Source organism: Collinsella sp. SGI.095, assembly GCF_050314535.1.
In the GTDB taxonomy this organism is placed as follows: Bacteria; Actinomycetota; Coriobacteriia; order Coriobacteriales; family Coriobacteriaceae; genus Collinsella.
The window spans coordinates 1-115,343 of record NZ_JBNPNG010000003.1; the positions used below are offsets into that span (position 1 = coordinate 1).

95 protein-coding genes and 8 tRNA genes (1 of these 103 running past the window's edge) are annotated in these 115,343 nt (G+C 59.0%); 65 read left to right on the top strand and 38 right to left on the bottom strand.

Going from position 1 to position 115,343, the window contains the following annotated elements:
- Positions 1–659: 659 nt before the first annotated feature.
- From ACQRCA_RS01590 to ACQRCA_RS01640, 11 genes are all read right to left on the bottom strand, one after another.
- The gene (locus tag ACQRCA_RS01590; protein ID WP_427717865.1) at positions 660–1,457 is read right to left on the bottom strand and encodes a TraX family protein; all 798 of its coding nucleotides are present in this window, start codon (positions 1,455–1,457) and stop codon (positions 660–662) included.
- Positions 1,458–1,652: 195 nt separating this feature from the next.
- Positions 1,653–1,728, bottom strand: a tRNA-Lys gene (locus ACQRCA_RS01595).
- A gap of 28 nt (positions 1,729–1,756) precedes the next feature.
- Positions 1,757–3,037: an aminopeptidase gene (locus tag ACQRCA_RS01600; RefSeq protein ID WP_427717868.1), complete on the bottom strand. Its 1,281-nt coding sequence runs from the start codon at positions 3,035–3,037 to the stop codon at positions 1,757–1,759.
- A gap of 93 nt (positions 3,038–3,130) precedes the next feature.
- Positions 3,131–3,706: a hypothetical protein gene (locus tag ACQRCA_RS01605; RefSeq protein ID WP_427717870.1), complete on the bottom strand. Its 576-nt coding sequence runs from the start codon at positions 3,704–3,706 to the stop codon at positions 3,131–3,133.
- Positions 3,707–4,585 carry a phosphoribosylaminoimidazolesuccinocarboxamide synthase gene (locus ACQRCA_RS01610; protein ID WP_427718146.1) on the bottom strand — a complete coding sequence of 293 codons (879 nt, stop codon included), beginning with the start codon at positions 4,583–4,585 and terminating at the stop codon, positions 3,707–3,709.
- A gap of 118 nt (positions 4,586–4,703) precedes the next feature.
- On the bottom strand, positions 4,704–6,269 hold the full coding sequence (locus tag ACQRCA_RS01615) for a sensor histidine kinase (RefSeq protein ID WP_154516828.1): 1,566 nt from the start codon (positions 6,267–6,269) through the stop codon (positions 4,704–4,706).
- 11 nt (positions 6,270–6,280) lie between these two features.
- Positions 6,281–7,003 (bottom strand): response regulator transcription factor, encoded by a 723-nt coding sequence (locus ACQRCA_RS01620; protein ID WP_006236208.1) that lies wholly within the window; start codon positions 7,001–7,003, stop codon positions 6,281–6,283.
- 153 nt (positions 7,004–7,156) lie between these two features.
- Positions 7,157–8,320, bottom strand: coding sequence for a hypothetical protein (locus ACQRCA_RS01625; RefSeq protein ID WP_427718149.1), 1,164 nt, complete (start codon positions 8,318–8,320; stop codon positions 7,157–7,159).
- Between the two features lie 47 nt (positions 8,321–8,367).
- The gene (locus ACQRCA_RS01630) at positions 8,368–8,631 is read right to left on the bottom strand and encodes a TIGR03905 family TSCPD domain-containing protein (protein WP_427717875.1); all 264 of its coding nucleotides are present in this window, start codon (positions 8,629–8,631) and stop codon (positions 8,368–8,370) included.
- 129 nt (positions 8,632–8,760) lie between these two features.
- A complete protein-coding gene (purB, locus tag ACQRCA_RS01635; protein ID WP_154516820.1) occupies positions 8,761–10,107 on the bottom strand; it encodes an adenylosuccinate lyase in 1,347 nt (448 codons plus the stop codon).
- A gap of 386 nt (positions 10,108–10,493) precedes the next feature.
- Positions 10,494–10,568, bottom strand: a tRNA-Gly gene (locus ACQRCA_RS01640).
- 298 nt (positions 10,569–10,866) lie between these two features.
- On the opposite strand from ACQRCA_RS01640, the gene ACQRCA_RS01645 reads away from it, so the two are divergent.
- A complete protein-coding gene (locus ACQRCA_RS01645; RefSeq protein ID WP_427717878.1) occupies positions 10,867–14,298 on the top strand; it encodes a SpaA isopeptide-forming pilin-related protein in 3,432 nt (1,143 codons plus the stop codon).
- 62 nt (positions 14,299–14,360) lie between these two features.
- Here the strand turns inward: ACQRCA_RS01645 and ACQRCA_RS01650 are convergent, their stop codons facing one another.
- Entirely contained in the window at positions 14,361–14,579 is a 219-nt protein-coding gene (locus ACQRCA_RS01650; RefSeq protein WP_427717880.1) for a hypothetical protein, read from the bottom strand.
- Between the two features lie 20 nt (positions 14,580–14,599).
- Positions 14,600–17,710 carry a hypothetical protein gene (locus ACQRCA_RS01655; RefSeq protein WP_427717882.1) on the bottom strand — a complete coding sequence of 1,037 codons (3,111 nt, stop codon included), beginning with the start codon at positions 17,708–17,710 and terminating at the stop codon, positions 14,600–14,602.
- Between the two features lie 198 nt (positions 17,711–17,908).
- On the opposite strand from ACQRCA_RS01655, the gene ACQRCA_RS01660 reads away from it, so the two are divergent.
- Positions 17,909–18,931 (top strand): helix-turn-helix transcriptional regulator, encoded by a 1,023-nt coding sequence (locus ACQRCA_RS01660; RefSeq protein ID WP_427717884.1) that lies wholly within the window; start codon positions 17,909–17,911, stop codon positions 18,929–18,931.
- Positions 18,918–19,835, top strand: a complete 918-nt coding sequence (locus ACQRCA_RS01665) for a helix-turn-helix transcriptional regulator (protein WP_427717887.1) — start codon at positions 18,918–18,920, stop codon at positions 19,833–19,835. Before ACQRCA_RS01660 ends, ACQRCA_RS01665 begins: the two co-directional genes overlap by 14 nt.
- On the opposite strand, the gene ACQRCA_RS01670 is transcribed toward ACQRCA_RS01665, so the two are convergent.
- Entirely contained in the window at positions 19,832–22,726 is a 2,895-nt protein-coding gene (locus ACQRCA_RS01670; protein ID WP_427717889.1) for a helicase C-terminal domain-containing protein, read from the bottom strand. The genes ACQRCA_RS01665 and ACQRCA_RS01670 overlap by 4 nt on opposite strands.
- The gene (locus ACQRCA_RS01675; protein ID WP_427717891.1) at positions 22,720–23,685 is read right to left on the bottom strand and encodes a D-alanine--D-alanine ligase family protein; all 966 of its coding nucleotides are present in this window, start codon (positions 23,683–23,685) and stop codon (positions 22,720–22,722) included. Before ACQRCA_RS01675 ends, ACQRCA_RS01670 begins: the two co-directional genes overlap by 7 nt.
- Positions 23,686–23,770: 85 nt before the next feature.
- On the opposite strand from ACQRCA_RS01675, the gene rlmN reads away from it, so the two are divergent.
- The gene (rlmN, locus tag ACQRCA_RS01680) at positions 23,771–24,823 is read left to right on the top strand and encodes a 23S rRNA (adenine(2503)-C(2))-methyltransferase RlmN (protein ID WP_427717894.1); all 1,053 of its coding nucleotides are present in this window, start codon (positions 23,771–23,773) and stop codon (positions 24,821–24,823) included.
- A gap of 192 nt (positions 24,824–25,015) precedes the next feature.
- Here rlmN and ACQRCA_RS01685 read toward each other — a convergent pair whose 3' ends face one another.
- The 9 genes from ACQRCA_RS01685 to rpmH form a co-directional block, all read right to left on the bottom strand.
- Positions 25,016–25,270 carry a hypothetical protein gene (locus tag ACQRCA_RS01685; RefSeq protein ID WP_427717896.1) on the bottom strand — a complete coding sequence of 85 codons (255 nt, stop codon included), beginning with the start codon at positions 25,268–25,270 and terminating at the stop codon, positions 25,016–25,018.
- The gene (locus ACQRCA_RS01690; RefSeq protein WP_427717898.1) at positions 25,260–26,138 is read right to left on the bottom strand and encodes a ParB/RepB/Spo0J family partition protein; all 879 of its coding nucleotides are present in this window, start codon (positions 26,136–26,138) and stop codon (positions 25,260–25,262) included. The genes ACQRCA_RS01685 and ACQRCA_RS01690 overlap by 11 nt, the downstream gene beginning before the upstream one ends.
- A gap of 19 nt (positions 26,139–26,157) precedes the next feature.
- Positions 26,158–26,958: a ParA family protein gene (locus ACQRCA_RS01695; protein WP_427717901.1), complete on the bottom strand. Its 801-nt coding sequence runs from the start codon at positions 26,956–26,958 to the stop codon at positions 26,158–26,160.
- A gap of 130 nt (positions 26,959–27,088) precedes the next feature.
- Positions 27,089–27,826: a 16S rRNA (guanine(527)-N(7))-methyltransferase RsmG gene (gene rsmG / locus ACQRCA_RS01700; RefSeq protein WP_427717903.1), complete on the bottom strand. Its 738-nt coding sequence runs from the start codon at positions 27,824–27,826 to the stop codon at positions 27,089–27,091.
- A 95-nt stretch (positions 27,827–27,921) separates the two neighbouring features.
- Positions 27,922–28,491, bottom strand: a complete 570-nt coding sequence (locus tag ACQRCA_RS01705) for a protein jag (protein ID WP_154516793.1) — start codon at positions 28,489–28,491, stop codon at positions 27,922–27,924.
- Positions 28,492–28,535: 44 nt separating this feature from the next.
- Positions 28,536–29,306 carry a YidC/Oxa1 family membrane protein insertase gene (locus ACQRCA_RS01710; RefSeq protein ID WP_427717906.1) on the bottom strand — a complete coding sequence of 257 codons (771 nt, stop codon included), beginning with the start codon at positions 29,304–29,306 and terminating at the stop codon, positions 28,536–28,538.
- Positions 29,307–29,335: 29 nt separating this feature from the next.
- Positions 29,336–29,560 (bottom strand): membrane protein insertion efficiency factor YidD, encoded by a 225-nt coding sequence (yidD, locus tag ACQRCA_RS01715; protein ID WP_154516787.1) that lies wholly within the window; start codon positions 29,558–29,560, stop codon positions 29,336–29,338.
- Positions 29,557–29,895: a ribonuclease P protein component gene (gene rnpA / locus ACQRCA_RS01720; protein ID WP_154516785.1), complete on the bottom strand. Its 339-nt coding sequence runs from the start codon at positions 29,893–29,895 to the stop codon at positions 29,557–29,559. The genes yidD and rnpA overlap by 4 nt, the downstream gene beginning before the upstream one ends.
- Before the next feature lie 20 nt (positions 29,896–29,915).
- A complete protein-coding gene (gene rpmH / locus ACQRCA_RS01725; RefSeq protein ID WP_019127408.1) occupies positions 29,916–30,050 on the bottom strand; it encodes a 50S ribosomal protein L34 in 135 nt (44 codons plus the stop codon).
- A 366-nt stretch (positions 30,051–30,416) separates the two neighbouring features.
- Between rpmH and ACQRCA_RS01730 the strand changes: the two genes are divergently transcribed.
- The 14 genes from ACQRCA_RS01730 to typA all read left to right on the top strand — a co-directional run bounded on the left by ACQRCA_RS01730 (position 30,417) and on the right by typA (position 45,646).
- Positions 30,417–31,772, top strand: coding sequence for an ATP-binding protein (locus ACQRCA_RS01730; RefSeq protein WP_427717911.1), 1,356 nt, complete (start codon positions 30,417–30,419; stop codon positions 31,770–31,772).
- 15 nt (positions 31,773–31,787) lie between these two features.
- Positions 31,788–33,491, top strand: a complete 1,704-nt coding sequence (locus ACQRCA_RS01735) for a DnaA ATPase domain-containing protein (protein ID WP_427717914.1) — start codon at positions 31,788–31,790, stop codon at positions 33,489–33,491.
- Between the two features lie 238 nt (positions 33,492–33,729).
- Complete coding sequence (gene dnaN / locus ACQRCA_RS01740) at positions 33,730–34,833, top strand: DNA polymerase III subunit beta (protein ID WP_427717916.1); 1,104 nt, start codon at positions 33,730–33,732, stop codon at positions 34,831–34,833.
- A 9-nt stretch (positions 34,834–34,842) separates the two neighbouring features.
- Positions 34,843–35,949 (top strand): DNA replication/repair protein RecF, encoded by a 1,107-nt coding sequence (recF, locus tag ACQRCA_RS01745; protein ID WP_427717918.1) that lies wholly within the window; start codon positions 34,843–34,845, stop codon positions 35,947–35,949.
- Positions 35,936–36,499, top strand: coding sequence for a DciA family protein (locus ACQRCA_RS01750; RefSeq protein ID WP_427717921.1), 564 nt, complete (start codon positions 35,936–35,938; stop codon positions 36,497–36,499). Before recF ends, ACQRCA_RS01750 begins: the two co-directional genes overlap by 14 nt.
- A gap of 104 nt (positions 36,500–36,603) precedes the next feature.
- Positions 36,604–38,634 (top strand): DNA topoisomerase (ATP-hydrolyzing) subunit B, encoded by a 2,031-nt coding sequence (gene gyrB, locus ACQRCA_RS01755; RefSeq protein ID WP_427717924.1) that lies wholly within the window; start codon positions 36,604–36,606, stop codon positions 38,632–38,634.
- 185 nt (positions 38,635–38,819) lie between these two features.
- A complete protein-coding gene (gene gyrA / locus ACQRCA_RS01760) occupies positions 38,820–41,531 on the top strand; it encodes a DNA gyrase subunit A (RefSeq protein WP_427718152.1) in 2,712 nt (903 codons plus the stop codon).
- A gap of 300 nt (positions 41,532–41,831) precedes the next feature.
- Positions 41,832–41,908: transfer RNA gene (locus ACQRCA_RS01765), tRNA-Ile, on the top strand.
- A gap of 67 nt (positions 41,909–41,975) precedes the next feature.
- A tRNA-Ala gene (locus tag ACQRCA_RS01770) sits at positions 41,976–42,051 on the top strand.
- A 4-nt stretch (positions 42,052–42,055) separates the two neighbouring features.
- Positions 42,056–42,132, top strand: a tRNA-Ile gene (locus ACQRCA_RS01775).
- A 187-nt stretch (positions 42,133–42,319) separates the two neighbouring features.
- Positions 42,320–42,820 (top strand): bifunctional nuclease family protein, encoded by a 501-nt coding sequence (locus ACQRCA_RS01780; RefSeq protein WP_427717926.1) that lies wholly within the window; start codon positions 42,320–42,322, stop codon positions 42,818–42,820.
- Entirely contained in the window at positions 42,821–43,210 is a 390-nt protein-coding gene (locus ACQRCA_RS01785) for a hypothetical protein (protein WP_427717929.1), read from the top strand.
- A 30-nt stretch (positions 43,211–43,240) separates the two neighbouring features.
- A complete protein-coding gene (locus ACQRCA_RS01790; RefSeq protein ID WP_154516767.1) occupies positions 43,241–43,690 on the top strand; it encodes a hypothetical protein in 450 nt (149 codons plus the stop codon).
- Between the two features lie 117 nt (positions 43,691–43,807).
- Positions 43,808–45,646, top strand: a complete 1,839-nt coding sequence (typA, locus tag ACQRCA_RS01795) for a translational GTPase TypA (RefSeq protein ID WP_154516764.1) — start codon at positions 43,808–43,810, stop codon at positions 45,644–45,646.
- A gap of 104 nt (positions 45,647–45,750) precedes the next feature.
- Here the strand turns inward: typA and ACQRCA_RS01800 are convergent, their stop codons facing one another.
- The 4 genes from ACQRCA_RS01800 to ACQRCA_RS01815 all read right to left on the bottom strand — a co-directional run bounded on the left by ACQRCA_RS01800 (position 45,751) and on the right by ACQRCA_RS01815 (position 48,300).
- Positions 45,751–46,896 carry a polymer-forming cytoskeletal protein gene (locus ACQRCA_RS01800; protein WP_427717933.1) on the bottom strand — a complete coding sequence of 382 codons (1,146 nt, stop codon included), beginning with the start codon at positions 46,894–46,896 and terminating at the stop codon, positions 45,751–45,753.
- A 184-nt stretch (positions 46,897–47,080) separates the two neighbouring features.
- On the bottom strand, positions 47,081–47,770 hold the full coding sequence (locus ACQRCA_RS01805) for a trimeric intracellular cation channel family protein (RefSeq protein ID WP_229770653.1): 690 nt from the start codon (positions 47,768–47,770) through the stop codon (positions 47,081–47,083).
- 300 nt (positions 47,771–48,070) lie between these two features.
- Positions 48,071–48,161 (bottom strand) — tRNA-Ser (locus tag ACQRCA_RS01810).
- Positions 48,162–48,209: 48 nt separating this feature from the next.
- Positions 48,210–48,300, bottom strand: a tRNA-Ser gene (locus ACQRCA_RS01815).
- A gap of 493 nt (positions 48,301–48,793) precedes the next feature.
- Here ACQRCA_RS01815 and rpsF point away from each other — a divergent pair.
- From rpsF to ACQRCA_RS01890, 15 genes are all read left to right on the top strand, one after another.
- Positions 48,794–49,087, top strand: coding sequence for a 30S ribosomal protein S6 (gene rpsF / locus ACQRCA_RS01820; RefSeq protein ID WP_006235831.1), 294 nt, complete (start codon positions 48,794–48,796; stop codon positions 49,085–49,087).
- A gap of 48 nt (positions 49,088–49,135) precedes the next feature.
- Positions 49,136–49,588 carry a single-stranded DNA-binding protein gene (locus ACQRCA_RS01825; protein WP_006235830.1) on the top strand — a complete coding sequence of 151 codons (453 nt, stop codon included), beginning with the start codon at positions 49,136–49,138 and terminating at the stop codon, positions 49,586–49,588.
- A gap of 72 nt (positions 49,589–49,660) precedes the next feature.
- A complete protein-coding gene (rpsR, locus tag ACQRCA_RS01830; protein ID WP_006235829.1) occupies positions 49,661–49,927 on the top strand; it encodes a 30S ribosomal protein S18 in 267 nt (88 codons plus the stop codon).
- 15 nt (positions 49,928–49,942) lie between these two features.
- Complete coding sequence (rplI, locus tag ACQRCA_RS01835) at positions 49,943–50,482, top strand: 50S ribosomal protein L9 (protein WP_154516756.1); 540 nt, start codon at positions 49,943–49,945, stop codon at positions 50,480–50,482.
- A gap of 218 nt (positions 50,483–50,700) precedes the next feature.
- Positions 50,701–52,098, top strand: a complete 1,398-nt coding sequence (dnaB, locus tag ACQRCA_RS01840; protein ID WP_427718155.1) for a replicative DNA helicase — start codon at positions 50,701–50,703, stop codon at positions 52,096–52,098.
- 92 nt (positions 52,099–52,190) lie between these two features.
- Positions 52,191–53,477 (top strand): adenylosuccinate synthase, encoded by a 1,287-nt coding sequence (locus tag ACQRCA_RS01845; RefSeq protein ID WP_427717940.1) that lies wholly within the window; start codon positions 52,191–52,193, stop codon positions 53,475–53,477.
- A gap of 120 nt (positions 53,478–53,597) precedes the next feature.
- Complete coding sequence (gene purD / locus ACQRCA_RS01850) at positions 53,598–54,902, top strand: phosphoribosylamine--glycine ligase (protein ID WP_154516747.1); 1,305 nt, start codon at positions 53,598–53,600, stop codon at positions 54,900–54,902.
- 21 nt (positions 54,903–54,923) lie between these two features.
- The gene (locus ACQRCA_RS01855) at positions 54,924–55,619 is read left to right on the top strand and encodes an NUDIX domain-containing protein (RefSeq protein ID WP_195838565.1); all 696 of its coding nucleotides are present in this window, start codon (positions 54,924–54,926) and stop codon (positions 55,617–55,619) included.
- An 82-nt stretch (positions 55,620–55,701) separates the two neighbouring features.
- Entirely contained in the window at positions 55,702–57,471 is a 1,770-nt protein-coding gene (locus tag ACQRCA_RS01860; protein ID WP_427717944.1) for an ABC transporter ATP-binding protein, read from the top strand.
- A 19-nt stretch (positions 57,472–57,490) separates the two neighbouring features.
- A complete protein-coding gene (locus ACQRCA_RS01865) occupies positions 57,491–58,456 on the top strand; it encodes a hypothetical protein (RefSeq protein ID WP_154516741.1) in 966 nt (321 codons plus the stop codon).
- A gap of 410 nt (positions 58,457–58,866) precedes the next feature.
- Positions 58,867–60,312: a glutamine-hydrolyzing carbamoyl-phosphate synthase small subunit gene (carA, locus tag ACQRCA_RS01870; RefSeq protein WP_427717947.1), complete on the top strand. Its 1,446-nt coding sequence runs from the start codon at positions 58,867–58,869 to the stop codon at positions 60,310–60,312.
- Position 60,313: 1 nt separating this feature from the next.
- On the top strand, positions 60,314–63,628 hold the full coding sequence (gene carB / locus ACQRCA_RS01875; protein WP_427717950.1) for a carbamoyl-phosphate synthase large subunit: 3,315 nt from the start codon (positions 60,314–60,316) through the stop codon (positions 63,626–63,628).
- A gap of 440 nt (positions 63,629–64,068) precedes the next feature.
- Positions 64,069–64,533 (top strand): 5-(carboxyamino)imidazole ribonucleotide mutase, encoded by a 465-nt coding sequence (gene purE, locus ACQRCA_RS01880; protein WP_154516732.1) that lies wholly within the window; start codon positions 64,069–64,071, stop codon positions 64,531–64,533.
- A 36-nt stretch (positions 64,534–64,569) separates the two neighbouring features.
- A complete protein-coding gene (locus tag ACQRCA_RS01885; protein ID WP_427717953.1) occupies positions 64,570–65,574 on the top strand; it encodes a sortase domain-containing protein in 1,005 nt (334 codons plus the stop codon).
- Positions 65,575–65,716: 142 nt separating this feature from the next.
- A complete protein-coding gene (locus tag ACQRCA_RS01890; RefSeq protein ID WP_427717956.1) occupies positions 65,717–66,133 on the top strand; it encodes a molybdenum cofactor biosynthesis protein MoaE in 417 nt (138 codons plus the stop codon).
- Between the two features lie 106 nt (positions 66,134–66,239).
- Here ACQRCA_RS01890 and ACQRCA_RS01895 read toward each other — a convergent pair whose 3' ends face one another.
- Positions 66,240–67,469 (bottom strand): putative ABC transporter permease, encoded by a 1,230-nt coding sequence (locus ACQRCA_RS01895; RefSeq protein WP_427717959.1) that lies wholly within the window; start codon positions 67,467–67,469, stop codon positions 66,240–66,242.
- A 297-nt stretch (positions 67,470–67,766) separates the two neighbouring features.
- Here ACQRCA_RS01895 and purF point away from each other — a divergent pair, with 297 nt between their 5' ends.
- The 13 genes from purF to ACQRCA_RS01960 all read left to right on the top strand — a co-directional run bounded on the left by purF (position 67,767) and on the right by ACQRCA_RS01960 (position 78,931).
- Positions 67,767–69,437: an amidophosphoribosyltransferase gene (gene purF / locus ACQRCA_RS01900; RefSeq protein WP_427717962.1), complete on the top strand. Its 1,671-nt coding sequence runs from the start codon at positions 67,767–67,769 to the stop codon at positions 69,435–69,437.
- Between the two features lie 156 nt (positions 69,438–69,593).
- Positions 69,594–70,697 (top strand): phosphoribosylformylglycinamidine cyclo-ligase, encoded by a 1,104-nt coding sequence (purM, locus tag ACQRCA_RS01905; protein ID WP_427717964.1) that lies wholly within the window; start codon positions 69,594–69,596, stop codon positions 70,695–70,697.
- The gene (gene purN / locus ACQRCA_RS01910) at positions 70,687–71,394 is read left to right on the top strand and encodes a phosphoribosylglycinamide formyltransferase (protein WP_427717966.1); all 708 of its coding nucleotides are present in this window, start codon (positions 70,687–70,689) and stop codon (positions 71,392–71,394) included. Before purM ends, purN begins: the two co-directional genes overlap by 11 nt.
- Positions 71,395–71,628: 234 nt before the next feature.
- Positions 71,629–71,973 carry a type II toxin-antitoxin system RelB/DinJ family antitoxin gene (locus ACQRCA_RS01915; protein WP_427717969.1) on the top strand — a complete coding sequence of 115 codons (345 nt, stop codon included), beginning with the start codon at positions 71,629–71,631 and terminating at the stop codon, positions 71,971–71,973.
- The gene (locus ACQRCA_RS01920) at positions 71,970–72,437 is read left to right on the top strand and encodes a PIN domain-containing protein (RefSeq protein ID WP_427717971.1); all 468 of its coding nucleotides are present in this window, start codon (positions 71,970–71,972) and stop codon (positions 72,435–72,437) included. The genes ACQRCA_RS01915 and ACQRCA_RS01920 overlap by 4 nt, the downstream gene beginning before the upstream one ends.
- 65 nt (positions 72,438–72,502) lie before the next feature.
- Positions 72,503–72,970: a PTS sugar transporter subunit IIA gene (locus ACQRCA_RS01925; RefSeq protein WP_427717974.1), complete on the top strand. Its 468-nt coding sequence runs from the start codon at positions 72,503–72,505 to the stop codon at positions 72,968–72,970.
- 179 nt (positions 72,971–73,149) lie between these two features.
- Complete coding sequence (locus tag ACQRCA_RS01930) at positions 73,150–74,373, top strand: peptidylprolyl isomerase (RefSeq protein ID WP_427717977.1); 1,224 nt, start codon at positions 73,150–73,152, stop codon at positions 74,371–74,373.
- A gap of 54 nt (positions 74,374–74,427) precedes the next feature.
- Positions 74,428–74,871, top strand: coding sequence for a GatB/YqeY domain-containing protein (locus ACQRCA_RS01935; protein ID WP_427717979.1), 444 nt, complete (start codon positions 74,428–74,430; stop codon positions 74,869–74,871).
- A gap of 233 nt (positions 74,872–75,104) precedes the next feature.
- Positions 75,105–75,836, top strand: a complete 732-nt coding sequence (locus ACQRCA_RS01940; RefSeq protein WP_055251548.1) for an amino acid ABC transporter ATP-binding protein — start codon at positions 75,105–75,107, stop codon at positions 75,834–75,836.
- 14 nt (positions 75,837–75,850) lie between these two features.
- Positions 75,851–76,720 carry a transporter substrate-binding domain-containing protein gene (locus ACQRCA_RS01945; protein WP_427717981.1) on the top strand — a complete coding sequence of 290 codons (870 nt, stop codon included), beginning with the start codon at positions 75,851–75,853 and terminating at the stop codon, positions 76,718–76,720.
- A 25-nt stretch (positions 76,721–76,745) separates the two neighbouring features.
- Positions 76,746–77,492, top strand: coding sequence for an amino acid ABC transporter permease (locus ACQRCA_RS01950; protein ID WP_427717983.1), 747 nt, complete (start codon positions 76,746–76,748; stop codon positions 77,490–77,492).
- 3 nt (positions 77,493–77,495) lie between these two features.
- Complete coding sequence (locus ACQRCA_RS01955; RefSeq protein WP_427717986.1) at positions 77,496–78,134, top strand: amino acid ABC transporter permease; 639 nt, start codon at positions 77,496–77,498, stop codon at positions 78,132–78,134.
- 173 nt (positions 78,135–78,307) lie between these two features.
- A complete protein-coding gene (locus ACQRCA_RS01960) occupies positions 78,308–78,931 on the top strand; it encodes an AAA family ATPase (protein ID WP_427717988.1) in 624 nt (207 codons plus the stop codon).
- A 128-nt stretch (positions 78,932–79,059) separates the two neighbouring features.
- Here ACQRCA_RS01960 and gltA read toward each other — a convergent pair whose 3' ends face one another.
- From gltA to glmU, 6 genes are all read right to left on the bottom strand, one after another.
- On the bottom strand, positions 79,060–80,469 hold the full coding sequence (gene gltA / locus ACQRCA_RS01965) for an NADPH-dependent glutamate synthase (RefSeq protein ID WP_154516684.1): 1,410 nt from the start codon (positions 80,467–80,469) through the stop codon (positions 79,060–79,062).
- Positions 80,460–81,299: a sulfide/dihydroorotate dehydrogenase-like FAD/NAD-binding protein gene (locus ACQRCA_RS01970; RefSeq protein WP_006235793.1), complete on the bottom strand. Its 840-nt coding sequence runs from the start codon at positions 81,297–81,299 to the stop codon at positions 80,460–80,462. Before ACQRCA_RS01970 ends, gltA begins: the two co-directional genes overlap by 10 nt.
- Before the next feature lie 359 nt (positions 81,300–81,658).
- Positions 81,659–82,288, bottom strand: coding sequence for an aminoacyl-tRNA hydrolase (pth, locus tag ACQRCA_RS01975; protein ID WP_427717993.1), 630 nt, complete (start codon positions 82,286–82,288; stop codon positions 81,659–81,661).
- Between the two features lie 348 nt (positions 82,289–82,636).
- On the bottom strand, positions 82,637–83,473 hold the full coding sequence (locus tag ACQRCA_RS01980) for a hypothetical protein (protein ID WP_427717995.1): 837 nt from the start codon (positions 83,471–83,473) through the stop codon (positions 82,637–82,639).
- A 746-nt stretch (positions 83,474–84,219) separates the two neighbouring features.
- Positions 84,220–85,206 (bottom strand): ribose-phosphate diphosphokinase, encoded by a 987-nt coding sequence (locus ACQRCA_RS01985; RefSeq protein WP_154516678.1) that lies wholly within the window; start codon positions 85,204–85,206, stop codon positions 84,220–84,222.
- 193 nt (positions 85,207–85,399) lie between these two features.
- A complete protein-coding gene (gene glmU / locus ACQRCA_RS01990) occupies positions 85,400–86,812 on the bottom strand; it encodes a bifunctional UDP-N-acetylglucosamine diphosphorylase/glucosamine-1-phosphate N-acetyltransferase GlmU (protein WP_427717998.1) in 1,413 nt (470 codons plus the stop codon).
- A 205-nt stretch (positions 86,813–87,017) separates the two neighbouring features.
- Between glmU and ACQRCA_RS01995 the strand changes: the two genes are divergently transcribed.
- The 3 genes from ACQRCA_RS01995 to ACQRCA_RS02005 are packed head-to-tail and all read left to right on the top strand — an operon-like array spanning position 87,018 to position 90,257.
- Positions 87,018–87,896, top strand: coding sequence for an energy-coupling factor transporter transmembrane component T family protein (locus tag ACQRCA_RS01995; RefSeq protein WP_427718158.1), 879 nt, complete (start codon positions 87,018–87,020; stop codon positions 87,894–87,896).
- 23 nt (positions 87,897–87,919) lie between these two features.
- A complete protein-coding gene (locus ACQRCA_RS02000) occupies positions 87,920–89,539 on the top strand; it encodes an ABC transporter ATP-binding protein (RefSeq protein WP_427718000.1) in 1,620 nt (539 codons plus the stop codon).
- 4 nt (positions 89,540–89,543) lie between these two features.
- A complete protein-coding gene (locus ACQRCA_RS02005) occupies positions 89,544–90,257 on the top strand; it encodes a DUF6580 family putative transport protein (protein WP_427718002.1) in 714 nt (237 codons plus the stop codon).
- 534 nt (positions 90,258–90,791) lie between these two features.
- Here the strand turns inward: ACQRCA_RS02005 and ACQRCA_RS02010 are convergent.
- The gene (locus tag ACQRCA_RS02010) at positions 90,792–91,610 is read right to left on the bottom strand and encodes an exodeoxyribonuclease III (protein ID WP_427718005.1); all 819 of its coding nucleotides are present in this window, start codon (positions 91,608–91,610) and stop codon (positions 90,792–90,794) included.
- A gap of 136 nt (positions 91,611–91,746) precedes the next feature.
- Between ACQRCA_RS02010 and ACQRCA_RS02015 the strand changes: the two genes are divergently transcribed.
- The 6 genes from ACQRCA_RS02015 (at position 91,747) to ACQRCA_RS02040 (ending at position 98,228) form a co-directional block, all read left to right on the top strand.
- A complete protein-coding gene (locus ACQRCA_RS02015; protein WP_427718007.1) occupies positions 91,747–92,499 on the top strand; it encodes an NAD-dependent protein deacylase in 753 nt (250 codons plus the stop codon).
- 94 nt (positions 92,500–92,593) lie between these two features.
- On the top strand, positions 92,594–94,321 hold the full coding sequence (folP, locus tag ACQRCA_RS02020; protein WP_427718010.1) for a dihydropteroate synthase: 1,728 nt from the start codon (positions 92,594–92,596) through the stop codon (positions 94,319–94,321).
- On the top strand, positions 94,322–95,023 hold the full coding sequence (locus ACQRCA_RS02025; protein WP_427718012.1) for a hypothetical protein: 702 nt from the start codon (positions 94,322–94,324) through the stop codon (positions 95,021–95,023).
- A gap of 263 nt (positions 95,024–95,286) precedes the next feature.
- Positions 95,287–96,483, top strand: a complete 1,197-nt coding sequence (locus ACQRCA_RS02030; protein WP_427718014.1) for an ATP-binding protein — start codon at positions 95,287–95,289, stop codon at positions 96,481–96,483.
- A 159-nt stretch (positions 96,484–96,642) separates the two neighbouring features.
- A complete protein-coding gene (locus ACQRCA_RS02035) occupies positions 96,643–97,749 on the top strand; it encodes a serpin family protein (protein ID WP_427718017.1) in 1,107 nt (368 codons plus the stop codon).
- Between the two features lie 248 nt (positions 97,750–97,997).
- Positions 97,998–98,228, top strand: a complete 231-nt coding sequence (locus tag ACQRCA_RS02040) for a hypothetical protein (RefSeq protein ID WP_427718019.1) — start codon at positions 97,998–98,000, stop codon at positions 98,226–98,228.
- Between the two features lie 71 nt (positions 98,229–98,299).
- Here ACQRCA_RS02040 and ACQRCA_RS02045 read toward each other — a convergent pair whose 3' ends face one another.
- On the bottom strand, positions 98,300–99,073 hold the full coding sequence (locus tag ACQRCA_RS02045) for a type III pantothenate kinase (protein WP_427718022.1): 774 nt from the start codon (positions 99,071–99,073) through the stop codon (positions 98,300–98,302).
- Positions 99,074–99,270: 197 nt separating this feature from the next.
- Here ACQRCA_RS02045 and ACQRCA_RS02050 point away from each other — a divergent pair.
- The 4 genes from ACQRCA_RS02050 to ACQRCA_RS02065 all read left to right on the top strand — a co-directional run bounded on the left by ACQRCA_RS02050 (position 99,271) and on the right by ACQRCA_RS02065 (position 104,232).
- Positions 99,271–99,347: transfer RNA gene (locus ACQRCA_RS02050), tRNA-Met, on the top strand.
- Positions 99,348–99,552: 205 nt separating this feature from the next.
- Complete coding sequence (locus ACQRCA_RS02055; RefSeq protein ID WP_427718025.1) at positions 99,553–102,339, top strand: class I SAM-dependent DNA methyltransferase; 2,787 nt, start codon at positions 99,553–99,555, stop codon at positions 102,337–102,339.
- Entirely contained in the window at positions 102,332–103,207 is an 876-nt protein-coding gene (locus ACQRCA_RS02060) for a hypothetical protein (RefSeq protein WP_427718027.1), read from the top strand. Before ACQRCA_RS02055 ends, ACQRCA_RS02060 begins: the two co-directional genes overlap by 8 nt.
- Positions 103,208–103,299: 92 nt before the next feature.
- Positions 103,300–104,232: a DUF4268 domain-containing protein gene (locus ACQRCA_RS02065; RefSeq protein WP_427718029.1), complete on the top strand. Its 933-nt coding sequence runs from the start codon at positions 103,300–103,302 to the stop codon at positions 104,230–104,232.
- 240 nt (positions 104,233–104,472) lie between these two features.
- Here the strand turns inward: ACQRCA_RS02065 and ACQRCA_RS02070 are convergent, their stop codons facing one another.
- Positions 104,473–106,140 carry an RNA-binding domain-containing protein gene (locus ACQRCA_RS02070; RefSeq protein WP_427718032.1) on the bottom strand — a complete coding sequence of 556 codons (1,668 nt, stop codon included), beginning with the start codon at positions 106,138–106,140 and terminating at the stop codon, positions 104,473–104,475.
- Positions 106,141–106,969: 829 nt separating this feature from the next.
- On the opposite strand from ACQRCA_RS02070, the gene bilR reads away from it, so the two are divergent.
- From bilR to ACQRCA_RS02100, 6 genes are all read left to right on the top strand, one after another.
- Positions 106,970–109,000, top strand: coding sequence for a bilirubin reductase, long form (gene bilR, locus ACQRCA_RS02075; RefSeq protein ID WP_427718035.1), 2,031 nt, complete (start codon positions 106,970–106,972; stop codon positions 108,998–109,000).
- A 454-nt stretch (positions 109,001–109,454) separates the two neighbouring features.
- Positions 109,455–109,850, top strand: coding sequence for a helix-turn-helix domain-containing protein (locus ACQRCA_RS02080; protein WP_229770663.1), 396 nt, complete (start codon positions 109,455–109,457; stop codon positions 109,848–109,850).
- A gap of 286 nt (positions 109,851–110,136) precedes the next feature.
- Positions 110,137–113,019 (top strand): proton-conducting transporter membrane subunit, encoded by a 2,883-nt coding sequence (locus tag ACQRCA_RS02085; RefSeq protein WP_427718037.1) that lies wholly within the window; start codon positions 110,137–110,139, stop codon positions 113,017–113,019.
- A 12-nt stretch (positions 113,020–113,031) separates the two neighbouring features.
- Positions 113,032–113,625, top strand: coding sequence for an NADH-quinone oxidoreductase subunit B family protein (locus ACQRCA_RS02090; protein WP_427718039.1), 594 nt, complete (start codon positions 113,032–113,034; stop codon positions 113,623–113,625).
- A complete protein-coding gene (locus tag ACQRCA_RS02095) occupies positions 113,625–114,332 on the top strand; it encodes an NADH-quinone oxidoreductase subunit C (RefSeq protein WP_427718042.1) in 708 nt (235 codons plus the stop codon). Before ACQRCA_RS02090 ends, ACQRCA_RS02095 begins: the two co-directional genes overlap by 1 nt.
- A 5-nt stretch (positions 114,333–114,337) precedes the next feature.
- A protein-coding gene (locus ACQRCA_RS02100; RefSeq protein WP_427718044.1) for a nickel-dependent hydrogenase large subunit crosses the window boundary here: on the top strand, positions 114,338–115,343 show its 5' portion. It continues 83 nt past the right edge of the window; only the first 1,006 of its 1,089 coding nucleotides appear in the window; it begins with the start codon at positions 114,338–114,340; its stop codon lies beyond the right edge, outside the window.

The following is a 115,343-nucleotide window of genomic DNA, read 5'->3' on the forward strand; positions in this document are numbered from 1 at the left end:
GGTCAATCCGGTCCGACCGGGCCGCGCGGCAAGGAGATATATTGCCAGACCGGAGGGCCCCCGCGGGCGGGAATCCCGTACTCCATATTTTGTTCACAAATGAATAGGTACCTCAGTCGCATCACTGGGGTTAAAACTGAAGCATTGGCTTCTGATATTGGCGATGATCAGCTGTTTTATGAGTATTGAGACATCGGTCATCTCTGGAGCGCTACTTTACTCCAAAGGCATCAGCTATTTGTTTCCCATCGGTAAAAGGCGGGTTTTGTTCGCCAAGCGTTCTTATATATAGATAGATACGGGTTCGAACCCATGAAAGGGCGACAAAAAAAGACGGCCAACCGAAGTTGACCGCTTTCTATTCTATGCTGGAGCATCCAGAGGGTGCTTCCGAACTCGTTTTCTCGCTGCCATTCATGCTTTCGAAGCATCTTTCGACCTTCGCAGTCTCATGTTTTGAGGATCTGCCGTGTTTATCACTGTTATCAATGAGTGTGTAGAAGTGATCCTCATACAGATTCATGCGATCCGCCAGAGAACTGAGAAGCATCTTTCTGCAGCCCTCGTTGTCTATCCTCGCATCTCTCAGGTCTTCCGGAAATTCACAAGCAGTCTTAGGGTCAATTTGTTTCTGCTTTCAGAGACTTGTTTGAGAGTTTTTAAAGACAGTTCAAAACAATAAGCGAGACACCATAAAGCAGAGCAAGATGTGCCGGATAGAAAATGTAGAAGAAATATTTCAGCTTCAGCCCTCGCTTGCCATTATAAAGATTGATAAGCAACAACGAAATTATCGCGGCAGCAACATCAGGATTAAAAATATTAGCTGTAGTGAACTCAAATCCGCCGCCAATTATATGGCATGACGAAAGGAGCACTGCACATACTGCAGCAAAGAACATCTTAGCTTTGCTGTCATGGAATAAATAGAATGCAGCCACAAGCAGAATGCCATACGCACCGCCATCCAGCTTAGTGCATTCAGCTGCCAGTGCTGTCAAAACAATCAGAGCAATTTCTGCAATGTGCCTCTTCCATTTTGAAAGACTTTGTATCTTTTCCAGAATAATCAAAAAGACCAAGGAAAGCAGGAGCTCATACATAACATTCTGTTGCCGAAGGTCAAATAGCTGCCCGGTTTGAACGAAATCGTATATGGGCTCCGCAATGATTGCGAAGACAAGTATATTTCGCAGGTACTTCTTTATGTCATGAGTATGCAAAAATCCCTCAACTATCAAAAAGCAAAATAAGGGAAATGCAATTCTGCCAAAAACATGAAGCACATCCGAAGCCTCGCTTAGAATCGCCCACTGTTCGTCTGATATCTGATTGTACGATGCGTGAGTCATGATTCCATTGGTCAGGACGATCCTGCTTACATGATCGAGAACCATCGAGATGGCCGCTATTATCTTTAATGTGCTGCCGCTAATTCCGTATCTATCTGTTTTCATTTCTTTTTCCTTTCTTTGGGTGGGCCGTCAGGGGTTCGGGCCCGCTGCGCGGGCGGCCGCTTCGGCGCCTCCGCGCCTCGCGCGCTGCGCTGGCAAACGCTGACGCGTTTCCTCAGCTCCGCGCCCTTTCGGGTTCGAACCCGTGCACCGGCAACAAAAAAGCGGCCGGCATCCGCCAGTCGCTTTTCTATTCTATGGTGGGCCGTCAGGGGTTCGAACCCTGGACCTTGGGATTAAAAGTCCCCTGCTCTGCCAGCTGAGCTAACGGCCCGCGGATGGCATTGTACCACGGTCTGAGACTATTCCCAACTCCATTGGCCGTTCTGGAAAATCACAATTTCACGTCCATCAGGTGTAATGCCCGTAATATCGATGTCGTCCGTGCCAATCATAAAGTCAACGTGCGTGCTCGAAACGTTGACGCCATGCTCCAGAAGTTCCTCTTTGGACATGTCATACCCGCTTTCGATGCACTCGGGAAAACCGACACCCAACGCAAGGTGACAGCTGGCGTTCTCGTCATAAAGTGTGTCGTAGAATAGGATGCCGCTTTCACGAATCGGTGTGTTCTTGGAAATAAGCGCGACCTCGCCCAGATGAGCAGCACCTTCATCGGTTTCAATAATGCTCGCAAGCGTTGCCTTACCCACGCGAGCGTCATAGTCCACTACGCGGCCGTTCTCGAACTTAATCCAAAAATCGTCAACCTTATTGCCGTGGTGAATGAGCGGCATAGCCGAGTACACGATGCCGTCGGCGCGCATACGATCGGGCGAGGTGAAGACCTCCTCGGTGGGAATGTTGGGGAAGAAAGGGTGACCGTCGGGAGTTTTTCCCTTGCCGCCGGCCCACTCATGGCCTTTCGTCATTCCAATCGTCAGATCAGTTCCATTCGAAGCGGTGTAGTGCAGGCAATCAAATTGATTATCGTTTAGGAAGCGCAGGTTTTTTTCGAATGTGGCGTCATGGAGCTCCCAGTCGCTCTCCGGGTCCTGGCCATCAGCACGAGCGGTGTGCAGAATCGCATTCCACAGCTTATAGACTGCAACCTCATCGGCGTCTCCCGGGAATACCTCGCGCGCCCAAGCAGCGACCGGAGCGCCGGCGATGCACCACGGGTTAATGTTGTAGTCCAGTCCACGGCGGAAGACCTTACACTGCATGTTCCTCGCCTTAGAAGCTGCGGCAGGCTTAGCGGGATCGATGCCCTTGAGGGCAGCAGGGTCCGTGCCCTCAATAAAGATAAAGCAGGCTCCGTCCTGAGCCAACGAATCCAGCTGCATGCGCTTCCACTCGGGAGTCTGCTCAAAATAGCTTTTCTCGACATGCTCGTAGGTAAGCCTCGTCACGGCATCGTCAGCCCAGATGACCGTCACGTGACCGGCACCGGCGTCATAAGCCTCCGCAACCACCACGCGCGCAAATGACGCGCACTCGACGGGAGACTGAACGACGACCTCCTGACCGGGCTTAACGTTGACGCCCTTGCGGACAACGAGACGCGCATAATTTTTAATCTTGGGCTCCAGGGACTTCATACCCTCCAGAGCCTCTTCGACCGTCAGGGCAGCTCGAATCATGTGCCACTCCATCTATCTACAGGACAGTAAAAAGGCGCGCCGCAAAAAACGACGCGCCTTATATCTTAGCGATATCTATAGGTTGTAACGCTACTACTTCTTCTTGGAGGCCTTCTTGTCCTCTTTGGCAGCCGAGCGCTCGATGATAGCGTTGAGCTTGTTATCGGACATGCCCTCGGCCTGCGCGCGATACATATTACGCAAGGGACGGATGCGCACGAAGTCGTAGATGAAGTCACCCAGAATGACGATGTAGGACAAAACAATGCCGGCCATCTGGACGGGGCTGGACACCATGCCAGCGGGAGCGAAGTACAGCGAAGACCAAATGGCCACGACGAGCACCATGCCGATAGTAAGCACGGCCCACCAGATGCGGCGGCGCTTGGTGTAGTCCTCATCCTGCTTGAGAAGGATGCTCGACACCGTGTAGATGCGGTCCTCCTTGGCGCGCCGCTTAGCCTTGCGGGCGCGCTTCTCCTCTTTAGAGAGGCCCTCAAGGCTCTCGCCCTTCTCGAGCTCCTTGCGGCGTGCCTTGGATGATGCCGGCACGACGCGAACAGAACTCGCTGCCTGACGAGCTGGCTTGGCGGATGCGGCGGACTTGCGCGCAACCCCGGTAACCTCGTGGGATTGCGTGCGCTTGTTCGTGGCGCTGCGGGTACTCACTTACGCGTTCTCCTTCATGCTTGTAAACTGGGAGCCCGTGATGATCTGGAAGGCCTCGCGATAGCGCTCGGACGTGCCATCGATGACCTCGGCGGGCAGATGCGGGGTCTCCCCCGTCATATCCCAGTTGGCCTTGAGCCAATTGCGGACGAATTGCTTGTCGTAGCTAGGCTGAATCTTACCCTCCTCGTAGCTGGCGGCAGGCCAGAAACGGCTGGAGTCGGGCGTGAGGCACTCGTCGATCAGCGTGACCTTGCCATCGATGACACCAAACTCAAACTTGGTGTCGGCAATGATGATGCCACGGGTCGCTGCATAATCGGCGGCAGCCTTGTAGATCTTAAGAGATAGATCGCGGATCTGCGCGGCGATGTCCTCGCCAACGATCTCGCAGCAACGCTCAAACGAGATATTCTCGTCGTGATCACCGATCTCGGCCTTCGTGGACGGGGTGAACAGCGGCTCGGGAAGCTTGGAGGCCTCGGTCAGGCCCTCAGGCAGCTGGATGCCGCAGACGGTGCCGTTCTCGTCGTAGGTCTTCTTGCCCGAACCGGTCAGATAGCCGCGGACGATGCACTCGATAGGAATCGTCTGGGCCTTCTTAACCAGCATGGCGCGGCCTGCGAGATAGTCACGATACTCGGCAAACTCCTTGGGGAAATCCGCCGGATCGATGGAGACGAGGTGATTGGGGACGATATCGGCAAACTTGTCGAACCAGAACGCCGAGATACGGTTGAGCACCTCTCCCTTAAACGGAATTTCGTCGGGAAGAATAAAGTCGAACGCAGAAATGCGATCGGTGGCGACCATCAACAGGTTTTCGCCGGCATCGTAGATATCACGAACCTTGCCACGGGAATCCGGACGACGCTCCATCGTTGTCACGTGAGTCACTCCTTACCTAAATACGATAGAAATGCGGGTTCTTTCCCGCACGTTTTCGCAAACTCGGAGCGGCAGGGACGCAGCCCCTCCTTCACCGAATAGCGAAAAGCTAGTGCTCCATTGTAGTAGATGCCGCGTCCGCCGTGTGCTCGCGGGGCAGATGAATCGTAAAAGTCGTACCCTTTCCAAGCTCCGACTCCACGGATATGTAGCCATGGTGACGCTCGACGATCTGTTTAGTTACGGCGAGGCCGACGCCCAGGCCGCCAGCTTCGCGGGCGCGGCTGGCATCGGCGCGCCAAAATCGTCCGAAGATACGCGACAGATCGTCCTTGGCGATACCGATACCGGTATCCGAAACGGCAATACTGACATGCTTGCGGTCACTGAGCACCGACACTACGACCCAACCGCCCTCGGGGGTGTAGCGCATGGCGTTGCTCATGAGGTTGATGACGCATTGCGTGATCATGTCGGGATCGGCCTCGACGACATCGTCGTGCCCCTGGGTTTCATCTGCAAAGCGAAGGCGAAGGTCACGGTCGGCAAACAGACGCTCCTGGCCGTTCACAATCGATCGCACGAACGGAACCATGTCCACCGGTTCGAGATTGAGCGGAGCCGTGCTGTTTTCCATACGCGATAGGTCGAGCATCTGCTGCACCAAACGAGCGAGGCGACGCGTCTCGGAAGCGACCGTCTCCAGATGCTCGTCGTCGGTGGGGTACACGCCGTCTTGCATGGCCTCGACCGTTGCAAGCATGGCCATGAGCGGTGTACGAAGCTCGTGTGCGACATCCGAGGTCAGGCGCTTTTCGTGCTTCATATCTTTCTCGAGTGAGGTGGCCATCTCGTCAAAGGTCTCACCCAGCTGATCGATTTCGTCATCGCCGCGCAAGCCCGTACGAGCAGACAGATCGCCGTCGCGAATTTGCTTGGCTGTGCTCGTAATACGATGAATCGGCTTGGTAAGCATGCGCGACACGAGCGATCCGATAACGACCGAGATACAGATTGCAACAACCGCGGCAAGAGCCATGGCGTTAAAGGTCTTCTCCCTAAACGCAGAATCTGCCTTAGTGAGCAGAGCGTCGGAGCCGATAGCCCATAGCTTTACCTGTCCGACATGCTCGCCAGAGGACGTAACGATTTCGACGTTGGCAACGCTATCGGAGTCGGTGGGCGCTGACGAGACCGGGCTATGCGAGGCCTTTTTACCGCTCGAGCTGCTCGACGGCAATTCGCTCTCGCGCACATCGGCGGTCGCACTTGCCGAAGGCCATGAGTCGTCATAAACGACAACGCCCTTTTTGTTGACGACCTGCATACCCAGGTCGTCGGACACCAAGCTCGATGTCGCGACCGTGCGCAGCTCGCCCGCAGTCCAATTGCCGTTTTCCTCATACGACGTCGCAAGCTTTTCGGCAGCAGAATTGGCGATCTCGACGATATTGGAGCGCGTGTAATCCGAAAAGACGGTGCCCCACACAACGGAGACAACGCCCACCAGCACCAATACCGTCATGAGCGATGTCAGGGCAAAAGCCAAAGCCATACGCGAGGGATAGCTCATCGCCGGCCGTGAATCGGAACGAGGCGTGTTCCAACTTGCCTTGGAACCCGCCTCGTTCTCCTGCTTGTGCTTTTGTCCGATTTCAAAGCGCGCAGGTGTCATATGTGATTTACCTATTTCTCGTCCGACTTATCGGTCTTGGCCGGAGCCTCGAAGCGATAACCGACGCCGTGAACGGTATAGAGCCACTTAGGCTTCTTGGGGTCGTCGCCCAGCTTGGCGCGAAGGTTCTTCACATGGCTGTCGATGGTGCGCTCGTAGCCCTCAAAGTCGTAGCCGAGCACCTTCTCGACCAGTTCCATACGGTTATAGACGCGACCGGGATGGCGAGCAAGCGTGGTGAGCAGCTTAAACTCGGAAGCGGTCAAATCGACTTCCTTGCCCTCGACCAAGATCTTGTGGCCCGAGATATCGATGACCAGATCGCCAAAGTCGAGTACCTCAACGGCGGGCTCGTCTGCCTGGTGAGCACGACGGAATAGGGCTCGAACGCGGGCGACGAGCTCGCGCGGCGAGAACGGCTTGATCAGGTAGTCGTCGGCACCAAGCTCGAGGCCGATGATGCGATCCTCGATCTCGCCCTTGGCGGTAAGCATGATGATGGGCACATCCGAGGTATCGCGGATAGTGCGGCAAACGCGCTCGCCGGGAATCTTGGGGAGCATAAGGTCGAGCACAACCAGGTCGAACTGGTGCTTCTCGAACTCCTCGATCGCAGACTGGCCATCGCCAACGCCAACAACCCAGTAGCCCTCGCGCTCGAGATAGGCAGCGACAGCGTCACGGATCGCCTTCTCGTCCTCGACCAGCAGAATCTTTTTTGCATCTGAAGCCATAACACGGCCCCCCCTGTCTCAATTAGCTAAGAACAAGCCCATTTTAACGCACCTGAGCCCACCGGGCATCGCATGGGCGCGACAGCTCGGCGGGCGGTACTCACGGTTACAATGGGCTTATTCCCCCGTCGGCGCCTTTTTAACCCCTCGGCGCTAAAGAGAGAACAGGCGAGCGGTAACCGTCTCGGGAATTCCTTGGCTATTGCGCACCGTGGCATAGGTTAAAAACGTATTCGATTTTCCCGCCGTAGCTGGATAATCGCCATATTCGAGAGCGCGGTCGGGCGACAGCAGCGAACCATAGGTTTTAGCGGAGGTATCGATCAGAAAATGCGATGCCTGAACCTTAACCAGATATTTGCCCTTCCTGCCGGCGGCGCACGCAAGCGGTTCGCGCGATAGAAATTGATACGGGCCGCCCTCGTTACCAATGTAGGTACCCATATTGCCCAGGCCGCCCACGCCGGCATAGGTCGCCTCAATGGAGAACACAAACGTATCGCCCATATATACGGCCTCGAAAGGTGATACCGACGAAGGAAGGACCAGCTGAGCCCTCTTGGTATTGTTGCCGTCCGTCAGGTCGATCGCCGTCATGCCGTAGTAGACGCCCTCGTCATTGCGCACGCGGGGTGAGATAGTCAGGATGCCATCGCTCACGCGCGGTGCAGACGCAAAGCGGCCTGTCGACTTCCAGATTGCCTCCGCTTTAGATTCATCGAGCGAACGGCGGTAGCAATATGAATCGCTGCCGGTCTTATTGCCACCGGTCGAAGGCATCTTGTACCAGATGACCGACGAGTCAAAGGCGGTAAACAGCGGAGGGTCGTAATCCTCACCGCCGCGATCAAGCTCAACGGCATTACCAGTAAGCGCCGCGCCCGACAGGGTTTGCGCATAGAGCTTCCACGACGAATTCGCGTAGTTCATCTCAACCCACGCAAACACGCTATCGGTGGCGCGAACGTCGTAAAACGCATAACCGGAACCCTCGACAGGATCGTCAATCAACGTGGTGAGTGAGCCGTCCCCCATGTTGAACACGCCAAGCGTGTTGGCATGCAGCGCAGATGCGGGCGCCATCATCGCCGCAGCGTAACCTCCATCGCAGTAGTACAGCAGCGTCCCCAATGGCAACGTCCACGACGCCGTCGGCTTAAGATCAATGTCGACGGCCTCATACTCTTCGGTAATCGAGATGATCTTGGAATCATCTTTGATAACCTGCGGCTCACCGGCAGCATCGTCGCTGGTGCCCGTTTTTTTCGAGCACCCCGCAAGCAGCGTGGCAGCACTCGCGGCAGCACCACCCAACACAAATCCTCGGCGCGTTATCCCATTCTTAACGCGATCAAAAATACTCATTAGGCAATCTCGGCACGCGCGGCCTCGATGGCACGCGTAAGTTGGTCGGCACAGGAGGTCTTTTTCGTGCCGCACGTATTGCCGGCCAACACCTCAATCACACGATCGGAAGAAACACCTTCGACCAATTTAGAGATGGCCTTGAGGTTGCCGTTGCAGCCGCCGGTAAACTCAACGCCCAGCACTTTGCTGCCGTCATCGGAAAGATTGAGGTGAATATTGCGAGTACACACGCCCTGGGGCTTGTAATCAAACGAAATCATGCGATCTCCTTCTCAGAATGTCATTCGAGACGACTATTATCCCCGTCTTTCCATGAATGCAACGAGGCGCTTTACCGGCAACACACATTACCAGCAAAGCGCCCTAAAAAGCTAGCGTTATGCCCGAACCTACTCGAAGCTCAGCTGCTCCAGACGATCGAAGACCGTATCGATGCGGGTGAGGAAGTCCCACGGATCAAAGATCTCGTCGAGCTTCTCCTGGCTGACGGTGCAGCGCGGATCGGCCTCGAGGCGCTCCTTGAAGGTGGGGCCGGAAACGCAGTCCTGCACCTCATGCCAGGTCGCCATGGCGTTTTCCTGCACGATTGCGTAGGCGTCCTCACGGGTAATGCCCGTATCGACGAGGGCCAGCAGAACCTTGGAGGAGAAGATGAGACCGCGGGTCTTGTTGAGGTTGGCCATCATGCGAGCCGGATACAGCTGGAGGCCGTCGATAACGCGGATAAGGCACTGGAACATGTGGTCAAGTGCGATAAAGCTATCGGCCTGGGCGACGCGCTCGGCAGAAGAGTGCGAAATGTCACGCTCATGCCACAGGGCGACGTTGTCGAAGGCGACCTGGGCGTTGGACTTCACGACGCGCGACAGGCCGCAGACCTTCTCCATGGTGATGGGGTTACGCTTGTGCGGCATGGCGGAGCTGCCCTTTTGACCCTTGCGGAACGGCTCCTCGGCCTCGAGTGTATCGGTCTTCTGCAGATTGCGAACCTCGGTAGCGATACGCTCGCAGGTGGCCGCCGTGGTGGCGAGGACGCCAGCGAGGTAGGCATGATGGTCGCGGCTGATAACCTGCGTGGACAGCGGGTCGTGAACCAAACCCAGGTGCTCGCAGACATACTCCTCGACAAACGGCTCGATGGAGCTGTAGGTGCCAACGGCACCCGAGATGGCACCGAAGGCGACGTTCTTGCGAGCGTCCTCAAGGCGATCCAGATCGCGCTTGAGCTCCCAGGCCCAAGAGCCAAACTTCATACCAAAGGTCATAGGCTCGGCGTGGATGCCGTGAGTGCGACCGGCGCAGAGCGTGTTACGCTCCTCGAAAGCGCGACGTTTGCAGATCTCGCCGAGTTTCTTGACGTCCTCGATAATTAGGTCGCAGGCCTGGGTAAGCTGATAGCACAGGGCCGTATCGCCCAAGTCAGAGCTGGTCATGCCATAGTGAACCCAACGGCTGGGTTTAGGCTCGCCCTCGGGAACATCGGCGTCGATATACTCCTTCATATTGGTCAGGAAGGCAATGACGTCATGGCGCGTGACTTCTTCGATCTCGTCGACCTTCGCCTTCTCAAAGTTGGCGTGGTCGCGGATCCACTGAGCTTCTTCTTTAGAAATACCGATCTTGCCGAGCTCCGCCTGGGCCTCGCAGGCCAGAACCTCAATCTCCTGCCAAATGGCGTACTTGTTCTCGAGGGAGAAGATGTGTCCCATCTCCGGGCGGGTATAGCGATCGATCATAGCGGCTCCTTTTTGGTTATTGGCACGTTGGTCGTAACCCAACCATTGTACCGTGCGCAGGTGCAAGTATAGGCAGCAGGTATTAACCTAACATTTTGCCATTTGCCCAACGTTCACACCTTGTCGGGTTCGAGTCCCGGCGCTTTATTGAAAAAAGCACGACACCGTGATGGTGCCGTGCTTGTACTTTTAACTGGAGCGGGCAACGGGACATCCGCGCATTTGCTTCGCAAATCCGCACCGGCTTCAGGCGCCTGTCGGCGCCTTCACCTGCTCGCTACAAACGCTTCGCGTTTGCTTAACGCTCACACCCTGTCGGGTTCGAGTCCCGGCGCTTTATTGAAAAAAGCACGACACCGTGATGGTGCCGTGCTTGTACTTTTAACTGGAGCGGGCAACGGGACTCGAACCCGCGAGTGTCAGCTTGGGAAGCTGATGCCTTACCACTTGGCGATGCCCGCATATGTGGGGGATAGTATAACGCGGTTGTCTTGTTTGATACAAGGGCACTAACCCTTGTTTTACGCATGGAAAATCATCTTCTTGTTGCTCGAATTGCGAAAACAGGGACTCGAGTAACCTGTTTTACACCGTCTTCTACCTGCTCTTTTGTTTGATTATCTAAAACCGGTCTCCATCTGTTGGGAACTTGGCAAGTTCTTGGTCAGCTCGCGGTACTTACCCGTATGACCCCCGGCGCTAATCTCATCCCACGCGCCGCAATCTCCCAGCGCGGCGCACAAAGGATAAGGAGCAGCCATGTCCAATGCACCCACGCACTCTGTCCACAGCGCAATCGCAACAGCACCGCTGCTCCTATTCCTCTTGTTGTTTCTAGCCTGCGCCACGCCTGGTACCGCCTGCGCCGTCGATGGAAACGATACGCTTAGTTTTCGCACCATCAGCGATATGTGCGGACCGTTTGGCATTGGCAAGTACGAGGCACAAGACGCCTCGATTTCTTACTGCATGAACCAAGACTGCCCCGGCCCCAGCAGCCCAGGAGGACCCTGGCGGACCTACAATCAGGGTTGGACATGGCTCGACAACGAGTTTGCCGCCGTCATCTGCCATGGATACCCCTCCGCCACATCATTTGGCGGCCATAACCTAACGGCCGAACGCGCCCGCGCCGCAACCCAGATTGCCGTGTGGATGCTCAAAGGAACCACGCGCCCCGATGGCTCTTTTGCGTATACAAACAACGCCGGCGTTGCCAAAAGCGGCAAGTTCGATCAAGACGCCGAGGTTGTCGCGGCGGCGCGCTGGCTCTACGACAACGCAAAAGCCGGAAATATTAAGGCCGACCCGCATCGCGCCAGACGCTATCACGGACCCGTCTCTAACGAAGGCCGGCACCAGGATATGCTCTACGTTTTGCCCACCATCAACGTATCCTTTGAGAAAAGATCTGCAGACACTGTCATTACCAGCGGGAACGATACGTATCAGTTAGGTGGGGCGACGTTTAACATCTTTGAGGAAAACGCAGACAAACACGTCGGCAGCATCAAAATGGACGGCAACGGTCGTGCACGGGCAACACTTTTGCCCAACACGGCATACTACCTAATCGAAACCAAAGCGCCGACAGGCTATCTGTCCCGACGCGATCGCATTGCCTTTACCACCGGAAAGAGCGGCGGACATGTCACAATCAACGAGCAGCCAGGTTCTATCACGCTGCGTGTCGTCAAAACCGATGCCGCCACGAATGCCGGAGCGCAGGCGGGAACCTCGCTCGCCAAAGCCGAATTTACCTGTGTCTCGCAATCTACCCCTGGGTGGACGCGCACCTTCACGACCGAAGGCGATGGCCAGGCGACCTTAAGCGGCATTCCCCTGGGAACCTTTACCCTCTACGAATCGAAAGCACCAGAGGGCTACCTGCTCCCCCATGACAGCTGGACCTATACGGTCGGCCCCAATCAACTAAACGACATGGGCGTCGTTGAGCTCGAACGCCGCATCCCCAATACTCATGTTGCGTTTGACCTCGAGATTTCCAAGTTCAAGGATTACGGGAACGGCGAGCAATCGGGATTAGAACAGCCAGCGGAAGGCGTCGTCTTTGAAATCGTCAGCAACAGCTCTAAGCAGGTCGTAGGCACATTGACGACAAATATCTATGGCTTCGCATCCACCAAAGACCAGCCCAAGGCCTGGTTTGGCGCGGGCACACGACCGGACGGCGTCCATGGAGCCATCCCCTACGATCGTGAGGGGTATACCGTTCGCGAGGTCCCGGAAACTGTTCCCGCAGGCTTCAAGCGGGCAGAAGATTGGACCATCGCGCCCGAGCAAATCGCCGACGGAGCCAAGCTTCAGTACATAGTGGACAATCACACCCTTTCGACACATCTCCAAATCATCAAACGCGATGCCCAGACGGGAGCTTCCGTCCCCCTTGCCGGCTTTAGTTTTCAGCTGCTCAACAGCAACCGTGAACCCATCTCTCAAACATGCTGGTATCCGACGCACAACGTTATGAACACCTTTACCACCAATGCGACCGGCACCGTCACGTTGCCAGAATCGCTCAAGCCGGGCACATATTACGTACGAGAAGTCGCAGCCAAAGCGCCCTACCTTGTGGGCGACGAACTGAAGGTGACGATTCCTGCCGATGCGGATCTCACACCTATCGCCGCCGTCTCGTATTTCAACAGCGCGGCAACCGGAAGCATCGAGATCGTGAAGGCTGACGCAGTAGACGGCAGTGCCCTATCTGGTGCCAAGTTTGAAATTCGCGCTGCCGACGATATCGTTTGCCCCGATGGCCACATTGCCGCCCTTGCCGGTGAAGCCGTTGCCGCCGTCACAACCGATGAACAGGGTAAAGCTCGCGTAGACAACCTTTCGCTGGGTTGCGGAACGGCACGATACGAAGTCGTTGAAACCCAGTCTCCCGACGGCTATCTACTTGATCGGACAGCACATATCGTTGAGCTTACTTATATCGACCAGAAGGTCCCCGTGGTCGAGTCGCAGATCGAATTGCCCAATGATTACACCAAGGTCGATTTCTCCAAGGTCGATATGACAGGCAAGCATGAAGTTAAAGGCGCCCGACTGGTCTTATGCGACGCCGATGGAACAGAAATTGATTCTTGGATATCATCCGAGCAGCCCCATCGCGTGGAGCACCTTGAACCCGGTTCTTATACCCTACGCGAAACAATGTCCCCGCGCTCCTATGACCTCGCTGAAGACGTATCCTTTGAAGTCGAGGATACGGGGAAGATCCAGGCCGTAACCATGAAGGATGCACCGATTGAGATTAAGGGGAGCGTCGACAAGCGACAAGAAATCGCGCGGCCAACCGCAAAGGGAACAGTGGCGAACGGCGACGGTAAAAACCGGGCGGCGACGCAACCCGACAGAAAGGGCTCCTATTCCTACACCATCGACGCTCAAAACGAATCGAGCACCTGGGTCGACGAGTTCACCGTCACCGACGATCTCGAATGTGCCAAAGACGGCACGGCCAAACTTGTCGCCATTAAAACCCCGATCGCCGTCGGCGACTTAAACGGGCTCTGCAATGTTTGGTATCGAACGTCACCGGCAGACAAGTTGGGCATAAAGGAAAAGGCCAACGCCACACTTGACGATGAACACACCAACCCGTGGCTCGAGACAGCCGAGGTCAAAGAGCGGCTGGGCGAGGATGTGCGGATTGTCGATTACGATGGCTGGAGTCTTTGGAAAGCCGATGTCTCGACCACGGAGTCTTCCACCCTCGAAGTAAAGGACCTTACGCTTTCGGACGACACTGTTATCACGGGGATTCGCTTTGAGTATGGCTCGGTTTCCGCAGACTTTACGACCCGGCGCGACAACGATTCTTGGAATCGCAATGGGCTTAAAGACGAGCATGACGACCTTGACGACGCGGCGGCATCCCTCAAATCGGATTTACACGGAGCAATCATCCGGATGTGTGCAACCTCATCCTATACGCCCCAAACCGCACTCGCCAACAGTGCCCGTGTTGACCTTTGCCGCAACGGAGGAGGCGAAAAACTCGAGTCGCACGATAAAGATCGTGTTGTTCAAAAATGCGCCATTCCGCAGGATCTTCCAAATACGGGCAATGCACCCATCATCTCTTTTCTCACCGCATTATTGACCGCCGGTGGCACAGCAATTTGGCTCACTTGGCTAAGCTCGGCATCAAAAGAGGAGTAGGTAGAAATAACGGGCGAGCCGATATGCCGGCTCGCCCGTTATCTGGCGTATATAACCAAAGGCTATTCCGTAGACGCAGACCCGCCGTCAACAAGTTCCAGATCGCCATCCAAAATACCGTCGGCACCCAAACTCTGCTCTTGCTCCACCTCTTCGCTCATCGTGGACCTGGGCGTCGACCCCTTAGCGCCCACGATATATGCGGCCCCCAGACCCATAGCGATGGCGATCAAAAACAGAACCACATAGACGGGCCAATGGCGTTTGATGTATGAAAACACGCTAACTCCTTAGAGGTCCGCTACGAACGGCGGATGACCTCGGTGACAACCTCGGACACCGTAGCGATGTTCGTCGGGTTGACGTTGTACGGCAAATCGTCTTCGGTGCGCGCGCAGGCAAGACGCGGGCCATCGACACCGGCAATTGTGAGGGCGCGACGGCTCGCCTCGAGCGCGGCATAGGCATCGGTCTTGGCATAGGGCATCTCAAACGCGCCACAATCAACGTGGAACGACTTGCACACCTTGCTGACCAGATTCATGATGCGGCGATCACCCTTGAGCAACTGCTGCTCGCCTTCGACCGTCACGACCGAAAGCCTACCGGCTCCAATGGACTCAAGATTGATAAAGAACACACCACGCAGCTTATCGCGATGGGCTTCGAGGAACGCCTTCATACCGGCGCCGTCACAATCCGAGGCACCCGTTGCCACAAACCAGATATCGTGACCAAGCAGCTCGTCATCACCCATGGAGGCAACAGCCGAAAGCATGTCCTCAGCAGAAGCGCCGTCAGAAGAGGTGGCACCGCCCTTCCAGCCGTTATCATCGTCCTCAAAGTTATCCCAAGAGCCGATACCGCGGCCAGACTTCTTGGCATCGTAGTCATCCTCGACGCCCAGCCAGTCGCTCATGCTGTTCTGCTCATTCTTCTTTTTGCGTCCGAACAAGCCGCCCAGACCACGCTTCTGAGGCTTTGCCTCCTTGGCGACGGGAGCCGAGATGGTTTCGATGGGCTGAGCGCCCGAAGAAACGGGCATGGAGGGGGCAACCGGTGCCGACGTGGGCTCGGGCCCCTGAGCTGTCGCGAAAGGATCGTCGGCCTGAGCCGAGGGGTCGGGGAGATCGAAGAGGGATGTGCGGGATGCGACGTTGGCCTGCTGCATCGAGGGCAGCGACGGATCGGGGACCGAGGCAAGCGGCGAAGAAGAAGGTGTGAGCACCGGAGCAGAAGCGGGATCGGGGATATTCATCTGCGGACGCGGTGCAGCCTTGGACGAAATCTGTGCCATGAGCGAATCAACCGTCTCGACCTGCGCCGATGCGGGGTTGGCAACCGTGGAGCCGGGATCGCTCGGGGCAGGCATGGTAAAGATCTGCGTAGAGTACGGCCTGGACTCATCGGCGTTAGAAATCACCGGGGTCTCTTCTTGCTCAACGACGACCGTCGCGTCGGCTTCAATCTCGTCGGCGGTGTTCGTCTCGGCGTCAACGTTCTCAACCTGCTCGGCATCGACACTCTCAGCCGGCTCGGCTTCGGGCGCCTCGATCCCATCTGCAGCATCCTGGGACTCATCGGAAACAGAAAGGGGCTCGGCGATGACAGTACCCTGCTTCTCGAACGTTATCGTGGCATCGAACTTCGCGGCATCGAGCGTCTCGGTGGCGTCGATTGGCTGCTGGGCCTCGAAGGACGTCGTAGCCTCGGCGACCTCCGTCGCGGCAGGCTGCTCAGCCTCATGCTGTTCAAACTCCCGCGCCGCACGCTCACGCTCGGCCTCGGCAGCCTGCTGGTGGGCAATAGCCTCCTGCTCTGCCACCTCGCGCGCAGCGGCACGCTTTTCCTCAAGGTCGTCGACAAGTTTTTTACCCTTAGCGAGTGCGCCCTTAAAGAAGCTTGAAGCGCTGGCTCCAATCGAAGAGAACGCAGATGCTATATCGGCATGGGGCGTCGCGACCGGTAGATCGGCCGAAAAATCGGTATCGCTCTCATAGGAAGCGCGCTGCGGATACTCATCGTAATCGCTGGCGGAATCGTCGTAAACATCCTGAACCACCGGAGCGGGTGCAGCGGTGTCCGGCTCTGGTGCAGGGCTGGGCTCGGGTTCCGTCTCGGGCTCGGTATCGACGACGGGCTCGTCGGCAGGCGCGACGACAGGTTCAACCGAAGCAGGCTCAGGATCGATCGTCGGCTCCTCGCCCTCTTCGTAATCAAGCGTGCACGACTCGGGAAGCATCCCCAGGGCACGAATGGCATCAGAACCAAAGCGGATATTACCGGCGGCATTGCGATACAGCTTAGGCTCGGGCTCGCTCGGCTCGGCGGCAGCGGGCGCCCCAATCGACTCGACGACATCCTCATCCGCAACCGGCTCGGCAGCAACCTCGGCTTCAGCCTGAGCCTCGGGAGCAATGACACCAATCAGGGTTTCGTCAGCTGAGGCACCCTCAAAGCCATCGATCTGTTCGTCAAAAACTTCGCCCTGCTCGGATTCGGGAGCGATCGGCTGGCCAAACTCGTCCTCGTTGTAGGAGGGTTCTTCGTACTCGATCGTGTTGCCGTAGTCGTTTTGCTGCTGGGCAGCGGCATACTCAGCCGCCGCGCGCGCCATCTCCTCGGCACGACGCTTTTGCTCACCAAAATAGTCATCAAACGGAATGTCGTTAGGGAACTCGTTTTCGCCCTGGTAAGGGGCAACGTTATCCATGACACCGAGCATCGCGGCTACAGAAGACTTATTGCAGACCGCACCGGACGTATAGGGAAGAACAAAACGGTTGGCAATGATATTGGCCGCGTTGGCGAGCGCCACAAGAGAGGCGAGGATCGCAACGATCCAAAGCAGAACCTTCAGAGCGCCGGGGAGCGGCAGTATACGCAGAATGGCGACGGCAGCGGGGACAATCGTGGCGACCGGCAGCATCTTGGCGATGAGCGCGCGATACGGCGCGTACGGTTCGCGAGCGAGGAGCTCGGCACGCGGAGAATCGTAATGGGCGACAACAACCACCGGACGGTTGCGCGGAGATGCAAGCGGACCTGTGGCCTTGTGATAGGCAATGACATTTTGACTCACGCCCGTCTTGCCCAGGCGAGAGATAACAGGGCGACCGGTACGCTCGAGCACATACAACACGGCACCGACGATGGCCAGCAGAACACCGATTAAGCCGATGCTGCCGCCAATACCCATAAGCAGGGCGCCGGCAAAAGACAGAATGCCTGTGACGGCAAATGCCAGCCTGCTGGGTGCAGGAGCGTTAAATTCCTGGACTTCGGGATCAAAGCCATGATTGCGGAAGATCTGGGCGATATCCTCGGCAGCCAAACGCTCTTCTTCGCTGCACGCCGGCGTGATGCCCGTGCCCTGTAGCAGATGATTGATATAGTTCTGGGTGTTCGCCATGTGCGCTCCACATCCATAATCCGACAAATAGGCCCAATGCTTGCACATTAGAACCGTATATAGTCGAAAGTATACCCCGAGCGAACGCAATCGGCCGAAATCTGGGCATCTTAACGCACTGAGCGGACAAGGATATAGCCTAATCTCCATATCGGATTAAAATCATGGCATCAAATAACCTTCCCATGCGAGGATTCTATGACGGTAAGCGATATGACCGCGACAAACAAAACAAATGCGCCAGAACCCGGTTTCGACAAAACCGCCCAGCGTATCCTCAACCTTTTCTTTGTCCTCAACAGTTCCCCCGAGCCTCTAACAACCGAGCAGATCGTGCTGGATTCCGACCTAGGCTACGGATCGGGCAACGTCGACTCGGATAAGCGAAAGTTTCGCCGCGACCGCGACAAGCTGCTCGAGCGGGGCATTGTGATCAAGGAAGTTCGCGCCGCGGGTGCCCAGGAGACCGAGGAGAGCGCCTGGACAATCGACCGTGAGCATACGTTTGCCGCGGGCGGCTTGATCACCGCAGACGATGCCGACATTCTGCTAAACGCTATCGATCAGACCCTCACCACGGGCTCTTCGGCCTTTGCGACCCCACTCGCCGACATACGCTCCAAAATTGCCTATCTTACCGGTGAGACGAATACGGCCGAGCCCCCCGTTGTTCACTCGCCGACGGTCGATGCGGTATGGAGCGCGTTTGCCGACCGATGCGCGCTGCGTTTTTTGTATCAAAACGGACGGGGTGAGCAACGACAACGCACTGTTTGCGTCTACGGCATGTTCGAGCGCGAAGGAACAGCCTACTTTTGCGGCCTAGATGACGCCACCGGAGAAATCAGAACCTTTCGCTGCGATCGCATCGTTCGTGCGTGGCGTCCATCGCGGGCCTACGCCATTCCCGCAGACTTCAATCTCAACGATTACCTCTTCTTTGAATTCGATTTCTCCGATTGCCAACCCGTCACGGCAACTTTCTCGTTTGCTCCGCAGGCTCAATCCGACATGGTCCACGGCCTCACACGCGGGCGAGGCAGGCTCGAGCACGCCAAAGACGGCTGGACCTGGACCGTTAACGTTCGCGACCTGAATGCGGCGGCGTCATTTTGCATGGAACACAGCGTTGACGGTATGAGGCCCGTAGAGCCCAACGAACTCAAGCAGGCGTGGAACCGCCTCATCGAAAGGACAGTGAGCGCTCATGGCCGTGCGTAAGCTCACCAGCGAACAAAGGCTCTCGCGCTCCATCGACATTATGGAGGCACTCTATGCCGCCGGCGAGGCGGGCATGACGCGAGACGAAATCTGCAGTCGCTTCGATATCTCCGGAGCTTCGCTCGACGAGATCATCGGCATCATCTCGACGCTCGCAGACCGCGAATCGGGCGCGCGCATCATTTGCGAATGCCACGATGAACGTGTGGTTCTCATCGGCGATGCGGGCCGTGTGCTGCCGCTTCGCCTGAGTGCCGCCGAGGGCGCCGTACTCAATCATGAATTGGAGTCACTCGGAATCGAGGAGTGCGCGGCGGCGCGCATCCGGCGCGCACTCCTTCCGGCGGAACTCGGATACAACCAACGCGTTGACGATACCGTCGCCCGCGGATCTTATTGGCAGCAACTCTGCTGTGCAATTCAGGATGGCGTGCGATGCCTCGTCACCTACCGCTCCCTGGACGACCAGCATCCACGCAGGCGATTGATCGACCCCCTAAAGATTACGACCAACGGCGACCAAACGTACCTGATTGCCTGGGATGTCGAGGCAGACGGGCAGCGCTCCTACCGTATGGACAAGATCGAGGAGCTTCTGCTGACGGAAGACTCCGTCGTGCGTCACACGACCGAAACCACGTCCCTGCACGATTCCCTTGCACAGGCAAGCCAGAGCGTTAAGCTCCTGATGCCGCTCGATATGGCAGAACGCGTGAGGTGGGCAGGTATCAGGTCAATTAAAGCCGATGGGGAGGGTACGGCAAGCGTGACCGTTTCCTATAGCTCCGAAAACTGGCTGTTTAGCCAGATTATCGCAGCGGGCGGAGCCATCCGCATCGCAGACGACCCCGCCCTTTCAAAGCGTCTATGTGATGCCGCCGAGGCAATGGCCTTCCGTTCTTAGCGATGGCGTTCGTGCGCTTGGCGCCATAACTGAAGATAGTGGCCGATCTGCGCCGTTTCGATGCGCTGATACGAGCTGGTAGGCAGCGATGTCAGAAATTTCTTGCCGTAACCCTTCGTCACCAGACGCGGGTCGGCCAAAATCAACACGCCGCAATCGGTCGATGAACGAATCAGGCGACCGGCCGCCTGCTTGACCTCGAGAACCGCCTCGGGCAGCGAGTAGCGTACCCAGGCGCGGTCCTCGCGCAGATTGCGCTCGCACGAGAGAGGATCGGTGGGGCTCGAGAATGGCAGCTTGGGGATAATGACGCATCTCAGCGTCTCGCCGCCGGCATCGAAGCCCTCCCAAAATGCCTTGAGAGCAAAGAGCGACGAGGTCGACTCGTTGATAAAGCGATCGCGCAAGCGACGGGGAGACGAATTGCGCTGCTGGCAATTGAGTTCCAGGCCGGCACGCGCCAGCTTGGGCTCAACCCGAGCATACAGGTCTTCCATATCGCGGCGATTGGTGAACAGCGTGAGTACCGACCCGCCCATGGCAAGATGGGCATCGACCAGCATGCGCTCGAGCGCGGATAGATAGCCCTCGCGGTCGCGAGGGTCGGGAATGTCCCCCGCCACGACTACGGCCATGTTCGAATCGAAGTCATAGCTCGAATCCAGATGTAGTGACGAGGATGCCGAAGCGCCAATGCGATCGAGGCCTACGGCATGGTTAAAGTGCTCAAAGCTCTTGGACACCGTCATGGTTGCCGAGGCAAAGATGGCCGTATGCACCTCGGGCAGCCACTCGTTCGCCAGGGCCTCGCCGATGTCGATGCGCTCGGCGGTCATGGATTCTCCGCCCGCACGTAGGCGGCGGTTGACCTGCAGCGAGTACACATAATGCTCGTCGGTGCCGTCAATGATGAGCTTGAGGTTCTCGGCCAGCTCGTGCAGACGGCGCGAAATATCGCCCAGGTCGACGACGACCTCGGGTTTATCGGCAGCGACAGCCTGCACCAGCGCGGCGACATTTTTATCCGCCTGCTCCAGGGCATCGATAGTAGCGCTGGCAGACTGCAAGAAGTCATGCCAGTCATCCGACTCGCGCAACTCGGGGCCAATCCACAGATTTGCGCTGTCATAGCCACCGCGGGCGCGACGGCCGAGCTCACGCACGCCGTCAAACACCTCGGTGAGTGCCATGCTCGCGTGTGCGACCGTAGACGTCGCCTTCGCGGTGAGCCCCAGATAAAGCGTGGAGCCTTCGGATGTCGCCAAATCACGAGATACCTGGCTCAATGCACCGGAGCTCGACCCGCCAAGGCGCTCAAATAGCACGCGAGATTCGTCTGCCGAGACCACGCGCGCCCACTGGCGGCGCGCCTCGCGCTCGATGGAATGGGCCTCGTCGATTACCCAGTGGCGGATGGGAGGCAAAATTCTCCCTTCGGCCGCAACGTTGCGAAACAGCAGGGAATGATTTGTGACCACGACATCGGCATGCGCCGCGCGACGACGGGCACCGTGGACGAGGCATTTATCGGGAAAGAACGGACACAGGCGGCGAGCGCATTCGCGCGAGGCCGTCGTAAAGTCGGGACGGTTGACGCTGCGCCAGCGAATGCCGAGCGAATCGAGGTCACCATCGGCAGATTGGCACACATACGCCATGATCACCGCAACCGCTGTGAGCGTGTCGGCAGGATCGCGCTTGGTGGTAATCTCGGCCTGACTTCGGCTCATGCGCTCGAGTTTGCGCAGGCACGGATAGTGGTCATATCCCTTGAGCGCACAGAATGACAAGCCTCCGTCCAGCTGTTCGGCGAGTTTTGGCAGCTCGTGGTACATAAGCTGATCGGCAAGATTATTCGATTTGGTCGCAATGCCAACGGTAATGTTGTTTCGGCGGGCGGCCTCGGCAAAGGGCACAAGATACGCCATCGATTTACCGACGCCCGTACCGGCCTCTATCACGCGATGCGTATCCGTAACCAACGCGTCGCGCACCTCGAGCGCCATGGCAATCTGCTCGTCGCGCGGCTCATAAGTGGGATACATGCGATTGACTAGACCACCGGGGGCATAATCCGCCTCAATCTCTTCGCGGCTCGGCATGTTAAGAACCGGCAGCTCGTCGGCATCCACGCGATCATCGGCGCGATCGGCCTTGAGCACGTCGGCGCGGGCGGCGGCAAGCGAGAAAATCGAGCCGGGGTTTTGACCTGCCAAAAACGAGAAAATGGGACGATAGGACCAAGGAACATCCGCGTGCATATCCGCCAGACGCGCCATAAGGCCCTGCGGCAAGTCCGTAAGGGCAACCAGCAGCACGCGCCACACCCCACACAGGGCATCGACATCGGCATTTGCACGGTGCGACACGGAGTCGCAGCCAAACAGATCGGCCATAAAGGACAACTTGTGCGATGCCAGGCGCGGCAGCGCGATACGGGACAACGCCAGCGAATCGATCCAGATGTCGCTGACGTTGACACCGCCCTTGACCGATTCGATGAATGATCGGTCAAACGTGGCATTGTGCGCGATAACCGGGCACCCGCCCACAAAATCGGCGAGCGCAGCCACGGCCTCTACAGCCGAGGGGGCATCGGCCACATCGGCGTTTGTGATGCTTGTGAGCTCAGTGATTTCGGCAGGGATCAGCTGCTTGGGATGCACAAACGTGTCAAAGCGGTCAACGACCTCGCGGCCCGAAAGACGGGCCGCGGAAATCTCGATAAGCTCGTTGTCCTGGACCGAAAGACCCGTGGTCTCGGTATCGAGGACGATAACATCCTCCTCGATAAGGCCAAACGATTGTGTGCGGGCACGCTCGGCAAGCGTTGCATAGGAATCAATGACAAACTGCGGCGTTTCAGGAGATACAGCGTCCTCGATTAGCATGCAATGCCCGCTCGACGGAGACCCATGCGAATCAGACTGTCACAGACCTGCGGGAAGGTCATGTCTTTGGTATGACGAATCTCGTCCGGATACAGCGACGTATCGGTCATACCGGGAATCGTATTGGTCTCGAGGATGACGGGGCCGTCCTCGCTCACGATAAAATCGCTGCGCGAAATGCCCAGACAGCCGAGGGCTTTGTGGGCCGCACAGGCTAGTTCCTGGGCACGAGCATAGTTTTCGGGCGAAATCTGCGCCGGAATACGGTGGATATCCGTGGGATCGACGTACTTCACATCCAGGTCGTAGAACTCACAGTCCTCAGGCTTGCGAATCTCGACGATCGGCAGGGCGCGTACGTCATCCTCGCCGTAGACGCCTACGGTAATCTCGGTTCCCTCGATGCACTTTTCGACCAGCACCTTATCGCCGTACTCAAAGGCCTTGGCGATGGCGGCAGGCAGCTCAGAGGGCTCGTGTACCAGGGAGATGCCGTAGCTGGAGCCGTTGACGGCGGGCTTTACAAAGCAACGCTCGCCGCAAATCTCAACGATGCGATCGATATCAACCTCGTCGCCCGCCACAAGCGCCAAACCGGGGGCAATGGGGATGCCTGCCTTGGCATACAGAAGCTTTGAAACCTCTTTATCGGCGCCACACGCGCTGGCGAGCACACCCGACGCCGTATAGGGGATACCCAGCGTCTCCATGGCTCCCTGCATGGCGCCATCCTCGCCGCCGGCGCCGTGCATGGCGATAAACGCCACGTCAAAATCGCCAGTTGCCATAGTCACCATAAAATCATCGGCAGCCGTATCGAGCAGCTCCACCGAAGTGTAGCCAGCCTCCTTTAGGGCCACCACGACGTTCTTTCCCGAATTGAGCGAAATCTCGCGCTCGGCGGAATGGCCGCCCGCCAAGACCGCTACGTGCATGTTCTCTAGGCTTTTACCCGGCATGGGCAGACTCCTCCTCTATGATTTCTGCAGCTGATACCATATTGTAGCGATACCCCCTACGTTTCCCCAAAATCGAAAGGCTTCCATGAATCCCAGGACTAAATCTCAGGACATTCGCGACTTGAGCCAAAACGATATTCGCGAGCTCGTGGCCGAACTCGGCCAGCCCGCTTTCCGCGCGAAGCAGCTCATTGAATGGGTTTTTGAGAAGAACGTTTGTTCGTTTGACGATATGACCAACCTTCCCAAGACTTTCCGCGAGCAGTTAAAGGAGGCATTTGCCTTCGACACGCCGACCGAGCTCACCAAGCAGGTGTCCAAGGACGGCTCTCGTAAATACCTACTCGAGTACCACGATGGCATTTCTGTCGAGACCGTCGGCATGCCCCGTCGCAACAAGCTCTCTGTCTGCGTATCCACCCAAGCCGGCTGCGGAATGGGCTGTGCTTTTTGCGCTACCGGTCTCAACGGCCTCAGGCGCTCGCTGACCGCCCAGGAAATCGTCGACCAGGTACTTCACGTTTCCAATGATTTTGGCGAGCGCGCGACAAGCGTAGTGTTCATGGGCCAGGGCGAGCCTTTTGCCAACTACGATGAGGTTCTTAAGGCGCTGCGCATCCTTAATGATCCCGACGGTATCGGCATTGGAGCGCGCCATCTCACCGTGTCTACCAGCGGTGTTATTCCTGGCATCCGTAAGTTTGCCGACGTTCCCGAGCAGTTCACCCTAGCTGTCTCGCTGCACTCCGCTATCCAGTCCACACGCAATAAGCTCATGCCCGGTGTCAAGAAATACACACTCCTGCGCCTTCACGAGGCACTGCAGCTCTACACCGAGAAGACCGGCCGCCGTCCGACGTACGAATATGCCATGATCGAGGGCGTCAACGACACCAACCCCGAAATGCAGGCGCTCTGCGACTTCTGCGAGGGCACGCTGTGCCACGTCAACCTGATTCAGCTCAACGATATTGAGGGCAGTCCGCTCAAGCCGTCACCGATCCATAAGGTAGAAGACCTTCAACGCCGTCTTGAGTCCCGTGGTATCGAGACCACGATCCGCAATTCTCGTGGCAACGATATCGATGCGGCTTGTGGCCAACTCAAGCAGCGTTTCAAAGTACAGAAGAACGCGTAGGGGAGACCAGCCTAAACGTTTCATGTGAAACATCAGAAAGCCCCGGTTGCTTAATTGCAACCGGGGCTGTTTCATATTCATCGATTATCTGCATCATACGATTGTCCAGCATTATTAAGGACGATATTAGGGATCCCTGTACTGGTGATCAGACAAGGAACCCTTCAGAATGGATGAGTCATTGTTAGGTACCTAAAAGCCTACATTTTCCCATTGATGATTAACCCAATCTTGGTTGATCTTGGGATTCTTAGTCATCTGAGCCGTACGCATGGCAACGTCCTCGGTCATAACATCCATTTTCTTTTTTGAGGTATCAACGATATCCTGCGCTCCGCGAAGTAAACGACCACGCAATTCATCATCTGTCGCAATCTTATAACCGGCAAAAGCGCCAACTGCAACAGTAGCAGCCAAAGCGACAACAGTCAGAACTTTATTCCTCATCCTGACCTCCTTGATCACACTGAATGATTTCGCCCAGAATGCGAGAGAGTTCCTCTTCATCCTTAAATTCAATCTCGATCTTGTTCTTGCCGCGCGAGCTCTTTACGCGAACGTTCGTGTTAAACACCTGACGCAGAACGCGTGCCGCCTTCTTAAAAGACTGAGGCGTTGCGGTTCGAGGCGTTTTTGGTGTCTCTCCGGCAGAAAACAACGGAGCAAGATTTTCTGTCGCGCGGACGGACAATCCCTCCGCAACAACCTTCTCAGCTAACTTAATGCGTGCATCTTCGTATGGAACTGCAAGAATTGCACGAGCATGGCCAGCAGTTAGCTTACCTTCAAAGATCATCTGCTGAACAACCTCTGGAAGATCAAGTAGGCGCAGCGAATTGGTGATTGCAGAGCGAGACTTGCTAACAGCCTTCGACAAGGCCTCTTGAGTCATACCACTCGCATCGATGAGCTGTCGATATCCCTTAGCCTCTTCGACGGGATTGAGATCAGAGCGTTGCAGATTTTCAATCAATGCAAGCGCAAGCATCTGTTTATCATCAACATCTTTTATGATGACAGGAACTTCCTCAAGTCCAGCGAGCTTAGAAGCCTGATAACGGCGCTCACCCGCGATAATCTCATAGCCATTACCGTACTTGCGTACAAGAAGCGGCTGAAGAACGCCATGCTCCTGAATCGACTCACTCAACTCTCGAAGCTCGGTCTCATTAAAATGAATTCGGGGTTGGTTGGGGTTCGGAAGGATATCTTCGATTGGAAGTTTAGTTTCCGAAGCAGTATTGGATGCGGACGTCGCAGATCCACCGGTCTCATATTCTGCTTCGGAGACCAATGCATTGAGTCCGCGACCCAAACCGCCACGTTTCCTAGGACTAGGCACGCTTGATCACCTCTTTTGCAAGGTTCATATACGCCTTTGCACCCTTATTTTGCGGCGCATATGTAATTACCGGCTCACCGAACGACGGTGCTTCTGATATTTTAACCGTACGCGGAATCAAGGTCTTAAATGCCTTATCCCCAAAGTACGACTGCACTTCTTCGACAACCTGATTTGAGAGCGATGTTCGCGAATCATACATCGTCATAAGCACGCCATAGGTATCAAGGTTCTTATTTAGGCGTGTTTTGACCATCTTCATCGACTCAAGCAGCTTGGTGACACCTTCGAGTGCGTAATACTCACACTGAATCGGAATCAGAACACTGTCCGCCGCCGTCAACGCATTAATGGTCAACAAGCCAAGTGAAGGCGGACAGTCGATAAATATAAAGTCAAACTCATCCTTAACAGGCTCAAGCAGATCCTTCAAGCGTGTTTCTCGTGCAATTGCGCTTACAAGCTCAATTTCGGCACCTGCAAGCTGGATAGTAGCCGGAATTACAAATACCTTACTGCAATTTGTATCAAGAACAAGCGATTCTGCCGGAACATCGTTCAACAACGCATCATAGATGCAGTTATCGAGTTCTTCTTTTTCGATTCCAAAGCCGCTCGTGCTATTACCCTGTGGATCAAAATCGACAATCAGCGTCTTTCGACCCTGTTCACCCAGTGCTGCTGCAAGGTTTACAGCTGTGGTGGACTTACCCACACCACCCTTTTGATTGATGATTGCAATGATACGCGTGTCTTTTGCGCTCTTTGAACGCTTAACGTCGCGAAATCCCACGGTCCCTCCTGGTGTATTTTAAGCTGTTAAACGGAGGATGTTTCACGTGAAACATTCCGATTCATCATCTGTTATGTTTCACGTGAAACATAACAAGTAATTACTATCCATTATGTTTCACGTGAAACATCTAGGCAAGCGGATTCTTCTTCGCCATGCCATTAGCACGTGGAAGCGAAATATCTGCCGGACGAGATTTTTTTAGAATGATAAACTCGCGATGACCCAAGCAATTTGGCAAATCTAAATCATCTGTCAAAAGTGTGGTGAACCCGCATATGCTAGCGGCAGTTAGACCAGACTGAAGTTCGATGTCTGACGGGTTTCCCTTAGTAATAACAAAGAGACCACTATCTATTAGAAATGGTGAAGCGTACTCGACGAGAACTGGTAACGGTGCAAGTGCACGAGCAGTAACAACAGCAAACTGTTTCTTATGGCCTCGGGCATATTCTTCAAGACGATCATGAACCGCGTGAGCATGCTTGAGACTGAGAGCCTCAACAAATGAGTTAACGGCATCAACCTTCTTGCCAACCGAATCGATATAGGTAGCCTTACGTCCGCTAGCAATTGTCAAAGGGATACCAGGAAACCCAGCACCAGTACCCATGTCTAACAAAGCGCCTTCTGGAGCAATGTCTATATAGGGAAGCAACACTAGCGAATCTAGAATATGAAGAACAGCCGCATCTTCGATATTTAGGATGCGCGTAAGATTGGTGGTCTTATTAGCCTCCAAAACAAGATCAAGATGCTCAATACAGGAGCGTAGGGCATCATGGGAGACCTTCAAAGAATACTCTTCGCAATACGAAATTAGACGACTAAGCATCTGGCTTGTCTGCTCATCGGTTAGTACAAACAAGACAAACTCCTATCTGACAAAAATCAGTGTATCAAGAACTTTTGACAAAAAAAGGGACGTGGAAACCACGCCCCCTTAAGATAAGCTCGTTTAGGTTATCGAGCAACAATCACAACATGACGATCGGGGTCAGAACCCTCAGAATGCGTGTCGACGGCATCGTTGCCGCGAAGAGCAATATGAACCAGACGGCGCTCGTAGGCATTCATGGGAGGAAGCGAAACGCTTTTGTGAGTGCGCACTGCCCGCTCGGCAGCAGACTGAGCCATAGAGGCAACCTTGTCCTGGCGGCGGCTCTTATATCCCTCGACGTCGACGACGACCGGATACCTAAAGCCTAGCTTGCGGCTCACCAACAGCGAGAACATAACCTGAAGGGCATCAAGGGTGCGTCCATGACGACCAATAAGGACGGCAAGGTCGGGAGCCGTTACATCAAGAATCAGTTCGCCCTCGTCGCCCTCATACTCATCGATAGGAGAGTTGGCGGCGTCGAAATGCGAAAGGATGGAACGAAGAATAGAAATCGCAACATCGGCAATGGTGTCGAGCTCTTCATCCGTAAGCTCTTCACCAGCCTTGTAGCGCTGTGCAATCTCGAGATAATCGCCCGCGGCCTGCGGGGCAACCTCCTCAAGCATATCCTCGACGATCTCTTCAGACATAACGTACTCCAAAAGTTAGGTACCTAAATAAGATTACTATACCGCTACTTTTTCTTGTGCGGGCGCGGCTTCTTCTCGCGACGCGTGACCTCAACCTGCAGCGGGGCGTTCTTAAGACGCTCCTCCTCTTCGGCCTTAGCCTTCTCGATAACCTTCTGCGTCACAAAGATCTGCTGGATGACCTGCCAGGCAGAAGACACGTCGTAGTACAAAAGAACACCAACGGGCAGGCTCCAACCCATCCAGAGCATCATGACGGTCATGACGACGGCCATCATGCGCATGCTCTGGGCCTGCTGACCAGTCTGATTGCGCGACATGTACAGCTGCGGAATCAGGGTCAGGACAGCAAACAGAATCAGGCAAACCAGCGCAGGCAGTGCGACCATAAAGCCATCGGCAAAAGAGGCACTCGGCGTGGTAGTCAGATCGGGCAGAATGTTGAAGAACGAGAAGGTGCCCTCGTTAAAGTAATGCGGCAGGTTGCGCAGAAGCGTAAACAGGGCGATGAGGATAGGCATCTGAATCAGAAGCGGCAGGCAGCCGGACAGCGGATTGAACTTGTTCTCGCTGTAGAACTTCTGCATCTCCTCGGCCTGACGCTGCGGATCGTCGGCGTAGCGCTCCTGGATCTCGAGCATCTTGGGCTGCAGCACCTGCATACGGGCCGTCGACTTGGTCGACTTGAGCATGAGCGGCGTCAGCAGCAGACGGACGATGACCACCAGGATAATGATGGACAGGCCCCAGTCGACCGCAAAGGTCTGGATGAGCTTGAGCAGCTCGAAAAGGATGTTAACGATCCAATCCCACATGTAATTTTTCCTCCGATAGCGAGTGCCCGCTAGGGCACAGGGTCATAACCGCCGACGTGCAGGGGATTGCAGCGAGCGATGCGCCTCACGGCAAGCCAGCAGCCTCTACAAACACCGTATTTCTCGATAGCCTGGACGGCGTAATGAGAACACGTTGGATAATAAATGCAGGCGTCAGGCAATAAGGGCGAAATAACCTGTTGATATATGCGAATAGGAGCGATGGCAACACGTCGCAAAACGTGATTGCTCATCGCTCCTCCCCGGCAACGCCGGCGCGTATCACAAGCGAACGCAATGCCTCGTTCATTTCCTCCGGCGACGAGATCCTCGTCTTGGGGGTCGCGAACAAGATGATGTCATAACCCGCAACGGGAAATCCGCAGCTGCGGGCGGCCTCGCGCATCACGCGCTTAGAACGGTTGCGCACAACTGCGCAACCGAGTCGTTTAGCACCAACGAAGGCGACCCTTCCAGAGTCGCCTTCGCCAACCGATTCACATATGGTCATTCGAATCAGAGGATGATTGAAACGACGCCCCTGACTGAACACATGCTCGAAATCTTGCCGAGACTTAATAGTCTTCATGCGAGATGTGTGTATCGCTGCTAGACAGTGAGACGCTTGCGGCCCTTGGCGCGGCGACGGGCGAGCACGGCACGACCACCCTTGGTGGCCATACGGGCACGGAAGCCATGGGTCTTGGCACGCTTACGCTTATTAGGCTGATACGTACGCTTCATCTTAAGTTCCTCCTGCTGCATTTCGAGTGTCCGCGAGGGCGCGGACGCAGATATAGACACGTGAGCTTGAAGATTGTAGGGAAATCAATGTTCAAATGTCAAGAAATCAAAGGTAAAAGGTTGCGCAGTTCACACGGTTCCGCCATAAGCCGGATGAGTTTTTGAGTATGACTTCAACTTTTCACGATATTTCACCGAGTTTTCGACAGGTCATGTTGGCAATGTTGAGAACTTTTCGCCCATTTTCCAAAGTTTTCAACATGTTTTGAAAACTTGTCGAAAGATGAGAAACATTGCGCGGTGAGCTACTATTTATCCGAAACCTTTTGAAAGATTGCGAGCGGCATGTCTGACGACTTTTACACCATGGTCGATTCCGGTGACCCGGCACCCGACAACGAGCACATCAACGGCGTACGCGAAGAGCGCAAAGAGGGCGAGCAGACATCGAAACAGACACCGAAAACCATGTATGCGGCGCGCATCGCCGTCTATGACGACATGCTTTCGACCCCGCGCGTGGTCGTCATCGAACCGCAAGACATCCGCACGTATCTGGAAGAGACGACTAACGCCGTCTACCAGTGCATGAAAGAGCAAGGCGGACACATCTCGCTCATGGTTATCCGCGAGATTGTCGAAAACTTTATCCACGCCCACTTTGCCGAGCCCATTATCTCGATCCTGGACGGCGGGGAAACTATCCGCTTTGCCGACCAAGGTCCGGGCATCGACGACAAAGAGCGCGCCTTCGACTTTGGCGTCACCAGCGCAAACAGCAAGATGAAGCGGTATATACGCGGCACCGGGGCAGGTTTTCCCATGGTGCAGGAATACCTGGAAAACGCCGGCGGGGCAGTCTCCATCGAAGATAACATGGGCAACGGCACCGTCGTCACGGTGAGCCTCGACCCCAAGCGCGTGCAGGAAATTGAGCGCGCGGGAGGGCGCGGGGCAGCCGTGCGCCCCGAGGCCCAGGGGTCGGAATACCCACTGCCGGGAGCATTTCCACAGCAAGCAATGATGACTCCGCAGCAAACCATGGCCGCGTCCCCACTACAACAGCCCATGGTTTCGCGGCAGATGCATCAACCCGGCATGCCGCCCATGCAGGACCCCCAGCCCGCGGGACAGGCGACAACTCAAGGCTCGGCAGAGTCCATGGTCCCGACCGATTCGGATGCAGCCGCGATGCAGCAGGTGACGGGCATGCAAGGAGCTCGGCAGATGGGCTTCCAACCGTACCCGCAGGCATATCCGGGACAATATATGCCGCAGCAGGGATACTCCCAGCAATATATGCAGCAGTATCCCCAGGGCTATCAGCAGCCGTATCAGCAGATGCCGCAGCCGTACCATCCCTGGGCCCAGCAGATGCCGCCGCAGCCATACCAACAGTGGCCGCAAAGTTTTCAACAGCCGATGCCAACCATGCAGAGTTCTCAACAACCAGCAGCTCAAATGATGTATCCTAATGCGGCGAATCAATACGCACAGCCGCAACCGGACGTATTTGTGAGCGAGCGCGGCAACGCGGCGCTGGGATATCTGGCTCAAAACCAAGAGTGCGGCGCCACCGACCTGGCGCGAGCATTTGGAAACTCCGCACCCACGTGGTCACGCACACTCAATGACTTGGCGCAGGCCGGCTTGGTAATCAAACACGGTCAGAAATACCATCTGACCGAACTCGGCAGCGCTCGCGTGCGTACCCAAAGTTAAGGAACGGGAGAGACAGTGGACGAGGAAGCAAGCATCATCCTGGAGGATGCCATCGCCTTTTGCCAGCGCGACGGCCAAGATGCACGCCTCATCAACATGTTGGGGCAATCGCGTGCCGTGAGCCTGACCGAGGACACCTTGACCATCGAGGCACCGTCGCGCTTTGCCATTGCGCAGCTCAAAAAGCACCAGCCGACTATCGAGCACTACCTAGAAGAGATTGCCTTTGCGCCGATCGCGCTCAGCATCGTGGCCCCGCAGGGTCCCACGACAGGCGCCACAGGGGCGGCACCCGTCACTCCTCCTTTGACGACCGTCGCCCCCGTGGCGGCTCCGGAGACCAATGCGGGCGATGTTTCCCGTGAAACCATGCCCCACGCAACAGCCGTGCCGGTAGCAACCGCGCCCAGCGTTTCACACATGCCCGTCGCGCACGACGCGGCGCCGGGCGAAGAACCGGGCGTCGCGATTAAAAACACGCTGTCGGCCGACGATTTCCGCCGCATGATGAATCAGATGAAGGGCGTGGCACCCGCCAGGAGCGCAAAACCAGTCTCGACATCGCCTGTGAGCGTGCCTGCGGCTGCGGCGCCGGACGAGCAGAACGCCGATGGCGCGCCCCTCGTGGCCAACTCAAAATTCACCTTCGAAAACTTTGTCTACGGCCCCGAAAACAGCCACGCCTATCGTTCGGCGCTTAAGTTCGCCGCGCTCGCAGACGAACGCGGTACTTGCACGTCCCTGTTCATCTATGGCAAATCGGGCTTAGGCAAGACCCACCTGCTGCTCGCTATCAAAAACGAGCTCGCCGAGAAGTCGCCCGAGATCAAAGTGAAATACGCCAACTCACAGGCATACATCGATGATCTGATGACAGAATTCGACCGCCAAAAGAAGAGTAACGCCCCCATCATGCAGGCATACCACGGCGTGGACGTGCTCATCATCGATGACATCCAAAACATCATCGGCAAGCGCGCGAGCGTGGACTACTTTTTCCAGCTCATGGACGAGTTTATCCGCAACAACAAGAAGGTCGTGATTGCCGCAGACCGTGCGCCCAAGGACCTGAACATGGACGAGCGTCTGACCAGCCGCTTTAACGCTGGCATGCTCTGCTTGGTAGCAGAGCCCAGCTACGAGATGAAGTACAAGATTCTGCAGCGCTATTACGAGAACACGATCGCGGCGGCGCCCGAGGCGGGCGACGACTCGCTGCTGGCGGCCTACGGTGGCGACAGCGGACATCTGACCGACGAGCACTTTAAACATATGGCGGAGGTATCGGGCACCAACATCCGTGAGCTCGAGAGCTTCTGCGAGCGCTGCGCCGGGGAGGCGGGCGACCGCGAGCGCGAGGGTAGCGAGCTGAGCTTCGACGACATCGATGCCATCGCCAGCCAGTACTTCGACACGTCGGCCAAAAAGATCAGCGTGCAGACAGTTCAGTCTGTTATCGAGGAACAGTACGGCGTGACGCATGAGGAGCTCATTGGTCCGCGCCGCAATGCCAATATCGCCAAGGCGCGCCATATCGCCATTTACCTAGCGATCGAGATGTGCGAGATGACAACCACCGCCGTGGGTGCGGAGTTTGGCAACCGCAACCACTCGACCGTCAGCACGAGCTACAAAAAAGTCCAGAAGATGATCCAGGAAGACCGGACCGTGACCGAGGACCTCAAATCGCTACGAGACAAAATTACACTGCGCTCGTAGGGAAATAGGCACGCCTGTTGAAAACTTGTCGAAACCGCGGGCATAAGGTGTCTAAAACCCAGCCCGCTCCGATGAAAAGTTTTGCGCAGGTTTTGAACGTGGAAAACGACCCCTGTTGCACACAGGGAACTGTCGATTCTCTTTTTGGGTTTGACCTGCATGTTTGGGAGTAATCAACAGTTTCGTCAGTACTATTACTATTATTAAGATATTTATATCTATAGAAAGGTATTAAAAGATGAAGTTCACCGTCAGCCAGAGCTCGCTTACGCAAGCAATCGGCGTCGTCATGAAGGGTGTCGCTTCGGCATCCACCCTCCCTATTCTGTCGGGCGTGCTCATCAAGGCACAAGACGGCATCTTGGAATTCCAGACCTCTAACTACACTATCTCGATTCGTCACCGCATCGTGGCACATGTGGAAGAGGAAGGTGAGATGGTAATCCCCTGCAAGATGCTCTCCAACATCACCAAGACCCTTCCCGATGCCCCAGTTACCTTTGAGCTTTCGGAGCGCCAGGTGCTGATCGGTTGCGAGAAGAGTTCCTTCCGCCTGAATACGCTCGATGCCAACGATTTCCCCGAGTTCCCGGCCTATGCCATCGAGAGCGCCGTTGAGCTCCCGACCGACATTCTGTCCGAGATGGTCAGCCGCGTGTGGCGCGTCACCTCGACCGACAAGGCCCGCCCCATCCTGGGCGGTGTGCATATGAGAGTCGAAAACAACACCGTGCGCCTGGTGGCGACCGACTCCTTCCGTCTGGCCGTGTGCGATACGCAGGTGGAGACCTCGACGCTCGAGGGCTCCTTTGAGCTCAACGTGCCGGCCGATGCCTTCAACGACGCCCTGAGCATCATGGCGAGCCAGGCGACCATTATGATCGGTGCCACCGACACCCAGGTCGTCTTTGAAGCCGGCAACACCACCTACGTGTCGCGCCGCATAGAGGGTGTGTATCCCAACTACAAGCAGCTCATCCCCGATTCGTGCGTAACGAGCGTCAAGATCGACGTGGCGGCTTTTAATGCCGCCCTCAAGCGCGTGGCGGTCATCGCGAGCGCCAACCCCGCCGTCAAGTTTGAGATCGATGTCGAGAACGGCCAGATGGGCCTGTCCTCCATCTCCAATGACCAGGATCTGGCGCAGGAGACGATCGATGTCGAGGCCGAGGGCGAGTCGGGCACCATTGCCTTTAACTACCACTACATCTTTGGCTGTCTCAACGCCCTGTCCAAGGAGAAGGAGATCACGCTGGAGCTTAAGAGCTACTCGCAGGCCGGCATCTTTAAGTCCTACGACAAGATCAACTATCTGTACCTGGTCATGCCGGTGCGCATCTAGCGGCACCCTATGGCCATGTTCGCCCGCGACCTTTCCGTCGCGCGCTACCGCAGCTTCGATAGCTATCGCCTGGAACTGAGCGATGGCGTGACGGTGCTCGCGGGGCCCAACGCGGCGGGAAAGACCAACCTCATAGAGGCGCTGCAGCTGCTAACGAGCGGCGCCTCGTTTAGGCATTCCACTGCCGTCGAGCTTGTGCACGACGGCACGGGTTTGTGCAAGGCCGAGCTTAGGCTCGAGGGCGATGGCCGCGTGCTGGACATGGGCCTGTGCGTGGAGGACGGTAAGCGTTCGTTTAGCCGCAACGGCAAGCGATGCGCCGCCTCTGGCGTGCGCGGCGTGCTGCCGAGTGTTTTGTTCTGCCCCGATCATCTGGATATGGTTAAGCGTGGTGCCAGCGTGCGTCGCGCCGCGCTCGACGACTTTGGCGTGCAGCTGAGCGCTCGCTATGCCGATCTGGCAAGCGCCTACGGCCGCTGCGTGACGCAGCGCAACGCCCTGCTCAAAGAGACATGGTGCTGTCGCGAGATGCTCGGTGCGTGGAATGAGTCGATTGCCCGCGCCGGATCGGCCCTGCTGGTGCACCGCTTGGCCCTGCTCGATCGCTTGGACGCCCACGTGCGCAATGCCTACGGGCTGGTTGCGTCCGGGGAGGAGGCCGATGTGGCCTATGCGTCCACGTTGGGAGAGCTGCCCCAGACCGATGACCGCGAGGAGCTGAGGGGCTGGGCATACGAGCACATGCTCGCGGCGCTCGACGAGCGCGCCGACGAGGAAATCCGCCGCGGCGTGACACTCGTGGGTCCGCACCGCGACGAGATTGAGTTTTCGGTCGCCGGCCGCTCGGCCCGCTCGTTTGCCAGTCAGGGCCAGCAACGTACGTTGGTCCTGGCTTGGAAGGTGGCCGAGGTGGCCGTAGCCCGCGATATTCTGGGTACCGCCCCGCTGCTGCTTTTGGATGACGTGATGAGCGAGCTCGACGGCGATCGCCGCGCCGCTTTTTTGCAGCTGATCGGCGACGACATCCAGACAGTCATAACCACCACCAATTTGGGATACTTTACCGATGAGTTGCTTGATCGAGCCAAGGTGGTGAGCATGGGTGAGGCGTGCTAATTACGAGCGTGCGAACGGCACGGCTGCCTTCAGTGACTTTTTGGGTGCCGAGCGCCAGCGCATCTTGGCGTCGGCTACGCCCGAGCGTCGTGCGCAAATGGAGGCCGCCGAGGAATCGCGTGCGGTCTACCGTGCTTGGAACGCGGTGTGCTCGGGCACGCGCGAGGGCCGGCATGTGACGGGGCTGCGTTATCTTCCCGAGTCCAACGAGCTGCTGGTGTATCTCGATTCGCCCTCGTGGACACAGGAGATGACACTTTTGCGCGAGATAATCCGCGCGCGCATGGAGCGTGCCGGCGCGCATGTGGATGGCCTGGTATTTAAGACGACCCGCCCCGGCCACACACCGCCCGCGGCAAAGGAGCGCCTGCGTCCGGTCGCGCCCGCGCGCCCGCCCGCGCCGCATGCCGATCTGAATGAAGCCGAGCGCGCCGAGATCGAGCGCCAGGTGTCGCCCATCGAAGACCAAAAACTGCGTGAGGCCCTCCAGAACGCCATGCGGGCCAGTGCCGAGTGGGCCAAGGGCGTGCAAAGCAAAAAAGAGTCTTAAATCGCATCTGGTGGCCTTGTATAGGCAAATACCCTCGTCCCCGAGGGTATTTTTTACGATAAAATAGTAAGGCTATACAGATTTTCTTAATCGAAGGAGGACGTGTGGCAAACGAAAACGATTACGATGGCGGCGAAATTAAGATCCTCGAGGGTCTCGAAGCCGTCCGTAAGCGCCCGGGCATGTATATCGGCTCGACGAGCGCCAGCGGTCTGCACCACCTGGTGTGGGAGATCGTTGACAACTCCGTCGACGAGGCCATGGCCGGTTTCTGCACCGAGATTCAGGTGACGGTCCACGCCGACAACTCCATTACGGTCGTCGATAACGGGCGCGGCATCCCCGTCGACGAGCACCCTGTCAAAAAGATTCCGACGCTCGAGGTCGTCATGACGATCCTTCACGCCGGCGGTAAGTTCGATAACTCGGCCTATAAGGTTTCCGGCGGCCTGCACGGCGTGGGCATCTCCGTTGTCAACGCCCTGTCCAAGCGCGTGGTCGTGCAGGTGCGCCGCGACGGCAATATCTACGAGATGGAATTCTCGCGCGGCAAGACCGTCAAGAAGATGGAGGTCGTGGGCACCTCGGATTCGACGGGCACTACCGTCTCCTTCTGGCCCGACGACGAGATCTTCGAGACCTGCGTCTACGATTTCGATACACTGCACAATCGTCTGCAAGAGACGGCGTTTCTCAATAAGAACCTCAAGATCGTGCTGACTGACGAGCGTGAGGCGGCTCCCCGCGTGGAGGAGTTTTGCTACGAGGGCGGCATCATCGACTTCGTCAAGTTCCTCAACGACGGCAAGGACGTCCCCGAGGCCTTTAAGGAGCCCATCTACATTGAGGGTAAATCGGACCCGGATGCGCCCGTGGCCAAGATGGGCGAGGTCGAGGTGTCCCTGCAGTGGAACGCCGGTTATGGCGAGAACGTCATGTCGTTTGCCAACGACATCTACACCCCCGAGGGCGGCATGCACCTTGAGGGCTTCCGCACCGCCCTCACCCGCGTGATTAACGATTACGCCCGCAAGCAGAACCTGCTTAAGGAGAAAGAGGCCAACCTGAGCGGTGACGACGTGCGCGAGGGTCTCTCGGCCGTCATCTCGGTCAAGCTGCCCGATCCGCAGTTTGAGGGCCAGACCAAGGCCAAGCTCGGTAGTTCCTACATGCGCGCGCTTACGCTCAAGATTGTGACCGACGGTCTTGCCGACTACCTTGAGGAGCACCCCAAGCCCGCCCGCGAGATCGTCAAGAAGGCGCAGCAGGCCTGCAAGGCCCGCAACGCCGCCCGCAAGGCGCGCGAGGCGACCCGTCGCAAGAGCCTGCTCGAGACGGCGTCGCTGCCCGGCAAACTCGCCGACTGCTCGGTGCGCGATGCCGAGCTGACCGAGCTCTTCATCGTAGAGGGAGACTCGGCAGGCGGTTCGGCCAAGGACGGCCGTCGCCGAGACATCCAGGCGATTCTGCCCCTGCGCGGCAAGATTCTGAACGTCGAGCGCGTGGGTGACCATCGTGCGTTCTCGAGCGACACCATCCAGTCGCTGATCACCGCGATCGGTTGCGGCGTCACGACGAGCGCCGGCGACGGCGGCGACTTCGATATCACCAAGGCGCGCTACCACAAGATCATCATCATGACCGATGCAGATGTCGACGGTGCGCATATCCGCATCCTGCTGCTGACGTTCTTCTACAAGTACATGCGTCCGTTGATCGATGCCGGCTATGTCTATGTTGCCTGCCCGCCCATCTTTGGCATTAAGGTGCGCAACAAGATCCACTACGTGTATCCCAACGGCCGACAGCCCGAAGACGAGATTCTGCGCGACACCATTCAGAGCCTGGGCCTGAACCCCGACGACAACGACGAGGACGGCAAGGCCAAGGATGGCAAGATCACCAAGAAGCGCAAGGGCTATACCGTCCAGCGCTACAAGGGCCTGGGTGAGATGGACCCCAAGCAGCTTGCCTCGACGACGATGGACCCCAAGACCCGCATTTTGCAGCGCGTGACGATCGAGGATGCCGTGGTGGCGGACCGTGCCGTACGCGAGCTCATGGGTTCCGAGGTGGGCTATCGCCGCGAGTACATTGAAAAACACGCGCATGATGCACGCTTCTTAGATGCCTAACCTGTTCGGCTTTCCCAGCCACCGCACCTTCGCCCTCAATCGTCGGTTGCGTACCCAAGTACGCTTCCCTCCTCTTTCGGGCGAATCTGCGGCACCTGGAAAAGCCGTCTCCGTGGTAGGGAACTAATGGACCACGCAAACCATGAGGAGGTAACGTGGCAGACGATATCAACAACAACGAGGGTATGGACGAGGCCGGCGACGCCGGTATGCCCGATGATCTGAAGCGCCTGCTCGCCCGCGCCGAGCAGGGCGAGGACGGCGATCCGGATTCCTACAACCCCGATGTCGAGGATGAAGAGGAAGAGGATGACGACGCCGAGCTCGAGGAGAGCTTTGGCGCGGTCGATCGCGGCGCCTCGGCCGGCGAGGACATCAACGGCGGCCAGCTCCAGATTTCGGAGTTTGGCCGCGAGATGAAGCAGTCGTTTATCGAGTACTCGATGTCGGTCATTACGGCACGCGCCCTGCCGGACGTGCGCGACGGCTTAAAGCCGGTGCACCGCCGCATCCTGTACGCCATGAACGAGAGCGGCATCTACCCCAACCGCCCGCACAAGAAGTCGGCCTGGACGGTCGGCGAAGTTATCGGTAAGTACCACCCCCACGGCGACTCCGCGGTCTATGAGACCATGGTTCGTCTGGCGCAGTGGTTCTCCATGCGCACGCCGCTTATCGACGGCCACGGCAACTTTGGCAACATCGACGGCGACGGTGCCGCAGCTATGCGTTACACCGAGAGCCGTCTGGCAAAGCCCGCCATGGAGCTGCTCCGCGACCTGCAGAAGGATACCGTCGACTGGCAGCCCAACTACGACGAGTCGCTCGCCGAGCCCGTGGTGCTGCCCGCACGCTTCCCCAACCTGCTGGTTAACGGCAGCCAAGGCATCGCTGTAGGCATGGCCACCAATATCGCCCCGCATAACCTCACCGAGGCGATCGAGGCCACCTGTTACCTGATCGACAACCCCGACGCCACCGTCGACGAGCTCATGCAGATTATGCCCGGCCCGGACTTTCCCACCGGTGCCATCATCATGGGTAGCGCCGGCATTAGGCAGAGCTACGAGACCGGCCGCGGTTCCATCACCGTGCGTGCCAAGGCCCATGTGGAGTCCACCAAGACCGGCCGCAGCCGCCTGGTCTTTACCGAGATTCCCTACATGGTCAACAAGGGCACCCTGCAGGAGAAGATCGCCCAGCTCGTAAACGACAAGCGCATCGAGGGCATCTCGGATATGCGCGACGAGTCCAACCAAAAGGGCATCCGTCTGGTCATTGAGCTCAAGAAGGGCGTTATCCCGCAGGTCGTACTTAACAACCTGTATAAGTACACCTCGCTGCAGACCACCTTTGGTGCCAACAATCTGGCGCTCGTCAATGGCGTTCCCAAATGCCTGAGCCTGCGCGAGATGCTGCAGCACTACATCGACCACCAGGTTGACGTAGTCACCCGCCGCACCCACTTTGACCTTAAAAAGGCCAAGGCCCGTGCACATATCCTTGAGGGCTACCTTATGGCCCTCGACCATATCGACGAGGTCATTAGCATCATCCGCTCCTCGCAGACCGATTCCGAGGCCAGCAGCCGCCTGATCGAGCGTTTTGGCTTTACGCCCGAGCAGACCACGGCCATCCTCGAGATGAAGCTGCGTCGCCTGACCGGCCTGGAGCGCGACAAGATCCAGGAAGAGCTGGACGGTCTGCGCCGTGCTATCGCCTACTACGAGGACCTGCTGACGCACGAGGAGAAGATTCTGGGCGTCATCAAGGAAGAGATGCGAGAGATCTCCAAGAAGTTTGGCGACAAGCGCCGTACCGAGATCAGCCAGGTCGAGAAGGATCTGGACGTCGAGGACCTCATCGCCGACGAGGACATGGTCGTGACCATCACCCACACCGGCTATGTGAAGCGTATCCCGGTGGCCGCTTACCGCGCCCAGAAGCGCGGCGGCAAGGGCGTGTCGGGCGTCAACCTTAAAGAGGACGACGTTATCGACGAGATGTTTATCGCGTCCACCCACGAGTATGTGCTGTTCTTCTCGAGCAAGGGCAAGGTCTACCGTCTGAAGGTGCACGAGCTGCCGGTTGGTACGCGCCAGGCGCGCGGCACCGCAATCGTCAACCTGCTTCCCTTTGAGGAAGGCGAGAAGATCGCGAGCGTCATTAGCTGTCGTGAGTTCCCCGCCGATGAGTACCTGATGTTTGCCACCAAGAACGGCATGGTCAAGAAGACCGTGATGAGCGCCTATGATCGCAGCCGCCGCGATGGCCTAATCGCCATCAACCTGAGGGACGACGACGCGCTGCTCGCCGTGCGCCGCGTGCGCGAGGGCGACAAGATCATCATGGCCACCACTGCGGGCAAGGCGATCATGTTCCCCGAGGACCAGGTTCGCGCTACCGGCCGCGACACCAGCGGTGTCCGCGGCATTGGCATGAAGGACGGCGTGAGTGTCTTGGGCATGGAGGTCACCAACGGCGAGGGCGACCTGTTTGTCATTACCGAGTGCGGCTACGGCAAGCGCACGCCGGTCTCGGATTATCCGGAGCAAAACCGCGGCGGCCAGGGTGTCTACACCATCCAAATGACCGAGCGCAAGGGCAACCTTGCGGCCATGAAGGCGGTCGGCCCGCAGCACGAGCTGTTTATCGTGACGGAGGGCGCGACAGTCATTCGCGTCAAGACCGACGAGATCAGCCAGACCGGTCGAACCACGCAGGGTGTCAAGATGATGACCGTAAGCGATGACGACCGCGTGTGCGCCGTTGCCCGCATGACGGCCGCCGAAGAGAAGCCCGAGGGCGAAAGTGCCGAGACCGCAGACGTCACCGAAGAGGCCCCAGTCGACCCAGGCGACGGCAACGACATACCAGAGGATCTCCTAGACGAGTAAGAGGCCCTAGCTGGTAAAAATCATCAGACCCCATATATCGGCGGTCGGCGCACTGCGCACCGACCGCTTTTTTGACAATCTTTGAACCCCACGTCGGCCCCGGCTGCCCGGCGGCATGCGAAGTCGATCGCGAGTTCCGCACGAGTCGGAGAGCACTTAATGCGCTCTCCGTGCGAGCAGGACTGTCCGAGCAGGCGACTTCGCATGCCGCCGGGCAGCCGGGGCCGACACCCTCCAAAGATTTTCAAAAAAGTTGTTGACGCGCGCGTAACGACTCGTCTAATATATCCCTTGCGCGATGGACCTGTAGCTCAGTTGGTTAGAGCGTCCGGCTGATAACCGGGAGGTCACAAGTTCGAATCTTGTCAGGTCCACCACTTTCTTTCGCAATAAACACCCCAGCGAGAGCCGAGTCGCCGCTGGGGTGTTTATTACTGTCTCCGTGGGGGTTTAGCTCAGCTGGGAGAGCGCGGGCTTTGCAAGCCTGAGGTCAGGGGTTCGATCCCCCTAACCTCCACCATGATGGACCTGTAGCTCAGTTGGTTAGAGCGTCCGGCTGATAACCGGGAGGTCACAAGTTCGAATCTTGTCAGGTCCACCATCTAAAACGTAAAGAGCCCTGGGGTATTGCCTCGGGGCTTTTTTCTAATCCAACAAAAGTAGTCAAAATAGCCCCGTCCCAAATTAACTACTTTGATTTTGTGTGCGGTGCGAAAGTTTGGGTAGTATAGCTATTCAATGCGGCGGAGCTGCCGCGCATGCCAATCACAACGTACCGGAGGTGTTCCATGGTTCGTGTCGACATAGAGACCATCGTCATGGCCGCCGGTCCCGTGCCATCGCTGATCGTCTTGCGCGAGCGTTGCCGTAAGTCGGATTCGTCCGCGCCGCTGCGCTCTCTTTCCATCCAGACCGGTTCCTACGAGGCAGCGTCCATCAGCCGCGGTATCGATACCGGCCGCACCGATCGCCCTATCACCCACGATCTTTTGCTCGATACCATCGAAGTGGTGGGAGCAAAGATCGAGCGTATCGAGATCGTGCGCGCCGAGCCGCCGGTGTTCTACGCGACGGTCGTCATGCACACCGATAGGGGCGAGCGTATGCTTGACGCGCGACCGAGCGACGCTATCGCCCTTGCCGTGCGCAGCAATGCCCCCATGTTTGTGGAGGACGACATCATGAATCGCTTGGGCACCGTCTCTCCGCTTGCCGACGAGGTTGACGACGAGAGTGAGTTCGAGAAGTTTGACGAGTTTGTCCACACACTCTCGCCCGATGATTTCTAAATGTCGGTTGAGCACGATGCACGGCGAGCGCTGATGGGCACCAGTGTGTCGACCGAAGCAGCCGCTATCGCGCGTGAGGCCCATATGCGCGCCGAGGCATTTGAGGCCGCGCGCATTGCGTATGTGACGCAGGCTCGCACCCTTCGCGAGCGCCGTGACTCCTATATCAAGATGGTTGTTGTCTCCGCGCTTGCCGCGGTAATCTTGTCGCGGCTTCGTGGTACAGTTGGTGCGCTTGGGTTTTCGATTTCGACGGGCCTGGTGATCTGGGGCGTGGTCGATGCGGTAATGCTGACCAACCAGATCAAGGTGCTCGACAAGCGCGCGGCGGATATGGTTCGCGCCCGTGACGCTGCCGCCAGAATCGCGGCCGAGGCACAGGAGTTATAACGACACCGAATGCGATGGGAAGGTCAAAAGATGGCACAGGATATGCAGGACGCCGGTAACGTCTCCGCCGAGCTCGACGCCATGGTGTGCGATCTGATCGGTGCGTTTTTGGACGACCTTGCCGCCGGTGAAAACCCGGGCGTTGTCGTGGCGATCGAGGATGCCGCCTCCAACCGCTATCTTGCGGCTCTCGACGAGGACGGTGAGGAGGCATGCCTGGAGGCTGCCACTAACTTTATCTCCGAGCACAAGATGGGTCTCAAGGACGAAGGCCTGGGCCGCATCGCCCGCTATGCCATCGGCTACACCGGCTGTGTGGAGATCGAGGGAGGATATCACGACGCTTTGCTCGTTAGCTTCTTCGAGACCACGCTCGAGAGCGGTTTTTCGGCATATGTGCTGTACGAGGGCATGGGCGCCGGCGATGGTTTTATGTGGAGCGACCCTGAACCTGCAGGTGAGGAAACCCCTCTCATCTAGAATCGCTAAAATAAACGAGTTTTCGGTAAAAGGCTCAATATTCCCGCCGAGCGTTGTGTTGCTGGACGGGTCACATACGCGTGCCGTTTGTATATAGATAGAAGATAGGGGAACTACATGCGCGTAGACAATCTGAGGAACATCGCCATTATCGCCCACGTCGACCACGGTAAGACGACGATGGTCGATAAGCTCCTGCGTGCCACGGACGCCTTCCGTGCCAACCAGCAGGTCGAGGATCGCGTCCTGGACTCCAACGACCAGGAGCGCGAGCGCGGCATCACGATTCTCGCCAAGAACATCTCTATCGAGTACAAGGACGTTAAGATCAACGTCATCGACACCCCGGGCCACGCCGACTTTGGTGGTGAGGTCGAGCGCGTGCTGCGCATGGCCGACGGTGCCCTGTTGCTGGTCGACGCCTTTGAGGGCCCCATGCCCCAGACCCGCTTTGTCCTACGTCACGCCATCGACACCGGCCTTAAGATCATGATCGTCATCAACAAGATCGACCGTCCGGGCGCCAACCCCGAGAAGGCCTACAACGACTGTCTGGACCTTATGGCCGACCTGGGCGCCACCGACGACCAGCTCGAGTTTGCCATGGAGCACGTGGTCTATGCCAGCGCCATGAATGGCTTCGCCCGCCTTGACCCCAACGACGGCAACATGGACATGTACCCGCTGCTCGACATGATCATCGACGACATGCCCGCGCCCGAGGTTGACGAGACCGCGCCGCTCGCTATGCAGTGTGTGACCATCGACCACTCCAACTTTGTCGGCCGCATCGGCATTGGCCGCGTGTACTCCGGCACCATTCGCCAGGGCGATCAGATCCTGGTCGTCAAGAACGACGGTTCCAGCGCCACCGCTACCGTCAAGCAGCTCTTTACCTTCGACTACCTGGGCCGCACCGAGTGCCAGGAAGTCGGCGCCGGCGACATTGCCGCCGTCGTGGGTATCGAGCGCACCGACATCGGCGATGTCTACACCGATCCCGAGAACCCCGTCGAGCTCGAGCCTATCGAGATCGATCCGCCGACCCTGTCCATCGTCTTTGAGGCCTCGACCTCTCCGCTCGTCGGCCGCGATGGCGACATTGTGGGCGCTCGTCAGCTCAAGGAGCGCCTGTTCAATGAGGCCGAGAACAATGTGACCATGAAGATCGAGGAGCTCGAGGACAAGAGCGGCGTCGAGGTCTCGGGCCGCGGCATTCTGCACCTGTCCGTCCTGATGGAGTCCATGCGTCGCGAGGGCTTTGAGTTCCAGGTCGGCCGTCCCCGCGTTCTGTTTAAGAAGGATGAGAACGGCAACAAGATGGAGCCCGTCGAGCAGGCTGTCGTCGAGTGCCCGGACGAGTACTCGGGCAAGGTCGTCGAGGTCTTTGGCACCTCTGGCGGCATTATGACCAGCATGGACACCTCGGGCATCGTGACGCACCTTGAGTTTAAGATCCCGACCCGCGGCATCATGGGCCTTAAGAACCGCATCATGAACGTCACTCACGGCGAGGGCGTGTTCTATCACACCTTCCTGGAGTACGGTCCTTACGCCGGCGAGATCGGCAACCGTCAGAACGGCGCCATGATCTCCATGACCACCGAGAAGGCCGTTGCCTACGCTCTGGGCACGCTGCAGGAGCGCGGCCAGCTGTTTGTTGAGCCGGGTGTCGAGTGCTACGAGGGCATGATCGTGGGTGAGCGCAGCAAGGCCGGCGACATGGTCGTCAACATCGCCCGTACCAAGAACCTGGGCAACCAGCGTTCCTCGACCTCCGATATCTCCGTGCAGCTGGTGCCGCCTCGCACCTTCTCGCTGGAGGAGGCACTGGAGTACATCGCCGATGACGAACTGGTGGAGATCACCCCCAAGAACATCCGTCTGCGCAAGCGTCTGCTCAACGCCACCGATCGCAAGAAGGCTGCCGTTCGCGCCGGTCAGGTCAACAAATAAGCGCTGAACTCTGTAGCATTCACAAGAAAGGGCGTCGACCATCGCGGCCGGCGCCCTTTTTGTACCACCACAAAGAGGAAGGACACCTTTGCGGTGGTTGGCGGTTAGGCGGAGGGAAGGCCCGGGGTGTTGGGGGCCTGTTGCGGCTTGACGTGGGCGTTGCGCCAGATGATCTGAATGAGATAGCCCAGCATAAAGACGAAGGCTACGCCGCTGATAAAGTTGCCCATAAGGGGAAGTGCCGTAAGGGCGCCGGCGATGGCGCCGCCCACGGCGGCCATGGCGTAGCGGTTCTGGCTGTGCCCGACCATGCGTGCGACCGCGGTGCCCGCAAAGGCCGCCGAGACCAGGGCGATGCCGATGACGCCGCACATCAGGGCTCCGGCGAGCGACAGGCCGGCAATAGAGATGATGAGCAGCAAGATGGCGGGAACGGCGGCTACCGTGCCCAAAAGACCGCTCACCCACAGCGGGGCGGGGTGCTGGTGAAGCATGCCGGCCGCGCTGGCTGTTGCACGCGGAAAGACGAGCTCAAGGAGAATCGCGACAAAGCAGGTGGAAAGAGCTGCGGCAACGATGCCGCCGATGACGTCGTTGATGGTGGAGGTATCCTCGTTCTCGGTGCGGTCGATCTTGAGGGCTCCCACTTTGGCGCCGTCGGCGCGTTCGGGATCCTGTGAGACATGAGCGTTTACGGTGCCGGTGATGTTGGCGTTTTTGCCGAGCACCAGCTTGTCGGCCCAGACCTCAACATCGCCATCGACAGTGCCGTCGATGGTTACCGTACTGCCCGCGAGCACTGCCGACTTGGCGGAGCCGCGCAGGGCAACCGTCTCACCTGCGGCATAGAAGCAATTGGCGGTACTGCCGGAGTTAAGTACGACGTGCTGAGCGGCAACTGTCACGCTTCCATCAATGGTGGTCTTGGCGATATCGATGGTGCGCGCCGCCAGGCGAACGGCGCCGCCTACGGTGCAGTCGCGAATCGACAGGCTTTCGCCGGCGGCGATGATATCGCGGTCGATGGACGCGTCGTCCAGGCTAAGGCTTTGACCGGCCCAGTACAGATCGCCCCCGACGCCGGATGGACTGGAATCCCCGTCGGACACGAAAACATTGCCCGCGGTGTCGGTGCCGGCGAATGCCATGGAAGGCAGCGCGGTAAACGCCAGCGCGATAAGCGCGAAGGCCATAATGAGGTGTCCGCGCATGTTGTGACGTTGCGCCGCCGCGGGTTGGTTGTGAGGCATGGTGAATCCTTTGCTTGGTGATTTGCATACGCCCAATATGGTACCCATTGCGCCTTCGCTCTAAAAGAAACTCGCGGTTGCAGTATTCTGCATGGGCAATTGCCTACGTAAGGCGTCGTGGGATATCGCGCCTGCGGCCGGTTGTAGATAGGCTGTCACCTTGCGATGGGTCGGGCCGTGCTATCTATTTTTTACGATGTAGGAAACGCGCGATATCGTCCTCGGTGGGGCTTTTGATGTCAAAGCGCAGCGAGAGCCAGCGCAGGCCCATGGTCACTGCGACGCAAACGACCAGCGCGACGACATTGCTGACCAAGCCGCTCATGACAAGGCAAACATAGCTTGCCGATCCAGCGATAGCCGCGATGGCATAGAAGTTGGTGCGCTGGAAAATACCCGGCACCACGCCCATAAAACCATCGCGCAGCATGCCGCCGCCTACCGCGGTAAAAAAGCCCATCATGATGCACACGACCGGTGCAAATCCGTACACGAGCGCCTTATCTGCGCCGGTTGCCGCATAAATACCCACCGAGATGATGTCGAGCAGGGGGATGAGCTTGTCGGGCTTGTCGACGATGGCAGGGAAGATGTAGATGATGGCCGCCGTGGCGATGGACAGCGGAAGCGCCATGGGCTGGTTAAGGATGTAGACGTTGCCCACCTGGAGCGTCATATCGCGCAAAAGACCGCCGCCCAGACCGCAGACCACGGCGAGCGCGACGGCGCCCACCAGATCGAGTTTGTGCTCGCGCGCAACCAGTACACCCGAAATCGACGCCGCGACGACAGCGAACATCTCGAGCCAAAACGGGATGGCAACCATGGCATCCGAGGCGTGTGCGGTAACGATTACAGTGGCGATGACGGGCAAGGTGGGTTCCTTTGGGTAGTTGGATTGGAAAATGCCCGTACATAGTACATGGTTGTGGGAGGTCGTGACCCCATTGCTCGGTAAACGGTCGGAACTGGGCGCGGTCACAGGTTCCAAACATGTACATCAGCATCCAAAAACGACATTTTTTGACATCTTTGGAGGGTGATGTACATGTTTGGAGATCTGGGTTGGTGTTGAACGCCCTGTCGGGTTCGAACCCCTCCTCCGCCGCCGTATTTGTCTGTAAGGGAATCAAAACAAAAAAGCTCCCTTTGTTGGGAGCTTTCTCAACCAAAATGGCGGAGGAGGAGGGATTCGAACCCTCGTGACCTTATACAGGCCAAACGGTTTTCGAGACCGCCGCATTCAACCACTCTGCCACCCCTCCGCGTGGGGTAAAAACAAAGCAGGCACAAAGGCCTGCTTTGGAATTAACTGGCGGAGAGTCAGGGATTTGAACCCTGGAGACGCTTTTGACGCCTACACGATTTCCAATCGTGCTCCTTCGGCCACTCGGACAACTCTCCATTAAATGCGAAAGTCAGTATACACGAGGAATCGCAAAGTGCAAACCAAAAACTTGGCATTTTTTAAATTGCATCGCTCCGTCGTTTGCCCAACCGTGCCGAAACCAATCGATGACCTGCGTAATCGGCCCAGGCGAACTGTTCAAATGAGGTAGTTACGGACGGTCGGGAATCAAGTTTAATAATTCAAAATGTCGCGTTGTACCGCTGGTATGCATTTTGTGACCGCAGCCATGCTGCGAGCGACTTGCGGTTATCTGGCAGAAAGTCGGTATGTACCCGCCCTTGTCCTCAAATCCGTCAAGCTCTTGGACAGCATTTGGTTGGAATATGCAAGAAAGGCCGTGCGAGTATGGACATATGTGGAGGTCATGAGGTTGTAGCTGCATATTCTTGCAGCCTGGGAGGTTGAAAGATACTATTACCAAGTCTTTTCCTGCTTCAGGCGCACCTTCACGACCTGAAGCCACATTTGTCCAGAGGAGGTGACAATATGAAGGCTTATGAACTGCTGTTCTTTGTTGACCCGTCGCTCGACCCCGAGACTCGTCTCGCTGTTATGAAGCGTATCGATACCACGATCGCTGAGGGCGCTGGCAAGGTCGACTCCGTTGACGAGTGGGGCAAGCGCAAGCTCGCCTACGAGATCAACGACCTCACCGATGGTGACTACACCCTCATCAACTTCCACGCAGATCCTACCCAGATCGCCGAGCTTGATCGCGTCCTGCGCATCACCGACGCTGTGGTCCGCCACATGATCGTCCGTCGCGACGACCAGGAGTAAGACTGTCGTTTTGGACTGGGCTTGTGCCCCAAGAGGAAGTAGTGAGTAATGAGCATCAATCGAGTGAACATCACCGGTAACCTCACCCGCGATCCCGAGCTGCGCGCCACTGCCGGCGGAACCCAGGTTCTGTCCTTTGGCGTCGCCGTGAACGATCGCCGCCGCAATGCGCAGACTGGCGAGTGGGAGGACTATCCCAACTTTGTCGACTGCACTATGTTCGGCACCCGCGCCGAGGCCGTGAGCCGTTTCCTGGCAAAGGGAAACAAGGTCGCGATCGAGGGCAAGCTGCGCTACAGCTCTTGGGAGCGCGACGGTCAGCGCAGGAGCAAGCTTGAGGTCATCGTCGATGAGATCGAGTTTATGAGCTCCCGTGGTGGCCAGGGTGGCTACGATCAGGGCGGTTACGCCCCCGCAGCTCCCGCGCCCGCAGCACGTCCTGCCGCACCGGTGGCTACGCCGCCCGCGGTCGACGTCTACGATGAGGACATCCCGTTTTAAGGGTTGTTCACCTATTTTTGAGTGAGAGGCGGCTTCGGTTCGCCGAAGTTGCCAAATGAAAGGTATTTTGACATGGCTAATGATTTTTCTGCACGTCAGCCGCGTCGTAAGTACTGCCAGTTCTGCAAGGAGAACACTGAGTTCATCGACTATAAGGACACTCAGCTTCTCCGTAAGTACATGACCGACCGTGGCAAGATCAAGCCCCGTCGCGTCACTGGCGCTTGCACGCAGCATCAGCATGACATCGCCAACGCCATCAAGCGCGCCCGCGAGATGGCTCTCCTGCCGTACACCGTCCCCGTGGTTTCCTCCCGTGGCAACCGCGACCGCGGCTAAGAAGGGAGACGCATCATGAAGGTTATTCTTCTCGATGAGATCAAGGGCAAGGGCGGCGAGGGTGACGTCGTAGAGGTCGCTCAGGGTTACGCTGAGAACTTCCTGTTCCCCAAGAAGCTCGCTGTTGCCGCCACCAAGGGCAACCTCAAGCAGCTTGACGAGCGTCGCAACAACATCGCCAAGCGCGAGGCCGTCCGTCTGGCTACCGCCAACGAGACCAAGGCTGCCCTCGAGGGCAAGCAGGTCACCGTTGACGTCAAGGTCGGCGACGAGGGCATCCTCTTTGGCTCCGTCACCGCCGCTATGATCGCTGACGCCATCAAGGATCAGCTCGGTATGGACATCGATCGCAAGCGCGTCGAGCTCGGTAAGCCCATCAAGGTTGCCGGTGCCCACACCGTTGCCATCTCGCTGTACCGCGAGATCAAGGCCGAGGTTGTCGTTCTCGTCGGCGTTACCGCCGAGGAGCTCGCTGCCGAGGCTGAGGTCGAGGAGGCCGCTGAGGTCGCCGAGGCCGAGACCGCCGAGGTCGAGACCGAGGCTGCTGCCGAGTAGCATTTGCTGCAACGCAACAATCTTGTTCTAAGAAGGGCGCTCTGGGAGACCGGGGCGCCCTTTTATTTTTTGCGCTGAGTGGGCGTCACGTCATACATTGAGATGTAGTTCCACATAAGGGACCGTTCATCCGTTTGGTTCGGTGATGATTGTTAAGGCGCGCCTCGATTTAAATCTGTGGCTGATACTATGGATGCTCGCAAGCGATATGAATGAGGATGCTCATGGCATATGACGATAGGGAGACATGGCTGACGGTCGAGGACCGCGGCTCCAAGTTGGGTCTCCCCCAAAACCAAGATGCAGAGGCCAACGTACTGGCCGCCATGCTGCTATCGCCCGAAGTGGTCGAAGAAGCCCAGGTCGAGCTGCAGCCCGATGATTTCTACCGGCCCATTCATAAGACCATCTACACCGCGATGGTAGATATGTACAACAGTCGCATCCCCATCGACTCCATCTCGCTGATCGATTACCTGCGAAGCATCAACAAGCTCGATGCCGTGGGCGGCGAGGCGTACATTTTGGAGCTGATGGGTCAGACCCTGTCGCTCGTCAACTGGCAGCACCATGCCGCCATCGTTCGTCGCGACTCGATGCTGCGTGAGCTGATTGGCGCCACCAACGAGATTAACGCGCTGGCCTATAACGCCCCCACCGATACCAAAGAGGTCGTGGAGCTGGCCGAGAGCAAGCTGCTCAAGGTTACGGCGCGCGAGGTTAAGTCGAGCTACAAGACACTGACCGAGTTTATGGTCGAGGCCTATAACGAGGCCGAGGAAGTGTGCCAGGCCGGTGGCCAGGCAGCGGGCGTTCCCACGGGCTTCCCGTCACTCGACCGCATGCTTATGGGCTTCCGTGAGGGCCAGCTCATCATTATCGGCGCCCGCCCCGCCGTGGGTAAGACCTCGTTCGCTCTAAACCTGGCGCTCAATGCCGCCGCTGCGGGCTACACCGTCGGCTTTTTCTCGCTGGAGATGTCGGGCAAGGAAATTGCCCAGCGCCTGATTTGCGCCTATGCCATGATTTCGATCAGTGATTTTCGCATGGGTCGCATTAGCCCCGAGCAGTGGGCCAATATCAACGAGGCCACGCAGACTTTGTCCAAGCTCGATATTCTGATTGACGATACGCCCGGCACCACGGTGACCGAGATTCGCGCCAAGAGCCGCCGCATGCTCCACAACAAGGAGAAGGCCATCATTATCTTGGACTACCTGCAGCTGGTGAGTCCTCCGCCGGGACGCCGTTCCGAGAGCCGCACCGTCGAGGTCTCCGAGATGTCTCGTGGCTTAAAGATTATGGCCAAGGAACTCAAGATTCCGCTGATCGCGCTGTCTCAGCTGTCGCGTCAGGTCGAATCCCGTACCGGCAAGCGCCCGCAGCTTTCCGACCTGCGCGAATCGGGCTCCATCGAGCAGGACGCCGATATCGTCATGTTCTTGGACCGTTCCGCCGACGAGGCTGAGGCCTCGCGCGACGACCGACCCGACGAGGGCGTCACGCGTATTGTCGTGGCCAAGAACCGTTCGGGCCCGATCGGCGACGTCGACCTGATGTTCCTGCCGGCATCTACCAAGTTCTATGAGCTTGATGGGGTGCATACCGAGGAGTAGGACAGGCGCCCGTTGCACGGGTATACTGGGAATGTTTTGTGCTTCTGCCCGCCGTGTGGCGCGCAGACAGTCCATGTATGTAAGGAGTAAACATGCCGTCAACCGTTTTGGTCGGTGCCCAGTGGGGCGATGAGGGCAAGGGTAAGATCTGCGACCTGATCGCCGGCGACTTCGATGCCGTCGTGCGCTATTCGGGCGGCAACAACGCCGGGCACACCATCGTTGTCAACGGCAAGAAGTACGGCCTGCACCAGGTGCCCTCCGGCATCATGTACGCCGACCACGTGTCGGTGATTGGCAACGGCTGCGTCGTCAACCCCAAGGTTGTCCTTGAGGAGATCGACATGTTCGAGGCCGATGGCATCACCACCAAGAACCTCAAGATCAGCGGCAACGCACACGTGATCATGCCGTATCACGTCGACCTGGACGGAGCCTTTGAGCAGAAGCTCGGCAAGAAGAGTATCGGTACCACCAAGCGCGGCATTGGCCCGTGCTATCAGGACAAGATGGCTCGTATTGGCCTTCGTATGCAGGACATGCTGGACGAGGAGCTCTTCCGCGACAAGCTGGAAACCGCTCTTGCCCGCGTGAATCCCGAGCTCGAGCTGCTTTACGGCCTGCCCACCTACACCGTGGACCAGATCTGTGAAGAGTACCTGCCCATGGCCGAGCGCCTGCGCCCGTACATCACCGAGACGAGCCTGCTGCTCAACAACATGATCGATGAGGGCAAGACCTTGCTCTTTGAGGGCGCCCAGGCAACATTGCTCGATATCGACCATGGCACCTATCCGTTTGTCACGTCTTCTAACTGCACCGCCGGCGGCGCGATCACCGGTTCTGGTGTTGGCATGAAAAACGTCGATCGCGTGCTGGGCGTCATGAAGGCCTACATCACCCGCGTCGGTGCAGGCCCCATGCCCACTGAGCTTTCCTACGAGTCCGAGGCCGGCCATACGCTGACCGAGGAGGGCTATGAGTACGGCGTGACCACCGGTCGCCGTCGTCGCTGCGGCTGGTTTGACGGTCCCATCGCCAACTACGCCTCGCGCGTCAACGGTCTTACCGACATCGCCCTGACCAAGCTCGACGTGCTTTCGGTCTTCGACACCATTAAGGTGTGCGTGGCCTATGACGTCGACGGCGAGCGCTACACCAGCGTGCCCGAGCACCAGGTGCGCTTTGAGCATGCCAAGCCCATCTACGAGGAGCTTCCCGGCTGGAAGTGCGATATTACCGGCTGCCGCAGCTTTGAGGAGCTGCCGCAGGAGGCTCAGGACTACGTGGCATTTGTCGAGGATCTGGCGCACACGCGCGTGACGTTTGTCGGTGTTGGCGCCGGCCGCGAGCAGATCATCAACCGATTCTGGAAGTAATCGGCGTTATTTGGTTATTGCGATATACCCCTTCGCAGCCCGGACGGGCGGCCGAGGGGTATATTTGCTTGTAATGGGCCCGCATGGTTGACGGGCCGTTAATCCATAGAGGAGGCACCCTTGAAGGCGGACACTCAAACCATCGACATCCTGTTGTTGGGCAGCGGCGGCCGCGAGCATGCTTTGGCAGCCAAGCTCGCGGCATCACCGCGCGCCGGCAAGCTCTACATCGCCCCGGGCAACGGCGGCACCGCGAGCTGCGGCGAGAACGTGGTTCTCGACGATTGCGATCCTGCTGCCGTGGCGGCGTTTGCACAGAGCCACGGATGCGGACTCGTGGTGATTGGCCCCGAGGCTCCGCTCGTGGCGGGCGTGGCCGACGCCGTGCGCGCGGCGGGTATTCCCTGCTTTGGCCCGGGTGCCGAGGGCGCTCAGATGGAGGGCTCTAAGCTGTTTTCCAAGCAGCTCATGGAGCGCGCGGGCATTCCGACGGCCGCCTACGGCTCGTTTACCGACGAGGCTTCGGCTCTCGCCTATGTGCGCGAGCAGGGCGCTCCGCTGGTCGTGAAGGCCGACGGTCTTGCCGCGGGCAAGGGCGTTATTGTGGCAACCGAGCTTTCGCAGGCCGAAGAGGCCGTGCGCGAGTGCTTTGGCGGCACCTTTGGCGACGCCGGCAACACCGTGGTTATCGAGGAGATGCTCGTTGGCCCCGAGTGCTCGCTGCTGGCCTTTACCGACGGCAAGACCGTGCGCCCCATGGCCACCTCGCAGGACCACAAGCGCGCGCTTGAGGGCGACCTTGGTCCCAACACGGGCGGCATGGGCGTCTACAGCCCGGTGCCCATCGTGACCGACGAGGAGCACGCCACCATGGTGAAGGTCATGGAGCAGACCGTGGCCGAGCTCGCCGCCGAGGGTATCGATTACCGTGGCTGCCTGTACGGCGGCTTTATGCTTACCCCCGCCGGCCCCAAGGTGCTGGAGTTTAACGCCCGCTTTGGCGACCCCGAGACGCAGGTCGTGCTGCCGCGCCTTAAGAACGACCTGGTCGAGGTCATGCTTGCCTGCGCTAACTGCGAGCTCGACCAGATTGAGCTCGATTGGCGTGACGAGTGGGCGGTGGCCGTTGTCCTGACGAGCGCGGGTTATCCCGGCAGCTACGAGAAGGGCAAGGTCATCACCGGCATCGAGGATGCCGAGGCCATGGAGAATGTGACCGTGTATCACGCCGGCACCGCCGTGGTGGACGGCCAGCTCGTGACCAACGGCGGCCGCGTGCTCGCCGTGACCGCGCTGGGCGACACGTTCGAGAACGCTCGCAACCTTGCCTACGAGGCTTGCGAGAAGATCGATTTTGAGGGCAAGACCCTGCGTCACGACATTGGACTGCGCGCGCTGCGCGGCCGCGACGCCTGGGATGCCTAAAATCCGAGAGGAATGAGACGGATGGACGAGAAGAACGAAGAGCTCGTGGACGCGCAAATCGTCGAAGAGGACAGCCGCATGTATGGGCACGCCGAGGGCGAGCCTGGTGGCGAGGTTGCTGACGAGCCGGCGCTGGTGCTGGGCGACGACGACCCGCACGATGCCGAGCTGCACGAGAAGATTCTTTCGGAGGAGTGCGCCTGGAAGGGCAAGATCCTCGACGTCCACCGTCTTGAGGTTGAGCTGCCCAACGGTCACCGCAGCGCCCGCGATATCGTTCGCCATCCGGGTGCGGCAGCCGTTGTGGCGCTGACCGAGAGCGGCAAGATCGTACTGGTGCGTCAGTACCGCACCGCCATCGACCGCGTGACGGTTGAGATTCCCGCCGGCAAGCTCGACCCAGGCGAGGACCCGCTCGATTGTGCCAGGCGCGAGCTGCATGAGGAGACGGGCTTTAAGGCCGGGCGCATTCGCTTTTTAACGTCTATTGTCACGACCTGCGGTTTTTGCGACGAGATTATTCACATCTACCTGGCCACCAAGCTCGAGTTCGATGCGCCCAACCCCGACGATGACGAGTTTGTCAACGTTGACCTGGTGCCGCTGCACGAGCTGATCGATGCCGTGCTCGACGGCAAGATCGAGGATGCCAAGACCGTCGTGGGCGCACTTGCCTGCGACAGCATCGCGCACCGCCTTGGTGGTTCTGAGCTGTAACGAGTGGGGATAGCCCTGGGACAAGTACTACTGATTGCTTTGTCCCAGGGTCTTACGTTGCTGATATTTCTTTGAGGATCACATGCTGAAGCGTTTTCTGTCTTACTACAAGCCCCAGATGGGGCTTTTTGTTGCCGATACCATTTGCGCCCTGGTGCTCGCCGCCATTGACCTGGCGTTTCCCATTATCCTGCGCAATCTGTGCGGCGGGCTGTTTACCCAGGGCCAGACTGCCATTATGCAGGCGCTCGGTATGATCGCGGTGGGACTGGTGCTGATGTATGCCACCCGCTGCGCCTGCCGCTACTTTGTGAGCTATTGGGGCCACGTGATGGGCGCGCGCATGGAGTCCAAGATGCGTGAGGACTTGTTCGATCAGTACGAGCGTTTTAGCTTTGCGTACTTTGATCGCAACAGCTCGGGTGACATGATGAGCCGCGTGGTCAACGACCTGTTCGATATCTGCGAGGCGGCGCACCACGTGCCCGAATGGATCATTATTTGCGGTATCGAGATCATTGGCTCGTTTGTGATTCTGTTTACCATTGCGCCGGTGCTCGCACTCGCCATGGTCGTGGTGACGGCGGTGTTCGCGGTCATTATGTTTTGGCAGAATATGCGCATGCGCGAGGTCTTTAGCGATAACCGCAAAAAGATCAGCGGCATCAATGCGCAGCTGCAGGATTCGCTGGCGGGCATGCGTGTGGTCAAAAGTTTTGCCAATGAGCAGACCGAACGCTCTAAGTTCCGTGCCTCTAACGATCGCTACCTTTCGTCCAAGGAAAACATGTATCACGCCATGGGCGTCTACACCGCGACGTATGGTCTGCTCTCGGGCGTGCTCTATGTAATCGTGGTGCTGCTGGGCGGTTGGCTCGTTGCCCAAGGCCAGCTGCAGGCGGTCGATATGGCAACCTTCGCGCTCTACATTTCGCTGTTCTGCACGCCGCTTGAGACGCTCGTCAATTCGGCCGAGACGTATCAGAAAGCCATCGCCGGCTTTAAGCGCATGGACGAGGTGCTCTCGACTGTCCCCGATATTCAGGATAAGCCGGGTGCTGCGGATCTGCAGGTGACGGCCGGCGCTGTTGAGTATCGCGACGTGTGCTTTAGCTACGAGGATGTCGAGCTGGGCGCGGGCGACGGGACGCGCCCCGTTATCGACCATATGGATCTGTCCATTAAGCCCGGTCAAACCATCGCTTTGGTTGGTCCCTCGGGCGGCGGCAAATCAACGACTTGTTCGCTGTTGCCGCGCTTTTACGACGTTGCCGCCGGCTCCATTAGCATTGACGGCCAGGATGTGCGCGACGTGACGCAGCGTAGCCTGCGCCAATCCATCGGCCTGGTGCAGCAAGATGTCTATCTGTTCGACGGAACGATTGGCGAGAACATCGCCTATGGCAAGCCGGGCGCCACGGCAGAAGAAATCGCCGAGGCGGCCCGCCGTGCCAATATCGATACCTTTATCGAGTCGCTTCCGCAGGGCTACGACACCGTGGTGGGCGAGCGCGGCAGCCGTCTTTCTGGTGGTCAAAAGCAGCGCGTCGCCATCGCGCGCGTGTTTCTCAAAAATCCCAAGATCCTTATTTTGGATGAGGCGACCAGTGCTCTGGATAACGAGAGCGAGGAGGCGGTTCAGGAGTCGCTCGAGCGCTTGGCGCGTGGCCGCACCACGATCATCATCGCTCACCGTCTCTCGACCATTAAGCATGCCGACGAGATTGCGACCGTTGAGCATGGTCGCGTTGTGGAACGTGGCACGCACGAGGAGCTTCTCGCCCGTGGCGGCACTTATGCCCGTTACTATCGAATGCAGTTCGAAGGTGCGCGTGCGCACGAGCTCGACTGATTGATATGACAGGAAGGTTATGGCTGATAAGAACCATCTGACTCCGGAAGAAGTGACGGAGTTATTCTCCGAAATCGATGCATCCGGCGTCTTGGATCCTACACTCGCCAAAAAGCGTACCGAGCGCATGCGCGAGAAAGAGTCTGCCGTCAAACGCGGTGACAAGGCGACACTGGCGCGGCTGCGCAGCGAGGATCGCGCGAGCCAGGCAAAACATATCGACCCGCTGTCCGAGGACGATCCTTCGGGTTCGCAGGTGAGCCATACCATTACGAAAACTGCCATGGCCGTGGTTATCGGCATCTTGGTGCTGATTGTGGGCATGCAGATCGGCTACGGCGTGATGCGACGCCTGAACACCGCGAACCTCTCCGAGAGCGTTTCGGTGGATACCGTTTCGACCGCGCTCAAAGGTGGACTTGAATGGGGCAACGGCTTTACGCAGTTCCCGCTCGATTTTACCGTCGACGAGGCCGACGAGGGTACGGGCACGGTTGAGGTGACGGTGCTGGACACGTCTTCTGCCAATGAACTCGAGTTGCTGTCCAACGGTCAGATTCAGGCGGCGGCGCTCGCAACCAATGCCCTGCTCAACGACAAGATTGACCGTGTGGTGTATAACGTCCACGCCTATATCGACGAGGACAGCAGGATTCAGCATGATTCCTTCTTTGGCATGTTTCCCGCCCAGGGCCACCAGAGTGCCATCATGACGTTCGTCTGGACCAAGAGCTCTTCCAACGCCACCAATATCGACTGGAAGATGCGTATCGTGAGCATGGATGACACCATTGCCGAGCGTATTCAGAAACAGGTGAACTCGGTATCGTCGCTCATCGAGGACCCGGCGGTGAGCCAGACTAAGATTGACGAGGAAAAGGCCGAACGTGACCTGGAGCACCGCCTGCACGGCCGCGAGATTTTCCGTGGCGGCAAGCTTGGCCGCACCCCGTCCGAATTACTTGAGCAGGACAAGCAAAAGTAGTCCGCAGCCACATAGAACGATGACATCCCGCGTGAGCCGCAAGCCCACGCGGGATCATTTTTCTGGGACGGGGATTAAAAATCATTCTGTCATGTATGCGGTTGGCGAGTAGTCAATTTGGGACGGGGCTATTTTAGCTGCCCCGGCTGGTGGCACGACGGTTAGGTTGATTGACGGACGGGGCAGCTAAAATAGCCCCGTCCCAAATTGACTACTCAGCGACAAAGCTCTGCTTTCAGAATGATTTTTTAATCCCCGTCCCAGAAAAATCATTATGCATAAGAAGTCATAATTATCATTTTGTAAACAATTCTATGTAATTAACGCCATAAGGCATACTTACGGTTAGAATACCGCGAGGCCTAACTACACACCTTTAAGCCGGTCCCGAGAGACCGGGAAGGAGAACTATGGCGAACAACCATATTGCGGGCGCTGCCGCCCGCACCATCGCGCCCAGCGAACTGTGCCAGCGCATGCTGGCCAAAACCAGCAAGGGTGCTTGCGGTCCCTGCATCCTGTACCTTGAGGATGGGACCATTTTTTATGGCCGTGCATGTGGTGCCGAGGGCACCGCGACCGGCGAAGTCTGCTTCAATACCTCACTCGAGGGTTACTTTGAGGTTATGACCGACCCGAGCTATGCTGGCCAGATCGTTACCATGACCTATCCGCAGATTGGCAACTATGGCATCGACGAGACCGATGTCCAGTCCGCCTTCCCCGGCGATGACGTACGCCCTGCGAGTGCTCCCGCCATGCGCGGCATGATCGTGCGCGACATGTGTGCCACGCCTTCTAACTGGCGCTCGGCCGTCAGCGTGCCGGAGTACCTGCGCGCACACGGCATCGTCGCTATCGAGGGCGTCGACACCCGAGCCCTGGTGCGCCACCTGCGCGACAATGGCTCCAAGATGGGCATTATCTCGACCGAGGTCCTCGATATCGACGAGCTTGCCGAGCGCTTGGCCTCTGCTCCCACGCTGGTGGGGGAGAACCTGGTCAAGACCGTGAGCTGCCCTGCGCCCCATCCGTTCGCCGGGAGCGATCTGCCCGCCGAGCATGGCTTTGCGCTTGCGGCCCCCGCTCCCGCCCGCCACAACGTGGTCGCGTATGACTGCGGTGTCAAGCGTGGCATCCTGGAGGGTCTGGTCCGTGCTGGCTGCGCCCTCACCGTCGTGCCGTGGGATACACCCGCGCGTCAGGTACTCGACATGAATCCCGATGGCGTCTTTTTGTCCAACGGTCCCGGCGACCCCGATGCCGTGGTAGAGACCTACGAGCAGGTGCAGCAGCTGATCGGCAAGGTGCCCGTCTTTGGCATTTGCCTGGGTCACCAGATGATCAGCTTGGCATGCGGCGCCCAGATGGAAAAACTCAAATTCGGTCACCGTGGCGGTAACCAGCCGGTTATGAACCTGGTCAGCCGCCGCGTGGAAATTACCGCGCAAAACCATGGCTTTGGCCTGCTGTTCCCCAGCTTGGGCAAGCTTGTCCCCGAACTTTCGGGCGGCGAGACCGAGCATGCGGCCGACGGCGATCTGCGCGTCTGGGTGCGCCGTGGTATCGCGCCCGTCGTGATGAACGAGCGCTTTGGCCGCATTCGCCTGACGCACGTGAACCTCAACGACGGCACCGCCGAGGGCATTCAGCTGCTCGACGCCCCGTGCTTCTCGGTCCAGTACCACCCCGAGGCCTCGCCCGGCCCCACCGATGCCCACTATCTCTTTACCGCCTTTACGCGACTCATGGACGGCGAGGAGAACTACCTGGACATCGACACCGCGAAGGACCGCCTGCAGGGCTGGAACTTTGCCGACGAGGGTTCCGCCACGACCGAGACCGAGGAGAACTAACATGCCTAAACGTACTGACATCAAGCGCATCCTCGTCATTGGCTCGGGTCCCATCGTCATTGGCCAGGCCTGCGAGTTCGACTACTCCGGCGCCCAGGCCTGCAAGGTGCTCAAGGAGGATGGCTTTGAGGTCATCCTGGTCAACTCCAACCCGGCGACCATCATGACCGACCCGGGCCTGGCCGACCGCACCTATGTCGAGCCCATCACCGCCGAATTTATCGAGCGCGTGATCAAGAAGGAGCGCCCGGACGCGCTGCTGCCCACGCTAGGCGGCCAGACCGGTCTGAACGCCGCCGTCGAGCTGGCAAAGGACGGCACGCTCGACCAGTATGGCGTCGAGATGATCGGCTGCGACCTCGCCGCCATCGAGCGCGGCGAGGACCGCAAGCTCTTTAACGAGGCCATGGCTGAGATCGGCCTGGAGGTCGCGCGCTCGGGCTATGCCTACAGCGTGGCCGACGCCGAGGCCATCGCCGAGCGCGTGGGATATCCCTGCGTGCTGCGCCCGAGCTTTACCCTGGGCGGCGCCGGCGGCGGCATCGCGCACACCCACGAGGAGCTCGTCTCCATCGTGAGCCAGGGCCTTGAGCTCTCGCCCGCCCACGAGGTGCTGGTCGAGGAGTCCATAGAGGGTTGGAAAGAGTACGAGATGGAGGTCATGCGCGACCACGCCGGCAACGGCATCATCGTGTGCTCCATCGAGAACCTCGACCCCATGGGCGTGCATACCGGCGACTCCATCACCGTGGCGCCGGCGCAGACCCTCTCCGACCTTGAGTATCAGCGCATGCGTGTCGCCTCGCTCGCCATTCTGGAGAAGATCGGCGTCGAGACCGGTGGCTCCAACGTGCAGTTTGCCGTGAACCCGCAGACCGGTCGCCTGATCGTCATCGAGATGAACCCGCGCGTGAGCCGTTCGTCCGCACTGGCCTCCAAGGCCACGGGCTTCCCCATCGCCAAGGCCGCCGCTCGCCTGGCCGTGGGCTACACGCTCGACGAGATCGTCAACGACATCACCAAAGCCACGCCTGCCTGCTTTGAGCCCACGATCGACTACTGTGTGGTCAAGGTGCCGCGCTTTGCCTTTGAGAAGTTCAAGGGTACCGACCCCACGCTCACAACGCGCATGAAAGCCGTGGGCGAGATCATGGCGATCGGCCGCACCTTTGAGGAGGCCTTTGGCAAGGCCATGCGCTCGCTGGAGGACGGGCATCAGGGCATTTGCGCTGGTGGCAAGGAAGGTGCCGATAAGCTGAGCGACGACGAGCTCGCTCAGGCCGTGGGCACCCCGACTGAGCACCGCATCTTCTTTGTGGTCGAGGCCCTGCGTCGTGGCTGGGATGTCGCGCGCATCCATGCCATCTGCGGCATCGATCCGTGGTATCTCAACCGTATCAACGATATGGTGCAGGTCCAGGAGAGCATTCGCGGCCTGCGCGTGGAGGACATCGACGCCGACGCGATGCGCCTGCTCAAGCAGTATGGCACGAGCGATGCCGAGATTGCCGCGCTGACCGGCTCGGACGAGCGCTTTGTTCGCGCTTACCGTAAGGGCCTGGGCGTGGTTCCCAGCATGAAGACGGTCGACACCTGCGCTGCTGAGTTCTCGAGTGCCACGGAGTATCACTACAAGACCTACGAAAACATCTACCGCACGAGCCCGGTCGCCAAGAAGTGCGTTGCCCCCGACGAGACCACGCCGGCAGATAAGCCCAAGGCGATGATTCTGGGTGCCGGCCCCAACCGTATCGGCCAGGGTATCGAGTTTGACTACTGCTGCGTGCACGCGAGCTACGCGCTGGCGGCCCGTGGCTTCGAGACCATCATGGTCAACTGCAACCCCGAGACCGTCTCGACCGACTACGACACGTCCGATCGTCTGTACTTTGAGCCGCTCACCTACGAGGACGTCATGGACGTTATCGATGTTGAGCGCCCCGACGGCGTCGTGGTGACGCTCGGCGGCCAGACCCCGCTTAAGCTGGCGCGCATGCTCGAGGAGAGCGGCGTGAACATCATGGGTACTAAGCCCGATGCCATCGATTTTGCCGAGGACCGCGAGCGCTTTGCCGCCCTGCTCGACAAGCTGGGCATTATGTACCCGCCGGCGGGTCAGGCCACCTCGTTTGAGGAGGCCGAGGCCGTGGCTGCGCATATCGGCTACCCGCTGCTGGTTCGTCCGAGCTATGTGTTGGGCGGGCGCGGCATGATGATCGCCTACGATGCCGAGCATCTGCACGATTACATGGCCGAGGCTGCTCGCATTAGCCCCGACTACCCGGTGTACCTCGACCGCTTCCTGGAGGGCGCGATCGAGTCCGATGTCGATGCCCTGTGCGACGGCGAGGAGGTCTACATCGGCGGTATTCTGGAGCATATCGAGGAGGCCGGTATCCACTCCGGTGACTCCGCGACTTGCATTCCGCCGTTTAGCTTTAGCGAGAGTCTGCAGGCGAAGCTCCGCGAGACCACGCGTCGCATCGCGATGGCGCTGGGAGTTCGCGGCCTGGTCAATGTGCAGTATGCCATCAAGGGCGAGACCGTCTACGTGATCGAGGCCAACCCGCGTGCCAGCCGTACCGTGCCGTTTATCTCCAAGGCCACCGGCGTGCCGCTGGCCAAGTGCGCGGCGCGCATCATGGCGGGCGATTCCATCGCGAGCCTGGGCCTGCCGAGCGACGAGCGCCAGCTGGACTGCTTCTGCATGAAGGAAGCCGTTATGCCCTGGGGTCGTTTCCCGGGAGCCGACGTTATCCTGGGGCCCGAGATGAAGTCGACGGGCGAGGTCATGGGTGTCGCCAAGAGCTATCCCGAGGCATACGCCAAGACACAGCTGGCGATTGACTACAAGCTGCCCGATCCGAGCGCCGGCAAGGTGTTCATTAGCGTGTGCGATCGCGACAAGCGCCATATCCTTTCGGTCGCCCGTATCCTGCGCTATCTGGGCTTTGACATCTGCTCTACCGAGGGGACGGCGCGCGTGCTGCGCGGAGGCAACGTGACGTGCGAGGTCGTGGAAAAGATCAGCGGCCCACACGACGGCGAGCACCCCAACATCGGTGACCTTATCGCCGATGGCAAGATCGCGGTGATCATCAATACGCCGTACGGCCCGGGCTCGCGCGGCGACGGCTATCTGTTACGCACCGAGGCGGTGCGCCGCGGCGTGACCTGTGTGACGGCGATGTCTGCCGCCAACACCTACGTGAGTGCTATCGAGGCGGTGCGCGAGGACCAGCAGGGCCACGGCAGCGCCAACGACATGGGCATGGACGTCATCGCCCTGCAGGACCTGCCGCAGTACACGGTGTAATGTGACCTGGTCGGCCGGGGCGGCAGCCGGACACTTTCTCTCGGAAACTGGGCTTCGCGAAGTTTTCCGAGAGAAAGGTCCGTCTCCCGCCCCGGCCTGCGGTGACTCGGTTGCACCGTGTGCTGCAGAAGGGGCTTTGCGCGATGACTAGGGTTGAGAAATAAAGTGAGCGTGGGATCTGCCGTTCGAATGAACGGCAGATCCCACGTTAATATTTCAGCCAACGTACGTCATGGCAATCCCCGGTAGGTCCCCGGGTGCCCCGCGGCGGGCTGGGTTATTTAGCTGAACGACTTTGCGTAGCAACCGGAGTGAAGATGAAAACACCGGGCCGCCGCAGAGCACCCACAGACCGCAGGGACGGGAGCAGCTATACTACTCTCAGTAGTTAAGGGTCGCGGATTGGCCGCGTCACCGCTCTCAACAGGAGGTCTTTGTTTATGGCAGATCAAAAGCCGGTTGTCGGGATCATCATGGGTTCCAAGTCCGATCTGGGCGTTATGGAAGGCTGCACCGCCGAGCTCGAGGCGCTCGGTGTGCCCTATGAGCTCGTGATTGCCAGCGCGCACCGTACGCCGGCGAAGGTCCACGAGTGGGCTTCGACTGCCGCCGACCGTGGCATCAAGGTGATTATCGCCGCAGCCGGCAAGGCCGCGCATCTGGGCGGTGTCGTGGCTGCCTTTACGCCGCTGCCGGTTATCGGCGTGCCTATGAAGACGAGTGATCTGGGCGGCATGGATTCGCTGCTGTCGATGGTGCAGATGCCTTCGGGCGTGCCTGTGGCATGCGTTGCCATCAACGGCGCCAAGAACGCCGCCATCTACGCCACGCAGATTCTGGGTGCTTGCGATCCCGAGTATCGCGCGATTATCGAGAAGATGAAGCAGGAGATGGCTGACGCTTAAGCGGCTTGCCGTTCCGTTGTAATCATAGGGAGAGTCATGTCCGACTATCAGGGAAAACGTTTCTCGGCTTCTCAGATCCCCGATCCATCCAAGTCGGGATCGGCCCGCTCCATGCAGCAGGGTCGGGCATCCTCTCCTCAACAGGCTCGTGCGCCGCGCCCCGTAACGCCGACGTCCCATCGCCGTCAGGATACACCGGCTGCGTTTCGCCCCTCGTCATATGGCACGGCAAAGAAGCAGGCCCGGCCGACGAGGCGACCGAGCGGCGCTCCGTCCAGCTACACCGAGCCGCCGCGTAAGAAGCGCCGCTCCATCATCCCCATTCTGCTCATCATCGTGGGCATCGGTCTGATCGTTGCCGCTGCCGCCATCTTTATCAATGCACAGATTGGCTACAAGCAGGCGAGCGATTCGTACCAAAAGATCGAGAAGCAGTACGTGAGCGATAAGGATGCGAGCGGCGTGCCGATTGTCGATTTTGACGCTCTTGCTAAGGCAAATCCCGAGATCGTGGGATGGATTTATGTGCCGGATACCAACATCAACTATCCCGTGGTGCAGGCCAAGGACAACTCTAAATACCTCAACACGCTGTTTGACGGTACGTCCAATGCATCGGGTGCGATTTTCTTGGACTTCGAAGATGTCGCGCCGGGCATGGTGGACCAGCAGACGACAATCTACGGCCACCATATGAACGACGGATCGATGTTTAATGTGATCTCGGACACCACCAACCAGGCGACGTTCGACAGCATCGAGTACGTGTACTACATCACGCGCGATGGCACGTATAAGCTGAGACCGCTGGCGACCAAGGTGGTTGAGGATACGTACTCCAAGGCGCGCGCGACCAACTTTGAGGGCGACGACGGGCTGACGAATTATCTGTCCGAGATGCTCGACGGCGCCTCTGCCGTGGCGAGCGATGCCACCGATCGTGCCGCTTCGGCAACCAAGGTCGTAACACTTGTGACCTGCCGCTCACTGTCATTTAGCAATACGCGCGCAGTCATGGTACTCACGCCGGTCGAGGAATAAGCGGTTCGAGAGTAGCTAATTTGGGACGGGGCTCTTTTAGCTACCCCAGTCACCTAACCCAGCAAAATCATTCTGCATACCCGGGGTAGCTAAAAGAGCCCCGTCCCAAATTAGCTACTCGACGGCGGAAAAAGGAGAAATGATGCTTGAAAGTGGCAAATTGATGCCTTCGGTCGATGCGTGGCTGCGCGAAGCCAAGGCCGACGCTTCGGCGCCGGCGTGTGGCATGTACCTGACGCACAATGGCGTGGTGCGTGCGACACCCAAGTCCGAGGCGCGCGGTGTCGAGACAGATGGCGTGGCGCCGGGCCACAAGGTGGGCGGCATGGTGTTTGGCTTCGATGCCGAAAAGGTGCAGGCCGCTATCGAGTCAACGCGCACGATGCCCGGCATCGGCTATGTGCGCGTATGGCTGGCGAGCGGCGAGCTTGCCGTGGGCGACGATATCATGCTCGTGCTCATTGGCGGAGACATTCGCCCGCATGTGGTCGATGCCCTGCAGGCGCTCGTCGGCACTATCAAGAACGAGTGCGTGAGCGAGGTCGAGCGCGAAGCGTAACGCCTAGCCGGCAACCCGTGTACGTCTATAGCAAAAGCCCGCTGGCAGTTCATGTAGATCTGCCAGCGGGCTTTGGTGTGTTGGGGCTGTTTTGTGCCGGCGCTCGCTACACGCGTGTGGCGTCCTTGGGGCTCATGGTCATGCTCTGGAAGCGATTTTCCATATACTCGTTATCGAAGTACTTTCCGTAGAACTGCGCAACGGGAATATCGCTGGCCGTGCCGTTGACACGCTGGTACCAGTAGTCGAGCGATTGCAGCGTCATGACGCCGTCGACCAGCATGATGATGGTAAAGATGACGGTGGCTGAGTAGCGACTCTTCCAGGGAATCATGTTAATGAGTTTGAGCAATCTGGGCAGCAGCAGCTTGATCCAGATGAGTCCGCCCAGACCCCACAGGCAGGCGAAGCCCGTGCAAGTGCGACCGCCCGTAAGTACGGCGAGCGGATCGGGCATGCCAAAGAGCTTCATATGCGAGTAGCTCCACGAGACCACACCGAACGAGGTCTGCATAAACCAGCCCACAAAGACCTCAAAGCTTGCGCCAAGCAGGGCGCTCACCAAAAAGATAATGATGGGGTTCTTTTTGTAGAAGCGGTTGAGCACCATGGTCATGAGTACGGCGCCAAATCCGTAGATGGGGCTGAAGGGGCCAAATAGCATGCCGGCGCGGTTCTGGTAGACGCCTGGATCGTCGACCGTCATGTGCCAGATGTCCTCCAGGATCAGGCCGAGCACGCAGCAGACAAAGAATACCCAGAACAGGTTGAAGTAGTTGAGCTTAATGTAGCCCTCGCCGGTCTCATCGCGGCCGAGCATGCCCTCGGCGGCGGCGTCGCGATCGAGCATCTCCTGCAGGCGGCGCTGCAGTTCGCGCTCCTGACGAAGCGTTGGGTCAACAGTGGCCGAAAGCGCGACGAGGATGCCGAGCTGGATGGCGGGGCGCAGCAAGAACGGCCCGATACCCTGGAGCATCACGTCGACCAAAAGCTCAACGACGGTAAGTGCGATAAGGATATAGGACAGGCGCGCGGCGTTGCGGCGCTGGTTCTTGATGAGGTCCAGGCCAAAGATGATCAAGATGACCGCGCTCGCCGCCGAGAGCATGATGCCGGCGACGATAAGGCCGACCGCGACGAGCGTGTTGTCGCCGAGCTTGGCGGCGGCGTTGCCGTTGATGAGCGCGGTGATGACCTGCCACATAAAGGCGCCGACCGAAGGGAGCGTGCCTACGCCGGACAGGATGCACAGGACGGCGTACACCTTAATGATGAGGGGAATCTTCTTGACCTCCGTGGCGCTGGGGACGCTGGGGTCGAGTTCGTTTCGATCCATACGGAACCTTTCTCGTTTTGTTGTAGGTTACAAGGATACGCCGCCGACCTGCTAAAAGACAGGACGAATGGCCCAATTGCAGCAATGTAAGCCCTAACGGTGGGCGAAACGCGTCGCGACGGAAACATACGGGACCGTTGGCCCCGAGGGCGGGTTGCCCGATAAAATGTTTGGCCGCAAAACGGATTATAAGCTCGGTGGGCTTTTAAAAACCGCTGTTCATGCGCGGGAGTGCTTGTCTTGCCGTGCGTATAATAGGGCAGGTAACGCCAAATAACGAGGCTCTGAGGGGATGCCATGTCTCAAGAAACCATCCGCGCGGCCGAGCGTGCTACGGGACGGGTGACGACCATGTCGACGTATGATCCGGACTCCGACCAGCTGCATGAGGAATGCGGCATCTTTGGTGTGTGGGCACCCGATCGCGACGTGGCTCGACTGACGTACTTTGGTCTGCGTGCGCTGCAGCATCGCGGCCAGGAATCGGCGGGAATCGCCGTGGGCGATGGCGGCACGGTTATGGTTCGCAAAGACCTGGGACTGCTCGATCGCGTGTTCTCCAACGCCGACCTGTCGACGCTCTCCGGCCAGTTGGCTGTGGGCCACGTGCGCTATGGCACCGCCGGCGCCAAGAGCTGGGAAGCCTCGCAGCCGCATCTTTCCACCATCAACAGCGTCATCATCGCGCTTGCGCACAACGGCACCCTGGTTAACACTGACGAGCTGCGCCGCCAGCTGATCGAGCTCGGCGTGCCGTTCCTCTCCAATTCGGATTCCGAGGTCGCGACCAAGCTCATTGGCTACTTTACCCAGCGTACGGGCCACCTGCGCGAGGGCATTCGCAAGACCATGGAGCTCGTGCGCGGCGGCTACGCCATGACGCTCATCAACGAGCAGGCACTCTACGCTTTCCGCGACCCACATGGCATTCGTCCGCTGGTGCTGGGCAAGCTCGTGGACGAGGGCCTGGACCAGGCCGACGCCGCATCCGTTTCGCAGCTACCGTCGCAAGACGACGCCGCGACGGTCGACGCTGCCGCTCATGTCACGCGCGCTGGCGGCTGGGTCGTTGCCTCCGAGACCTGCGCGCTCGACATTGTGGGTGCCGAGTATGTCCGTGATGTCCGTCCCGGCGAGATCTTGCGCATCAGTGCCGAGGGCCTGGTATCCGAGCAGGGTGTGCCCGCTGCCGAAGAGCCCGCTAACTGCATCTTTGAGCAGGTCTACTTTGCCCGCCCCGACTCCATCATGAATGGCAAGAGCGTCTACGCCTGCCGTTACGACATGGGTCGTCAGCTGGCACACGAGGAGCCCGTCGATGCCGACCTGGTCATCGGCGTGCCCGACTCCGGTCTGCCGCCTGCGGAGGGTTATTCGCGCGAGAGCGGCATCCCCTTTGGCGAGGGCCTCATCAAGAATCGCTATGTGGGCCGTACGTTTATCGAGCCCACGCAGGAGCTGCGTGCCATGGGCGTGCGCATGAAGCTCAATCCATTGCGCGACAATATCGAGGGCAAGCGCCTGGTCGTCATCGACGACTCCATCGTTCGCGGCACCACCATGGTGCAGCTCGTCAAGATGCTGCGCAACGCCGGCGCCAAGGAGATTCACATCCGCATCAACTCGCCCGAGGTCATCTGGCCGTGCTTCTACGGCATCGATACCGACGTGCAGTCGCAGCTCATCAGCGCTAACAAGACGGTCGATGAGATCTGCGAGTACATTGGCGCCGATTCGCTGGCCTTCCTTTCGGTCGAGGGCCTGCTGAAGGTCATGCCCAAGGGCGGCTACTGCGATGCGTGCTTTACCGGCCGTTATCCCGTGGCGATTCCCGAGAGCTTTGGCCGCGACAAGTTTATGGAGGGCTTTAAGCCCCGCAACCTGGATAAGCCGCTGCACTTTGGCGACGACGCCGTGGTCGAGAAATACGATGACCGCAGCTGGGAAGAGAAACACGGCGAGGCCTAGAACCTGCCATTTAGGGACAGGTTTATTTTGGCAGGTTTTATCTGCTGTTTTGTTGATATGACGGCGCGCACCGCTGCGGTGTGCGCCGATATGAACGCAACTATGAGCACTGTTTGGCGTCTGTGTGTCAAACGGTAGTGGGAGAGGAAGGCTCAGATGAGCGACAGCAAGCATGTGACGTATGAGGATGCCGGCGTCGATACCGCCGAGGGCGGCCGCGCCGTCGACGCTATTAAGCAAATGGTTAAGGATACCAACCGTCCCGAGGTTATCGGTGGCATCGGTGGCTTTGGTGGCCTGTTCTCGGCCGCCGCACTTAAGGATATGGAAGACCCGATCCTGATCAGCGGCACCGACGGCGTGGGCACCAAGCTCGTCCTCGCCCAGATTATGGACCGTCACGAGACGGTGGGCCAGGACCTGGTCGCCATGTGCGTCAACGACATTTTGGCTTCGGGCGCCGAGCCGCTCTTCTTTTTGGACTATGTTGCCATCGGCCACATCGAGGCCGAGCACATGGCAAAGATCATCAAGGGCGTGGCAGACGGCTGCAAGCTCGCGGGCTGCGCGCTCGTGGGCGGCGAGATGGCCGAGCACCCGGGCGTCATGGCTCCCGCCGACTACGACCTCGCCGGCTTTACCGTGGGTGTCGTCGACCGTCCCAAGATGCTCGACCCCGCCAACGTCCGCCCCGGCGACGTGATTCTGGGCCTTCCCTCCACCGGCGTGCACTCCAACGGCTACTCGCTCGTGCGTAAGGTCATCGGCGTTGACGGCATCAAGCCGGGTACGCCCGAGGCCGCCGCTAAGGCCGAGGAGCTGAGCCGTCCGCTCGAGGAGCTCGGCGGCGCATCACTGGCAGACGCTCTGCTGGCCCCCACGCGCATCTACGTCAAGCCGATTCTTGAGCTGCTCCGCGGCGGCGCTCCGGTGCACGCCATCGCCCATATCACCGGCGGTGGCATCACCGAGAACCTTAACCGTGCGTTGGCCGACGACGTCGACGCCGTGGTTACCCGCAATGGCGCCGAGATGGGCTGGGACATTCCGCCCGTCATCACCTATGTTTCGCACCAGGCCGAGCTTACGCCCAACGAGGCATGCAAGACCTTCAACATGGGCGTCGGCCTGTGCCTGATTGTCGCTCCCGAAGATGAGGCCGCGGTAACCGATGCCCTGGTCGCGCTGGGCGAGAAGCCGTTCCGCGTGGGCGAATGCGTCGAGGGCTCCGGTAAGGTCGTGTACTCCGATGAGCGCTAACGAGCAGACGGCTGCCGCCGAGGGCCTGGGTTTTGCGCCCTATACCCGTCCGACCGGCACCGATACCACCGAGCCGCTCAAGATCGGCGTGCTCATCAGCGGTTCGGGCACCAACCTACAGGCGTTGATCGACCTGATCTCCGCCGGCAAGCTCAATGCTTCGATCGAGCTCGTGGTGTCGAGCCGTCCTTCGGCCAAGGGCCTGCAGCGTGCAGAGCGTGCGGGTATCCAGACGCTGACGCTCTCCAAGGATGTCTACGCCGACCCTATCGCCGCCGACGAGATTATTGCGCACGAGCTTCTCGAGCGCGGCTGCGAGTATGTGGTCATGGCTGGCTACATGCGCATGGTGCATACGCCGCTGCTGGCGGCGTTCCCCAACCGCGTTGTCAATCTGCATCCGGCGCTGCTGCCGAGCTTTACCGGTGCGCATGCGATCGACGATGCCTTTACGCGCGGCGTCAAGGTGACCGGTGTGACTGTGCATTTTGCCAACGAGATCTACGACAACGGTCCCATCATCGCCCAGCGCGCGCTGGCTGTTGAGGAAGGCTGGGATGTCGACACACTCGAGGAGCACATTCACGCGATCGAGCACGTGCTGTATCCCGAAGTCGTGCAGATGCTCGCTGACGGCCGCGTCCACGTGCTGGAGAGCGGTAAGGTGGCAATTGATCCGGCGCGCCATCGTGCGTAAAAGGATTCGCCTGGTTTTCCTTGCGACGTAAACTATCAAAAAAGCTGATTGGGGCATATGGAATCACATGTGCCCCAATCAGCTTAATACCTCTTTGATTTTGGGCTCTGGATAACGTGACGGGCACCATTCCCATTCCAAGAAATCCGATAGGGCCTCGTCCGTGTGTGGGCGGGGCCCTTTTGCGCGGCCTTTTATGTTTGCTATACTGCTAGTAAGTAGAGAGGAGCCGCTATGGGTGCAGCAACGGTGCAGCTCAACACACGAATCGATCCTATGCTCAAGGCTGGTGGCGATGCGGTCCTGACACGCAATGGATTGGGGCCGAGCGATGCCGTTCGTGCGCTTTGGGCCTATCTTGTCGAGCATCAAGCGTTGCCGGGATTTATGGTGACGGATAAGCGCGAGGCGCCCCGCGCGGAGAGCCTGGCTGAGCAGGGGTGTGGCCTAGCTTTTTCATCGCTGGGGCTAAATGCTTCGGATTTTGCGCCAGTTGGATCATCTGCGGAAGACTGGGATGCCGTACGAGATGATATGTATGACACGATGAGTGCCGATATTGAGGCGAATTGTCGATGATCGAGGCAAAGCATCTCTTGGTAGATACGAACGTTTGGCTCGATTATTACCTGCAAGAGGGGGCGTTCGACGAAGCGAAGAGATTAGTTGAACTGGCCGAGGCGGGAAAGATTGACCTTCTGTACGCGCCCACGACGGTAAAGGATGTGTTCTATATCCTGCCTCGGCGCCTGGCCCGGCGGAATGCGAATGGGATTAACGTTTCGTTTGCCTCGGCGTCATGGGCCTGCATCGAGCACATGATGCAGGTGGCAACTGCCTCTCCGCTTTCGTTGGCAGAGTGCGAGTTGGCGCGCATGCTTGGCAAGCGCATGCCGGATCTCGAAGACAACCTCATCATCGCTTCGGGCGAGACGGCAGATGTTGACTACGTGGTCACGAGCGACCGGCGCATGCTGGAGGCGATGCCCGAGGTGTGCTTGACGCCTGCCCGCGCACTCGAGATGATTGGGATCCTCGGCTAACCTTGCCTGTCTGGTTTCGCTATCATATGGGGCATTGTGAACCTCATGCAACTTTGGAGGACGGTATGGCGGATAACGCCGAGATGCTATTCGCGCCTGAGCTGGTGTTTTTTGATTGGGAGTGCGCGACGCCGGATGAGGTGTTTGCGCGACTCGAGGGCGAGCTTGCTCCGCGCGGCTACATTGCGTCCGGTTGGCTCGATGCCGTCCGTACGCGTGAGGACATCTATCCCACGGGCCTCGCCATGCCGGCGGCCAATATTGCCATTCCGCATACCGATCCGGGGTTTGTGGCTAAGCCCTATATCGCGGTGATTAAGCCCTCCGCGCCCGTGACGTTCAATGCTATGGCGGGCATGGGTGCCCCCGTGCCGGCGCAGATCATCATCAATCTGGGTATTGCCGAGCCGGGCGGCCAGGTCGAGGCCCTGCAAGCGCTTATGAATATCTTTATGGATGCTGACGCCGCAGCCGACGTGCTCGGCCAGACCTCGTCCCAGGGCATGGTCGACGCCATCCGCCGCCACTTCTAGGGCCGGCATTTGGGGACTGTCCCTAACTGCCGGCAGAAAAGGAACGTCCCTAGCTGTCGGAACTGTCCCCTTTGCACCAAAATGGTGCAGATTGACCTGTCTCCCATGCACCAGGTGTGCCGCGGGGTTGCGTTGTGACACAATGACGTTTGTTCGATTCGTTATGCGAAAGGCCAACTATGGCAAACAAGAAAAAGAACCCAGAGGCCGCACCGACGCCCGAGCAACGGTCCCGCGCTGCCTCCAGCTCTCGCAAGAAGCAGCGCAAGACCTATGTGTCCAAGACCGTCAAGATCGTCCTGGTGGTTATCGGCGTGCTGGCGATGCTGCTTTCCGTCTCGGCGATGGCGTGCTCCGGTTTGATGTCGCAGACCGAGAACAATAACTCGGGTTACAAACTGACCGGCGGTGTGGCTGCTACCGTCAACGGAGCCAATCTCACCGAGGACACCGTAACCAAGCAGATCATGAGCATGCGCACGTCTTACGGCTATACCAAGGACAAGGATTGGGCGCAGTACCTGGTCAATAACGACCTGACGCCCAAGAAGTACCGCAAACAGCTCATCGATTCCTATACGCAGCAGATTCTGCTCCAGCAGGCGCAGAAGGAGAACGGCGTGACGGTTTCGGACGAGGAAGTAGAGAAGGCTTGGAAGGACGCCTGCAAGAGCGCGGGCGGCGCCAAGACCTTTAAGGAGACCCTTAAGACCTACGGCTATACCGAGGACACCTACAAGGACTCGCTCAAGGAGAGCCTGGCGCAGCAGAAGCTTAAGGATGCCGTTGCTCCCACCAGCAAGCCCAAGGACAGCGAGATTGTCGATTACATTAACGAGAACCTGTCTAACTACAACGATGCCCGCCGCTCGTCGAACATCCTGATCAAGGTTGATTCCGACGCTTCCGACGAGGACAAGGCCGCCGCCAAGGCCGAGGCGCAGGAGTGCCTGGATAAGATCAACTCCGGCGAGCTGAGCTTTGAGGATGCCGTGAAGCAGTATTCCGACGACACCGGTTCCAAGGAGAAGAAGGGTGACGTGGGCTGGGATAAGCTCACCACCTTTGTCGACAGCTACCAGACGGCGCTCGAGGGCCTTAACAAGGGCGATGTGAGCGACGTGGTCGAGTCGACGTATGGCTACCACATCATCAAGTGCACCGACTACTTCCATGTCGATGGCCAGGTCGATGACATCAATCAGGTGCCCAAGGCTATTAAGAAGTACGTTTCCAATGTGGTGAAGACCCAGGCATCGGGCACGGCATACAACGAGTGGCTGGAGAAGTACACGAAGGATGCCGACATTACCGTCAACCCCATGCCCAAGGACGTGCCCTATAACGTGAGCCTGAAGGGCGTCACCAAGAGCTCGACCGACGATTCGTCGACGACTGAGTAATCAAGGGGCGGTGCTCGTGCGAGTGCCGCCCACACTATTGAGGAGGATTTGCAGATGACCAACGAAGAGCTGCAGCAGGAAATGATTGCCGCCATGAAGGCCAAGGACAAGGTGCGCCTGTCTATCATTCGCCAGGTAAAGGCCGAGGTTAAGAACATCGAGGTCAACGAGCGCCGCGACGTGACCGAGGAAGACGTCAACAGCATGATCAAGCGTCTGATTAAGCAGACAAGCGAGACGTTGGAGATGTCCATCAAGGCCGGTACCGATCAAGATCGTACCGACAACCTGACCGAGCAGGTCAAGATTCTGGAGAGCCTACTGCCCGCGCAGGTTTCGGGCGAGGAGCTCGAGGCGCTGATTGAGCAGGTCATCGCCGAGCTGGGCGCCACGTCCAAGAAGCAGATGGGCCAGGTTATGGGGGCGCTCGGCAAGGCCACCGGCGGCAACTTCGATAAGCCTGCAGCTGCCAAGATTGTCGGCGGCAAACTCGTGTAGGGCCGAGCGGTACATAGTTGGTGTTGAGGGGCGTGACCATTGCGGTCGCGCCCCTTTTTTGTTGGCCGATGAAGGGCGCCTCCCTTGGCTGGTCATTGGGCGCTCATTGGGGACAGGCTTAAATGAGTGGGTTAAAGGTTGCGGGTTCTTTACGGGAATGCAGTGTGGGCTGCGGAAACGTGGTTCTTTCCGTAAAATAGAGCAATTCGTGTAAGCGCAGGGAAGGGATATTCATGGCAGACATGATCGAGATCAAGCATCTCAACAAGTACTTTGGCGACCTGCATGTGCTCAAAGATATCAACCTCACCGTCAAGCGCGGCGAGAAGCTCGTAATGATCGGGCCTTCCGGCTCGGGCAAGTCCACGCTCATCCGTTGCGTCGATTATCTGGAGGAGCCCACGTCGGGCGAGGTCATCATCGACGGTACGCCGCTCACCAAGAAGAATCATCTGGAGATGGCTCGCAAGTACAGCTCCATGGTGTTTCAGCAGTTCAACCTATATCCCAACATGACGGTGCTGGGCAACCTGACGCTCGCGCCCATCAAGCTGCAAAAGAAGAGTAAGGAGGAGGCGACCGAGATCGCCATCGCCGCGCTCAAGCGCGTCGGCATGGCGCATAAGGCCGGCGAGTACCCGCAGAACCTCTCGGGCGGTCAGCAGCAGCGCATCGCCATTGCCCGCGCCCTGTGCACCAAGCAGCCTATCATCCTGTTTGACGAGCCGACCTCGGCACTCGACCCCGAGATGGTCCAGGAAGTCCTGGACGTTATGATCGAGCTCGCGCAGGAGGATATCACCATGATCTGCGTGACGCACGAGATGGGCTTTGCGCGCCAGGTGGCCGACCGCGTCATCTTTATGGAGGACGGCCGCATCCTGGAGGAGGGCACACCCGAGCACTTCTTCGATAACCCCGAGAACCCGCGCTGCCGCGAGTTTCTGTCCAAGATTCTGCACTAGGCACGGTGATGGACATGACGGATATGACGAGGGCGGCCGTGTCGCGCCGCCACTTTTTGCAGCTGGCGGGCGCCGGTATGCTCGCGCTGACGGGGACCGCGCTTACCGGTTGCGGCAACTCCACCGGCGGTGAGCACTCCGACAAGGGGTCTAAGCTTGCGGCCATCAAGTCGCGTGGCCATCTGAATGCCGGCGTTAAGAAGGACGTTCCTGGCTACGGCTATTACGACACCGCCAAGGGCCGCTTTGAGGGCATGGAGGTCGATTTGTGCTACCAGATCGCCGCTGCCGTCTTTGGCGTGAGCTACAAGGAGGCCCGTGCCCAGGAGCTTGTCGAGTTTACTGACGTAACGCCCAAGACGCGCGGCCCGCTGATCGATAACGGCCAGCTCGACGTGGTCGCGGCGACCTACACCATCACCGACGAGCGCAAGAAGAGCTGGGATTTCTCGACGCCGTACCGCACCGACTACGTGGGACTCATGGTCAAGAAGCGTTCGGGCTTTACCTCGATTGAGGACCTGGACGGCAAAGTCATTGGCGTGAGCCAGGGTGCAACCACGCAGGGCCTGATCGAGCAGATGATCAAGGACAACGGCTTTAGCTGCGAGCCCGAGTTTAGGGCCTTTAGCGGCTACCCCATCATTAAGAGCTCGCTCGATGCCGGCAATATCGACGTCTTTGCCATGGACCGCTCCACGCTGGCCGGTTACATGAACGAGACCGTCGAGCTGCTGCAACCCGAGGTCAAGTTTGGCGAGCAGGGCTACGGCGTGGCGACCAAGAAGGGCTGTGATCTTTCGGCCGTGGTCGATCAGGTGATATGCGATCGCCTGGCCGACGGCTGGCTCGACCAAGAGGTCAAGACCTGGGGTCTTGTATAGGCGCATCGTCCAAGGAAGGAATCAAATGCTCGAAGGATTGTTTGACGCCGACCGCTGGTCGACGACATTCCAAAACATGGGGCCCTTCTGGGAGGGCTTTGGCGTGACGATGCAGGTGGTCGTTGCCGGTCTGCTGCTGTCGCTGGTGCTGGGCACGCTGCTGGGCGTGTTCTCTACCACTCGTTCTCGCGTTCTGCGCGCCATAAGCCGCGTGTACGTGGAGTTTTACCAGAACACCCCGCTGCCCGTGCAGGTGCTCTTTATGTACATGGCCGGTCCGCAGTTTTTGCAGGCCATAACCGGTGCCGACCAGCCGGTGCGTATCGCGCCGTTTGTGCTGGGCTTCTTGGGCGTAGGCCTGTATCACGCTGCCTACATTTCGGAGGTCATCCGTACCGGTATCGAGGCCGTTCCGCGTGGCCAGATGGAGGCGGCCCAGAGCCAGGGCTTCACCCGTGCGCAGACATACTGCTACATCGTGCTGCCCCAGACGTTCAAGATCATTCTGCCGCCGCTGTGCAACCAGGCACTCAACCTGGTCAAAAACACGTCGGTGCTGGCGCTTGTGGCCGGCGGCGACCTTATGTACCGTTCCGACAACTTTGTGAGTCTGTACGGTTACCTGCAGGGATACATCGTCTGCTGCCTTATGTATTTCATCATCTGCTTTCCGCTCGCCATGCTGGTGCAGTGGCTCGAGCGCCGCTCCAAGGAGCGTCCGCGCGGCGTGAGCCTAGCCGAGCTGGGGCTCGACAACGTAGAGGAGGCCTAGCGCATGGAAATCTTCAACGCGACCAACCTGCTCTACATTTGGGGCGGCTTTGTTAAAACGATCGAGATCTCGGCGCTGTCGATCTTTTTCTCGCTCATCTTTGGCACGGTGCTGGCGCTCGTTAAAAGCTACGCGCCCCGTCCATTCCGTATTTTGGTGAGCGCCTATATCGAGCTGTTCCGTTGCACGCCAAACTTGCTGTGGATCCTGTTTATCTACTTTACGGTGCAGGGTTTGGACATTGCGATTTCGACCATCGCCTTTACGCTGTTTACCAGCGCTGTTATGGCCGAGATTGTGCGCGGCGGCCTCAACTCGATTCCGCGTGGCCAGTTTGAGGCAGCGCAGAGCCAGGGCTTTGGCTTTTTTGCCACCATGCGCTACATCATTCTGCCGCAGACGTTTAAGACGATCATTCCGGCGCTGTTTAGCCAGTGCACGACCGTCATCAAGGACAGCTCGTATCTTTCGGGCATTAACGTGGCCGAGCTCATGTACACGGCAAACGTCGTGATGGCCCACGCGATCGACCTGTCGCAGGTGCTTATGCTCTACGGCCTGGTGTTTGCGATGTACTTTGTGCTCAACTTTGGTATCTCGCTGCTGGTGAGGGCATATCAACGTCGCATTGTGGCCGCATAGTCCTGCTTCCCCAAGCACGGCACCTTGCCCCTCAATCGTCGCTTGCGTACATTTAGTACGCGGCGCTCCTCTTTCGGGGCAATCTGCCGCACTTGGGAAACCAGGACGAAGGTGGGGGCAAAATGAATGTGACAAAGGGACTGTCCCTTTGTTACATAGAGAAAGGAATCGCGATGAGCGATCTGGAGAACAAGAAGAATCCTGTGGTCATTACCATCGCGCGCGACTTTGGCGCCGAGGGCCACGAGATTGGCCGCATGCTTGCCAACGAGTTGGGAATTCCGCTGTACGACAACGAGCTGCTGGTGCGTGCGTCGATGCGCGCGGGTGAGTCGCTCGATAAGATGGCCGCCTATGACGAGCGTCTGGCCGTGGAGAACATGGCGTTTCTGCCCGACCGCTACGATGCACGTTCGTACTCGGACAAGTTGTTCCAAAAGATGAGTCAGGTGATTTTGGACCTGGGTGAGACCGAGAGCTGCATTATCGAGGGTCGCCTGTCCGATTACCTGCTGCGTAACAACCCTAATCACATTGCCGTGTTGGTGACCGCACCCTTTGAGGACCGCGTCGAGATCGTGCGCAAGAAGCGTGGGCTCAACAAAAAGAAGGGCGCCAAGCTGGTCAAGCAGCAGCAGAAGGCACGCGAGGCGTTCTATAAGCGCTACAGCGCCGGAAAGTGGAAGATGACGAGCGGCAAGGATATCGTCGTCAACCGCGCCAAGCTGGGCCGCGAGGGCTGCAAAGACGTCATAGCCGCTGCCTACCGCTACAAGGTGGCTCAGCTCGAAGGCTAGCCGACCAAAAGCCATCACAAAGGGGACAGGCACCTTTGTGGTGGTCGGGCGGCTGACATAGAAAAAAGTCCCCGCCGGGCGTGTGCCCGACGGGGACTTTGCCGTTTGGTGGCTAGCGCTGCAGGTGATTACTCGCCCAGCAGGCTCTTGGTGATCGAAGCGGCGGCCTTCTTGCCGGCGCCCATCGCCAGAATGACCGTAGCGGCACCGGTGACGATGTCGCCGCCGGCCCAGATGCGGGGATCGGTGGTCTGGCCGGTCTCCTCATCGGCAACGATGTAGCCCCACTTGTTGAGCTCCATCTTGCCGCCGATCTTGGCAGCGAAGGGGTTGGCGTTGGTGCCGATAGCCGAGATCGCGACGTCGCAGGGGATCTCCTCGATGGCGCCCTCGATGGGCACCGGGCGACGACGGCCGGACTCGTCGGGCTCGCCGAGCTCCATCTTCTGGACCTTGACGGCGCACACGGAGCCGTCCTCGCCAGCGACAAACTCGAGCGGGGAGACGAGCGGCAGAACCTCGACGCCTTCGGCCTTGGCATGGTGCAGCTCGGCGCGGCGGCAGGGCATCTCGTCCTCGGTACGACGGTAGGCGATGATGGCGTGCTCGGCGCCCAGGCGCTTGGCGGTACGGACGGCGTCCATAGCCACGTTGCCGCCGCCAAAGACGACGACGTTCTTGCCATGCTTGGTGGGGGTGTCGTACTCGGGGAACTTGTTGGCCTTCATCAGGTTCACGCGGGTGAGGTACTCGTTAGCGAAGAAGACGTTGGGCAGGTTCTCGCCGGGGACGTTGAGGAACTTGGGCAGGCCAGCGCCGGTCGCCACGTAGATGGCGTCGAAGCCCTGCTCGAACAGCTCATCGGCCGTGGCCATGTTGCCCACGACGGAGTTGTACTCAAACTTGACGCCCATGTTCTCAAGGCCGTCAATCTCGCGCTTGACGACCGCCTTGGGCAGACGGAACTCGGGGATGCCGTAGACCAGCACGCCGCCGCCGGTGAAGAAGGCCTCAAAGACGGTAACGTCAAAGCCGTTGCGGGCGAGCTCGCCGGCGCAGGTGATGCCGGACGGGCCGGAGCCGACGACGGCGACCTTCTTGCCGTTCTTGGGAGCCATCTTGGGCGTGGAGGCGAGCTCGGGGCGGTCACCCAGGAAGCGCTCGAGCTGGCCGATGGCCACGGGCTCGGACTTCTTACCACGGATGCACTTGCCCTCGCACTGGTTCTCCTGCGGGCAGACGCGACCGCAGATGGCGGGAAGCATGGAGTCCTCGCGGATGGTATCGAGGGCGCCGCCAAAGTCCTTCTCGCGGATCTGCTCGATAAAGCGGGGGATGTTGATGTTGACGGGGCAGCCCTCAACACAGAACGGCTTCTTGCAGTTGAGGCAGCGCTCGGCCTCGGCCAGCGCCATCTCCTCGGTGAAGCCCTTGTCGACGGGGCGGAAGTCGCAGGCGCGCTCGGCGGCCGGCTCCTCGTTATCGGGGGTGCGGGGCGACTTCATATCGGCAACGAAACGACCGTTAACTAGTGGCATGCGCAGCTCTTTTCCTCATAGGCCTTGAGGGACTCGCCCTCTTCGGAACGGTAAGCGGCCTGGCGGGCACGAAGGTCATCCCAGTCGACCAGGGTGGCATCGAAGTCGGGGCCGTCGACGCAAGCAAACTTGGTCACGCCGCCCACCTCGACGCGGCAGCAGCCGCACATACCGGTGCCGTCAACCATGATGGGGTTGAGCGACGCGGTGATGGGGGTGTCGTACTTCTGGGCGGTGAGGGTCGAGAACTTCATCATCGGAACGGGGCCGACGCAGAAGACCTGGCTCACGGCCTTGTCCTGCAGCAGGCGCTCCAGCGGAGCGGTGACAACGCCCTGCTCGCCGTAGGAACCGTCGTCGGTGGTGATGTGGATGTGGTCCTCGTCGAGGAGCTCGCGGAACTGGTCTTCCATGAGCAGGAGGTCCTTGGTGCGAGCGCCCATGATGGCGTGCACCTCGTGGCCGGTCTCGACCAGGTGCTTGGCGACCGGGAAGGCAATTGCCAGGCCGACGCCGCCGCCAATGACGGCGCAGGGGCCCTCGGCCATCTCGGTGGGAACGCCCAGCGGGCCCACGACGTCGCGCAGCGACTCGCCGGCCTCGTAGGTGGAAAGCATCTCGGTGGTCTTGCCGATCACCATGAAGATGAACTCGACCCAGCCCTCGTCACCGTTCCAGCCGGCCAGGGTAAACGGGACACGCTCGCCCGTCTCGTTGGCGCGAACCATGAGGAACTGTCCAGCGTGCGCATGCTTGGCGATTGCAGGCGCCTCGATGCGGAACTTGAACACCTTCTCCGAGAACTGCGTCTTCTCCAGGATCTTATACATAGAACCCCTCTCTTGTTAGGGCAACCGAACCGTGCCTCCACGGAAATGGACGGCAGCCCGAATAAAACCGTACGCGCACAGGCGTTGTGCAGACATACGATGTAAATTATACCCTCATGGACGTGTTGCTTACGTGTATCTTTGGCAGGCGGGAAAAGTGATCTAGCACAAAGAGACAGGTTTATTTTGGCGGGTTTTATCAGATAAAACGACAAAAGGGGCCGGCCTTGCATATCGGTGAGGCCGGCCCCTTTTGAGGTGTTGGGCATGTATGGCGGCATAGGGTTTATTGCGATGCGGTCGCTGCGGCGTTTTCGCATATAAAACCTGCCAAAATAAACATCCCTTTTTGGTAGGTTTTAGTGCTTGCCGTTGGCAGAGGCGGAACCGTTGACGTGGTCGCGGGCATAGATTACGCCGTGCACAATCGCCAGGCCGGCGGCGTCGGCGGCGCGGGCGCAGGTGTCCTGGAAGTCCTCGGCCTCGCGGGCGCGCAGCTGCTTGAGCACGTAGTCGGCGACAGCCATCTTGCCGGGAGGGTTGCCGATGCCGGTGCGGATGCGGCTAAAGTCGCGGCTGCCCATCTTGTCGATGATGGAACGCAGGCCGTTGTGGCCGGCGTGGCCGCCGCCCACCTTGACGCGCACGTCGCCGGCGGGAATGTCGAGCTCATCGTGGATTACGAGCAACTCTTCGGCCTTGATTTTGTACTCGCGGCAAAGCTTGGAGATGGGGCCGCCCGAGGTGTTCATGTACGACTGCGGCTTGACCAGCACAATCTGGCGCTTGCCGCCCTCTTCCTCTGGATCGTTGATGTTGATGAGCGCGACCTCGGCGCCGGCCTGGTTTTTCCAGTACGTGACGCCGGCCTGACGCGCCAGCTCGTCGATCGCCTTAAAGCCTGCGTTGTGGCGGGTCTCGGCATACTCATCGCCAGGGTTGCCAAGTCCGGCAACCATGCGAATCTTAAGCGGCTGTGCAGCTGCCATGTGCTTCCTTTCATCGATTTGTCGCCTGCTATGGTGAGCGACCCCGTTGTTGCTGTCAAATGGAGGGTGATTGAGGCTGCATGAGGGCGTTTGGACAGTCGTTAGAAGCCGGGATGGACAGTTAGTTCAGATTTGTATAAACCAAGAGATCTTTGACTGCCAAAATCGGGGCCACGGAACTGTCACGGCGCTTTGGGGAGCACAATTTGTGCTATTTCAGATCTTTTGAGTCTTCAAATGAGGTGATTGGCGCCGGGATGGCGGCAAACCACCTCGACATGAGCCGTCTGTTTATACAAATCTGAACTAACTGTCCAGCCATGCTCGGTAGCACTGGGTAAAAGTCTTTTAGACCGGCGCGAGGCCGATTCCGGCCCGCAGGGTGTTGAGCCAGGCGGCCTGACGCTTGCGATAACCCTTGATGCGGTAGCGGAATCGAACTCCCGCAAGTCGATGCATCGTCTGGGCGAAGGCTTCGAGTGCAACAAGGTCCTTCATTTGGTCGCGATTGATAACCAGGACGTGGATACCCATGGCCTTAAGGCCATTGTTGCGATTGCCATCGTGGATGCGAGCGTTTTGAAGCTCATGTCCAATTCCGTTGTATTCGTTGTCGACTCCGGCTGCTGGGCAATATAAGTCGCAGATGGCGTAGGGGATGCCCGAGGACATGTTGACCGCAAGGGTGTCGAAATCGACACGATAGTTGAGCAGCAGGCCTCCCATGGGCAGGCTGCAACACCCGAATCCGCCAAACCGCATGGGTGCGCCCAGGACGGCGAACATCAATGATTCCGCTGGGGATGCGGATCCGGCCCGGGCGAGTTTGATAGCTGTGCGAAACGAGGCGTAGGAACTACTTTTGGCAAACCGTGCGACCGCCTCGAGCTCTTCGATGGTTGTGGCGGGCTCGCATTTGTAGTGTGCCTGTTCGTAGCGGGTTTCGGCTTGCTTTTCGGGTGTCGGTTGATCGCCCTGGCAATCGAGATCGTCCATCGTTTCGAAGCTGTTGGCCTCGGGCCACGTGTCGTCGTAGGCGATGGGGTAAGTTGCTTCGGGCGGAAGTGAGTAGGTCCCGAGCAGTTCCATGAGAAGCATCAAGGTTTTGGCAACCGATTCATTTTTGGAACAAAGCATGGCCGTCATGGCGGGAGACGTTGCGTAGATGTCGGCTTCGATGTGCATGATCGCGCCCTGGGGGAGAGGGGCGGTGATGGTGTGCTGGAGGAGCCGTCCGTCGGGTCGTCTGTTGCTGCCGCTTGCAACAAAGAGGTCTAGACGCTCGGAGTCGTCTTCGCTCCAGGCGTCAAGTATTGCAAGGGCCGCAAAGTCTATGGCGTCCTTGTTGGGAACGCAACCTACGAGGGCTTGTGTCTGTTGCTCGTCATCGATGGCGTCCCAGGGAAGGGCGGAGTACGCCCGTCGAGCGCGGCGAATTGCGCGGAGGGCGGAGAGATGTGAAATTACGGTTGTCATAGCTATAAGGTACTAAGCCGTTGGCGAAATGATATGGCCGTGTCGTTCTTTTCGCTCAAAGGGGCGTCGCGCGCCGCGGGCGGTAACGACATCATACGGAATGCCTTGGAAAAGTGGAGAATGGAGTGATGGGTTGGCCTTGGAGGCATCTACTGAGATGGGTGCTGGACAGTTAGTTCAGATTTGTACAAGGCGACCGGGGTGTATTGCCGTTGTTGAGGGACTCGGTGGGCAAAATGGGGCCGATGGCATGGTGAAGAGATCCATAGGTGGAGGAATCGAGCGGAATTATGACGGCAAGAGAGTTTTCGACGCATTAAATGGCCCAAACGAATGCCACATTAATACAAATCTGAACTAACTGTCCAAGGCGGGTTGTCGAGGGGCAGAAAAAAGGGTCGGAAGCGAGCCTCCGACCCTTTAAAAACACCAAAGATGATGCGCTGCGCGCTGGATTACAGCGCGAAGTCGCCGCCGACGAGCGTGGAGACGGGCTCCTCGTGGTAAACGGCAGAGATGGCCTCGGCGAACTCCTCGGCGACCGAGATAGTCTTGATCTTGCCGCCAACCTCGACGGGGATGGCATCGGTGACGAGGCACTCGACGATGGGGGCGTCGTTCAGGCGCTCGATGGCCGGGCCCGAGAAGATGCCGTGGGTGGCGCACACGTAGATGTCGCCGGCACCCATGGCCTTGAGCTCCTTGACGTTGGCGCACAGGGTGCCAGCGGTGTCGATCATGTCGTCATTGATGATGCAGGTCTTGCCCTTGATGTCACCGATGATGCCCATGACCTCGGCGGCGTTGTGGCGCGGACGGCCCTTGTGGGCGATGGCGAGGCTGCAGCCGAGCATGTCGGAGAGCTTCTTGGCAGCTTTGGCGCGACCCACGTCGGGGGAGACGACAACCAGGTTGTCGGTGTCGAAGTGCATGTCGTTGTAGTACTGGCCAAACAGCGGCAGTGCAGACAGGTGGTTAACCGGGATATCGAAGAAGCCCTGAATCTGGCCCTGATGCAGGTCGAGGGTGATGATGCGGTTGACGCCAGCGCGCTCGAGCAGGTTGGCGACGAGGCGGGCGGTGATGGGCTCGCGCGGGCCGGCCTTGCGGTCCTGGCGGGCATAGCCGTAGTGGGTGATGACGGCGGTGATGGAGCGGGCGGATGCGCGCTTGGCAGCGTCGGTGGCGATGAGCAGCTCCATGAGCATGTCGTTGACGTTGCCGCCGGCCACGGACTGAATCAGGAAGACGTCGGCGCCGCGGACGGTCTCGTCGTAGCGGGCGTAAATCTCACCGTTGGCGAACTGCTTTAGCGTAAGGCCCGAAAGCTCGACCCCAAGGTACTCAGCGATCTTCTGAGCGAGGGGACGGTTGGAGGAACCGGAATACACGCGGATGGACTTGCGCATATTCTCCGACTTCTCGGGATCATTAATCGGCATTGCCCTTCTCCTTTATATATCGAATGCCATATAGATGCCTTGTTGCATTGTAACCGCGTAGCGGGGTTTATCGGGTCTTGATAACGTCTTTACCGTCAACGGACACGAACCGACCACTCATCCGGTCGCGCAGGTCAGCATAGAAAAAGGAGCCATCCCCATGGGAACAGCTCCTTAGATGTTTGGTAAAACGTTATACCTCGTCGTCCTCGTGCAGACGGCGGCGATAATCGGCGGCCCAGCCCTCAATATTTAGCTGACGGGCGCGGCCCAGGCCGAGTGCGTCAGCCGGGACCGGCTCGGTGATGACGGAGCCGGCGGCCACGAGTGCGCCGTCGCCGATCTGGGCGGGCGCGACCATCATGGTGTCGGAACCGATGAAGGCATCCTTGCCGATGACGGTCTTGTGCTTGTGCACGCCGTCGTAGTTGCAGGTGATGGAGCCCGCGCCCACGTTGACGCCGGAACCCATGGTGGTGTCGCCGATGTAGGACAGGTGCGGCACCTTGGAGCCCTCGCCGATCGTGGACTTCTTGATCTCCACGTGTGTGCCTGCCTTGGAGCCATCGAGCATGTGGGTGCCTGGGCGCAGGTAGGCGCGCGGGCCGCAGTCGACGCCGTTCTCGATGACAGCCTCGATGGCGATAGTCTCATCGATGGTGCAGCCGCTGCCAACGGTGGTGTCGGTGAGGCGGCTGTTGGGGCCGAGCTGGCACTCCTCGCCCACGGTGACGCGGCCGATCAGGTGCGTCTGCGGCCACACGACGGTGTCGCGGCCGATGACGGCGTCGGGGCCGATCCAGGCCTGCGTGGGGTCGATGAAGGTAACGCCCTCGGCCATCCAGTGCTCGTTGATGCGGTCGCGCGCGATAGCGGTGAGTTGCGCGAGCTGGATGCGGCTGTTGACGCCCAGGCCGTCGCGGTAGTCGTCGCAGTGGAAGATGGAGACTGCCTGGCCGTGGCCCTTGAGAATCTCGAGCATGTCGGGCAGGTAGTACTCGGACTGCGCGTTGTCGTTGCCGATCTCGCTGATGTGGGCGGCGAGCTGCGCGCCGTCGAAGGCGTAGCAGCCGGCGTTGCACTCGAGCAGCGTGGCGGCCTGCTCGGGCGTGCAGTCCTTCTGCTCGATGATGCGCTCGATCTGACCGTCGGCGCCCAGCTTGATGCGGCCGTAGCCAAAGGGATCGGGCGGGGTCATGGTCATGACGGTGCAGGCGAGCTCGCCGGTAGCGACGGTCTTTGCGAACTTGGCGACGGTGTCGGCGGTGATGAGCGGCAGGTCGCCGTTGAGCACGACGACGGGGCCTTGCATGATGCCGCATGCCTCGAGCGCGACCTTTACGGCGTGGCCGGTGCCCAGGCGCTCGGTCTGTTCGACGCACTCGACCTTGGTGGCGCTGTTGGCGTAGGCGCCGTCGATAAGGGCGCGCATCTCGTCGGCGTGGCTGCCGATGACGACCACGACGCGGCTGCAGCCGGCCTTGATGGTGGCGTCGACGATCCACTGGACCATGGGCTTGCCCAGGATCTTGTGCGAAACCTTGCAGTGGTTCGACTTCATGCGGGTACCCTCGCCGGCGGCGAGGATAATTGCGGTTGCGTCCATGTGATCTCCTGTTACGTTATAGACACGTGAGTTTGGAAACGATACACGGCGCAATATGATACCGCAGGCATATGATGAGCGCGTAACGATTGGCGCATGGCGGCTGATGTCGGTGCCGCCGGCGTGACGTTTGCGCTGGTTGTGCATGGCGGCGGCACTGCGGCGTTGGCGTTTGAGCGAGGGGATGGGGGTGTCCGTGGATATCATGCGAGAGGAATCGGGCAACGAACCCGTCGCGGCATTCTCGATGTCGCATCCGGCGGTGCCGGCGCTCTACATGGTGCTGACGCTGGGGCTCACCATGTTCTCGATGCAACCGGTGCTGCTTGCGCTGTCGCTTGCGGGCGGGCTGGCGTATGGGTTTGCGACGCGCGGCGTCGCACGCACGTTGGGGGCACTTCGCTGGCAGCTGCCGGTGATTTTGATTATCGCGGTGCTCAACCCGTTATTTAGCGCTTCGGGCTCGACGGAACTGTTCCGCATTGGCATGCGTGCGGTGTATCTGGAGAGTATGGTATACGGCCTGTGCATGGGCGGGCTGTTTGTGGCGAGTGTGCTGTGGTTTGAGGCCGCGGCGTCCATGCTTAGCTACGACAGGGTGCTTGCGCTTTTGGGTAACACCGCGCCGGTGATCGCGCTCATGATCTCGATGTGTATGCGGCTTATCCCGCAGTTTTTGCGTCGCGGTCGCACGGTGCTGGCGGTGCAGGATGCGATTGATGTGCCGGGCCGCGCGCCGGCCGACCCCGTGCGTTCGCGCCTACGGGCATCGAGCGTGTTGATGGGCTGGGGCATGGAAGATTCGCTGGAGCGTGCGGACGCCATGCGCTCCCGTGGGTGGGGCGCCGCGGCGCGTCGCACGACGTACGCGCGGTATCGGCTGGCGCGCGGCGACGTTGCCGCGCTGGTTGGGCTTGCGCTGTTTGGCGTGGCCACGGCGGCAGTGGCGTGGACCGCGACGATGCAGTATTCGTTTTACCCGCAGCTTTCGGTGCCAGCGCCGTGGCCAGGCTATGTTGTATACGCGACCTGGATGGCGCTGCCCTGCGTGGTGCATGCGATTGACGAGAAGAGGTTTGGCTGATGGCTCGGTTGGACGGGAGCATCATGGCGGACGCGGTGTGCGGCTCGGATATGCCGGCGATTGAAGTGCGGGGCCTGCGCTTTGCCTATCCCGGGGCCGAAGTGCCGGTGTTCGAGGAGCTCGATTGGCGTGTTCCCCAAGGGACGTTTGCGTTGCTTGTCGGTGGTACCGGGTCGGGCAAGTCGACATTACTCTCGTTGCTCAAGCCCGAGATTTCGCCGGCGGGCGAATGCTCCGGCGAGCTGCGCATGCTGGGCGAAAGCGTTGCCAACATGGACGTTCGCGCGTCCGCGGAGCGCGTGGGTTATGTGTTTCAGGACCCCGAGAACCAGATTGTGTGCGAAACCGTGTGGCACGAGATGGCGTTTGGCCTGGAAAACTTAGGCATGTCGCGCGACGAGATGCGCCGTCGCGTGGCCGAGACCAGTTATTTCTTTGGTGTGGAGGATTGGCTCCACCGCGATACCGATGCGCTTTCGGGCGGACGCAAGCAGCTGCTGTCGCTTGCAGCCGTGCTGGCGTTGCGCCCTCGCGTGCTGCTGCTCGACGAGCCCACGTCCCAACTGGATCCCGTTGCCGAGAAAAATTTTCTGCATGCGCTGTTTCGCGTGAATCGCGAGCTGGGCTGCACGGTTGTTGTGGCAACGCACCAGCCGCGCCCGATGCTCGAATACGCGACGTGCGCGTATCGGATTGAGGGCGGGCGCGTATGCGAGGTCGCTGACATCGCCTCCTTGGGGCATCGCGAAGAGCTGTTTTCTGGCGAGGTGCCAGGGTGGGGTGGCTCGCGGCGTGCAAAAAACGGAGTTTTCAGCAGCGCCAGTGGCCGGCCGGGCTATTTGGACCCGCGCGTGGGCGCTCCGGGCGCAAAAAAAAGACCGAAATCGGACAAATCGGCTGAATTTGAGGCGCAAATCCTGTCGCAAGACGACTCGGGGGCGCCGTCGTGCGCCGGTGGATGCCGAATACTCCCAAAAATGCACGCTGGGTCGGCTACCACCCTGGCAGGGGGCTGGTTTCGCTACGATCGAGCGTCCGGCTGGGTGCTGCGCGGGCTCGATGCGTCGTTTTCGGCAGGCGCGGTGCATGCTGTTGTGGGCGGTAACGGCTGCGGTAAGTCGACAATGCTTTCGGTGCTGGCCAAGACGGTCAAGTTGCAGCGTGGGCATATGGAGCGCGGGGCGGCCTCGGCGGCACTGCTGCCTCAGAATCCCAAGGCGCTGCTGGTTGCCGAGACGGTGCGCGAGGAGCTGATGGAATGGGCTTCGACCTGCGGATATGACGAGGCTATGGCGCGAGAGCGCGCGACGAGTCTGGGATTGTCCGGCTTGGATGGGCGCCATCCGTACGATCTTTCGGGCGGGCAGCGCCAGCTGCTTGCGTTGGCAAAGCTGCTGTTGATCGGCCCCGAGCTGCTATTGCTCGATGAGCCCACCAAGGGTCTGGACCTGGCCAGCCGTCGCATCATCGCCCGCGCCCTGCGCGACCATGCGGAGGCCGGCGGTACCGTCATCATGGCAACGCACGATCTGGGTTTTGCCGAGCAGGTTGCCGATGACATTGCCATGATGTTCGACGGTGAGATTGCCTGCATGGAGCCGCCCGCCGACTTTTTTGCCGACAATGTGTTTTATAGGGCGTGATGGGATGGCGGATTATCGCGTCTTGCGCCTACTCGCAAAACTGGAGATCCCACTGCTGCTGGCGGTGCCAGCGGTAATGGCCGCGGCGTTGCTGGCAGGCGTTGAGCAGGCGGCGCTTGCCATGCTTGTCGTGGTGGCGCTGGTGCTCGCGCTGTTCTTTGCGGGCTACGAGGCGTCGCGACCGGGCCTGCGCCAGATTATGCCCACGCTGGTTCTGGCGGCGTTGGCCGCGGCGGGGCGTATCTTGTTTGGCCCCATTCCCGACTTTAAACCCGTGAGCGCCATCGCCATTATCGCCGGGGCGACGCTCGGTCGTCGTAACGGCTTTATGGTCGGTGCGCTGGCGGCGCTGACCAGCAATTTCTTTTTTGGACAGGGCATGTGGACGCCGTGGCAGATGTATGCTTGGGGGCTCGTGGGATACGTTGGCGGTGCGCTGGCGTATGCGGGTGCGTTCGACCGCGCCGACGGCACCGTGCGCATGCCAGCGCTGATGGCGTACGGCTTTGCGTCGGGCCTGCTCTATGGCGCCGTGATTAACGCCTACGACATCATCGGTTTTGTGCAACCGCTCACGTGGGCGGGCGCCGTGGCGCGTCTTGCCACGGCGGTACCGTTCGATATCACACACGGCCTTGCGACCTGCGTGTTCTTGGCCGCTCTCTACAAACCTTGGTGTCGTCGCATTAACCGTGTCGTCGTGAAATACGGGCTGTAGTGGCGGTTGTGCCGGGGCGAGAATCAATACTGTTGAAGTGCCATTTTAAAACTATGCCGGTTTACGGGGCTAGATTGGCACAGGCAGACCATACAGGCTTTTTCCGAAAATAGACGATCCGTCTACCTGCGGTTTTATTTTGCTTGAATTGCGTTTGGTTGGGGATTTGCGATTTAGCCCCGTAAACCGGCATAGTTTTAAAATGGCCGGCTGATATGACGGGCGTCGTGGCCCTCAGAGAGCCAAATCGATCCGTTTTCTTCCGCTCCCAGACGTCACCAGGGAATCAGTTGACGGCGCTTGCCACGAAACTAGCCCATCTACTACGTTTAGCTTGATACCCTCGACCATGACCGTGTTTTATGAAAACCGCAGGCTTTCTACCTGCGGTTTTCTTTTTGCGTTGTTCGCCGTGGTTGAGGGTGGTGGCTTAAACGTAGTAGATGGGGCAGTTTCGTGGCGGGTGTGCCGCGTGGATTCCCTCGCGAGGTGAAAACGATCCGTTTTGCTTCGTCCCCGAGGGGTCGGCTGGGGCTAGAGCTCTAGGGTGAGGGTGACGGGGCAGTGGTCGCTGCCAAAGATGTCGCCGCGGATGCCGGTGTCGCGCACGTTGCCGGCGATGGCGTCGCTCACCAGGAAGTAATCGATGCGCCAGCCCGCGTTGTTCTTGCGGGCATTAAAGCGGTAGCTCCACCAGCTGTAGACGCCCTCGACGTCGGGATTTGCCGCGCGCCAAGTATCGGTAAACCCGGCGTCGAGCAGCTCGGTAAACTTACCGCGCTCCTCGTCCGAAAAGCCTGCGTTGCCGCGGTTGGACTTTGGGTTTTTAAGGTCGATCTCCTCGTGCGCGACGTTAAAGTCTCCGCAGGTCACCACGGGCTTGCCGGTCTCGCGCTCGAGTCCCGCCAAAAAGCCGCGATAGGCATCGTCCCAGGCCATGCGCACATCGATGCGCGCGAGCTCATTTTGGGCGTTGGGCGTATAGACGTCCACAAACCAAAACTTGTCGAACTCGAGCGCGCAGACACGGCCCTCGGTCGCGGCCTGCGCCACGAGCTTGGCTGCCGCGCCCTCGCCGGCGTAAGGCAGCAGCGCATCGGCGCGCAGCACGCGCAGCGGTTCCTGGCGGCTAAAGACCGCAGTACCCGAATAGCCTTTACGTTCGGCGTAACTCCAGGTTTGGTGATAACCGGGCAGGTCGATATCGGCCTGGCCCTCCTGCAGTTTGGTCTCTTGCAGCGCCAGGATATCGACATTGAGCTCCTGTGCGATCTGGATAAAGCTCGGGTCCTTTTTGAGCACGGCGCGCAGACCGTTGACGTTCCACGAGGCGAAAGTGTAAGTCTGAGGCATGGTGTCCTTTCGACGGGGTTAGCAGGCTTAAGATTAGCGCAAAAGGGGCGGTGGTGGGCTCCGCGCGTGCTGACTCAAAGGCCGCATGCTGGGATGTCGCCCGACGCTGCCCGACCAACAAGGACGGAGGACTCATATGACGCAGGCGATATCGGATCCCAAGCGGGCCTCCGCCGCACTGGCGGAGCTGTTTGGTACCCACAAGCGTGTGGTCTTCTTTGGCGGCGCCGGTGTTTCCACGGCGAGTGGCATTCCCGATTTCCGCAGCGTGGACGGCCTATATCACCAACAGTTTGCCTACCCGCCCGAGACCATGCTCTCGCATAGCTTTTACGAGGCGCATCCGGTCGAGTTCTTCGACTTCTACCGCACCAAGATGATCTCACTTGGCGCCAAGCCCAACCGCTGCCACACCAAGCTGTCCGAGCTGGAGCGTGCCGGCAAACTAAATGCCGTGGTGACGCAAAACATCGACGGCCTGCATCAGATGGCGGGCTCGCAGCGCGTGTTCGAGCTGCACGGATCGGTCCATCGCAACATTTGCCAGTCGTGCGGCGCGGTCTATAGCGCCGAGTGGATTTGCGCCCGCGGGCACGAGGACGCCGCGGGTGTGCCCGTGTGCCCCGCGTGCGGCGGGCGCATTAAGCCCGATGTGGTGCTCTACGAGGAGCCGCTCGACGAGCATGTGCTGACCGACGCCGTTGCCGCCATTGCCGCGGCCGATGCCCTCATTGTGGGCGGGACCTCGCTCGTGGTGTATCCGGCGGCGGGTCTTACGCGATACTTTACCGGCGATACGCTGGCCATATGCAATCTTGCTCCCACCGATCAGGATGCAAATGCCGACCTGCTGATTTCTTGCGACATCGCTGCCGCGTTTGCGTTCTAGCCCGCGCGCGCGGATACAATAGAAAGACTAATTGCAAAGCGACCCCGCCGCCTGCGCCCGAGCGTGGCGGCGCGGGCATTTTAGGAGGATGTTCATGGCGAACGACAGCAAGACATGGCGGTGCGGAAAGTACGAGCTCAGCTTTGACCGTCCGCGCATCATGGGCGTCCTCAACGTGACGCCCGATTCGTTTAGCGACGGCGGGGAGCATTTCGACCCGGATGCCGCCATCGAGTACGGCCTGGCGATGCTCGATGCCGGCGCCGACATCATCGACGTGGGCGGCGAGTCCACGCGCCCGGGTTTTACCCCGGTCAACCCCGATGAGGAGGCTCGCCGCGTGCTGCCCGTTGTGCGTGCGTTGGCCAAAGAGGGCGCCATCGTCTCGATCGACACACGTCACGTGGCGGTTGCCAAGGCGGCCGTGCGCTGCGGCGCCTCGATCGTCAACGACGTGACGGGCTTCACCGACCCCAAGATGGTCGAGTTTGTCGCGACGAGCACCTGCGGCGTCATCGTGATGCACGCCGGCGAGGTCGCCGCGCCCGCTCGCACGCATGCAACGGTGCAGCTCGATACCTCTGCCGCGGCGTTTGTTGCCGAGAAGGCGCGCGAGGCGGCTGCCGAGGCCGCGCGCGAGGCCGAGAAGCCCGCCCGCCGCCGTCGTGGCAAGCTGCTGGGCGAGCCCAAGACGGAGGCCAAACTGCCGGGTGGCGTGGTGCAGCCCTCGCTGCCGTTTGGCGATCCGGAGCCAGCGCCCGAGCTAACGGGCGAGCAGAAGCAGGAGACGCCGGCCGCCGAGCAGGTTGCCCCTGCCGCCGAGGCCGCCGCGACCCCTGAGCCCGCGCCGGAGCCCAGCGATCACTTGGCCGCCATGATGCGCCGCAGCGCCCGCCGCGAGGAGGCTTATGTGCCCACCTCGCAGCTCCGCCGCTTTACCCTGCCCGATTCGGCGCCCATCATGCGCCGCGTCATGGGCTTTCTGTCCGATCAGGCCCGCGCGCTCATCCACGCCGGCGTGTCACGCGACCGTATCTGCATCGATCCGGGTCCGGGTTTTGGCAAGACGGCCAACGAAGACATCGTCATCCAGCGCGAGACCGCCAAGATGGCGTCGCTGGGCTATCCGCTCATGTGCGCCGTGTCGCGCAAGCGCTTTGTGGGCGCCGTCTCGGGCGTGACCGAGGCCGCCGAGCGCGATGCCGCCACCTTTGGCGTGTGCCTGGGCGCTATCCAGGCCGGTGCCAACATCGTGCGCGTGCACGATGTCACCGGCTTTGCGCAGTTCCTGAACGGCTACTGGGCTGTTGCCAAGCCGCAGCCGCGTCGCGCGTTTGTGGCCGTGGGCTCCAACCTGGGGCATCGTTGCGACAACATCCGCGCCGCGCGCGACATGATCGCCGAGATTCCGCTCACCTGTGTGTCCAACTGCTCGCGCATCTACGAGAGCGAGCCGGCCTACGAGACACGCCAGGACGCGTTTGCCAACGCTGTCATCGAGATCAAGACCGAGCTGGCGCCGCTGGTGCTGCTCGACGAGCTTATGAAGATCGAGGCCGAGCTGGGGCGCGACCGATCCAAGAAGGCCAAGGTCAACGGCCCGCGCACCATCGACCTGGACCTGCTGTGGATGGATGGCGAGACCCATGGCGGCAAAAAGCTGCGCCTGCCGCATCCGCTCATTGGCGAACGCGACTTTGTGCTGGTGCCGCTCGAGGACCTGATGCACGACCCGGCGCGGTTCTTCCGCTTCAACGGCGTCGAGGTCAAGGAGCCCGAGGATCGCGTGGGCCATATCGTGGGCGAATTGGGGCGTATGTAGATGATCGAGATGAATGCTGTTGCCGCCGGTACCGAGCTCGACGCGGCACGTGACGCGGGCCGCGAGGGCGTGTCCGCGGGCTGGTGCGCCTGGAGTGCCGGCGACACATCGTTGACGTTTTCGCTGGTCGTGCGCCCGGATGTGAATATGCACGCCTTCCATGGCCTGCCGTTTGTGGCGGCGATGGGCATGATGGACGCGCTCGCGGGAACGGCATCGACGCCGGGGCTGGGCCTTACCGGTAAGGTGGGCATTCAGTGGCCGAGCGATATTATGTGCGGCGCGCCCGCGTTTGAGACGTCGTTTGCACGCGTCGCCGTCAACGGTGGCGCCGGTGCCGCGGGTATGTTCGGTGCCGTGACGGTGGATATTGAGCGCGCGGCGCTGGGCGAACTTGGCTTGGATGTGACCGATGAAGCGCTGGTCGAAGCGCTGACTACCGCCGTGCTGGCCCGCGTGGACGCCTGGGCGGTTGTCGCCAACACGCCGCAGGGCGCCGCCGGCCCGCTGGCTCCCGTGCTGGGCGAGTACTTCGACATGGTGCCGCTGCTGGGCCGCCAGGTTGCGGCGGTGTCGCCCAACGGCTTGCCGCTTGCGGTTGGTGTGTTTGCGGGCCTGGACATCTGGGGTCGCGCGACCATCAAGACCGATGCCGGCGAGCAGGAGTTTCCGCCCGAGGCCGTACGGATTCGCGGGCTGTAACGCGAGATGCCCGCGCTCAAAGACAACGATGACAACAAGACCCTCCCCGGCAGAGCGAACTGCCTCTGCCGGGGAGGGTCTTTGCGCGACTACAGGGTGGCATCGCGGCCCTATTCCTCAAAACTGAAAAATTTTCGTTTTTGAGGAATAGGATTAAGGCAGCTCGGCCTTTCGCGAGGTATATTCGCTATAGAGCCTATTCCTCAAAACTGAAAAATTTTCGTTTTTGAGGAATAGAGATAAAAGACCGCGAGGAGGCCCCGATGAAACTCATCAATAGAGCGTCATATATGGACACGTTGACGAGCCTTATTGGCGTGCCGGATATCAAGGTCATCACGGGCATCCGCCGCAGCGGTAAATCAAAATTGCTCGAGGCCCTCCGCGATTACGTGGAGGCAAATCTGCCTAATTCGAATGTCATCCGTATCAACTACAACCTCGATGAGTTCGAGAACCTGCTCGAGTATCACGCGTTGCTCGCTTATGTAAAAGATCATAGAGTGCCCGGCAAACAAAACGTTCTGCTTATCGATGAGGTTCAGATGTGCGACGGTTTTGAGCGTGCGATCAACAGCCTTCACGCATCCGAGCATTATGACATCTTCATTACCGGATCGAATGCCTTTTTGCTGTCGAGCGATCTGTCGACGCTCTTTACGGGGCGCACGTTCGAGATCGAGGTTTTCCCATTCTCGTTTGAGGAGTATCGTCTCTATGGCGACGAGGGCGAGGTCGACCGTGGCTTCGATGAGTATGCGAGAACCGGCGGTATGTCTGGCTCTTACCCTTATCCACTGCAGGAGCAGCGCTATCAATATCTCTCCAACGTCTTTAAGACGCTCATTGTGAGAGATATCGTGCGGCGGCATAACGTGAGAAACGAATCGGCGCTGCTGCGCATTGCCGATTACATGATGGACAACGTTTCCAACATTACGTCGGCACGCAACATTACCGATGCATTAAATGCGGATGGGCTAAAGATTACGAACAAGACGGTCGGTGCGTACATGGGGTACCTGTGCGATGCGTTTGCCTTCTATAAAGTTCGTCGATATGACATTCGCGGCAAGAAATACCTTAAGAGCGGCGAGAAGTATTACCTGGCAGACCACGCGTTCAAATACGCGCTGCTCGGTACACGCAATATGGACTGGGGTCGCGTGTACGAGAACATGGTGGCCATCGAGCTGCTGCGCCGCGGATATGAGGTATACGTCGGCGTACTCTATAAAAAGGAAATTGACTTTATAGCAATCAAGCGAAGCGAGAAGCTCTACATTCAGGTGAGCGACGACATCAGCTCGGATAAGACATTTGAACGCGAGATTTCACCACTGCTGAGCATTGGCGACGCGTACCCCAAGATGATTCTCGCCCGCACGCATCACGAGGCCACGGACCGCAATGGGGTGCAGATCGTGGACCTGGCGAGGTGGCTGTGCGGCGAGGCGTAGCGTGCATCGAGCCTGTTCCTCAAAACTGAAAAATTTTCGTTTTTGAGGAATAGGAAGGCTTTGAGCCTCTTAGAAAGCCATTGGGCTGCCTTCCCGGTGCGAGATTTGTGTCCGCGCCGTGCGAAATAATAGTTTATGTCCTAACGATGGGAGCAGACTATGGCTGACAAAGCAAATTCGGCGTGTCCACAGGCATGGAGGGTTGCAAAATCCCTATCCGAGAAAATACTCGCTCAAGGCAAGAACGGGGTTTGGTCGCCTGCGTGCGTCGCGAGCTTGTTGACGATTGTACGAAAGGGTGCCTCGGGCGCCACATGTCGGGAGCTCGACATGCTCCTGGGCGATGGCGACATGTTTAGCGAGCGTGATCCCTTCGGCATCGAGCTGGAGCGGAACTGGGGCTATGACGGTTATGATGCGAACTCGGCAACGGCGGCTTGGCTTTCCAGGTCCGCGAGCCCATCGGAGGCGTTTCTGCACGAGTGCGACAAATGCAGCGTGCATGTGTCAATCGATGACTTGGCCGATCCGCGCGTTAGCCAACGGGTGACCGATTGGATAGCCGAACAAACTCACGGCCTACTGTCGCCAAGCATCGAGTTATCACCAGTGGCTCTTGCCTGTCTTGTGAGCGCGCTTTACATGAAGGATGCATGGGCGGATCCGTTTGACGGCGAATCGACCAAAGTTGAGACCTTCCATGCAAAGAACGGCGATGTTCAAGCAGCGTTTATGCGTGGCAAGCGCGATTGTGCGGTGATCGTCGAGAACGGCAGGGTTGCCTTCTTGTTGCCGCTCAGCTCCGATGCCGGCGTGTGTTTTGTTCTTCCGAGCGGCGAGGATGATCATATTGATGACGCGCTTGGGCTATTCGAGCGTCTGTCCCAAGGCGAGGGAGAATGGGAGCCCGTCGACCTGGGGATTCCTCGCTTTGAATGCGAGTCGACGCTCTCGGACGTCTGCTCGCTGCTAAAGGCCGCCGGCGTCTCTACGGCAACTGCGATGGAGCTTACACCTATGGTGGGGGTAGAGGGGACTCCAACGCAGATTGTCCATGGCGCGAAGTTCGCTGTCGATGAGAACGGGCTAGAGGCCGGCGCGTACACGGTGATGGTCGCTGTCGCGGGCCTTCCGCCGGAGAACCCGCCAGAGCCGCGCAAGATAACGCTTGACAGGCCTTTCTATGCAGCGCTCGTGTCTCGCACCGGCGTACCGCTCTTTGTGGCAAGCGTCGCGCTGCCGTCGGTGGACGTGCAAGAAAGGTGAGGTTGAGGTTTGCGAAGGGGGGGCTGCTATGCCAAGGGTTGCCAACGTACTCTTTCCAGCTGACTATTTTGAAAAGATAGCTCCAGATGGGTCGATGCGCATCGAATATGAGTCTGCGTGTGCTGAGGGGCGTCTTGACGTGGGGCTTTTCGATCTGGAACTGTTCGAGGAGCGTGGAGAGCTTGCGCTCTGCTTTTCTAGGCCATCGGACTGGTGCGGGGGTAATCAACCGCATGTTCACGGAGTTTATGGTCAAGGACTATGTAAAGTCGGTCAAAGGGACGAGGTTTCCCGTTAGCTTTCACACTCCCGTGAGCCAGGAGCGCATGGACGGGATTGTTAAAGAGTTCGTCAAGCTCCGCGGGGACCTTTTCACGGTCGGTATTGTCTGCAAAGAGTACGTTGATCTGGCCCGCTACCTTTCTGTTTTGATGAAACGTAGTCCCTTGATCTGGCTCACGGAGGGGTTGGAGAACTAGAGTTACCTAGTCCGCGCGTCAGAGAAACCGAGGGGATAAGACAATGCTCACGCTTGGCTCCGGTCCCTGTCTTACCCCAGCTCCTGCATGCGGCGGTAGATTTCGCAGATACCCTTAATGGTGAGCTGTCCATCGACCACGTCGAAGGCATCGGTCGAATCGGCGACGATGCCGGCGAGGCCTCCCGTGGCGATAACGGTGGCATCCTCGCGGCCCAGCTCGCGCTTCATGCGCGCGACCAGGCCTTCGGCCATAGCGGCGGTGCCCACCACGGCGCCGACCTTGATGCACTCCTCGGTATCGCGGCCGATGGCGTGCTCGGGCGCCTCGAGCGGCACGCTGGCGAGCTTGGCGGCGCGGGCGGCAAGTGCATCCATGGAGATGCGGATGCCCGGCGCGATCGCTCCGCCAATGTAATAACCGTCCTCATCGATGACGTCGATATTGGTTGCGGTGCCAAAGTCCACCACGATCGCCGGTGCGCCGTAGAAGGTCTCGGCCGCAACGGCGTTGGCGACGCGATCGGCACCTACGGCCTGGGGACGCGCCGCGCGCAGCTTGGTCACGGCGGCCGTCTGCGGCCCAATGACGATGGCGTCTGCGGCAATGCGGTCGGCCACGGCATGCCATTCGCGCGAGAGCTGCGGCACCACGCCCGCAAAGGCGATAGCGTCGACCGCGTCGAGCGAAAGGCCGTACATCTTAAAAAAACCCATCAGGCGCACATGGATCTCATCTGCGGTATAGGAGCGGTCGGTGGGCATGCGCCACGACTGCACCAGCTCGTCTCCGTCAAACAGGCCCATGGCCGTCTGCGTGTTTCCCATATCGATAGCGAGCAGCATGTCTACTCCCGGTTTCGGCATAAAAGGACGCGCACCATTGTATACGTGCTGTCGACGGCGCTCGGCTGCGATTCGTTTACGGTGATATGGGCTGAGAGGTTTTAAATATGAAGGAATTATGCTCTACGAGATTTTTCTTGCCGTCCACCGAACTCCCGAGTAATATTCTTTCTTGCGCATATGAGGCGCCCAGACATTGCGGGGTGGAGCAGTCTGGTAGCTCGCCGGGCTCATAACCCGGAGGTCGTAGGTTCAAATCCTGCCCCCGCGACCAAGACTTTTAGCAGCTCAGAGGCCTTGTTCCTCTGGGCTGTTTTCTTTTATCTTGACAATGCAGCGAGGACTCCTGAGCGGAATATGAGCAGATTGCAACGACCGCCAAGGCAAAACGGATGCCAATAAAACTAAAACCAGCTAAATAGAAGTGAAGAACCCGTAGAATCTTTCTCAGTGGAAAAGGCTATCAAGTGAGGGTCCGTATGCCAGGAAAGAAAGCCGATGCAGAAGCTTTTGCAAGCAGGTGGGCGAAAAAGGGAAATGAGAACCAGGACACCCAGCGGTTCTGGATTGACTTTTACCAGAACGTCCTCGGCGTAGAGGACGCGGTGTCACGGCTTGAGTTCGAAAAGCCCGTTTCCACCGATGCGAGCACACATGAAGGGTACATCGACGTCTTCATCCCGTCGGCAAAAACCCTCGTCGAGCAGAAGTCGCTTGGAATCGATCTCGCCAAGGAGGAGACGCACCAGGGACGCAAGGTGACACCAGCGAAGCAGGGTAACGCCTATGCTCAGGGCATGCCCCTCTCCCAACAGCCGCGCTACATTATCGCTTGCAATTTTGCCGAGTTTTGGGTCTTCGACCGCGAACGGGACTCGCTATGCCGGGAGCCTCTTTTCAAGTTGCCACTCGCCGAGCTCCCCAAGAATCTCGCGGCCATTCAGTTCCTCAAGGGCGGGGCGGAGGCCCCGGCCACGATCTCCCGTGCCGTCTCCGTAGAGGCCGGCAAGATCATGTCGAAACTTCATGACCAGGTTGCCGAGGCGTTCGACGACCCCGACGCGCCCGAGAACCACCATGCGCTCTCCGTGCTCATGACGCGCCTCATGTTCCTTATGTTCTGCGAGGACGCTGGTCTCATGGAGCCAAATGCCTTCCGAGACTACGTCGCACACTTCCAGGCGGGTGATCTCAGGCGAGGCCTCAAGGACCTGTTCGTCTGGCTCGATACCAAAGATGAAGATCGTGACAAGTACGCCGAGGACTGGTTGAAGAAGCTACCCTATATGAATGGCGGCCTCTTTCGTGAGAGGACGGAAATCCCGCCATTGTCCGAGAGTTTCCGACATACGCTCATTGTCGAGGGCTGTCAGGAATTCGATTGGACTGGCGTGAGCCCCACGGTCTTCGGTTCCATCTTTGAGGGGGCGCTGTCGCATGACCATCGGCGTGCGAACGGCCAACACTTCACGAGCCCCGAGAACATCCATAAAGTGATTGACCCGCTTTTTCTCGACGATCTCAAGGTGGAGTTTGATGAGGCCTGTGCAAAGCCCGTCGCGGGCGGCGCGAGGACCCGTGCTCTCAAGGAGCTCCATGAGAAGATCGGTAGCATCTCTATCCTCGATCCGGCGGCAGGTTCGGGTAATTTCCTTACGGAGAGCTATCTCTGCCTGCGACAGTTAGAAAACCGTATTCTTTTTGAACTCCAAGGAGAACAAACGTCTTTCCGCTTTGAGGAGGTCGAGGCCGCCGACGTCCTTGTCAGTCTGAAGAATTTCCATGGCATCGAGCTTGAGGATTTCGCCTGCTGCGTTGCCCGCACTGCGCTCTGGATTGCCGAGAAGCAGGCGGATGCCGATACGGCAAAGGTGACGCAGCGCGTCTATCAGGAACTGCCGCTCACGGACTACGAGGGCATCGTCAACGCAAACGCGCTTCGCATCGACTGGAACGACGTGGTCCCAAGTGATGAGGTCAACTACGTTCTCGGCAATCCGCCGTTTATCGGGCAGTCCCAAAGGACCGATGAGCAGGTGGACGACCTCAAGTATGTTTGGGGCCGGGGCTACGACGGCTATCTCGACTATGCGACATGCTGGTATAGGAAAGCGGCCGATTATTTGGTTAATACTGACGCGGAGTTTTCGTTTGTCTCGACGAACTCGATTTGCCAGGGCCAGCCGGTTCCATCCCTTTTCAGGCCCCTATTCGACGCGGGATGGAGGGTCAGTTTCGCACACCGTTCTTTCGTATGGGATTCGGCGGCTGACGACGAGGCCCATGTGCACGTAGTCATCGTTGGATTCTCCCAGGGTCCCGTGGAGCCTGTTGCCTTCTCGTATCATCGGGGCAAAAGGACGATTGAGCATCCGAACAATTTGAACGGTTACTTGCTTGACGCTCCGAACGTCTTTGTTGAGAAGAAAATGAGACCACTGTTTGAGGATGTATCTCCTATGGTCATCGGAGGTAAACCGGCGGATGGGGGATACTTCCAGATTAAGACAAGAGAAGAATACGAGGACGTTATTTCCGACAGCGTCGCCGCAAAATATGTAGTCCCGTGTGTGGGAGCCCAGGAGTTGATTAACAACAAGGAAAGATGGTCTTTGTGGCTTGCGGACGCGCCTAGATCGGATATCGCGAAATCCCCGATCTTGAGGGAGAGGGTCCAGGGAGTCCGAGATTTCCGTTTGGCTTCGAAGAAAGCATCGACGAGGCGGCTTGCTGATGAGCCCTGGCGCTATGCTGAGGTGAGGAAGGCCGACGGGCCGTTCCTCTGCGTCCCGCGTCATTTTTCCGGTGGGCGAAAGTACTTCACGGTCAAACGGTGTGAATCCGGGGAAATCGCTACGGACGCCTGTTTCTTCGCCGACGACCCCGATGGTCTCCTGTTCGGAATCATCTCATCAGGGGTCTTCATGGCGTGGCAGAAGGCGGTCGGAGGCGAGCTCAAGAGCGACTGCCGTTTCTCGAACACCATCGTGTGGAACAATTTCCCCCTGCCGAAATTAACCGATGAGGGACGGCGGGCCATCATCGATGCCGGTCAGGCGGTGCTTTCTGCAAGGGGGCTGTATCACGGCGCGTCCCTGGCCGACCTCTATAAACCGGCGGACGAGTTCCTGTATCCAGAGCTGTTCGAAGCCCACGGCAAGCTCGACGAGGCAATCGAATCGGCCTACGGTGTCGATTTCAATGGAGACGAGAACAAGATCGTCTCCCATCTATTTAATCTCTATGCCGAAAAGGTCGGTGAGTAGCGTGAAGGGGAGTGCCGTAAAGCCAAAAGAGGGGGCGGAGCTATCCGAGTCCGATTCTGTGAAAGAAGGTATTGGGGGCCTAAAGGCCGAGGCTGATCGGGAGGAGGAAGAAGCCCAGAGATATGCCGTCGCCTTCCTCCAGAAGGTGATGAGACTGAAGGGCGTGGCGATCGAGCGCGACCATTTCCTCCGTTCTGAGCTCCGGAAACGAGGCGTCTCGGACGAGCGAGTGGAGCTCGCTATTTCAACGAGCCCGGCAGCCGCCGGGATGGATTCCGGCCTTGTCGACTCCATCGCCATGGACGTCATTGATTTCGAGACGAAGAAATCGAGCGTCCTTTCGTTTTCCGCGGGATTGCCCGGAGGACTCGCGATGCTCGGAACGATCCCGGCGGACGTGACGCAGTACTATGTCCACGCCTTTCGAATCATGCAGAAACTGGCGTATCTTTACGGCTGGCGGTCCTTCATCGACGATTGCGACGAGATGGACGATGAGACCTTGGCGGCTTTTGCCCTTCTCCTGGCTGTGATGGTCGGAGTGAGCGGGGCCAACTCCGCGTTGACGGCGTTTTCCAAAACGGTTCAGTCGAATATCGCCAAGAAGGTCGCCAGCAAGGCGCTTACGCAGACGAGCTACTACCCGATCATCAAAAAGGTTCTTGCCGGAATCGGCGTCAAGATCACCAAAAGCAGTTTCGGCGACGCGGTGAGCAAAGTCGTTCCGGTCGTCGGCGGCTTCATCTCGGGCGGCCTCACGTTCGTTAGCCTCAAAGGCGGGTCCAGGAGACTTGCAGGGGAGCTCAGGTTGTTGCCACGGGCGGCAGGCCCCGCAACTGCGGAACGGTCGGGCCCCGTTGGGCTATAAGCCGATTCGGTAAACTAGAACAGAAAGAGGAGCCAGATATGGCAATTAACTTGAAGACTGCGAAAGGCACGCATCGGGCGAGAGGGTGACGGATGAAGACTTATAACCTGGACACCATCCAGAAGGTTCCCCTGCGCGAGGTGTGGCCGCATGAGGCCCACGACTTCACCAAGTGGCTGGCCGAGGAGCAGAACCTCGCAACCCTCGGGATGGCGGTCGGAATCGAGCTCGAGCTCATAGAGACTGAGTCCTCGGTCGGATCGTTCAACGTGGACATCTACGCACAGGAGTCCGGTACGGGCCGCAAGGTGATCATCGAGAACCAGCTCGAGGACACCAACCACGACCACCTCGGCAAGGTGATCACGTACGCCGCCGGCAAGGGCGCAGAGGTCGTCATCTGGGTCGTGGCGCGCGCCCGCGACGAGCACCGCCAGGCCATCGAGTGGCTCAACCAGCACACCGACAGCGACTTCGGGTTCTTCCTGGTCGAGGTCGAGCTCTGGAAGATCGGGGACTCCCTGCCCGCCCCGCGCTTCGGCGTGGTCGAGCAGCCGAACGAGTGGACCAAGGCCGTGAAGCTCTCCGAAGGGCTCAGCGAAACCGAAAAGGTCAAGCTGGCGTACTGGACGGCCTACCGCGAGGTGGCGGGCGGCCATCCGGAGTTCCTCAAGGAGTTCAGCCCGCAGAAGCCCAGCAAGGACCATTGGTCGACGCTTCGCCTGGGGGTCTCGGCATACCATCTCGCCCTGCTCATCGATACGCACAAGGGCCGCACGGGTATCGAGCTGTACGTGGACGACGACAAGGAGATCGGGCACCGCGCCATCGCCAACAGCGGAATCTTCGAGGAGCGCCTCGGGCTGACGGCGGCACCCTTCGATGCGAAAAAGGCCTCGGGACTGCGCTTCTACAAGGCGGGCCACCCCATCAAGGGCCACCAGGACGCATGGCCGGGGTACATCGAGGAACAGCTCGGATGGGCCCTCGAGATGAAAAAAATAATCGCGGAGATCGGACTTTAAAAGCGCTTCGGCAATTACTGGGCTTATTGGACACACTTTTTGTCCTATAAGCCGACTGTTTTCTGACTACAAAATGCGGGGATGTCATCGAAAACAACGCTTGCGGTATCCAGATTCTGGTGGGGATAGATATCGCGAGCAAGGATTCCGATGCTAGACGATGCGCCCGGTAAGGTGCCCGGACGCATCGCGGTCGGTCTGTTGGGGGCCGTGCATCTGACGGTAAGATCTATCACGATGTTACAGGGCATGCCATCTTGCGGTCTTTCCCGTTCCGTCGCTATCGATGGTCTTGTCCACCTTCTTCATTTTCGCTAGAAGGTTCGATACCTTCTTGGCCTTTTGCGCGTCGGTAAGGCCCGAGGGGAGAAGATCGTTGATGAGGGCGGTGATTTTCGCACGTGGTGCGGGCCCCGTTTCTGAGAGCATCTGAATGACAAGCGCCTTGCAGGCCTCTTCATTGAGGCCTTTGCTGCGCGTGTAAGACACCTCCTGTCCCGTCTTCGAGGCAAGGGCGTTCGTGATGGAGATATGGGGGTACCTGCCTTCGATAAGCTTGAGTCGATGCAGCTCTGAGGCCTCCTCGTTCGTGATTTCCTCGCCTTTTTGAACCTTGTCCAAAAGGTAGACGACGTCCATCGGAAGGTCCGGCTTAGCATAGAGTAGCCTGCTGTAGCTCTCATTGATGGTCTTACCGTAGACACTTACGCGCACGCGGGTTGGATCCGAAAGGTCGTAGGTGGGTAGGGGGAAGTATCGCTTTCTCTGCATCTGGAATACTTTGGGGATTCCCATGGCGATGGTGTCGATCATGTCCATCTGCACCATCGCCTCGGAAAGGAAGGGGTTGCGGTAGTAGCTTGGCTTAAAACCCGGCCGCATCGCATTTTCGATTGTCTCCGGAATGAAGGACCCTTCGTTTAGGAAAACGAGGTGATCCTCGAATTCCTCGACGTTGATTCGCCCCTGCATGGAATAGTCTTGATGGGCGATACAGTTGTTCAGGAGCTCTCTGATGATCTCGGGTTCGTACTGGTCAGCCTCAAAGGGAAACAGACTCGCGCCATTTGCGTTGAACCGGTACTTCTCGTTGCGGATTTTCCCGAGTACCTGGTCAATCGCGAGAAGGAAGGGTGGTTTGAAGTGCTCGTAAGAGGTTACCGATCCATTGGAGGCATAGAGAGTCCAGGTGATGCGCGGGCTCATCCCATCGAGCAAGCGGGTGGATTCCGGCCTTCCGAGCAGGATGAGTGTCGTCGGGGTGATCTTGCCGTTTCTGGTTAGGTTTGCCATGTCGAGAATCGTGCGGTCATCCATGTCCGCGAACGCCCCGGAATGCCGTCGGTGCTTGGAGAGAAAGAGCCCCACCGCTTTCTTCACGGCTTCGGGGTCGAGGTCCTCGAAGGTTGCTTCTTCGATTTCGAGGGCACTCCAGTCCGGCCTCCGCATTTGGCGTATCTGCTCGTACTTATCGATGGGGAGTGGCCCGAGTGATTCGCCCTCGCGCGCCCATGCCGCATTGTTGAACGCCGTTGGCATGCCCGGCGTTGCGGCGGGGATTTGAAACGCGAGGACGCGTTTGCCGTCAATCCTGAGTTCATGGATCTCTCTCAGGGTGAGGTGGTTGTTCGCGCGGTCCGCAATCTCCTTTTTAAGGGATCTAAGGTTGGCCGGATTTCCTTCTCGGTAAGCGGTTCCGCATGCGACCTTGTCGTTGTCCATACCGAAGATGAGCCAGGCGTCTTGTTTCCCGCGCAGGACCGCTTCGTTACTCAGGGCGGAGAAGTACTTCCCGAGGTTCTTGAAACTGAAGTCGTTTTTCGCTTCCTTGAGCTCGATAACCTCGCTCTCGTAGGGCTTCTCGATACGGGCGATGAGTTCAAGGACGTCGTGATCGCTGTAGTACAAGATCGCTCCTAACGGTCTCGTGGCTGGTATTTAGTCGTAAGATACGACTAAATACCGAAATCAAAGTCATTTTAGTCCAATCTAACGACTAGAAATAAAGATGTTGGACTGTTTATAGGACTAAACACTGTGGAAGGCCCGGCTTTAGTCCAATCGCTGTTTGACGGCCCGCCATATCCGTAACCCGGAGGTCGTAGGTTCAAATCCTGCCCCCGCGACCAAGAACTTGCAGCTCGTCGGCCTAGCCGACGAGCTTTTTTGTTATTCCGGGATCGTGTTTTCGGTACGGTCCGCAGCTTCTCAAACAATATCTTGATCTGTAACAGATGGACCCGATTTGGACGTCTGGCCGTTACAAATCGAGACAAACCAGCACGCCAGCCTCCGTTTGTCTAAATCTGTAACACGAGGAGCGATTTTTGTCGTCTAATTGTTACAGATCAAGATTATTCGGAAGCCCGGTTTGGTTTGTCTCGATCTGTAACGCCTAGGGCCGGTTTTGGTCGATAGATGTTACAGATCGAGACGTTTTGTTGGGATGGTTTCTATTGTCTTGATCTGTAACAGGTAGGGGTCAAAAGTCGGTCTAGATGTTACAGATTTAGATTGTTGAGGATGGGTCGAGAGGAATATCTCGATCTGTAACAGTAAGACCCGGTTTTGCTGGGTAGCTGTTACAGATTGAGACAAATCGACGGGCCGCCCCGCCCCATCCGCCTGCCGCTGCCTGCTATCCGCCGATTTTCGTTGTGCCGCTGTACCCCCATGCCATATCCTCTAAACAACTACGCGGCACCATCGCCGCCGCGTCTACAAGAGAGGAATGTCCATGACCGCACCTACGTCCAAGCTGCTCCAGCCCATTACGGTTGGCCCCCTTGAGCTCAAGAACCGCATTATGTTCCCGCCGCTGACCACCGGCTATGAGGAGCGCGACGGTTCCATCGGCGAGCGCAGCCTGGCTTTTTACGAGCGTCTGGCCCGTGGCGGCGTGGGCTACATCGTCATCGGCGACGTCGCTCCCGTCATGACCGCAAGCCCCACGCCCAAGCTGGCGACCGACGCCCAGATCCCCACGTTTAAGGCGCTGGCCGACGCCGTCCACAAGCACGGTGCCAAGGTCGCGCTGCAGCTGTTCCACCCCGAGTACGACGTGCCCGGTGTCGGCCGCATGGTCATGGGCTCCATGGCTGCGGCCAAAGCCGCGCAGGAGGCCAAGGCCGCCGGCGACGAGGAGACCTTTGCCGCCAAGATGGCCGAGTCCAACGAGATCCGCAAGCAGGCATACGCCAAACTGCACCACGACATGCAGCACTTTGTGAACGAGGCGAGCGTAGAGCAGCTCGCCCAGATCAAGGAGGCCATCGCTGCCTCGGCCGCTCGCGCGCAGCAGGCCGGCATCGACGCCATCGAGGTCCACGGCGACCGCCTGGTGGGTTCGCTGTGCTCCGCGATCCTCAACAAGCGCACCGACGAGTACGGTGGCTCGTTTGAGAACCGCGTTCGCTACGCGCTGGAGGTCGTCGCTGCCATCAAGGAAGCCGCGCCGCAGCTGATGGTGGAGTATAAGCTCCCCGTGATTATGGAGAACCCCGACGGCACGCCGCGTGGCAAGGGCGGCCTGCAGCCCGACGAGGCCTGCGAGTTCGCCAAGCTGCTCGAGGGCGCGGGCATCGATATGATCCAGGTTGCACAAGCCAACCACACCGGCAATATGGGCGACACCATTCCGTCCATGGGCGCCATGCCCTACAACTGGACGCTGCCCGTGGCCGAGCGCGTCAAGGCCCTGGTCTCCGTGCCGGTGGCAACTGTGGGCCGTGTTGTTTCGGTCGAGGCTGGCGAGAAGATCCTGGAAGACGGCGCAGCCGATATCATCGCCTATGGCCGCTCGCTCATGTGCGACCCCGACATTGCGCTGAAGGCCGCCACGGGCGAACCCATCCGCGAGTGCCTCAACTGCAACAAGGGCTGCGTCGATGCGATTCAAAACCGCAGGTACATCTCGTGTGTGCTCAATGCCGAGAACGGCGACGAGGCTACCATCGCCATTAAGCCGGGCGAGGGCGACAAGAAGATCGCCGTTGTGGGCGGCGGTATTGCCGGTCTGGAGGCCGCGCGCGTGGCGGCCAAGCGCGGCTACGACGTGACCGTCTACGAGGCGAGCGATCATCTGGGCGGCCAGATTGTGCTGGCGGCCGCACCTCCGCGCAAGGACGAAATCATGCGCTCGGTCGAGTATTACGAGAAGATTCTGCCCGGCCTGGGCGTGAAGGTTGAGCTCAACCATGCCGCTACCACTGAGGACCTCAACGCCGCCGACGCCGCGATTGTGGCTGTGGGCGCGCACGACGTGGTCATCCCCGTTCCGGGTGCCGATTCTAAGAAGGTCGTCTCGAGCTGGGACGTGCTGGCCGGCAAAGTGGAGCTTACGGGCCGCGTCGCCGTCATTGGCGGTGGCCTGGTGGGCACCGAGACTGCCGAGTACCTGCTGCAGCACGGCTGCAAAGTGGCGATCGTGGAGATGCTCGACAAGATTGCCGCAGGCGAGTCCGAGACCATTATGCCGCTGATTATGAGCGACTTTGCAGAGCACAACGTGGAGCAGCACGTGAAGACCCGTCTGATCGCCATTACCGATGAGGGTGTGGAGGCCATTCGCACTGCCGATGACGGCGCCGAGGAGCCGGTGAAGATCGCCTGCGATTACGTGGTGATGGCCGTCGGTTCCAAGGCCAACGCGTTTGACTTGGATGGCGTTACGGTGCCCGTGACCTGTGTGGGCGACTGCTCGGGCGAGCGCACCGCCGATATTGCGAACGCCATTCGCACGGCATATCACGCGGCCAACGAGCTGTAGTTGAACATCGCGGCCAGGCGGGGCGGTAGCACGGATCTGTCTCGCCCGGCCGCGTCCCATCGGGTGTCAATCGGGGCGGGGCCTGCAAGCGCAGCAGGTCCCGCCCTTTTTGTTTTGCCCCGGTGGACGGCAATGCGCGCTAATCATGGGGAGTGAGGCGTCTACTGCCTTGCAGACTGCTCAAAATTATTGGAGGAGGGGTTAATAACTATATCCTCTATTCCAAAGGACATAAAGAGATGCCAATTTTGCTGGCAAGCGAATGACGATTAGCTGCGAGCTAGTTACCAGCGTAAATAATCAATAAAGAAATGTCGTAAATTGGTGTCAAATTCCCAGATAGCGCCGCGTCTATTTTAATTAACTGCTTTGAGCAAACAGTAAAATGCTACTATCTAACTTGCACGTAAGAAAGCAATTTAACGTTTAAGGCTAAGAAGTAGAAGTGGCAGGTATGTCAGAAACAACAAGGACTCGCACGCATGCGCCCGAGATTAGGCAGCGCGCTGTCGAGATCCTCCAAGAAGGGGTCGGCCATCGCGCGCTCGCCGCAGAGCTTGGCATCCCCCAGGCCACAGCCCGTCAGTGGGCCCGTGCGTATGCCGTGGGCGGCGCCGACGCCGTTCTCAATGCGGGCTCTCATCACCACACATATTCGTTTGACGTTAAGCTTGCCGTGGTTAAGGACCGCTTGGAACATGGTCTGACGGTGCGTGAGGTCATGGTCAAGCACAAGATCCCCAGCGAGTCTTCGGTTAAAGCTTGGTGCCGACAGTATCGCGACGGTGGCGAGGCCGCCTTGGTCGATAAGCCGCGGGGTCGTAAACCGCGCGTTAAAAAGGCGGAATAGCGAACGGGATGGTGCGTCCGCAGGGGCGCATTTTTCTTGCCGCGCCAACTTTTTGGACCGTCGCGAGTCTATCGGGACATCCTTCAAAGTGGTCAATAAACCGCGCGCAGTGGCCCGTGCGCCCGCCGCTACGAGAGGGGGAGCGTTGCCTCTCTACTCCAAAGCGGACATGTCCTTACCCCATACGCCTAAAACTCCCCAGTTGACCGAAAACCTGCCGCCTGAACTCCCAATTTGAGCTATAACGTTAAATAATTGCAGCGTTTTTGCATGGGGGAGTGATGGTATGACGCTACTGTATTTCCTTACCCTGTTTCCGCTGGTACCGGCGATGGGCATGCTGCTCGCGCGCAGTGACCGAGCCCGCGATGCGGTAGGGCTTGTAGGCTCCGGCATTATTATGGCGGTGACCGTTGTAGTTGCCGTCTTATTTTTTGGCACGGGTCCGCAGGGCTTTGAGGTTGCCCCCGGCACCTCGCATGTGCTCTCGATCATCAGCTCCGTCATCGACGTAATTCTGTGCGCCGTCATCCTGTACAACGCGTTCAAATATAGGAACGCGCTTACCGGTGTGCTCGGCGTGGTGCAGCTGGTGGGTTCGGTTGCCTTCGCTGCCATGACGCTGCCCACGGCCGAGGTCGTCACCGCCACGCCGCTCTACCTGGACTATATGAGCGTGATCATGGTGCTCGCCGTTGGCATTGTCGGCAGCCTGATCTGCGTGTATGCCCTGGGCTACATGAAGGACTTCCAGGCGCACGATGAGCACGAGGCCGCGCTGCGTGGGCAGACCGCGCCCGACCGACGCCCGCAGTTCCTGGCGCTTATGTTCCTGTTCCTTTCGGCCATGTTCGTCATCGTGACGAGCGACAACCTGGAGTGGCTGTTCTGCGGCTGGGAAATCACCACCGTGTGCTCGTTTCTTATGATTGGCTATACGCGCACGCCCGAGGCCATCAAAAACGCCTTTACCCAGATCATCCTCAACATGCTGGGCGGCATCGCGTTTTTGGCGGGCCTTATGTTCCTGCACGTCAACGGCGTGCCGCTGACCATCTCGGGCATGATCGAGCTTTCCGGCGCCGGAACCGCGCAATCCGCGCTGCTGGTGCTGCCGGTCGTCTTGCTGTCGATCGCCGCGCTTACCAAGGCCGCACAGATGCCGTTCCACACCTGGCTGCTCGGCGCCATGGTCGCCCCCACGCCCACGAGCGCCCTGCTGCACTCGTCCACCATGGTCAAGGCCGGCGTGTTTTTGATGGTCAAGCTGAGCCCGCTGTACGCCACCTATCCCGTGACCGGCTTTATGGTCACGAGCGTGGGCGCCATCACGTTTTTGCTCGCCGCCCTCATGGCCGTCTCGCAGAGCAATGCCAAGCGTGTGCTCGCGTACTCCACCATTTCCAACCTGGGCCTCATCAGTGCCTGCCTGGGTGTCGGCGCGCCCGAGGCCGTGTGGGCCGCCATCTTCTTGATCTTGTTCCATACGGTGGCAAAGTCGCTGCTGTTCCTGTGCGTGGGCACGGCCGAGCATCATATCGGCAGCCGCAATATCGAGGACATGGACGGCATGTTCAGTCGCATGCCGCACCTGACGCGCCTGATGATGCTGGGCATCATGGGCATGTTCGTGGCGCCGTTTGGCATGCTCGTGTCTAAGTGGGGCGCCCTGGTGGCGTTTGCGCAGACCGGCAATGTGCTCATGATCATGGTGCTGGCCTTTGGCTCGGCCGCGACGTTCTTCTTCTGGGGCAAGTGGCTCGCCAAGCTCTCGGGCGTGGATTCTACGGCCGAAAACGTGGAGGGCAATGTCCATAAGACCGAATGGATAGCGCTCAACACTATCGCTGCGCTGCTGATTCTGTGCTGTGTAGCGTTCCCGATTATCTCGAGCGGTCTGGTGTCGCCTTACTTGGCCATGGTGTTTGGCCGCGTGCCGTATGTTATTGGCAAGGATGCCATGTATCTAATGGTGGTTATCGTGGCTTTTATCGCCGTGGTGCTGCTGACTTCATTCCGCGTGAGCAACAAACCGCACGTAAACGTATATCTTTCGGGTGTGGGAACCGACAATTACCGTCATTTCCGCGGCTCGATGGGACACGAGGTGAAGGCCGAAAAGTGCAATTGGTACCTGGAGGACGCCCTTGGCGAGAAGCGTATTGGCCCCGCGGGCAGCATCGTGTGCTGTAGCATCATCCTGTTCGCGCTGCTATGCTGCGCGTGGATTGGTCCCGATACGCTCGCCATGGGCGAGCCCTCGGTGCTGCGCGGCAAGTATTTCGAAGGCTCGGGTGTCGTAGGCATCTTTATAGGCACCGTGGCGTTTGCCCTGCTGGCGCCTTTGGTTGGTGGCCTGATCGACGGCATCGACCGCAAGCTGTCCGCCCGCATGCAGGGCCGCGTGGGACCACGTCTGCTGCAACCGTTCTACGATGTAGCCAAGCTCCTGCGCAAAGCCCCTGCCAGCGTAAACACCGTGGACGATACCTACATGGCGTGCGCGCTCATCTTTACCGTGGTGGGCGGTGGCATCTTTGTGTCGGGTTCCAACACACTGTTATGCGCCTTTATGGTTACCCTCGCTGCGATCTTTGTGGTGCTGGCGTCCGCCTCGACGCAAAGCCCGTTTGCCCAGGTCGGAGCCGACCGCGAGCTGCTGCAGGTCATGAGTTACGAGCCCGCCGTTTTGCTGATGAGTGTGGGCCTGTACCTTGCCACCGACAGCTTCGATTCCATCGCCGTGACGGGGCAGTCGGCCCCCATCATCGTGTACAGCGCGCCCATTTTCCTCGCGCTGCTCGCGGTGCTTACCATCAAACTGCGCAAGTCGCCGTTTGACCTTTCGTACTCGCATCACGCGCATCAGGAGATCGTCCAGGGCGTCGCCACCGAGATGAGCGGCGGCACGCTGGCCAAGATGACCCTTATGCACTGGTGCGAGACCGTGCTGTTTTTGATGTGGGTGGGCATGTTCTTTGTTTGGGACAACCCGGTGAGCTGGGTGGTCGCCCTGGTCGTTATGGTCATGACGTATTTTGTCGAGGTACTGATCGATAACACCTTCGCCCGTAGCACCTGGCGCAGCTGCTTTAAGCTCGGCTGGGGTGTGGCGCTGGTGTTTGGCCTGCTCAACCTTATGCCCATCCTCGTCGACGTGTTTATTTAGGAGGCGGCATCCATGGATCATAAAATGTCGCGCTCGCCGTGGGTTATTCATTACGACGGCTCGAGCTGCAACGGATGCGATATCGAGGTGCTGGCCTCGCTCACGCCGCTGTTCGATGCGGAGCGCTTTGGCGTGGTCAACACCGGCAACCCCAAACATGCGGACATCTTTTTGGTGACGGGGTCGGTCAACGCCCAGAACTTGCCCGTCGTGCGCCAGATCTACAACCAGATGCTCGAGCCCAAGTGCGTGGTGGCGTGCGGCATCTGCGCGTGCTCGGGCGGCGTGTTCCGCGATGCCTATAACGTGATCGGCGGCGTGGACCGCGCGATTCCCGTGGATGTGTACGCGCCAGGATGCGCCATTCGTCCTGAGACGGTGATCGACGCCATCGTGGAGGCGTGCGGCATCCTGGACCAGAAGGAGGCCGTGATGCGCGCCGGCGGCGACCCGCTTACCGTGGGCGGTGCCGCTACCTGGGATGGCGGCGTTGAGCTGGGCGAGGACGGATTTGTGGCCCCGGCTGAGGCCGGCGACGCGCCCGCCGCTGGCGACGCACCTGCTGGGACGCCCGCCGCGTCCGCCGCTGTAAGGGGGGCCGAGTAATGCAAAAGGCAATCTATACCACCGTCGAGCTCGATGCGCTGCTGTCGCATGTCCAGGCGCTTAAGGGTGCCGGTGCCCGCTTTGTGCAGATGCACGCCGAGCGCAATGTGGACGACGGCACGTATCGCTTGGTCTATACGTTCATCAACGTTCGTGCTGCCCAGGAGCAGATTGCGCAGGACGGCAGCTATGCGATTGAGAACCTGGTAGTCGATGGTATCGACCAGTACCAGGAGATTCCATCCATCAGCTCGTACTACCCTGCGGTGTTCCCGTTTGAAAATGAGGCACACGACCTGTTTGGGCTTGCCATTACCGACATGCAGATTGACTTTAAGGGCTTTTTCTACCAGGTCTCGACTGCCGAGCCCATGAGCGTCATCACGCCCGAGGTTAAGGCTGCGCGCGAGAAGGCCATGAAGGTCCGTGCCGCCGCCGAGGCCAAGGCGCGCAAGGCTGCGGCCGAGAAGGCCGCCGCTGCCGCGGCCGCTGCGGGGGAGGGCGCTGGCGATGCTGCGGGCACTGCCGCCAAGCCCACTGCGGCTGCCGGCTCCGATGCTCAGCATGACGAGGCTGCCGCCAAGGCCGCGCTCAAGGCTGCCGAGATGGAGGCAAAGCTCGCCGCCATGGATCCCGAGAAAGCGGCCAAGGTTCGCGCGGCGCTTGCCGCCAAAGCCGCCCGCGATAAGCAAAAAAAGGAGGCGTAAGGTCCATGGCACATCGCTCCGTTATTCCGTTTGGCCCGCAGCACCCGGTGCTGCCCGAGCCGCTTCACCTGGACCTGGTGCTCGAGGACGACCGCGTTATCGAGGCAATTCCGCAGATCGGCTTTGTGCACCGCGGACTCGAGAAGCTCACCGAAAAGCGTGACATGCACCAGTTTGGCTACATCGCCGAGCGCATCTGCGGCATTTGCGCCGTGGGTCACAGCTGCGGCTATGCCAGCGCCTGCGAGCGCATGCTCGATATCGAGGTGCCCGGCCGCGTGCAGTATATCCGTACCATTTTGCACGAGCTTTCGCGCATTCACTCGCACCTGCTGTGGCTGGGCCTGCTCGCCGATGCCTTTGGCTTCGAGGCGCTGTTCTATCGTTCGTGGACCCTGCGCGAGCAGATTCTCAAGATCTTTGAGAGCACGTGTGGCGGTCGCGTGATTCTGTCGATTAACGAGATCGGCGGCCTTAAGCACGATATTGAGGACTCCGAGTTGGCGGGCATTGTCCAGACGCTCGACGCCATGCGCCCCGATTACGAGGCCCTGGTGCATACCTTTTTGGACGACGACAGCTGCGGCGAGCGCCTGCATGGCGTGGGCGTGATCAGCAAGAAAGACGCGCTGGACCTGTCGATGGTCGGTCCGTTTGGGCGCGCCTCGGGCGTGGATTACGACGTGCGCATGTTTGGCGACGGTGCCTATGCGGACCTGGCTGCGTTTGAGCCCGTCGTTGCTACCGATGGCGACTGCTATGCCCGCTGCCAGGTGCGTTGCGCCGAGGTCACGCAGGCCATGGACATCATTAAGGAGCTTGTGGGCAAGATTCCGCACGACGGCATCGGCGGGCGCACCAAGCTTACGCCAGCCGACGGCGCACGCGGCGAGGTTGTGATTGAGCAACCGCGCGGCGAGGCGTACTACTATGTGCGCGGTAACGGCACCAAGAATTTGGACCGTTTCCGTGTGCGCACGCCGACGTCGCAAAACCTGGCGGGCCTGACGC

Coding starts and splice junctions, on each gene's coding strand:
- ACQRCA_RS01590 (WP_427717865.1), bottom strand. CDS start 1,457: ATGAAAACAGATAGATACGGAATTAGCGGCAGCACATTAAAGATAATA.
- ACQRCA_RS01600 (WP_427717868.1), bottom strand. CDS start 3,037: ATGATTCGAGCTGCCCTGACGGTCGAAGAGGCTCTGGAGGGTATGAAG.
- ACQRCA_RS01610 (WP_427718146.1), bottom strand. CDS start 4,585: ATGGAGCGTCGTCCGGATTCCCGTGGCAAGGTTCGTGATATCTACGAT.
- ACQRCA_RS01615 (WP_154516828.1), bottom strand. CDS start 6,269: ATGACACCTGCGCGCTTTGAAATCGGACAAAAGCACAAGCAGGAGAAC.
- ACQRCA_RS01620 (WP_006236208.1), bottom strand. CDS start 7,003: ATGGCTTCAGATGCAAAAAAGATTCTGCTGGTCGAGGACGAGAAGGCG.
- ACQRCA_RS01630 (WP_427717875.1), bottom strand. CDS start 8,631: ATGATTTCGTTTGATTACAAGCCCCAGGGCGTGTGTACTCGCAATATT.
- purB (WP_154516820.1), bottom strand. CDS start 10,107: ATGATCGATCGCTATACCCGCCCGGAGATGGGACACATCTTCTCCCTC.
- ACQRCA_RS01645 (WP_427717878.1), top strand. CDS start 10,867: ATGTCCAATGCACCCACGCACTCTGTCCACAGCGCAATCGCAACAGCA.
- ACQRCA_RS01655 (WP_427717882.1), bottom strand. CDS start 17,710: ATGGCGAACACCCAGAACTATATCAATCATCTGCTACAGGGCACGGGC.
- ACQRCA_RS01660 (WP_427717884.1), top strand. CDS start 17,909: ATGACGGTAAGCGATATGACCGCGACAAACAAAACAAATGCGCCAGAA.
- ACQRCA_RS01665 (WP_427717887.1), top strand. CDS start 18,918: ATGGCCGTGCGTAAGCTCACCAGCGAACAAAGGCTCTCGCGCTCCATC.
- ACQRCA_RS01670 (WP_427717889.1), bottom strand. CDS start 22,726: ATGCTAATCGAGGACGCTGTATCTCCTGAAACGCCGCAGTTTGTCATT.
- ACQRCA_RS01675 (WP_427717891.1), bottom strand. CDS start 23,685: ATGCCGGGTAAAAGCCTAGAGAACATGCACGTAGCGGTCTTGGCGGGC.
- rlmN (WP_427717894.1), top strand. CDS start 23,771: ATGAATCCCAGGACTAAATCTCAGGACATTCGCGACTTGAGCCAAAAC.
- ACQRCA_RS01685 (WP_427717896.1), bottom strand. CDS start 25,270: ATGAGGAATAAAGTTCTGACTGTTGTCGCTTTGGCTGCTACTGTTGCA.
- ACQRCA_RS01705 (WP_154516793.1), bottom strand. CDS start 28,491: ATGTCTGAAGAGATCGTCGAGGATATGCTTGAGGAGGTTGCCCCGCAG.
- ACQRCA_RS01710 (WP_427717906.1), bottom strand. CDS start 29,306: ATGTGGGATTGGATCGTTAACATCCTTTTCGAGCTGCTCAAGCTCATC.
- yidD (WP_154516787.1), bottom strand. CDS start 29,560: ATGAGCAATCACGTTTTGCGACGTGTTGCCATCGCTCCTATTCGCATA.
- rnpA (WP_154516785.1), bottom strand. CDS start 29,895: ATGAAGACTATTAAGTCTCGGCAAGATTTCGAGCATGTGTTCAGTCAG.
- rpmH (WP_019127408.1), bottom strand. CDS start 30,050: ATGAAGCGTACGTATCAGCCTAATAAGCGTAAGCGTGCCAAGACCCAT.
- ACQRCA_RS01730 (WP_427717911.1), top strand. CDS start 30,417: ATGGTCGATTCCGGTGACCCGGCACCCGACAACGAGCACATCAACGGC.
- dnaN (WP_427717916.1), top strand. CDS start 33,730: ATGAAGTTCACCGTCAGCCAGAGCTCGCTTACGCAAGCAATCGGCGTC.
- recF (WP_427717918.1), top strand. CDS start 34,843: ATGGCCATGTTCGCCCGCGACCTTTCCGTCGCGCGCTACCGCAGCTTC.
- gyrA (WP_427718152.1), top strand. CDS start 38,820: ATGGACGAGGCCGGCGACGCCGGTATGCCCGATGATCTGAAGCGCCTG.
- ACQRCA_RS01780 (WP_427717926.1), top strand. CDS start 42,320: ATGGTTCGTGTCGACATAGAGACCATCGTCATGGCCGCCGGTCCCGTG.
- ACQRCA_RS01785 (WP_427717929.1), top strand. CDS start 42,821: ATGTCGGTTGAGCACGATGCACGGCGAGCGCTGATGGGCACCAGTGTG.
- ACQRCA_RS01790 (WP_154516767.1), top strand. CDS start 43,241: ATGGCACAGGATATGCAGGACGCCGGTAACGTCTCCGCCGAGCTCGAC.
- typA (WP_154516764.1), top strand. CDS start 43,808: ATGCGCGTAGACAATCTGAGGAACATCGCCATTATCGCCCACGTCGAC.
- ACQRCA_RS01800 (WP_427717933.1), bottom strand. CDS start 46,896: ATGCCTCACAACCAACCCGCGGCGGCGCAACGTCACAACATGCGCGGA.
- rpsF (WP_006235831.1), top strand. CDS start 48,794: ATGAAGGCTTATGAACTGCTGTTCTTTGTTGACCCGTCGCTCGACCCC.
- ACQRCA_RS01825 (WP_006235830.1), top strand. CDS start 49,136: ATGAGCATCAATCGAGTGAACATCACCGGTAACCTCACCCGCGATCCC.
- rpsR (WP_006235829.1), top strand. CDS start 49,661: ATGGCTAATGATTTTTCTGCACGTCAGCCGCGTCGTAAGTACTGCCAG.
- rplI (WP_154516756.1), top strand. CDS start 49,943: ATGAAGGTTATTCTTCTCGATGAGATCAAGGGCAAGGGCGGCGAGGGT.
- dnaB (WP_427718155.1), top strand. CDS start 50,701: ATGCTCATGGCATATGACGATAGGGAGACATGGCTGACGGTCGAGGAC.
- ACQRCA_RS01845 (WP_427717940.1), top strand. CDS start 52,191: ATGCCGTCAACCGTTTTGGTCGGTGCCCAGTGGGGCGATGAGGGCAAG.
- ACQRCA_RS01855 (WP_195838565.1), top strand. CDS start 54,924: ATGGACGAGAAGAACGAAGAGCTCGTGGACGCGCAAATCGTCGAAGAG.
- ACQRCA_RS01860 (WP_427717944.1), top strand. CDS start 55,702: ATGCTGAAGCGTTTTCTGTCTTACTACAAGCCCCAGATGGGGCTTTTT.
- ACQRCA_RS01865 (WP_154516741.1), top strand. CDS start 57,491: ATGGCTGATAAGAACCATCTGACTCCGGAAGAAGTGACGGAGTTATTC.
- carA (WP_427717947.1), top strand. CDS start 58,867: ATGGCGAACAACCATATTGCGGGCGCTGCCGCCCGCACCATCGCGCCC.
- carB (WP_427717950.1), top strand. CDS start 60,314: ATGCCTAAACGTACTGACATCAAGCGCATCCTCGTCATTGGCTCGGGT.
- purE (WP_154516732.1), top strand. CDS start 64,069: ATGGCAGATCAAAAGCCGGTTGTCGGGATCATCATGGGTTCCAAGTCC.
- ACQRCA_RS01885 (WP_427717953.1), top strand. CDS start 64,570: ATGTCCGACTATCAGGGAAAACGTTTCTCGGCTTCTCAGATCCCCGAT.
- ACQRCA_RS01890 (WP_427717956.1), top strand. CDS start 65,717: ATGCTTGAAAGTGGCAAATTGATGCCTTCGGTCGATGCGTGGCTGCGC.
- ACQRCA_RS01895 (WP_427717959.1), bottom strand. CDS start 67,469: ATGGATCGAAACGAACTCGACCCCAGCGTCCCCAGCGCCACGGAGGTC.
- purF (WP_427717962.1), top strand. CDS start 67,767: ATGTCTCAAGAAACCATCCGCGCGGCCGAGCGTGCTACGGGACGGGTG.
- purM (WP_427717964.1), top strand. CDS start 69,594: ATGAGCGACAGCAAGCATGTGACGTATGAGGATGCCGGCGTCGATACC.
- purN (WP_427717966.1), top strand. CDS start 70,687: ATGAGCGCTAACGAGCAGACGGCTGCCGCCGAGGGCCTGGGTTTTGCG.
- ACQRCA_RS01915 (WP_427717969.1), top strand. CDS start 71,629: ATGGGTGCAGCAACGGTGCAGCTCAACACACGAATCGATCCTATGCTC.
- ACQRCA_RS01920 (WP_427717971.1), top strand. CDS start 71,970: ATGATCGAGGCAAAGCATCTCTTGGTAGATACGAACGTTTGGCTCGAT.
- ACQRCA_RS01925 (WP_427717974.1), top strand. CDS start 72,503: ATGGCGGATAACGCCGAGATGCTATTCGCGCCTGAGCTGGTGTTTTTT.
- ACQRCA_RS01930 (WP_427717977.1), top strand. CDS start 73,150: ATGGCAAACAAGAAAAAGAACCCAGAGGCCGCACCGACGCCCGAGCAA.
- ACQRCA_RS01935 (WP_427717979.1), top strand. CDS start 74,428: ATGACCAACGAAGAGCTGCAGCAGGAAATGATTGCCGCCATGAAGGCC.
- ACQRCA_RS01940 (WP_055251548.1), top strand. CDS start 75,105: ATGGCAGACATGATCGAGATCAAGCATCTCAACAAGTACTTTGGCGAC.
- ACQRCA_RS01945 (WP_427717981.1), top strand. CDS start 75,851: ATGACGGATATGACGAGGGCGGCCGTGTCGCGCCGCCACTTTTTGCAG.
- ACQRCA_RS01950 (WP_427717983.1), top strand. CDS start 76,746: ATGCTCGAAGGATTGTTTGACGCCGACCGCTGGTCGACGACATTCCAA.
- ACQRCA_RS01955 (WP_427717986.1), top strand. CDS start 77,496: ATGGAAATCTTCAACGCGACCAACCTGCTCTACATTTGGGGCGGCTTT.
- ACQRCA_RS01960 (WP_427717988.1), top strand. CDS start 78,308: ATGAGCGATCTGGAGAACAAGAAGAATCCTGTGGTCATTACCATCGCG.
- gltA (WP_154516684.1), bottom strand. CDS start 80,469: ATGCCACTAGTTAACGGTCGTTTCGTTGCCGATATGAAGTCGCCCCGC.
- ACQRCA_RS01970 (WP_006235793.1), bottom strand. CDS start 81,299: ATGTATAAGATCCTGGAGAAGACGCAGTTCTCGGAGAAGGTGTTCAAG.
- pth (WP_427717993.1), bottom strand. CDS start 82,288: ATGGCAGCTGCACAGCCGCTTAAGATTCGCATGGTTGCCGGACTTGGC.
- ACQRCA_RS01980 (WP_427717995.1), bottom strand. CDS start 83,473: ATGCACATCGAAGCCGACATCTACGCAACGTCTCCCGCCATGACGGCC.
- ACQRCA_RS01985 (WP_154516678.1), bottom strand. CDS start 85,206: ATGCCGATTAATGATCCCGAGAAGTCGGAGAATATGCGCAAGTCCATC.
- glmU (WP_427717998.1), bottom strand. CDS start 86,812: ATGGACGCAACCGCAATTATCCTCGCCGCCGGCGAGGGTACCCGCATG.
- ACQRCA_RS01995 (WP_427718158.1), top strand. CDS start 87,018: ATGCGAGAGGAATCGGGCAACGAACCCGTCGCGGCATTCTCGATGTCG.
- ACQRCA_RS02000 (WP_427718000.1), top strand. CDS start 87,920: ATGGCGGACGCGGTGTGCGGCTCGGATATGCCGGCGATTGAAGTGCGG.
- ACQRCA_RS02005 (WP_427718002.1), top strand. CDS start 89,544: ATGGCGGATTATCGCGTCTTGCGCCTACTCGCAAAACTGGAGATCCCA.
- ACQRCA_RS02010 (WP_427718005.1), bottom strand. CDS start 91,610: ATGCCTCAGACTTACACTTTCGCCTCGTGGAACGTCAACGGTCTGCGC.
- ACQRCA_RS02015 (WP_427718007.1), top strand. CDS start 91,747: ATGACGCAGGCGATATCGGATCCCAAGCGGGCCTCCGCCGCACTGGCG.
- folP (WP_427718010.1), top strand. CDS start 92,594: ATGGCGAACGACAGCAAGACATGGCGGTGCGGAAAGTACGAGCTCAGC.
- ACQRCA_RS02025 (WP_427718012.1), top strand. CDS start 94,322: ATGATCGAGATGAATGCTGTTGCCGCCGGTACCGAGCTCGACGCGGCA.
- ACQRCA_RS02030 (WP_427718014.1), top strand. CDS start 95,287: ATGAAACTCATCAATAGAGCGTCATATATGGACACGTTGACGAGCCTT.
- ACQRCA_RS02035 (WP_427718017.1), top strand. CDS start 96,643: ATGGCTGACAAAGCAAATTCGGCGTGTCCACAGGCATGGAGGGTTGCA.
- ACQRCA_RS02040 (WP_427718019.1), top strand. CDS start 97,998: ATGGTCAAGGACTATGTAAAGTCGGTCAAAGGGACGAGGTTTCCCGTT.
- ACQRCA_RS02045 (WP_427718022.1), bottom strand. CDS start 99,073: ATGCTGCTCGCTATCGATATGGGAAACACGCAGACGGCCATGGGCCTG.
- ACQRCA_RS02055 (WP_427718025.1), top strand. CDS start 99,553: ATGCCAGGAAAGAAAGCCGATGCAGAAGCTTTTGCAAGCAGGTGGGCG.
- ACQRCA_RS02065 (WP_427718029.1), top strand. CDS start 103,300: ATGAAGACTTATAACCTGGACACCATCCAGAAGGTTCCCCTGCGCGAG.
- bilR (WP_427718035.1), top strand. CDS start 106,970: ATGACCGCACCTACGTCCAAGCTGCTCCAGCCCATTACGGTTGGCCCC.
- ACQRCA_RS02080 (WP_229770663.1), top strand. CDS start 109,455: ATGTCAGAAACAACAAGGACTCGCACGCATGCGCCCGAGATTAGGCAG.
- ACQRCA_RS02085 (WP_427718037.1), top strand. CDS start 110,137: ATGACGCTACTGTATTTCCTTACCCTGTTTCCGCTGGTACCGGCGATG.
- ACQRCA_RS02090 (WP_427718039.1), top strand. CDS start 113,032: ATGGATCATAAAATGTCGCGCTCGCCGTGGGTTATTCATTACGACGGC.
- ACQRCA_RS02095 (WP_427718042.1), top strand. CDS start 113,625: ATGCAAAAGGCAATCTATACCACCGTCGAGCTCGATGCGCTGCTGTCG.